General features: G+C 48.4%; 119 protein-coding genes and 10 tRNA genes (2 of these 129 cut by a window edge). 28 read left to right on the forward strand and 101 right to left on the reverse strand.

Annotated elements, in window-relative coordinates:
- From rplT to B9A14_RS13455, 15 genes are all read right to left on the reverse strand, one after another.
- Positions 1–130, reverse strand: partial view of a 50S ribosomal protein L20 gene (rplT, locus tag B9A14_RS13385; RefSeq protein ID WP_084666351.1) — the beginning only. The gene continues 236 nt to the left of window position 1, outside the view; the window shows 130 of its 366 coding nt (coding positions 1–130); its start codon is at positions 128–130; its stop codon lies beyond the left edge, outside the window.
- A 40-nt stretch (positions 131–170) separates the two neighbouring features.
- Complete coding sequence (rpmI, locus tag B9A14_RS13390) at positions 171–368, reverse strand: 50S ribosomal protein L35 (protein WP_084666356.1); 198 nt, start codon at positions 366–368, stop codon at positions 171–173.
- A gap of 20 nt (positions 369–388) precedes the next feature.
- Positions 389–898, reverse strand: a complete 510-nt coding sequence (gene infC, locus B9A14_RS13395; RefSeq protein WP_084666358.1) for a translation initiation factor IF-3 — start codon at positions 896–898, stop codon at positions 389–391.
- Positions 899–1,012: 114 nt separating this feature from the next.
- Positions 1,013–1,918 carry a phosphogluconate dehydrogenase (NAD(+)-dependent, decarboxylating) gene (gene gnd / locus B9A14_RS13400; protein WP_084666360.1) on the reverse strand — a complete coding sequence of 302 codons (906 nt, stop codon included), beginning with the start codon at positions 1,916–1,918 and terminating at the stop codon, positions 1,013–1,015.
- Between the two features lie 115 nt (positions 1,919–2,033).
- On the reverse strand, positions 2,034–3,008 hold the full coding sequence (locus tag B9A14_RS13405) for a phosphoglycerate dehydrogenase (protein WP_084666362.1): 975 nt from the start codon (positions 3,006–3,008) through the stop codon (positions 2,034–2,036).
- A 143-nt stretch (positions 3,009–3,151) separates the two neighbouring features.
- A complete protein-coding gene (locus B9A14_RS13410; protein WP_084666364.1) occupies positions 3,152–4,696 on the reverse strand; it encodes a gluconokinase in 1,545 nt (514 codons plus the stop codon).
- A gap of 25 nt (positions 4,697–4,721) precedes the next feature.
- The gene (kduD, locus tag B9A14_RS13415) at positions 4,722–5,483 is read right to left on the reverse strand and encodes a 2-dehydro-3-deoxy-D-gluconate 5-dehydrogenase KduD (RefSeq protein WP_084666366.1); all 762 of its coding nucleotides are present in this window, start codon (positions 5,481–5,483) and stop codon (positions 4,722–4,724) included.
- A 16-nt stretch (positions 5,484–5,499) separates the two neighbouring features.
- Positions 5,500–6,510 (reverse strand): zinc-dependent alcohol dehydrogenase, encoded by a 1,011-nt coding sequence (locus tag B9A14_RS13420; RefSeq protein ID WP_084666367.1) that lies wholly within the window; start codon positions 6,508–6,510, stop codon positions 5,500–5,502.
- Between the two features lie 22 nt (positions 6,511–6,532).
- Positions 6,533–7,795 (reverse strand): nickel-dependent lactate racemase family protein, encoded by a 1,263-nt coding sequence (locus B9A14_RS13425; RefSeq protein WP_084666369.1) that lies wholly within the window; start codon positions 7,793–7,795, stop codon positions 6,533–6,535.
- An 18-nt stretch (positions 7,796–7,813) separates the two neighbouring features.
- Positions 7,814–9,091, reverse strand: a complete 1,278-nt coding sequence (locus tag B9A14_RS13430; protein ID WP_084666371.1) for a TRAP transporter large permease — start codon at positions 9,089–9,091, stop codon at positions 7,814–7,816.
- A gap of 4 nt (positions 9,092–9,095) precedes the next feature.
- Complete coding sequence (locus tag B9A14_RS13435; RefSeq protein ID WP_084666373.1) at positions 9,096–9,566, reverse strand: TRAP transporter small permease; 471 nt, start codon at positions 9,564–9,566, stop codon at positions 9,096–9,098.
- Positions 9,567–9,642: 76 nt separating this feature from the next.
- The gene (locus tag B9A14_RS13440; protein WP_084666375.1) at positions 9,643–10,665 is read right to left on the reverse strand and encodes a TRAP transporter substrate-binding protein; all 1,023 of its coding nucleotides are present in this window, start codon (positions 10,663–10,665) and stop codon (positions 9,643–9,645) included.
- 140 nt (positions 10,666–10,805) lie between these two features.
- Positions 10,806–11,846 (reverse strand): TRAP transporter substrate-binding protein, encoded by a 1,041-nt coding sequence (locus B9A14_RS13445; protein ID WP_197686520.1) that lies wholly within the window; start codon positions 11,844–11,846, stop codon positions 10,806–10,808.
- 126 nt (positions 11,847–11,972) lie between these two features.
- Positions 11,973–13,247, reverse strand: coding sequence for a TRAP transporter large permease (locus tag B9A14_RS13450; RefSeq protein ID WP_084666377.1), 1,275 nt, complete (start codon positions 13,245–13,247; stop codon positions 11,973–11,975).
- 3 nt (positions 13,248–13,250) lie between these two features.
- Complete coding sequence (locus B9A14_RS13455; protein ID WP_084666379.1) at positions 13,251–13,742, reverse strand: TRAP transporter small permease; 492 nt, start codon at positions 13,740–13,742, stop codon at positions 13,251–13,253.
- A 307-nt stretch (positions 13,743–14,049) separates the two neighbouring features.
- Here B9A14_RS13455 and B9A14_RS13460 point away from each other — a divergent pair, with 307 nt between their 5' ends.
- Positions 14,050–14,925, forward strand: coding sequence for a MurR/RpiR family transcriptional regulator (locus B9A14_RS13460; RefSeq protein ID WP_084666381.1), 876 nt, complete (start codon positions 14,050–14,052; stop codon positions 14,923–14,925).
- Here B9A14_RS13460 and ilvD read toward each other — a convergent pair.
- The 34 genes from ilvD to B9A14_RS13615 form a co-directional block, all read right to left on the reverse strand.
- The gene (ilvD, locus tag B9A14_RS13465) at positions 14,922–16,583 is read right to left on the reverse strand and encodes a dihydroxy-acid dehydratase (RefSeq protein WP_084666383.1); all 1,662 of its coding nucleotides are present in this window, start codon (positions 16,581–16,583) and stop codon (positions 14,922–14,924) included. The two genes, B9A14_RS13460 and ilvD, sit on opposite strands and share 4 nt — an antisense overlap.
- A 24-nt stretch (positions 16,584–16,607) precedes the next feature.
- The gene (thrS, locus tag B9A14_RS13470) at positions 16,608–18,512 is read right to left on the reverse strand and encodes a threonine--tRNA ligase (RefSeq protein ID WP_084666385.1); all 1,905 of its coding nucleotides are present in this window, start codon (positions 18,510–18,512) and stop codon (positions 16,608–16,610) included.
- On the reverse strand, positions 18,493–18,777 hold the full coding sequence (locus B9A14_RS17500) for a hypothetical protein (protein WP_084666387.1): 285 nt from the start codon (positions 18,775–18,777) through the stop codon (positions 18,493–18,495). The genes thrS and B9A14_RS17500 overlap by 20 nt, the downstream gene beginning before the upstream one ends.
- Positions 18,778–18,886: 109 nt before the next feature.
- Positions 18,887–19,726, reverse strand: coding sequence for an energy-coupling factor ABC transporter ATP-binding protein (locus tag B9A14_RS13480; RefSeq protein WP_084666388.1), 840 nt, complete (start codon positions 19,724–19,726; stop codon positions 18,887–18,889).
- On the reverse strand, positions 19,723–20,427 hold the full coding sequence (locus B9A14_RS13485; protein WP_084666390.1) for an energy-coupling factor transporter transmembrane component T family protein: 705 nt from the start codon (positions 20,425–20,427) through the stop codon (positions 19,723–19,725). The genes B9A14_RS13480 and B9A14_RS13485 overlap by 4 nt, the downstream gene beginning before the upstream one ends.
- 6 nt (positions 20,428–20,433) lie before the next feature.
- Positions 20,434–21,174, reverse strand: coding sequence for an energy-coupling factor ABC transporter permease (locus B9A14_RS13490; protein WP_084666392.1), 741 nt, complete (start codon positions 21,172–21,174; stop codon positions 20,434–20,436).
- The gene (locus B9A14_RS13495) at positions 21,171–21,605 is read right to left on the reverse strand and encodes a Fur family transcriptional regulator (RefSeq protein WP_084666394.1); all 435 of its coding nucleotides are present in this window, start codon (positions 21,603–21,605) and stop codon (positions 21,171–21,173) included. Before B9A14_RS13495 ends, B9A14_RS13490 begins: the two co-directional genes overlap by 4 nt.
- A 104-nt stretch (positions 21,606–21,709) precedes the next feature.
- The gene (locus B9A14_RS13500) at positions 21,710–22,297 is read right to left on the reverse strand and encodes a DUF445 domain-containing protein (protein ID WP_157109967.1); all 588 of its coding nucleotides are present in this window, start codon (positions 22,295–22,297) and stop codon (positions 21,710–21,712) included.
- A 51-nt stretch (positions 22,298–22,348) separates the two neighbouring features.
- Positions 22,349–23,188 carry a putative sporulation protein YtxC gene (gene ytxC / locus B9A14_RS13505; protein ID WP_084666396.1) on the reverse strand — a complete coding sequence of 280 codons (840 nt, stop codon included), beginning with the start codon at positions 23,186–23,188 and terminating at the stop codon, positions 22,349–22,351.
- A 129-nt stretch (positions 23,189–23,317) separates the two neighbouring features.
- Entirely contained in the window at positions 23,318–23,617 is a 300-nt protein-coding gene (locus tag B9A14_RS13510; RefSeq protein ID WP_084666397.1) for a zinc-ribbon domain containing protein, read from the reverse strand.
- 162 nt (positions 23,618–23,779) lie between these two features.
- A tRNA-Val gene (locus B9A14_RS13515) sits at positions 23,780–23,854 on the reverse strand.
- Positions 23,855–23,896: 42 nt separating this feature from the next.
- The gene (lipA, locus tag B9A14_RS13520; RefSeq protein WP_084666398.1) at positions 23,897–24,784 is read right to left on the reverse strand and encodes a lipoyl synthase; all 888 of its coding nucleotides are present in this window, start codon (positions 24,782–24,784) and stop codon (positions 23,897–23,899) included.
- Between the two features lies 1 nt (position 24,785).
- A complete protein-coding gene (locus B9A14_RS13525) occupies positions 24,786–25,559 on the reverse strand; it encodes a tRNA (adenine-N1)-methyltransferase (RefSeq protein WP_084666399.1) in 774 nt (257 codons plus the stop codon).
- A gap of 84 nt (positions 25,560–25,643) precedes the next feature.
- Positions 25,644–27,023, reverse strand: coding sequence for a dihydrolipoyl dehydrogenase (lpdA, locus tag B9A14_RS13530; protein WP_084666400.1), 1,380 nt, complete (start codon positions 27,021–27,023; stop codon positions 25,644–25,646).
- Between the two features lie 47 nt (positions 27,024–27,070).
- Positions 27,071–28,405 (reverse strand): type I glutamate--ammonia ligase, encoded by a 1,335-nt coding sequence (glnA, locus tag B9A14_RS13535; protein ID WP_084666401.1) that lies wholly within the window; start codon positions 28,403–28,405, stop codon positions 27,071–27,073.
- Between the two features lie 111 nt (positions 28,406–28,516).
- Complete coding sequence (locus B9A14_RS13540; protein WP_084666402.1) at positions 28,517–29,008, reverse strand: hypothetical protein; 492 nt, start codon at positions 29,006–29,008, stop codon at positions 28,517–28,519.
- 113 nt (positions 29,009–29,121) lie between these two features.
- Positions 29,122–29,991, reverse strand: coding sequence for an IclR family transcriptional regulator (locus tag B9A14_RS13545; RefSeq protein ID WP_231967777.1), 870 nt, complete (start codon positions 29,989–29,991; stop codon positions 29,122–29,124).
- 289 nt (positions 29,992–30,280) lie between these two features.
- Positions 30,281–30,754: a type II toxin-antitoxin system VapC family toxin gene (locus tag B9A14_RS13550; RefSeq protein ID WP_084666403.1), complete on the reverse strand. Its 474-nt coding sequence runs from the start codon at positions 30,752–30,754 to the stop codon at positions 30,281–30,283.
- Complete coding sequence (locus tag B9A14_RS13555; RefSeq protein WP_172839166.1) at positions 30,735–30,980, reverse strand: AbrB/MazE/SpoVT family DNA-binding domain-containing protein; 246 nt, start codon at positions 30,978–30,980, stop codon at positions 30,735–30,737. Before B9A14_RS13555 ends, B9A14_RS13550 begins: the two co-directional genes overlap by 20 nt.
- Positions 30,981–31,173: 193 nt before the next feature.
- Positions 31,174–31,389, reverse strand: coding sequence for a M24 family metallopeptidase (locus tag B9A14_RS17810; RefSeq protein ID WP_231967778.1), 216 nt, complete (start codon positions 31,387–31,389; stop codon positions 31,174–31,176).
- Positions 31,389–31,487, reverse strand: coding sequence for a hypothetical protein (locus B9A14_RS18335; protein WP_422938479.1), 99 nt, complete (start codon positions 31,485–31,487; stop codon positions 31,389–31,391). Before B9A14_RS18335 ends, B9A14_RS17810 begins: the two co-directional genes overlap by 1 nt.
- A 68-nt stretch (positions 31,488–31,555) precedes the next feature.
- A complete protein-coding gene (locus B9A14_RS17815; protein ID WP_231967780.1) occupies positions 31,556–31,798 on the reverse strand; it encodes a M24 family metallopeptidase in 243 nt (80 codons plus the stop codon).
- A gap of 15 nt (positions 31,799–31,813) precedes the next feature.
- Positions 31,814–31,936: a hypothetical protein gene (locus B9A14_RS18045; RefSeq protein ID WP_269456742.1), complete on the reverse strand. Its 123-nt coding sequence runs from the start codon at positions 31,934–31,936 to the stop codon at positions 31,814–31,816.
- A 939-nt stretch (positions 31,937–32,875) separates the two neighbouring features.
- The gene (locus tag B9A14_RS13565) at positions 32,876–33,106 is read right to left on the reverse strand and encodes a MoaD/ThiS family protein (RefSeq protein WP_084666405.1); all 231 of its coding nucleotides are present in this window, start codon (positions 33,104–33,106) and stop codon (positions 32,876–32,878) included.
- 466 nt (positions 33,107–33,572) lie between these two features.
- A complete protein-coding gene (locus B9A14_RS13570; protein WP_084666406.1) occupies positions 33,573–35,462 on the reverse strand; it encodes an aldehyde ferredoxin oxidoreductase family protein in 1,890 nt (629 codons plus the stop codon).
- Between the two features lie 16 nt (positions 35,463–35,478).
- Positions 35,479–35,943, reverse strand: a complete 465-nt coding sequence (locus tag B9A14_RS13575; RefSeq protein ID WP_084666407.1) for a 4Fe-4S dicluster domain-containing protein — start codon at positions 35,941–35,943, stop codon at positions 35,479–35,481.
- A 96-nt stretch (positions 35,944–36,039) separates the two neighbouring features.
- Positions 36,040–37,242 carry an iron-containing alcohol dehydrogenase gene (locus B9A14_RS13580; RefSeq protein ID WP_084666408.1) on the reverse strand — a complete coding sequence of 401 codons (1,203 nt, stop codon included), beginning with the start codon at positions 37,240–37,242 and terminating at the stop codon, positions 36,040–36,042.
- Positions 37,243–38,086: 844 nt separating this feature from the next.
- Complete coding sequence (locus B9A14_RS13585) at positions 38,087–39,532, reverse strand: hypothetical protein (protein WP_084666409.1); 1,446 nt, start codon at positions 39,530–39,532, stop codon at positions 38,087–38,089.
- Entirely contained in the window at positions 39,533–40,153 is a 621-nt protein-coding gene (locus B9A14_RS13590; protein WP_084666410.1) for a 4Fe-4S binding protein, read from the reverse strand.
- 3 nt (positions 40,154–40,156) lie between these two features.
- Positions 40,157–41,185 carry a 4-hydroxy-2-oxovalerate aldolase gene (gene dmpG, locus B9A14_RS13595; protein WP_084666411.1) on the reverse strand — a complete coding sequence of 343 codons (1,029 nt, stop codon included), beginning with the start codon at positions 41,183–41,185 and terminating at the stop codon, positions 40,157–40,159.
- On the reverse strand, positions 41,182–42,057 hold the full coding sequence (locus tag B9A14_RS13600; RefSeq protein ID WP_084666412.1) for an acetaldehyde dehydrogenase (acetylating): 876 nt from the start codon (positions 42,055–42,057) through the stop codon (positions 41,182–41,184). Before B9A14_RS13600 ends, dmpG begins: the two co-directional genes overlap by 4 nt.
- Before the next feature lie 24 nt (positions 42,058–42,081).
- Positions 42,082–42,855 carry a 2-keto-4-pentenoate hydratase gene (locus B9A14_RS13605; RefSeq protein ID WP_084666413.1) on the reverse strand — a complete coding sequence of 258 codons (774 nt, stop codon included), beginning with the start codon at positions 42,853–42,855 and terminating at the stop codon, positions 42,082–42,084.
- A 91-nt stretch (positions 42,856–42,946) separates the two neighbouring features.
- Entirely contained in the window at positions 42,947–43,858 is a 912-nt protein-coding gene (locus B9A14_RS13610; protein WP_084666414.1) for a molybdopterin-binding protein, read from the reverse strand.
- Positions 43,859–44,674 (reverse strand): beta/alpha barrel domain-containing protein, encoded by an 816-nt coding sequence (locus B9A14_RS13615; protein WP_084666415.1) that lies wholly within the window; start codon positions 44,672–44,674, stop codon positions 43,859–43,861. It lies immediately after the preceding gene.
- 193 nt (positions 44,675–44,867) lie between these two features.
- Here B9A14_RS13615 and B9A14_RS13620 point away from each other — a divergent pair, with 193 nt between their 5' ends.
- On the forward strand, positions 44,868–45,701 hold the full coding sequence (locus B9A14_RS13620; protein ID WP_084666416.1) for an SDH family Clp fold serine proteinase: 834 nt from the start codon (positions 44,868–44,870) through the stop codon (positions 45,699–45,701).
- Positions 45,702–45,768: 67 nt separating this feature from the next.
- Here the strand turns inward: B9A14_RS13620 and B9A14_RS13625 are convergent, their stop codons facing one another.
- The 5 genes from B9A14_RS13625 to B9A14_RS13645 form a co-directional block, all read right to left on the reverse strand.
- Complete coding sequence (locus B9A14_RS13625; protein WP_084666417.1) at positions 45,769–46,101, reverse strand: spore coat protein; 333 nt, start codon at positions 46,099–46,101, stop codon at positions 45,769–45,771.
- A gap of 12 nt (positions 46,102–46,113) precedes the next feature.
- Positions 46,114–46,311 (reverse strand): hypothetical protein, encoded by a 198-nt coding sequence (locus B9A14_RS13630; protein ID WP_084666418.1) that lies wholly within the window; start codon positions 46,309–46,311, stop codon positions 46,114–46,116.
- 86 nt (positions 46,312–46,397) lie between these two features.
- Complete coding sequence (locus B9A14_RS13635) at positions 46,398–46,631, reverse strand: glutaredoxin family protein (protein WP_084666419.1); 234 nt, start codon at positions 46,629–46,631, stop codon at positions 46,398–46,400.
- Positions 46,632–46,737: 106 nt separating this feature from the next.
- Positions 46,738–48,141: an aspartate aminotransferase family protein gene (locus tag B9A14_RS13640; RefSeq protein WP_157110081.1), complete on the reverse strand. Its 1,404-nt coding sequence runs from the start codon at positions 48,139–48,141 to the stop codon at positions 46,738–46,740.
- Positions 48,142–48,410: 269 nt separating this feature from the next.
- Complete coding sequence (locus B9A14_RS13645) at positions 48,411–49,778, reverse strand: radical SAM/SPASM domain-containing protein (protein WP_084667158.1); 1,368 nt, start codon at positions 49,776–49,778, stop codon at positions 48,411–48,413.
- Between the two features lie 213 nt (positions 49,779–49,991).
- On the opposite strand from B9A14_RS13645, the gene B9A14_RS13650 reads away from it, so the two are divergent.
- On the forward strand, positions 49,992–50,216 hold the full coding sequence (locus B9A14_RS13650; RefSeq protein ID WP_084666420.1) for a DUF1657 domain-containing protein: 225 nt from the start codon (positions 49,992–49,994) through the stop codon (positions 50,214–50,216).
- Positions 50,217–50,270: 54 nt separating this feature from the next.
- Here the strand turns inward: B9A14_RS13650 and B9A14_RS13655 are convergent.
- The 4 genes from B9A14_RS13655 to B9A14_RS13675 form a co-directional block, all read right to left on the reverse strand.
- Positions 50,271–50,358, reverse strand: a tRNA-Leu gene (locus B9A14_RS13655).
- A 56-nt stretch (positions 50,359–50,414) separates the two neighbouring features.
- Positions 50,415–50,807, reverse strand: a complete 393-nt coding sequence (locus B9A14_RS13660; protein ID WP_172839167.1) for a PaaI family thioesterase — start codon at positions 50,805–50,807, stop codon at positions 50,415–50,417.
- Positions 50,808–51,057: 250 nt separating this feature from the next.
- Positions 51,058–51,133 (reverse strand) — tRNA-Cys (locus B9A14_RS13665).
- Positions 51,134–51,349: 216 nt separating this feature from the next.
- Positions 51,350–52,036: a hypothetical protein gene (locus B9A14_RS13675; protein ID WP_084666422.1), complete on the reverse strand. Its 687-nt coding sequence runs from the start codon at positions 52,034–52,036 to the stop codon at positions 51,350–51,352.
- A gap of 12 nt (positions 52,037–52,048) precedes the next feature.
- Here B9A14_RS13675 and B9A14_RS13680 point away from each other — a divergent pair, with 12 nt between their 5' ends.
- Together B9A14_RS13680 and B9A14_RS13685 are read left to right on the forward strand one after the other, a co-directional pair.
- Positions 52,049–52,417 carry an AAA family ATPase gene (locus B9A14_RS13680; protein WP_157109969.1) on the forward strand — a complete coding sequence of 123 codons (369 nt, stop codon included), beginning with the start codon at positions 52,049–52,051 and terminating at the stop codon, positions 52,415–52,417.
- A 265-nt stretch (positions 52,418–52,682) separates the two neighbouring features.
- A complete protein-coding gene (locus tag B9A14_RS13685) occupies positions 52,683–53,063 on the forward strand; it encodes a hypothetical protein (RefSeq protein WP_084666424.1) in 381 nt (126 codons plus the stop codon).
- Positions 53,064–53,199: 136 nt separating this feature from the next.
- Here B9A14_RS13685 and B9A14_RS18050 read toward each other — a convergent pair whose 3' ends face one another.
- The gene (locus B9A14_RS18050; protein ID WP_269456743.1) at positions 53,200–53,325 is read right to left on the reverse strand and encodes a hypothetical protein; all 126 of its coding nucleotides are present in this window, start codon (positions 53,323–53,325) and stop codon (positions 53,200–53,202) included.
- Positions 53,326–53,509: 184 nt separating this feature from the next.
- Between B9A14_RS18050 and B9A14_RS13690 the strand changes: the two genes are divergently transcribed.
- The 3 genes from B9A14_RS13690 (at position 53,510) to B9A14_RS13700 (ending at position 54,420) form a co-directional block, all read left to right on the forward strand.
- Complete coding sequence (locus tag B9A14_RS13690) at positions 53,510–53,731, forward strand: helix-turn-helix domain-containing protein (protein WP_084666425.1); 222 nt, start codon at positions 53,510–53,512, stop codon at positions 53,729–53,731.
- A 111-nt stretch (positions 53,732–53,842) separates the two neighbouring features.
- Entirely contained in the window at positions 53,843–54,145 is a 303-nt protein-coding gene (locus tag B9A14_RS13695; RefSeq protein ID WP_231967783.1) for a DUF4258 domain-containing protein, read from the forward strand.
- Positions 54,146–54,153: 8 nt separating this feature from the next.
- Positions 54,154–54,420, forward strand: a complete 267-nt coding sequence (locus B9A14_RS13700) for a type II toxin-antitoxin system MqsA family antitoxin (protein ID WP_084666426.1) — start codon at positions 54,154–54,156, stop codon at positions 54,418–54,420.
- A 110-nt stretch (positions 54,421–54,530) separates the two neighbouring features.
- Here B9A14_RS13700 and B9A14_RS13705 read toward each other — a convergent pair whose 3' ends face one another.
- The 3 genes from B9A14_RS13705 to B9A14_RS13715 all read right to left on the reverse strand — a co-directional run bounded on the left by B9A14_RS13705 (position 54,531) and on the right by B9A14_RS13715 (position 55,748).
- On the reverse strand, positions 54,531–55,481 hold the full coding sequence (locus B9A14_RS13705; RefSeq protein WP_084666427.1) for a tyrosine-type recombinase/integrase: 951 nt from the start codon (positions 55,479–55,481) through the stop codon (positions 54,531–54,533).
- A gap of 104 nt (positions 55,482–55,585) precedes the next feature.
- A tRNA-Cys gene (locus tag B9A14_RS13710) sits at positions 55,586–55,661 on the reverse strand.
- A 12-nt stretch (positions 55,662–55,673) separates the two neighbouring features.
- Positions 55,674–55,748: transfer RNA gene (locus B9A14_RS13715), tRNA-Gly, on the reverse strand.
- 194 nt (positions 55,749–55,942) lie between these two features.
- On the opposite strand from B9A14_RS13715, the gene B9A14_RS13720 reads away from it, so the two are divergent.
- Positions 55,943–57,187 carry an ISL3 family transposase gene (locus B9A14_RS13720; protein ID WP_172839126.1) on the forward strand — a complete coding sequence of 415 codons (1,245 nt, stop codon included), beginning with the start codon at positions 55,943–55,945 and terminating at the stop codon, positions 57,185–57,187.
- Positions 57,188–57,421: 234 nt separating this feature from the next.
- Here B9A14_RS13720 and B9A14_RS13725 read toward each other — a convergent pair whose 3' ends face one another.
- The gene (locus tag B9A14_RS13725) at positions 57,422–58,438 is read right to left on the reverse strand and encodes an MtaA/CmuA family methyltransferase (RefSeq protein ID WP_084666428.1); all 1,017 of its coding nucleotides are present in this window, start codon (positions 58,436–58,438) and stop codon (positions 57,422–57,424) included.
- A 187-nt stretch (positions 58,439–58,625) separates the two neighbouring features.
- On the opposite strand from B9A14_RS13725, the gene B9A14_RS13730 reads away from it, so the two are divergent.
- Complete coding sequence (locus B9A14_RS13730; RefSeq protein WP_084666429.1) at positions 58,626–58,940, forward strand: DUF6951 family protein; 315 nt, start codon at positions 58,626–58,628, stop codon at positions 58,938–58,940.
- 75 nt (positions 58,941–59,015) lie between these two features.
- Here B9A14_RS13730 and B9A14_RS13735 read toward each other — a convergent pair whose 3' ends face one another.
- The 11 genes from B9A14_RS13735 to B9A14_RS13785 all read right to left on the reverse strand — a co-directional run bounded on the left by B9A14_RS13735 (position 59,016) and on the right by B9A14_RS13785 (position 72,560).
- A complete protein-coding gene (locus B9A14_RS13735; RefSeq protein ID WP_172839168.1) occupies positions 59,016–59,693 on the reverse strand; it encodes a DUF1638 domain-containing protein in 678 nt (225 codons plus the stop codon).
- A 94-nt stretch (positions 59,694–59,787) separates the two neighbouring features.
- The gene (locus B9A14_RS13740) at positions 59,788–61,110 is read right to left on the reverse strand and encodes a uroporphyrinogen decarboxylase family protein (protein ID WP_084666431.1); all 1,323 of its coding nucleotides are present in this window, start codon (positions 61,108–61,110) and stop codon (positions 59,788–59,790) included.
- On the reverse strand, positions 61,053–62,150 hold the full coding sequence (locus B9A14_RS13745; protein WP_084666432.1) for a uroporphyrinogen decarboxylase family protein: 1,098 nt from the start codon (positions 62,148–62,150) through the stop codon (positions 61,053–61,055). The genes B9A14_RS13740 and B9A14_RS13745 overlap by 58 nt, the downstream gene beginning before the upstream one ends.
- Before the next feature lie 76 nt (positions 62,151–62,226).
- On the reverse strand, positions 62,227–63,594 hold the full coding sequence (locus B9A14_RS13750; protein ID WP_172839169.1) for an MFS transporter: 1,368 nt from the start codon (positions 63,592–63,594) through the stop codon (positions 62,227–62,229).
- A 249-nt stretch (positions 63,595–63,843) separates the two neighbouring features.
- The gene (locus tag B9A14_RS13755; protein ID WP_172839170.1) at positions 63,844–65,160 is read right to left on the reverse strand and encodes a PocR ligand-binding domain-containing protein; all 1,317 of its coding nucleotides are present in this window, start codon (positions 65,158–65,160) and stop codon (positions 63,844–63,846) included.
- Positions 65,161–65,180: 20 nt separating this feature from the next.
- Complete coding sequence (locus tag B9A14_RS13760; protein ID WP_084666434.1) at positions 65,181–66,854, reverse strand: ABC1 kinase family protein; 1,674 nt, start codon at positions 66,852–66,854, stop codon at positions 65,181–65,183.
- Positions 66,855–66,887: 33 nt separating this feature from the next.
- Positions 66,888–67,652, reverse strand: coding sequence for a slipin family protein (locus tag B9A14_RS13765; protein WP_084666435.1), 765 nt, complete (start codon positions 67,650–67,652; stop codon positions 66,888–66,890).
- A 22-nt stretch (positions 67,653–67,674) separates the two neighbouring features.
- Positions 67,675–69,060: an NfeD family protein gene (locus B9A14_RS13770; RefSeq protein ID WP_157110082.1), complete on the reverse strand. Its 1,386-nt coding sequence runs from the start codon at positions 69,058–69,060 to the stop codon at positions 67,675–67,677.
- A 100-nt stretch (positions 69,061–69,160) separates the two neighbouring features.
- Positions 69,161–70,027, reverse strand: a complete 867-nt coding sequence (locus B9A14_RS13775; protein ID WP_172839171.1) for a response regulator transcription factor — start codon at positions 70,025–70,027, stop codon at positions 69,161–69,163.
- Between the two features lie 44 nt (positions 70,028–70,071).
- Positions 70,072–70,920, reverse strand: coding sequence for a DegV family protein (locus B9A14_RS13780; protein WP_084666437.1), 849 nt, complete (start codon positions 70,918–70,920; stop codon positions 70,072–70,074).
- Positions 70,921–70,937: 17 nt separating this feature from the next.
- Positions 70,938–72,560, reverse strand: coding sequence for a DAK2 domain-containing protein (locus B9A14_RS13785; RefSeq protein WP_157109970.1), 1,623 nt, complete (start codon positions 72,558–72,560; stop codon positions 70,938–70,940).
- A 180-nt stretch (positions 72,561–72,740) separates the two neighbouring features.
- Between B9A14_RS13785 and cooS the strand changes: the two genes are divergently transcribed.
- The 7 genes from cooS (at position 72,741) to B9A14_RS13820 (ending at position 78,275) form a co-directional block, all read left to right on the forward strand.
- Positions 72,741–74,636, forward strand: coding sequence for an anaerobic carbon-monoxide dehydrogenase catalytic subunit (gene cooS / locus B9A14_RS13790; protein ID WP_084666438.1), 1,896 nt, complete (start codon positions 72,741–72,743; stop codon positions 74,634–74,636).
- 13 nt (positions 74,637–74,649) lie between these two features.
- A complete protein-coding gene (locus B9A14_RS13795; protein WP_084666439.1) occupies positions 74,650–75,141 on the forward strand; it encodes a 4Fe-4S dicluster domain-containing protein in 492 nt (163 codons plus the stop codon).
- A gap of 20 nt (positions 75,142–75,161) precedes the next feature.
- Positions 75,162–76,418 (forward strand): NAD(P)/FAD-dependent oxidoreductase, encoded by a 1,257-nt coding sequence (locus B9A14_RS13800; protein ID WP_172839172.1) that lies wholly within the window; start codon positions 75,162–75,164, stop codon positions 76,416–76,418.
- 133 nt (positions 76,419–76,551) lie between these two features.
- Positions 76,552–77,943, forward strand: coding sequence for an MFS transporter (locus B9A14_RS13805; protein WP_084666441.1), 1,392 nt, complete (start codon positions 76,552–76,554; stop codon positions 77,941–77,943).
- Between the two features lie 92 nt (positions 77,944–78,035).
- Positions 78,036–78,110 (forward strand) — tRNA-Val (locus B9A14_RS13810).
- Between the two features lie 5 nt (positions 78,111–78,115).
- Positions 78,116–78,192, forward strand: a tRNA-Asp gene (locus B9A14_RS13815).
- A 7-nt stretch (positions 78,193–78,199) separates the two neighbouring features.
- A tRNA-Phe gene (locus B9A14_RS13820) sits at positions 78,200–78,275 on the forward strand.
- A gap of 130 nt (positions 78,276–78,405) precedes the next feature.
- On the opposite strand, the gene speB is transcribed toward B9A14_RS13820, so the two are convergent.
- The 8 genes from speB to B9A14_RS13860 form a co-directional block, all read right to left on the reverse strand.
- The gene (gene speB, locus B9A14_RS13825; protein WP_084666442.1) at positions 78,406–79,308 is read right to left on the reverse strand and encodes an agmatinase; all 903 of its coding nucleotides are present in this window, start codon (positions 79,306–79,308) and stop codon (positions 78,406–78,408) included.
- A gap of 13 nt (positions 79,309–79,321) precedes the next feature.
- Complete coding sequence (speE, locus tag B9A14_RS13830; RefSeq protein ID WP_084666443.1) at positions 79,322–80,176, reverse strand: polyamine aminopropyltransferase; 855 nt, start codon at positions 80,174–80,176, stop codon at positions 79,322–79,324.
- Between the two features lie 77 nt (positions 80,177–80,253).
- On the reverse strand, positions 80,254–81,858 hold the full coding sequence (locus tag B9A14_RS13835; RefSeq protein ID WP_084666444.1) for a Na/Pi cotransporter family protein: 1,605 nt from the start codon (positions 81,856–81,858) through the stop codon (positions 80,254–80,256).
- A gap of 25 nt (positions 81,859–81,883) precedes the next feature.
- Positions 81,884–82,552 carry a phosphate signaling complex protein PhoU gene (phoU, locus tag B9A14_RS13840; protein ID WP_084666445.1) on the reverse strand — a complete coding sequence of 223 codons (669 nt, stop codon included), beginning with the start codon at positions 82,550–82,552 and terminating at the stop codon, positions 81,884–81,886.
- A 5-nt stretch (positions 82,553–82,557) separates the two neighbouring features.
- Positions 82,558–83,052, reverse strand: a complete 495-nt coding sequence (gene mobB / locus B9A14_RS13845) for a molybdopterin-guanine dinucleotide biosynthesis protein B (protein ID WP_084667163.1) — start codon at positions 83,050–83,052, stop codon at positions 82,558–82,560.
- A gap of 79 nt (positions 83,053–83,131) precedes the next feature.
- Positions 83,132–84,370 (reverse strand): molybdopterin molybdotransferase MoeA, encoded by a 1,239-nt coding sequence (locus tag B9A14_RS13850; protein ID WP_084666446.1) that lies wholly within the window; start codon positions 84,368–84,370, stop codon positions 83,132–83,134.
- A complete protein-coding gene (mobA, locus tag B9A14_RS13855) occupies positions 84,367–84,978 on the reverse strand; it encodes a molybdenum cofactor guanylyltransferase (RefSeq protein WP_084666447.1) in 612 nt (203 codons plus the stop codon). The genes B9A14_RS13850 and mobA overlap by 4 nt, the downstream gene beginning before the upstream one ends.
- A gap of 8 nt (positions 84,979–84,986) precedes the next feature.
- A complete protein-coding gene (locus tag B9A14_RS13860; protein WP_084666448.1) occupies positions 84,987–85,907 on the reverse strand; it encodes a selenium metabolism-associated LysR family transcriptional regulator in 921 nt (306 codons plus the stop codon).
- 39 nt (positions 85,908–85,946) lie between these two features.
- On the opposite strand from B9A14_RS13860, the gene B9A14_RS13865 reads away from it, so the two are divergent.
- Complete coding sequence (locus tag B9A14_RS13865) at positions 85,947–86,900, forward strand: L-lactate dehydrogenase (protein ID WP_084666449.1); 954 nt, start codon at positions 85,947–85,949, stop codon at positions 86,898–86,900.
- Here B9A14_RS13865 and B9A14_RS13870 read toward each other — a convergent pair.
- A complete protein-coding gene (locus B9A14_RS13870) occupies positions 86,897–87,655 on the reverse strand; it encodes a helix-turn-helix domain-containing protein (RefSeq protein ID WP_084666450.1) in 759 nt (252 codons plus the stop codon). The genes B9A14_RS13865 and B9A14_RS13870 overlap by 4 nt on opposite strands.
- Before the next feature lie 170 nt (positions 87,656–87,825).
- Between B9A14_RS13870 and B9A14_RS13875 the strand changes: the two genes are divergently transcribed.
- From B9A14_RS13875 to B9A14_RS13885, 3 genes are all read left to right on the forward strand, one after another.
- Positions 87,826–88,227 (forward strand): YckD family protein, encoded by a 402-nt coding sequence (locus B9A14_RS13875; RefSeq protein ID WP_084666451.1) that lies wholly within the window; start codon positions 87,826–87,828, stop codon positions 88,225–88,227.
- A 252-nt stretch (positions 88,228–88,479) separates the two neighbouring features.
- The gene (locus B9A14_RS13880) at positions 88,480–89,904 is read left to right on the forward strand and encodes a glycosyltransferase family 2 protein (RefSeq protein ID WP_084666452.1); all 1,425 of its coding nucleotides are present in this window, start codon (positions 88,480–88,482) and stop codon (positions 89,902–89,904) included.
- Between the two features lie 95 nt (positions 89,905–89,999).
- On the forward strand, positions 90,000–90,188 hold the full coding sequence (locus tag B9A14_RS13885; RefSeq protein ID WP_084666453.1) for a ferredoxin: 189 nt from the start codon (positions 90,000–90,002) through the stop codon (positions 90,186–90,188).
- A 33-nt stretch (positions 90,189–90,221) separates the two neighbouring features.
- On the opposite strand, the gene B9A14_RS13890 is transcribed toward B9A14_RS13885, so the two are convergent.
- From B9A14_RS13890 to polA, 9 genes are all read right to left on the reverse strand, one after another.
- The gene (locus tag B9A14_RS13890; protein WP_084666454.1) at positions 90,222–90,479 is read right to left on the reverse strand and encodes a DUF3243 domain-containing protein; all 258 of its coding nucleotides are present in this window, start codon (positions 90,477–90,479) and stop codon (positions 90,222–90,224) included.
- 80 nt (positions 90,480–90,559) lie between these two features.
- The gene (locus B9A14_RS13895; protein ID WP_084666455.1) at positions 90,560–91,138 is read right to left on the reverse strand and encodes a nitroreductase family protein; all 579 of its coding nucleotides are present in this window, start codon (positions 91,136–91,138) and stop codon (positions 90,560–90,562) included.
- Positions 91,139–91,361: 223 nt separating this feature from the next.
- Positions 91,362–91,447 (reverse strand) — tRNA-Leu (locus tag B9A14_RS13900).
- Positions 91,448–91,497: 50 nt separating this feature from the next.
- The gene (locus B9A14_RS13905) at positions 91,498–92,541 is read right to left on the reverse strand and encodes a nicotinate phosphoribosyltransferase (protein WP_084666456.1); all 1,044 of its coding nucleotides are present in this window, start codon (positions 92,539–92,541) and stop codon (positions 91,498–91,500) included.
- Between the two features lie 113 nt (positions 92,542–92,654).
- On the reverse strand, positions 92,655–93,215 hold the full coding sequence (locus B9A14_RS13910; protein ID WP_231967785.1) for a lytic transglycosylase domain-containing protein: 561 nt from the start codon (positions 93,213–93,215) through the stop codon (positions 92,655–92,657).
- Positions 93,212–93,820 (reverse strand): dephospho-CoA kinase, encoded by a 609-nt coding sequence (coaE, locus tag B9A14_RS13915; protein WP_084666457.1) that lies wholly within the window; start codon positions 93,818–93,820, stop codon positions 93,212–93,214. Before coaE ends, B9A14_RS13910 begins: the two co-directional genes overlap by 4 nt.
- A gap of 25 nt (positions 93,821–93,845) precedes the next feature.
- Positions 93,846–94,475 carry a sporulation membrane protein YtaF gene (gene ytaF / locus B9A14_RS13920; protein WP_084666458.1) on the reverse strand — a complete coding sequence of 210 codons (630 nt, stop codon included), beginning with the start codon at positions 94,473–94,475 and terminating at the stop codon, positions 93,846–93,848.
- A 73-nt stretch (positions 94,476–94,548) separates the two neighbouring features.
- On the reverse strand, positions 94,549–95,373 hold the full coding sequence (mutM, locus tag B9A14_RS13925) for a DNA-formamidopyrimidine glycosylase (protein WP_084666459.1): 825 nt from the start codon (positions 95,371–95,373) through the stop codon (positions 94,549–94,551).
- On the reverse strand, positions 95,366–98,041 hold the full coding sequence (polA, locus tag B9A14_RS13930) for a DNA polymerase I (protein WP_084666460.1): 2,676 nt from the start codon (positions 98,039–98,041) through the stop codon (positions 95,366–95,368). The genes mutM and polA overlap by 8 nt, the downstream gene beginning before the upstream one ends.
- A gap of 88 nt (positions 98,042–98,129) precedes the next feature.
- On the opposite strand from polA, the gene B9A14_RS13935 reads away from it, so the two are divergent.
- The 3 genes from B9A14_RS13935 to B9A14_RS13945 all read left to right on the forward strand — a co-directional run bounded on the left by B9A14_RS13935 (position 98,130) and on the right by B9A14_RS13945 (position 100,165).
- Complete coding sequence (locus B9A14_RS13935) at positions 98,130–99,566, forward strand: RtcB family protein (protein WP_277995822.1); 1,437 nt, start codon at positions 98,130–98,132, stop codon at positions 99,564–99,566.
- A 58-nt stretch (positions 99,567–99,624) separates the two neighbouring features.
- Positions 99,625–99,789 (forward strand): DUF1540 domain-containing protein, encoded by a 165-nt coding sequence (locus B9A14_RS13940; RefSeq protein WP_084666461.1) that lies wholly within the window; start codon positions 99,625–99,627, stop codon positions 99,787–99,789.
- Between the two features lie 287 nt (positions 99,790–100,076).
- Positions 100,077–100,165: transfer RNA gene (locus B9A14_RS13945), tRNA-Leu, on the forward strand.
- A 240-nt stretch (positions 100,166–100,405) separates the two neighbouring features.
- Here the strand turns inward: B9A14_RS13945 and B9A14_RS13950 are convergent.
- Both B9A14_RS13950 and B9A14_RS13955 read right to left on the reverse strand, forming a co-directional pair.
- Positions 100,406–101,398, reverse strand: a complete 993-nt coding sequence (locus tag B9A14_RS13950) for a copper amine oxidase N-terminal domain-containing protein (protein WP_084666462.1) — start codon at positions 101,396–101,398, stop codon at positions 100,406–100,408.
- A gap of 215 nt (positions 101,399–101,613) precedes the next feature.
- Positions 101,614–102,441, reverse strand: a complete 828-nt coding sequence (locus tag B9A14_RS13955; protein WP_157109971.1) for a mechanosensitive ion channel family protein — start codon at positions 102,439–102,441, stop codon at positions 101,614–101,616.
- Between the two features lie 151 nt (positions 102,442–102,592).
- Here B9A14_RS13955 and B9A14_RS13960 point away from each other — a divergent pair, with 151 nt between their 5' ends.
- Both B9A14_RS13960 and B9A14_RS13965 read left to right on the forward strand, forming a co-directional pair.
- Positions 102,593–104,302: a sensor histidine kinase gene (locus tag B9A14_RS13960; RefSeq protein WP_084666464.1), complete on the forward strand. Its 1,710-nt coding sequence runs from the start codon at positions 102,593–102,595 to the stop codon at positions 104,300–104,302.
- Complete coding sequence (locus tag B9A14_RS13965; protein WP_084666465.1) at positions 104,299–105,066, forward strand: LytR/AlgR family response regulator transcription factor; 768 nt, start codon at positions 104,299–104,301, stop codon at positions 105,064–105,066. Before B9A14_RS13960 ends, B9A14_RS13965 begins: the two co-directional genes overlap by 4 nt.
- A gap of 206 nt (positions 105,067–105,272) precedes the next feature.
- Here the strand turns inward: B9A14_RS13965 and B9A14_RS13970 are convergent, their stop codons facing one another.
- Both B9A14_RS13970 and B9A14_RS13975 read right to left on the reverse strand, forming a co-directional pair.
- Positions 105,273–107,153 carry a polysaccharide deacetylase family protein gene (locus B9A14_RS13970; protein ID WP_084666466.1) on the reverse strand — a complete coding sequence of 627 codons (1,881 nt, stop codon included), beginning with the start codon at positions 107,151–107,153 and terminating at the stop codon, positions 105,273–105,275.
- Positions 107,154–107,189: 36 nt separating this feature from the next.
- Positions 107,190–107,942 carry an HAD family hydrolase gene (locus B9A14_RS13975; protein ID WP_084666467.1) on the reverse strand — a complete coding sequence of 251 codons (753 nt, stop codon included), beginning with the start codon at positions 107,940–107,942 and terminating at the stop codon, positions 107,190–107,192.
- 49 nt (positions 107,943–107,991) lie between these two features.
- Here B9A14_RS13975 and B9A14_RS13980 point away from each other — a divergent pair, with 49 nt between their 5' ends.
- Positions 107,992–108,762, forward strand: coding sequence for a septum site-determining protein MinC (locus tag B9A14_RS13980; RefSeq protein WP_084666468.1), 771 nt, complete (start codon positions 107,992–107,994; stop codon positions 108,760–108,762).
- Here B9A14_RS13980 and pyk read toward each other — a convergent pair.
- The 5 genes from pyk to B9A14_RS14005 all read right to left on the reverse strand — a co-directional run bounded on the left by pyk (position 108,728) and on the right by B9A14_RS14005 (position 115,088).
- Positions 108,728–110,170, reverse strand: a complete 1,443-nt coding sequence (gene pyk / locus B9A14_RS13985) for a pyruvate kinase (protein ID WP_084666469.1) — start codon at positions 110,168–110,170, stop codon at positions 108,728–108,730. The genes B9A14_RS13980 and pyk overlap by 35 nt on opposite strands.
- The gene (pfkA, locus tag B9A14_RS13990; RefSeq protein ID WP_084666470.1) at positions 110,154–111,113 is read right to left on the reverse strand and encodes a 6-phosphofructokinase; all 960 of its coding nucleotides are present in this window, start codon (positions 111,111–111,113) and stop codon (positions 110,154–110,156) included. The genes pyk and pfkA overlap by 17 nt, the downstream gene beginning before the upstream one ends.
- A 16-nt stretch (positions 111,114–111,129) precedes the next feature.
- Entirely contained in the window at positions 111,130–111,333 is a 204-nt protein-coding gene (locus tag B9A14_RS13995; protein WP_084666471.1) for a glutamate decarboxylase, read from the reverse strand.
- A 9-nt stretch (positions 111,334–111,342) separates the two neighbouring features.
- A complete protein-coding gene (gene mtrB, locus B9A14_RS14000) occupies positions 111,343–111,573 on the reverse strand; it encodes a trp RNA-binding attenuation protein MtrB (protein WP_084666472.1) in 231 nt (76 codons plus the stop codon).
- Positions 111,574–111,680: 107 nt separating this feature from the next.
- On the reverse strand, positions 111,681–115,088 hold the full coding sequence (locus B9A14_RS14005; protein WP_231967787.1) for a DNA polymerase III subunit alpha: 3,408 nt from the start codon (positions 115,086–115,088) through the stop codon (positions 111,681–111,683).
- A 132-nt stretch (positions 115,089–115,220) separates the two neighbouring features.
- Here B9A14_RS14005 and B9A14_RS14010 point away from each other — a divergent pair, with 132 nt between their 5' ends.
- Positions 115,221–115,343, forward strand: the beginning of a protein-coding gene (locus tag B9A14_RS14010; protein WP_084666473.1) for a ferritin-like domain-containing protein. Its footprint extends 303 nt past the window's final position; 123 of the gene's 426 nt are visible here — the first part of the coding sequence; its start codon is at positions 115,221–115,223; the stop codon falls past the right edge of the window.

Consider the following 115,343-nt stretch of genomic DNA (forward strand, 5'->3'; position numbering starts at 1 on the left):
CCAGCGATTTCATAACCTGCTGGTTAGCTATCCGGAAAAGCTTCGACTTAGCCCCATAATAGCCTTTAGCCAATTTAAGTATTTTCTTATGACGGCGCCGCTTAGTCACTCCCCGTTTTACTCTAGCCATCTAATTTGTCTTCCCTCCTTTACCTATCGTTACCTCGGCTTCAAGCATAAGGCAAGAGCCTCGCGATGCGCCGGTGATCCGCCCCTGAAACTATAGCTGGCTTACTCAAGCGCCGCTTCCTTTTAGCCGTTTTACCGGTTAAAAGATGGCTCTTCCCTGCCCGGGAATGCTTAATTTTCCCCCTGGCCGTTACGCGGAAACGCTTAGCGGCTCCCCGGTGGGTTTTCATTTTAGGCACAGTAAAATCCACCCCTTGGACTAATTTTTAGGCGCCAAGATCATAACCATGTTACGTCCCTCCAGCTTAGGCGGCCTTTCTACAGAGGCTCTCTCTGCCACTTCCTCAGCTAGGCGCCAGCATAGCTTTTCGCCCAGCTCGGCATGGGAAATCTCCCGGCCACGGAACATAACTGTAACTTTAACCTTATCTCCATCTTCTAAAAAGCGGAGGGTATTGCGCGCCTTTACCTTAAAATCATGCTCCTCAATTCCGGGCCGTAGCTTTATCTCCTTGATATCGACCGTGCGCTGCTTCTTCCTGGCTTCCCGCTCGCGCTTGCTCTGTTCATATTTATATTTCCCAAAATCCATAATACGGCAAACCGGCGGGCGAGCCTGGGGAGCCACTTCCACCAGATCTAATCCTTGCTCCTGAGCTATACGCAGCGCCTCTCTCAAAGGCATAATACCAAGTTGTTGGCCATCAGTACCTACCAAGCGCACTTCCCGAGCCCGGATCTCTGCATTAACCCTCCAGTCCTTGCTTATAATTCGTCACCTCCTGTAGAAATTGCCGCCTAGCCAAAAAGAAAGCGGGGTTATCCACCCGCTTCGGATGGCTTTTCCTTCCGGGGGTAGTATAGCACAAGGCCCGAAGTACCGTCAATATGGTGCTTTCCTTTCTACTTCGTGCCCGCCGAATTCATGCCTTAAGGCTGCCACTACTTTCCCAGCAAAGCTCTCCTCCTGTTCCGAACGGAACCGTACCATCAAAGCTAAAGAGATCACCGGCACTGGAACCCCCAATCGCAAAGCTTCTTCCACCGTCCACAGGCCCTCACCTGAATGATGAATAACATCCCTAATATCCTTAAGGTCGCCACTCTTGGACAGGACCCTTTCGGTGAGGTCCATAAGCCAGCCCCGGATAACTGAGCCGTGCCGCCATACCCGGGCTATAGCAGGAAGGTCTAGTTTAAAAGGGCCTTTAGCCAGGATCTCCATGCCTTCTCCTATGGCCTGCATCATTCCATACTCGATGCCGTTATGCACCATCTTTACAAAGTGGCCGCTACCACAGGGACCCGTATGAAGATAACCGCCAGGGGCACTTATATCTTTTAATAAAGGCTCAAGATACTGGAAAAGCTCTTCCTCCGCGCCTACCATGGCGCATATCCCCCAGCGGGCTCCCTCTATACCACCACTGGTACCTATATCGGCAAAGCGCAAGCCCTGGGCTTTTAAAACTTCATAACGGCGCAAGGTATCGCGGTAGTAGGAATTACCCCCGTCTACAATAATGTCGCCCTTTGAGAGGAAGGGTATTAGCTGATTTATCACCATATCTACTGTTTCTCCTGCCGGTACCATGAGCCAGATTAGCCGGGGAGGGATAAGCTTCTTCACCAACTCCTCAAGGCTATAGACTCCCTTAATACCTTCTCCCTTAGCCCGATCCACCGTCTCTTTAGTCCGGGCATAACCTATGACTTCATGGCCATGGTCACGCATATTAAGTGCTAAATTGAGCCCCATTTTGCCTAAACCTATTAAGCCGACTTGCACTTCAAACTTACCTCCTATCTTAATTTGATGATTTCCCTCAAAAGCGAGCAGTAGAAGCTTCTCAGTACCCAAGATTACTATGTTGAGACATAGATCCCGCCTTAAGGAAGGGCTTTCACGTAGGATTTACTTCAGAATCCGCTTTCTCCCCTCGCAAAACCTTAAGAATGTTTTTGGCTACAGCTAAGCCCATCCGTAAGTTAGCCTCGCGGGTGTAAGCACCTATATGGGGCGTAACTACCACGTTATCTAGTTCAAGTAAAGGACTACCTACCGGCGGTTCTTCACTAAAAACATCTAAGCCAGCACCTCTAATCCAACCCTCCTTTAAAGCTCGATATAAAGCTTCTTCGTCCACTAATTCCCCCCGAGCGGTATTTATTAGGATAGCCTCCTTCTTCATAAGCCTTAGCCGTCCTTCATTTATAAGGTGATAAGTATCTTCAGTCAAGGGCGCATGGAGGCTTATAAAATCAGATTCCTGTAAAAGCTTTTCCAGATCTGTATAAACTATCCCCAGTTCACTGGTAGCCTCCAAATTAGGCCGAGGATCATAAGCTAGGATGCGCATATTAAAGCCGCGCGCCCGGCGTGCTACCGCCAGCCCTATTCTCCCAGTCCCAATAATACCCAGGGTCTTCTCCCATACCTCCCCCCCCACAAATCTATCCCACCGGCCCTGCCGTGTAGTTCTATCAGCTAAAATGATCTCTCTGGTACAAGCCAAAAGAAGCCCGAAAGCGAGATCAGCCACAGCCTGGGCGTTACTACCTGGCGCGTTGGTCACTACAATACCCTGCCTTTGGGCAGCAGGGATATCGATATTGTCTACACCTACCCCGTGCTTGGCTATAATTTTTAGCTGCGTGGCCACCTCCATTACCTCACAGGTTACAGGGTCCACGCCCACAATGAGTGCCACTGGCTGCCATCGTCTCAAGGCTTCCTTCATTTCAACCTCTGTCAAAGGCCGGCCTGTATCATTCAAGATAAGTTCAAGACCTTGCTCCTCTAGAAGCCTCCTGGGTTCTGATGAATAGCGAGAAAAAGAAAGGGCAGAGACAAACACTTTCCCGTTTAAACTAGCCACCTTAGACGATTACCTCCCCAATCTCTGATACTTTCTTGGCGAACCATTATTGTACTTTGTTAAATCTTACTTTATTGTGCTTTCCATCACAAAGGCGGAGGGAAAGCGGAAAAGGTGGGGAGATGGTGCAAAGATGTCCGCGTTTAATGTGGGTTATGGTGCCTCTGAAACGCGGCTATCCGGGAAAACTGCTCTTTAAGCCTCCAGTACAGATCTTGGTACAGACCGTAGAGCTCATGGTAAGCTTTCCGGGCTTCTTCCCGGGGCTTTATTTCCTCCCTAACCCTTACCATCCTTCCTACCGCTTCTATCCCCTCTATGAAACCCAAACCCCACATGGCCATCAAGGCAGCTCCGAAGGCGGAGGCTTCGGTTACTTCTGGTAACTTAATTGGGTACCCGAACACATCAGACATAATCTGGCACCATACTTGGGAGCGGGTAAACCCGCCTGCTGCCCGCACTTCTTGAGGTTCGCCTACCAGATCCACAATAGCCTCAAAAACACTGTACATACGATAGATTACACCTTCCATCAGGGCCCGTACCAAGTGGGGCTTACCATGGTGTAAGCCCAGCCCGAAGATTACCCCTCGGGCTTCGGGGTTCCAGTGAGGGCTTCGCTCCCCCGTGAGGAAGGGCAGGAAAATCAACCCTCCTGCACCCGGCCCCACCTTAGCCGCTAGCTCATTCAAGATTTCATAGGCTTCTATGCCTTTCTTAAGAGCTTCCTCAGCTTCTTTCTCGGCTAAGTTGTCTCGGAACCAACGGTAGACTATGCCGCCGTTGTTTATGGCCCCACCCACTACCCAGTACTTATCTGTGAAGGCATAACACCAGGTACGGCCTTGGGGATCAATAAGCGGCTTATTCTCAAACACTCTTATGGCTCCACTGGTCCCCACCATAGCCACTACCTGCCCGGGGCCATAAGCTCCCGATCCTAAGTTGGATAACATGCCGTCGCCAGCGCCTATTACTACTGGCAAGCCTTCTGGCAAGCCCAGTTCTCGGGCTACTTCACCTTTAAGCCTTCCCACCAGCTCTTGGGGTGGAACTACTTCACTTAGGCTTTCCATCTTAATACCTAAGACATCCAGGCACTCTTCATCCCAGCGCAAAGAATGGATATTGAGAAGCCCAGAAGTAGAAGCCACCGCCTGGTCAATTACCAGCCGACCCAGCCACCGGAACAGAATATACTCCTTCAGGGAAATAAACTTGGCAGCCTCCCGGAATACCTCCGGCCTTTCCTCTTTAAACCACAAGATCTTGGCTAAGGGATACATGGGATGCACGCGACAGCCGGTCCGGCTGTAAATCTGGAAACCATTATCGTCGCCTTTAAGGAATTCAGCCTGCTTTAAACTCCGGGTGTCTGCCCAGATTAAAGCGTTGCTTAAACAGTTTCCTTGCCGGTCGAGCAAAATAAGGCTGTGAAAGACGGAGCTTAAGCCCAATCCAACGATGCTGGGGGTTTTTACCCCTGAAAGCTCTACGCACTCCGTTACCGCCCGGCAGGCAGCTTCATAAACCTTTTCCGGTTCCTGTTCAGCCCATCCAGGCCTGGGCTGGATCAACGGATATTCCTTTGTGGCAAGGCTTATGAGCCTTCCCTTAAGGTCGAAAAGTCCTGCCCGACACCCACCGGTACCTATATCTAAACCGAGGAAATAGAGCTCTCTCAATTTAAACTTTACCCTCCTCTACTCTCTATCTCGCCAGCCACCCACCATCAACACACAAAATATGACCATTTACATAGTCCGAAGCATGGGAAGCCAAGAAAATGGCTGCCCCTACCAAGTCCTCCGGCTTCCCCCACCGGCCGGCGGGTATCCTCTCTAAGATTTGCCTATTGCGTTCCTGGTCCTGTATTAGCGCCTTGTTCATTTCTGTGTCAATATAACCCGGGGCAATGGCGTTCACATTTATCCCATATCGAGCTAGCTCATTGGCAAAGGCCTTAGTCAACTGGGCCACACCACCCTTGCTGGCCGCATAAGCTGGAACCGTATAGCCTCCCTGGAAGGATAGCATGGAGGCGAGGTTGATTATTTTGCCCCAACCGTTTTCTTTCATAATAGCGGCAGCTGCCTGGCTTAAGATGAAGACGGCCTTTAAGTTTATCTGGATCACTTCGTCCCAATCCTTTTCCGTGAATTCTAGAACCGGATTACGCCTTTGTATGCCGGCATTATTTACCAGGATGTCCAGCCGCCCAAAGGTCTTCATAGTTTCGCCTATTATGAGGTCTTTAGCTCTAGAAAGATCGAATAGATCGACGTTTACTTTCAAACATTTCCTCCCAGCCTCCACAATTTTCCTTTCAGTTTCCTCCAACCCACCACGACTCGTAATTACTAGGTCGGCTCCTGCCCTGGCTAACCCAACCGCAATAGCCTGTCCTATCCCCCGGCTAGCCCCAGTAACTATGGCTACCTTGCCATGTAGACTAAACAAATCTAACATCATCTAAACCCCCACATACTCAATCCAACCTAAAAAGGATCTTCATTCCTTCCCCTCTTTCCATTATCTCACAAGCCCTTTCAGCCTCCTCTAACTTAAATATGTGGGTAACTATACCGTCCACCTTTATCTTCCTCTTGTAAATCATATCCGCCGCAATCTGGTAATCTTCGAAGTTATAAACCCTAACCCCAATTATGTCTAACTCCCGAAAACTGACAGTACGGTAATCCACTGGTGGAGGTTCATTAAAGACCCCCACCACCACAACCTGCCCCCGAACTTTTACAATCCTAGTACTAAGCTCCGCCGTAGCCGGCACCCCTGCTGCATCAAAGACTACGTCAACTCCTTTTCCGCACGTGACCGCCCTTACTTCAGCCTCCACATCCTGCGCAAGCGCATTAAGGGCCAAAAACCCTCGAGCTCTAGCCCTTTCTAAGCGCTCCGGAGCCACCTCGGTAATAATCACTTCTGCCCCCGACGCCCTGCATGTCTCCGCTACTAAGGTACCTATGGGGCCCGCCCCGAGTATGGCTACTATATCGCCAATCTTAAGTCTAGACATACGGACCGCGTGAATAGCCACCGCTACTGGCTCAACTAGCGCAGCCTCCAGCATAGGCATATCTTGAGGAAGCCTGTGAACTCTGCTAATAGGTACCAGAGCGTACTCGGCAAAACCCCCGTCTCTGTCGATGCCCAGCAATCCCAGGTTAGCGCAGACGTGATAATAGCCCGAAAGACACGCTGCACACTTACCACATGAGAGCAGGGGCTCTACAACCACCTTATCCCCTACCTTCACTCCGGCAGCTTCGCCATTTAGAGCTACAATCTGACCGCAAAATTCGTGTCCCATAATGAGAGGAGGCTTAGCCCGGGGATGGACCCCATGGTAAATATGCATATCAGTACCACAAAGGCCACCGTAAAATACCTTTAAGAGCGCTTCCCCCGGCCCCGGTTGGGGAACTGGTACATCTTTAACCTCAAGTCTCCTAGGCCCTTCATAAACCACTGCTTTCATGGGTAAAGCCTCCTTAAAGTAGCTAGCAATAGGGCAGAATCTCGCCGCCATGCCTAAAGCACAGCACTTTAGCCTTTCTACCTTTAAGGCTAAAAGCCATCTCTAAGGCCTCCTGAGGTGTAGGTGCTGTTCTAAATCCGATCCTTTCGGCTGTCTCACGGGTAATACCAGGGGAGACCAAGATACACGTGGCTTTCTTACGGATAACTTCTCCTACATGTACAAGGTGGGCAGCTACCGTAAGATCTAAAATTTTACCTTCCTCCACCAGCCGCTTAACCTCTTCCAGGGGCCGGTAACCAAACTCTTCTACCTCCGGGTGCTGGGAGGCGACGCCTTCTGGGCAGGGTGTCACCAAGATAATTACCCCACCCTCCTTGACAGCCAGATCCGCAGAGTAAATACCCTTGGCCGCCTGCCACATTTCCACGTCAGCCGGGTACGAATCAGTGATGACTATGTCCGCAGGCTCAGGAATCTTTACGCCGAATACCTTCCGTGAAGTTTCACACCCTTTGCGGTGGGCTACCACCAAATCGCCGCACACAGCCTCCACTATCCGGCCCCGCCGGTCCTGCACCACATTGAAAATCACCCTTAAGCCCGCTTGCCTAGCTACAGTCTCAATTTCGCAGCGCACGGGATTCTCAGGTTGTCCCATTATGTCCTTACCTGGATAGAGGGCACTGAGCCAGTGGGTTTGTTCTGTGGTCTTAGGACCGCACACTGCTGGTTGGATGATTTTCCCACCACCGCTAAAACCCGCCACCCTATGGGGAACGATGTGGCCAATGCCGATCACAAAATCAGACCGCAGAACCTCTTTATTAAGCCATATTTCCGTACCGCTTTCGGTTTGGCCAAAGAATTCTATTGAGGAAGGATCCTTCCAGTTATGACTTTGAACAGGGTAGTTACTTACTATTTCTTCTCCAAGTTTCTTCTTGATTTCCTCTTCGGTCATAAGACGATGGGTTCCGAGGCCAATCAATATATTGATGGCCTCATCGTTTACGCCGCCCTGTTTAAGTTCCCCAATTACGTAAGGAAGAATCTTATGGACTGGTGTAAGCCTAGTGTTATCATCAACGATAATAAGAACTCTCTTCTTTCCCTTTACCATTTCGGCGATCCTAGGCGTGCCTATGGGATTGGCCAGGGCGCGGGCGATAATTTCTTCCTCGCTATCTTCAAGGGAAAGCTCTTGGGGTTCAAAAACTCCTAATAAGCTATCGGGTTCAATTTCTACACCTGGTACATCAACGTAAGAAAAGCTAACCTGCATCTGCCCTGCTTCACTCCTCTAACGTGATATCAAGCTAGGTATCCACATAACAGCTTTAGGAATAAACAGTAAGATGAAAAGAACAACTACCATGGTAAAAACAAAGGGGTAAAGATGTTTGCTTAGCTCCACTATATTGAGACGCCCCAGGCGGCACCCGACATAAAGTACCGAGCCGACGGGTGGTGTGAGAAGGCCGATAGCCAAATTGACGGTCATTATTACACCCAAGTAAACCGGATCGATGCCAAAACTCTTAGCCAGGGGTACTAGGATGGGGCCTAGAATAAGAAGCGCGGGTGTCAAGTCCATAACCATTCCCACGAGGAGAAGCAAAATATTTATAATGACTAACACACCGAACTGGGTACTAGCCAGTGTTTTCACCATCTCGCCTAACAGGTAGGGAATACGGGCCACAGTAATATAGTATCCCGCCACTGTAGCCGCACCGCAGACAAAAATCACAATGGCGGTCCCGATGGCTGCTTCAGTCAAAGCCTTAGGAAGATCTCTAAGCTTCAGCTCCCGGTACACTAGGCCGGAAACAACGAAGGCATAAACAACAGCTATAACCCCAGCCTCTGTGGGGGTAAACACCCCGCTAATGATTCCCCCCAAGATAATTAAGGGCATTATCAAGGCCCAAAAAGCGTCCTTAGTAGCCATTAAAAATTCCCTAAAAGAAGTCCTCTCTGTGGTTGGATAATTGCTCTTCCGAGCAATAAAGTACCAGTGAGCCATCAACGCTAACCCAATAACGACTCCCGGGAAAATGCCTCCTAAGAAGAGTTTAGTAACCGATACACCAGCAATAACACCATACAAGATCATGGGGAGGCTAGGCGGAATAATAGGACCGATGCACCCTGCTGCACAAATCAGGGCCGTGCTCTTCCCTTTATCGTATCCTTCTTTTTCCATAACCGGAAGCATAATGGAACCGATGGCGGAAGTATCGGCCACAGCAGTACCGGAAACACCGGCGAAGATCATGCACGCTAATACGGAAACGTAACCCAACCCGCCTTTAATATGGCCAATTAAGGCCTTAGCGAAGTTAACTATGCGCTGCGAAAGACCACCGACTGTCATAATTTCTCCGGCCAGCATGAAAAAGGGGATAGCCATCAGGGGAAAGTTATCAACCCCATACATGAAATACTGGGCAATAGTGCTCGGAGCCAGGGTGCCTTTCACTATCATCAATACAATAGCCGTTAACGCCAGAGAAAAACCTATGGGGACTCCCACGAGCAGAAAGCCAAAGAGGCTTAATAAAAATATAGCGAGCACGCCTTTATTCACTCCTACCCCTAAATTCCTGGACTAGGTGACCGGCTACGATGAATAGCATAAAAGCAGCGCTTAAGGGGATAATTGCATTAATGTATCCATATGGAATGCGGGTAGCCGGAGCAGGCCAGGTCATACCTAGCTCCACCATGGTTCTCCCACCATCGACCATGGCAATTAAGACAAGGCTAACTAAGAGGCCGGAGATTATCCTGAACAGTTTTTGTACTTTGGGTGGAATTATCTTGTATAAGATATCGATCCCTAAATGCTGTCGTCTATACATGGCTATAATAGCTCCTAAAAACACAAGATAAACGAGCATAAAGCGGGCGATCTCTTCCGACCAAGCCCAGGTTTTATTGAAGACGTACCGCAAGACAACATTGCCAAATACAACCACTACCATGCCTGCCAGCAATGTGGCAACAATATATTCCAGCAGCCGGATAAAAGCTGCCCCACCTTTGGGCAAGTCTGTATCCCTCCTAAAGCTTATAGATTGGGGTCCGGAAGGCCATGCCTTCCGGACCTATTTAAGCCAGTTTTAACTACATCTTTTGGATAGCCTCGATTACCGGTTTAACTTCAGGGTAATCTTTCATCCATTTTTCATATACTGGTTTGACGGCTTCCCGGAAGGGCCCCAGGTCTGGAGTGGTTACCTGGATACCCTTCTGTTTTAAGGTTTCGATGGCCTCTTTCTCCGCTTTAATTAAAAGATCCCATTCATATTCAGCCGTCTTCTTGGCTGCCTCGCTAATCACTTTCTGATCCTCTGAAGTTAAAGTCTGCCAAAACTTCTCGCTAATGATGAAAATGTTGGGACCTAAAATGTGGTTGGTTAAAGCTAGATATGGCTGTACTTCATACCAGCCTGAAGTAAGCAACGTAGTTGGCGGGTTCTCCTGGCCATCCACTACCTTCTGCTGTAAAGCGCTAAAAAGTTCCGACATAGGCATAGAAACAACGTTGAAACCCATAGCCTTTAGGCCGTCGATAAAGATGGGATTCTGGGGTACCCGCAGCTTGATATCTCTTGTATCCGTGATGCTATTTATGGGATGCTTTGAATTAGATACTGCTCTAAGGCCATTGAGGGTGATAGCTAGAGGCCTAATACCTTGATTAATAAGCCCTTCCAGCATTTGCTCTTTAATGGGGCTGTTGTAGACTTTTCGGGCGTGATCATAGTCTCGGAACAAATAAGGTAGCTCTGCTATCCGCAATTTCGGTAAGTTCTCAGCGAGTAACAATCCCGGCATAGCCATCTCAATTGTGCCATTTCTAACACCTTCAATGAACTCCTTTTCTCCCCCAAGCTGGTTATTAGGATAGATTTCTACCACAAACTTTCCGTTGCTGTTCTTTTCAACTTCAGGCTTAAACACCTCCATCAGAGCCTTATTCTGAGGATGGGTTTCGGGGAAGTAGTGAGCTACCTTGATAGTTATTTTTTTACCTCCTTGCCCACTTTGGGAGCCCTCACCGATCTGCTGTTTGCCCCCACAGCCCGTAATAAGCACACCAACCAGGAGGAGAAGGGCAAAAATTATACCTAACCTTTTTAGCATCAGCTTCTACCTCCTACCCAATAGGTATTTATGCAACACTCGTTCCGGGGTGCCGGCGAGAGTCTTGGTACAATGCATCATGGGTACAATCCTTGCCTAAGGTCCTCTGCGCCAGCACCCCAACATCTCTGTAAAAAAGATTACTTATTGTACTTCGCAATTTCAGCTTTGACTTCTTCAATCAAGTCTTTACCTATCTCGTTTTCAAACTGCTTGTATACGCCTTCTGTAGCCTTCCGAAACTCTTCCATCTGCTCCGGTGTAAGCTCGGTAACAACCATCCCCGCTTTACGCAAGTTGTCCGCCATCTGTTTCATCTGTTCCCGGTTGTACTGCCGCTGGAAGGCGCCGGCCTCTTTGGCCGCCTTCTTTATAAGCTCCTGATCCTCCTTGGAGAGTCCATCCCAAAACTTTTTGCTGATCATGAAAACGAAGGGACTATAGAAGTGATTGGTGAGGCTTACGTATTTCTGTACCTCATAGAATTTCTGTAGGTAGATAGTAGTTAGCGGATTTTCCTGGCCGTCGATGGTGCCTTGTTGCATGGCGGTAAACAGTTCACCAAAGGGCATAGGAGTGGGATTGGCACCTAGGGCCCTGAAGGTAGCAAGATGTACCGGATTCTCCATGGTGCGGATTTTAAGCCCTTTCAAGTCCGCCGGAGTCTTGACCTCCCGCTTGTTGTTGGTGAGTTGCCGGAAACCGTTCTCCCAGTAGGCCAGCCCAATTATACCTTTATCTGTCAGGCTATCCAGAATCTTCTGGCCTACAGGGCCATCCAGAACCTGGTCAGCCACCTTTTCATTGGGGAACAGGAAGGGCAAATCAAAAACCATAAACTTCTTGCTTAAACCTGCTATGGGAGCTGTAGAAGGGCAGGTCATCTCCTGGGTGCCCATGCGCAGGGCTTCCATCATTTTGACGTCATCGCCCAGTTGGCTGTTGGCATAAAGCTGCACTTCAAACCGGCCATTAGAGCCTTTTTCTACCATTTCCTTGAATTTTTCCAGCCCTTTATATTGCGGACTCTTCTCGTTTAATCCTATGCCCACTTTGATGATCTTCTTTTGAGGTTGGCCTGTAGAGGAAGTTTGCTGGTTGCCCGCCGTTTTGCCCGAACAACCCGCCAGCAACAGTACCAGACTGGTAGCCATTAACAAGGCTGCAATCCTCTTAAGCAAAGCCACCTTACCCCCTTTGGATTTCTTTAGCAATATTTCTTTTGAGATTTGCTCGATGCCTCAAATTAATCCGTAGCAAAAACTTCTCCATCTACCACCTCCCATCAAGAGTACCCTTAATTTTCTTTAGCGGCTCAACTGTGGGATAAACATCACTAAGGAAGGGATATAGGTTATCAGGAACAGCACAGCCACCATGATAGCAATAAACGGCATCAGTTCCCGTACAACCTCAGAAAGCTTCTGCTTGCTCAACCCACAGGCTGTAAATAACACTGTACCCACAGGTGGAGTTATAAGGCCTATACAGAGGTTAACCACCATGATTACCCCAAAGAAAAGAGGATCCACACCTACGTGGGTTACCACGGGCAAAAGTATAGGAGCAAGAATAAGGAGAGCAGGAGTAAGGTCCATCACCATTCCTACTAATAGCAATAGGATATTTACTAGAAAGAGAATGACATACCGATTGTTCGAAATGGAAAGTAGAAGGCCGGCTAACATCTTGGGTACCTGGGCCACGGTCATTAAGTAACCCGCGGCTGTAGCCGCACCGCACACGAAAAGGACCATGGCCGTCCCGCGAACAGTGGAGACCATGATAGGAAGGAGTTGGTTAAGGCGCAAAGATCGATAAATTAAACCAGATACCAGCAAGGCATAGACCACAGCAATTACGGCAGCTTCAGTGGGAGTATAAATGCCAGCTAAAATACCTCCCAGAATTATCACAGGAAGGAGTAAAGCCCAAAAAGCTTCTTTAAAGGAACACCATACTTGAATTAACGAGATGCGTTCGCTTGCTTTGTACCCTTCTTTCTTGGAAATAAAGTACCAGACAAACATTAACCCTAAGCCTATCAAAATACCCGGGATAACTCCACCTAGGAAGAGCTTAACAATAGATTCCCCAGCTACTACCCCATAAAGGATCATAGGAATACTTGGCGGGATCACCGGTCCTATAGTACCAGCCGCAGCTATCAAAGCAGTACTCTTATTCATGTCATATTTCTCTTCCTTCATGATCGGAAGAAGCACGGAACCTATAGCCGAGGTATCAGCAATGGCGGAACCCGAAATCCCAGCAAAAATCATACTGGCTACTACGGCCACATAACCTAAGCCCCCGGCCAGAAACCCGACTAAGGATTTAGCAAAGCTCACAATCCGGCCAGAAAGCCCACCCGCGTTCATTATTTCCCCTGCGAGCATAAAAAAGGGAATAGCCAAAAGAGGAAAATTATCGATACCGCGCATCATACTTTGGGCAATTATCTCAAAAGACAGTGTATTTAAAGAAAGCATCATAATAACGGAAGTTAGAATTAACGTAAACCCTACAGGTAACCCCAAAAGTAAGAGCCCGAATAGCGAAATCAAAAAGACTGCGAGCATATCCTATCTCTTAACCCCCCTCGAACATGCCAGGGCGCTAACTTTACCGATTATCCTAGCAGTTAATATCAATACCATGGCTATTGACATAATAGGAATGATACTTTCTACTATTCCGTAGGGGATTCCCGTAGCCGGCGCTGGCCAGGAAAAATTACCCTTTGTCAAACGGATACCGCCTATAAAGATAATCAATACAGCTATGCCCGCCAAAAGATCGTCAAATAACAAGAAATATTCCCGGATACGTGGTGGAAAGCGCATTATCAATATATCGATCCCCAGGTGCTCGTTTCTAATTAAAGCCAGCAAGGAACCTATAAATACTATCCAGAGGAATATAAACCGGGAGAGTTCCTCAGTGAAGGCCAGGGAGAAATTCAAAAAATACCGGGATAAAACATTGGTAAAAACTACAATCACCATCAATCCCAAGAGGATAGCCGATACATATTCCAGTATCCTATGTCCAAACTGGACGATTTTTATCAACACTCAACTACCTCCCACTGAATTCTTGTCTCAAAAGATAATTCGATGTGAGAAAAAAAATTCCTGCATTGAGTGAATAATTTTTTCTTTTGGTTCATGGTTAAAGTAAAATGATCTCAATAGTAAGTGTGTCAAATAGCCTAAAATACTCCATCCATCAAGGAGAATAGTCATATACAGCTACGTAAGGCTCTTGTTGTATGTTTTCCTGAAGAAAAGTTAATGAAAATCCTCTCCGTATGGCAGGAAACCACAATAAAAATGTCGAAACTAATTATGAAAAACTCACCCTCAAAAGTGGTGAACAGGCGTGTTACTTTCCGCAAGAAACACCTTACCAAATCTAGACGGTACCCTGGTTAAACTACGCAGCATCCATCCTTCCTTGCGTAGCGCCGAAGCCAGGGTGGCAGAGTGGATACTCAATAACCCCCACGAAATTATGCACATGTCTATCACAGAGCTAGCTGAAAAATGTGAAGTGGCCGAGGCCACCATTGTCCGGCTCTGTAAAAAGCTCGGATACAACGGCTTCCAGGAGCTAAAAATATCCCTGGCCCGGGATCTGGTGGAACCCATAAAAAGCATTCATGAAGAAGTCTTGCCCACTGATGACATCCGTACCATGGCACACAAAGTCTTCCACAGCGCTGCCGAAAGCCTCTCTGATACCCTTAAGATTCTGGACTATAATGAACTGGAGCGCGCTATCCGCGCCATAGCTTCCGCCCGCAAGACCGACTTTTACGGTGTAGCCTCTTCCGGCTTTGTAGCCTTAGATGCCCACCATAAAATGTTTAAGGCCGGCCTCTTAAGCGCTGCTTATACCGATCCCCACCTGCAGATCATGTCCGCCCGTTTCCTTACCGAAAAGGATGTAGCGGTAGGGATCTCCCATTCGGGGAGCACCAAAGACACTATAGAATCCCTCAAGGTGGCTAAGGAGGCCGGTGCCACCACCATCTGTATCACGAGTTTTATGAAGTCGCCTATTACTAAGGTGTCCGATATTAAACTTGTAGTAGCAGCTCGCGAGACTACGTTTAGAAGTGAGGCTACGGCTGCGCGGATCGCCCAGCTTTGTCTAATTGACGCTATCATTGTAGGAGTATCCTTGCTGCGGAAGGAAGAAAGCCTCGAGGCCATTGATAAAATCCGGCAGGTCATAGCTACGAAACGGTATTAAAAACCCAAAACAGCTCCATAATGGGCCGATTTGACGAGCTGGGCGTACAAGCCCAGGAAACCGCTCCTTATCTTGGGAGCAGGCTTTCGCCAAGCCTGCTTCCTTCTTTCTAGTTCCTCCTGAGAAACTTCTAGGGTAAGCGTCCTGTGGGGAATATCCACGGTGATAAGGTCCCCATCCTCTACTAGCGCCAAGGGACCCCCTTCGGCAGCTTCAGGGGAGATATGCCCTACGAAACCTCCAAAGTTAGAACCAGAGAAACGACCATCGGTCAATACATAAACGTATTCCGCAAGTTCATAGCCCGCAAGCATCTCCATGGCCGTGTACATCTCCCGCATGCCGGGTCCACCTTTAGGCCCTTCATAGCGCACAACTAGCATGTCCCCCCGCTGTATTCTACCGGCGTGAATGGCCTGGACCAGCTCCTCTTCGCTATTGAAAACTTTGGCCCGTCCCCGGACATACCAACGCTCCTTCTTTATGGCCGCCGGCTTGCATATGGCCGAAAGGGGAGCCAGGTTCCCTTTGAGCACTGCCAAACCCCCGGTGGGTAAAAAGGGATTATCCAGGGTACGGATTACTTCACTGTTTTTTATCTTCACTCCCTGTACGTTTTCAGCTACGGTCTTGCCGTTGACAGTCAAGCAGGCGCCGTGAAGCAACGGCAAGAGCTGGTTCATGACTGCGGGTACTCCGCCTGCCTGGTGGAAGTCAATCATGTCATACTCACTGGCCGTCATAAGGGAGGCTATATAAGGTGTTTCCTGGCTTAAGCGGTCAAAATCATCTATGGAGAGATCAATGCCCGCTTCATGGGCTAGGGCTAAAAGGTGTAATACAAAATTAGTAGAGCCGCCGATGGCCAGGCCCACTCGGATGGCGTTTTCCAGGGATTCTTTGGTTATGATATCTCGCGCTCTAATCCCTTTAAGGACAAGATCCACAGACCGCCGGCCTGCCTCCTGGGCTACTTGCAGCCTTTGCGAGGCTATGGCCGGGATGGTAGCTGACCCGGGTAAGCTCAATCCTAAGGCTTCCGCCAGGCAGCACATGGTATTAGCCGTACCCATCATGGTGCAAGAGCCTGGAGTAGGACAGGCGCAATTTTCTATCTCCTTAAACTCCTCACTACTTATCTTTCCTGCCCTTAAGGCACCCAGGGCAATATGGACTTCGTTACCACTTATGTGCCTTCCCCGGTACTCGCCGGGATACATAGGGCCGCCGTTAACCAAGATGGTCGGAAGGTTAAGCCGCGCAGCAGCCATCAGAAGCCCGGGTACCACCTTGTCGCAGGAGCCTAGCAAGACCATGCCGTCCAGCCGGTGGGCCTCTACCATGAGTTCAATACTTGCGGCAATTATTTCCCGGGAAGGTAGGATATAGTGCATTCCTTCATGGCCTTGGGCTATTCCGTCGCAGGGGCCAATGGTTCCGAATTCTACCGGCATGCCGCCGGCCGCGCGGATCCCTTCTTTCACTGCCTCCGCCACACTGCGGAGATTATACTGGCCGGGGCAGACGGTGTTCCAGGTGTTAACTACTGCGATCACCGGTTTCTCTAAATCGGCATCAGTGTAGCCCATGGATTTGTAAAAAGAGCGGGCCATGGCGCCTTCGGGAGCGCCAAGAAAGCTTTTGCTGCGCCAGTTCATAAACATGCCTCCTTAAGAACCATTTTACCCCCTCCGTTCCCTTATGTCTTCCGTGACCCGGGCTACAAAATCGGCCAAAGGTACACTGCCGGTATCTCCTTTCCCCCGCTCCCGTACGGATACGGTGCCCTCCGCCACTTCTTTGTCGCCCACCACCAGCATAAAAGGTATCTTTTCTACCTCCGCTGCCCGGATCTTATACCCAATTTTTTCGTTACGGTCGTTGACCTCCGCCCGGACGCCGGCCTGAAGCAAGCTATTTCGTACCTTATAGGCGTATTCGTGATGCCGGTCGGCAATGGGTAAGATTCTAACCTGCACTGGAGCCAGCCACACCGGGAAAGCGCCGCCGTAATGCTCGATGAGGATTCCAATGAATCTCTCAATACTGCCGAACACCACCCGGTGGATCATAACCGGACGGTGCTTCTGGCCGTCTTCGCCGATATAGGTGAGATCGAACTTCTCAGGCATAAGAAAGTCGAGCTGTATGGTCCCGCACTGCCAGGTACGTCCCAAAGAATCCTTTAGATGAAAATCGATCTTCGGGCCATAAAAAGCACCCTCCCCTTCATTGACCGTATACGGCATCCCTTTGGCTTCTAAGGCTTCCTGCAAAGCCCGGGTAGCTGTCTCCCAGATTTCCTCAGAGCCCATGGCGTTTTCCGGCCGGGTAGAAAGCTCTACATAATAGGGGAAGCCGAAGAGGCTGTAGAAGCGGTCTACCAACTCAATTACGCGCTGGATCTCCTCGCTAATCTGGGAAGGCCTTAAGAAAATATGGGCATCGTCTTGGGTGAAGGCGCGCACCCGCATTAGGCCATGGAGGACACCTGATTTTTCGTGACGGTGGACTAGGCCTAGCTCCGCCAAACGCAAAGGAAGGTCACGGTAACTGTGCTGCTCGCTCTTATATACTAAGATAGCACCGGGGCAGTTCATGGGCTTAATAGCGTAATCCTGTTCATCTATCTTAGTGAAATACATATTCTCCCGATAGTGTTCCCAGTGGCCTGACGTCTCCCATAAAGAGCGGTTAAGGATAATCGGGGTACGGATCTCCAGATACCCTGCCCGGCGGTGCTCCTCCCGCCAGAACTGCTCCAGCTCATTCCGTAGGATCATGCCCTTGGGAAGGAAGAAAGGAAATCCGGGTCCTTCCTCTTCAAGGCTAAAGAGCCTTAGCTCCGCTCCCAAGCGGCGGTGATCCCTTCTTTTGGCTTCCTCCAGCCTTTGCAAGTATTCCTCTAGAAGGGAAGCCTTGGGGAAGGCCGTCCCGTAGATACGCTGGAGCATGGGGTTGGTCTCTTTACCCCGCCAGTAGGCTCCGGCAAGGGAGGTAAGCTTTATGGCTTTGAGATAGCCGGTAGAAGGGAGATGAGGCCCGGTACATAAGTCCACAAATTCCCCTTGCCGGTAGACGGTAATGGTGCTGCCCTCCGGCAGCTCCCGGATGAGCTCTAGTTTATAGGGTTCATCCAGTCTGCTAAAGATCTCCACCGCTTCCTCCCGGCTTACTTCTTTACGCTCAAAGGGATAATCCGCCTGAATAATCCGTTTCATCTCTTCCTCAATCGCTCCCAGATCCTCGGGGGTAAATTTATGGGGGCTGTCGAAATCATAGTAGAATCCTTCGGCGATGGCTGGCCCAATACCGAGCTTAGTCCCGGGGAAAAGACGCTTCACGGCTTGGGCCAGTACATGGGCTGCACTATGCCGATAAGTCAGCTGTCCCTCTTCTTGTTCAAAGGTAAGAAGCTCCAGGCGGCAGTCCCCTGGAAGGGGGCGCGTTAGATCCCATATCTTTTCATCCACTTTAGCCACCAGGGCTTCCCGGGCCAAGCGTGGAGATAAATCTCGGGCTACCTCTAAAGGAGTAGTTCCAGCAGGGTATTCCTTCGGAGTACCATCAAGGAATCTTATGCGCATCTTCATCCTCCCCTTTAGCAACTGAACCCGTAAAAAGTCCTGCCATCCAAAAATTAAAAGACTCCCGCCCTAAAGGGACGGGAGTCCATCCCGTGGTTCCACCCTTCTTCGGGAGCCAGAACAACTTTGTCCAGGCACCTTCTGGCCAGCTCCCCTTTATTGCCCGATAACGGTGGCTACCGGCCAGGCTTACTCCCTTTTCAGCCCAGCAGCTCCAGGGTGGTAAGGCGCTTCCCCTTTGGTCCCAGGGGTGCTTCCAGCCCATGGCACCCCCTCTCTGGGGGTAGGCAAGAAGGCCTTATGTCCCCTTCCTTGCCTTTATCAGCCAAATTTTAATTTACGTTTTCGATTATAGCTAGACGAAAAGAAAATTGTCAAGGAGAGCTAGGGGAAAGTAACGGGAGCAACTGCCGCCGCGCCTCTTCTAAAGTTAAAGGTATCTCCACAGGTACACCTTCCCGGGCAAGCTCGGAAAAGAGCTCCACCAGAAGTGGGGGTTCCAGCCCTGCTTGGCGCAAAATATCTGGACGGCTAAAGATCTCCCGTGGGCTACCGTGGAGCCGGATCATACCGTCACTTATAACATATACCCTGTCTGCAATAAAGGGTACAAGGTTAACATCATGGTTAGCCATAATTATGGTAGTGCCGAATTCTTGATTAAATTTCCGCAAAAGATGAATAATCTCCCTTTTTGACCTGGGATCCAATCCATCAAAGGGTTCATCCATAATTAGCAGCTCAGGCCGCATAACCATAGCCCCTGCTAGGGCCACCTTCTTTTTTTCACCCCCGCTAAGGTAGTGGGGGATTTTATCTTTAAGGTGCCAAATATTTATCTCTTTTAAGATATTCTCCACCATTTCCCTTACTTCCTGGGGATTTAAGCCGTGATTCCTGGGGGCCAGGGCAATATCGTCCCATACTGTAGGCCCAATGATTTGCTCATCTACATTTTGAAAAACCACACCCACCCGTTTCCTTAGGATATTAAATTCCTTTACTGGATCAACGCCCAGTACGCGTACCTCGCCCTCTACGGGTTTTAATAGTCCAATAATATGACTAAGAAGGGTGGTCTTGCCCGAACCATTGGGACCTAAGATAAGCACTTTTTCCTTAGCCCTGACCACGAAGTCTAACCCACATAATTTAACTTCTGTTTTGTCCGGGTACACATGGCGGAGACATTTTACCTTGACCACCTCGGTCATAGCATCACCACCCACAGTAGGACCAAAGTACTAGAAAGTAGCGGACCCAGATCATATTTAGTAGGCTGGTACCATCTACCGCTGAAGAGTAACCCCTCCTGATATCCTCGTAAGGCCAGCACTTTGTACATTCGCTCACTGGTCTCCAGGGAATGAATCAACAGTACACCTAAGGCACCAGCAGTATTACGTAGGTTGAGGACCAAATTAGTAGGGGAATACCCGCCTTTCATTTTAAGCGCGGTAAAGAAATTATTTAACTTGCCTAAAAGAATAAAAAAGGAGCGGTAGGTTATAAAGAGAGCGTCAACAATTACTGGAGGGAAAATTAAGCGTAAACAGGCAAAAATAGCCGGTGCACCGGTGGTGGCTATCAACAAAAGAAGGGAACTGGCAGCAGTTACTGATTTAATAATCACAAGGACCGCCTGCCACCAGGAATCACCTATCCTGCTAAAGGCAAAGATGCTTCCAAATAAGGCTGGGAAAAACAGCAGGTGGCCGAACTTGGTCAAGGGTACCCCGGCTAGGAGCAACAGCCCGAGCAAGAAACTTAAGGTTAACACCAAAGGTAAAAGTTTTTGAGTGACAATTACTACAGCAACTACAACCACAGCAAAAAATATTTTCGATAAAGCCGAGGCTTTGTGCCAGAAACTTTCTCCTTGGAAAGCCAAGTAATCAATATCTTCAAGATACAAATCTTGTCACCTCGTTAAGCCCTCTTTCCCTTCAGTTCGCCCTTCCTTATTGTTTACTATATCAATAAGATCAGGTTTAACCTTCCATAGATAACTTACCAAAAGGCTAGTAACCGTGGTCTCTAGAATAATACCTACTAGACCAATAGGTAAAACAATATGGGCAAACCTGACAAGGGAAATCTCTCCTGGGGGTTCTACCTCATGACCTTCTTCCAAAGAAAGGTGATGGTTATTATGCTGATGGTGAAGTCCTATAGCAGGTTCGACCTGGGTTAGACCAACTACAGCTATCATTAATGACATAGAAAACAAAAGGGCAAGGGCAGTGGCCGTAGCTACTGCTATTACGGGGCACAACCGCTGGTATAAAGCTTTAAACAGGTGATAACCCAGGATGGCCTCACTACCTACCACCAGGGTATTAAGTCCTACCACAGTAATCCCTCCGTGCCCCAATAACGCTAGAATAAGGTTAACAACAAAAACCGCGATTATGCCCAACCATGGCCCTAAAAGTATTCCAGCCAGTACTGTAAGATTAAGGTGGGTGGGGAGAAACCCTAAAGGTACACTCATAGCCAGCAGCATAAAGGCACAAATTACACTTAAGCGGGGAAGTTTATTGTTAATGTCTTCCCTTCTAGTACGTACAATAGCGAGGGCTAGGAGTATCGCTGCCCCGACAAAACCTAAAACCAACCAAACAGGAGGGATAACACCGTCAGGGATATGTAAATGGCTCAAGGCTTACCCACCTTTCCATTAAGTAGCTCGCATCCCATGCAGTAACCGTAAGCCTCAAATTGGTGTGCAGTCACTCGAAAGCGATAAGTTTGGAATATGCTTTCATAAAGATGTACTGGACAGAAAAAAAGGTCCACCACCCGGCCGCATTTAAGGCAATAAAGATGATGGTGGTGTTCGCTTCTTGCCTCAAAGCGGGACCGACCATCACCGAAATCCACTTTGCCGATTATTTTCTGTTCAGCTAAAAGATTGAGGTTCCGATAGACTGTAGCTAGGTTAAGCTCGGGGCAGATACTTTGTACTCGCTGATGTACTTCCTCGGCGGTAAGATGTTCTCCAGTAGTGGCCAGAACTTCTAGGATGGCCTCCCTCTGCCGGGTGAGCCTATACCCCCTTTCCCGGAAACGTTGCTTAAGATGTTTACTCATGATTGTATCCTCACCTTCAGTTGCAAATCATTTGCATCTAGATGATATAGTAGCACATCTACCATTAAATGCAAACTATTTGTAGGTGCGTTCCGGGGAAATTATCACCAAGAACTAATGAGGGCCTGAAAAAATCCAATGGCTAAACCTAAGATTCCGCCTAATAGTTCAATATACCGGAGCTCCTTCGCTGCTACCTTTAAGACCAGTTCCTCTACTTGTTCTAGCTGCAGGGCTTTAAGCTTTTCCATCACTATATTTCCTAAAGAATAATTGTCCGGTTGGAGCAGCAATTCCTTTTCCACTTTTTCCAAAAGAAGGGGGACTTCCCGGCGAGCCGCCTCCTCTAAGGCGTGGCCCAAAGCTGCCTTCCAACCTAGCGGGACAAAATTGGGCAACCGTTCTGTTATACGCTTACGGACTATTTCCCCCACCAGTGCGGCTAACTTGTCTTCCACAACTTTGTTCTTAAACTTCTTTACCAGTTCTTCCAAAGGAAGTAAGTCGCGATCTAAAACAATAGCTATCTGGGTAGCCAGCTCGTCCCGCCTTCTGGGGATTAGCCCTTGCAGGGTCCAGAACAAAAATTTGTAAGGCTTACGCGGGCGAAAAAGCAAACGGATAGCCAATACATTAGTTATCCAACCGATAAAAGCGCCTAGAAGGGGAATTATTAACCATCTACTAATCACAAGCTCACCCCGCCTGATAATAACAGATGGCGGGGCGCAAAACAAGAGGAGTTAGAACTTGCGCAAGATACGGCGGCAGCGGCTACATCCATTACAGACTGTTACCCGGTCTCCAAACACGTTTTTGATAGTGTTAACAGTACCCCAGGCCTTACCCTTATCTGTCCCGTGGAGGACCACCTGCCTGGGGGCCAAGGTGATCAGGGCGCTAAGTAAAAGATCTTCATAGTTCAGGTCATTATCCCCAATATCCACCATAAAACCATCCAGGTATTCTTTCTCTAGGCTTTTATTTTTGCCATCGTAGAGCTGAAACCCGCCACCGGGGCTTAATACTACATGGACCTTTTCAATCCGGGGTTCCTGTATTTCTAGAAAATACCTAAGCACTCCTACGAATTCATCATATTCTTTCTCCATAATGTATTCATCGATGGCCTCTTCTATAGCCTGTTCTAATTCTAACAAGTAGTCTGGGAGGCGAAACTGAACAAAGCCATCGATGTTTAAATAGGAACTCTCCTCCAAATACTCTTTAATGCGTAAGGTGAGGGGTTGCCCCCTCCAATAGCCCTGGGATAATCCCTGGGCTCCCTGTTCTAAAATCCTTTTAGCTCGAAGGCAGAGGTTCTGCGCCTGTTCGGTATCTTCAAGGTCGTATTGGCTATATAAAATATCTTCTAGGAGTTCCTTCTCTATGATTTCGATAATAAAAGCAGCCACACTGGTAGCTACCTGCTCCCGTACTTTCTTTTGGTCAGGAAGGAAAAGCCGGCAAAAGTTAAACCGCCCGGTCTGCCATTGGTTAAAGGTAAGCTGTGTATTTATTAGGCTTCTTAGTTTTTGCAAAAGGAAATCTAGCGGCCTACTGCTAGCTAGAAGTATCACCATGGCCGGGTTGCACCCCCTTGTGGTGATATTATATGTGTCCCTTCGCGGTTGTATACAGGAGAAAATTTAAAGGCCGGGTATACCCGGCCTTCTTGTGCTACTTGTTTTTACTCTACTAAGTTTTCTGGTCTACCGATAACTTTCAACCCGCATCTGGTAACAAGCTCGGCAGTAAACGGGTCTGTCACCACGAGGTTCAAAGGGCACTTCTGTAACGGCTCCACACCGGCTACACGTAGCGCGATACATTTTCCGTGGATAAGCTCCACGGCTGTTATGACCCCGCTGCTGCTTCTTGGCTGCTCGACAGGCCGGACACCGGGAGGGTTCGTTGGTGAAACCCTTTTCTAGGAAAAATGCTTGCTGTCCAGCCGTAAACACAAACTCGGCCCCACAGTCCTTACAAGTTAGCACCTTGTCTTTGAACATTGTTTAAAACTCCTCTCTTTGGGTTTTTAAGCTCCCTAAAGTAACGGACCCGCGCACCAAACCTAGGGGGAAGTTGGGGCCGAGCCGTTAACTTTTTAGAGCCTTAAATAAAAATTTGAAAAGGCAACCCGGGCTTATAGCCCTGAGGTTGCCTTCTTGCGCTGGTGGGCTCGGCAAGGATTGAACTTGCGACCCCCTCCGCGTCAAGGAGGTGCTCTCCCACTGAGCTACGAGCCCACGCCTTGACAGTACCTATTATGCCCTAAAACTTAGGCAGAGTCAAGGCTTAAAATAAAAGAGGGAGAATTCAGCCGCGTTATAAGAGCTGCGCACAAAGGGAGCTGCGGCCACGTAAAGGAAACCCATTTCCCGGCCCCTTGTCCCGTAATAATCAAAAACTTCCGGCGGGATGTACTCTTTTACCTCCAGGTGCTGGGGAGAAGGACGCAAGTATTGGCCGATGGTCAGGATATCGCAATTTGCCTTACGAAGATCAGCCATAACTTGTTCTACTTCTTCCCTCGCTTCCCCCAAACCAACCATAAGACCTGATTTGGTATAAATATCAGGCGCCATTTCTTTGACCCGTCTTAAAACTTCTAGACTACGCTGGTAGTTGGCTCCAGGGCGTACTTCAGGATACAAGCGAGGTACAGTTTCTATATTATGGTTAAAAATATGGGGACCTGCCTCCAAAACCTTCGCCAGGGCCTCCCTTTTGCCCTGGAAATCGGGCGTAAGCACTTCTATTATCGCCCCTGGCAAATGTTCCCGTATAGCCTGGATGGTAGCTGCGAAGTGTCCTGCTCCCCCATCAGGCAGGTCATCCCGGGTAACCGAGGTTACTACTACGTGCTTAAGACCCAGTTTTGCCGCAGCTAAGGCCACCCTCTGCGGTTCATCCGGATCCGGGGGCTGGGGTTGCCCGCTCTGAACTGCACAGAAACGGCAGTTACGGGTACAGGTATTACCCAGGATCATGAAGGTAGCCGTCCGGCGGGCAAAGCATTCTCCTAGGTTAGGACATAAGGCGCTCTGACATACAGTATTGAGTTTCAATTCCTCTAGAAGCTGCCTCGTGGCTTCCACATTTCCGGAGGCAGGTATTCTTTTATGCAACCAAGGAGGTAGTCGCCGAGCCAAGTCCTTTTTCTCCTTTCTCTTCATTCTATCTTCCCAACCGGCGGGCAAAGACTAAAAAGCCTGTATGTCCCACCATGCGGTGTTCAGGCCGGACCGCCCGTCCTTCTATATACCAACCCCTAAGAATTACCTCGATGGTCTCCTCCAAGGCGAAAAGGTTACTTTCCTGCAGGGCTGTTACAAAGGTATGGACTTGGGTGATGGAGGGAAGGTAGCAGGAGATTATTCCCCCAGGTATCAGGGCTTGGTAGGAGGTCTCTAAGGCCCGCCAGGGTTCTGATACATCCAAGAGCACCCGGTCAAAACCAGGCTCTACAGCAGTTTCGTAGATGTCTCCCAGCCTTAGTTCTAGAAAAGGCGGTACGTAGCCAAAATAGGCCTTGACGTTTTCTTCGGCGCAATCGAGCATATCCTGACGCACATCGTAGCCTACTACTCTCCCCGCAGGGCCTACCTGCCTTAGCACAGTAAGAAGAAGAGCACCGCTACCTACCCCACCCACTAAAACTTGGGCACCCGGAAATATATCAGCCCATAACAAAATAATGCTGGCGTCCTTGGGGTAAATTATGCCGCTTTTGCGCTTCATGTTCATGATAAAGTCGGAAAGGGTGGGGTAAAAAACGTAAAGTTTCTTCCCTGTAGAGGTTTCTACACGCGTTCCCGGCTCGCAACCTATTACCTTATCGTGCTCGATGTAACCCCAATGGGTATGCAAGCGGGCTCCTGGTACCAACCGTTCTAAAAAGGTGACTCGGTTATCTGTGAAGATAACCCATTCCCCTTCTTTTAACGGCATTAAACTAGGTCAACCCCCAATCCGACTTGCTCAGCTTGGGGTTAAAAGGCAAGTAGCTCTTGTTGCTACAAGCCTTAAGAGGGCCTAAGAATGTATGCTTAGCCCGTGGACTGCTTCCGCCGCCTCCATTACAGCCTCGGAGAGGGTGGGATGGGCGTGGATACATGCAGCTAGCTCTTGAGCTTTGATTCCTTGAGTTACAGCAAGAGTTGCTTCAGCAATAAGCTCTGTAGCATGGGGACCCATGATGTGAACCCCTAAAACCTTGTCACTAGAACCATCAGCTACTATCTTCACTAACCCCTCTGTTTCTCCAGTGGCTTGCGCTTTCCCGCTGGCCAAGAAGAAAAACTTGCCTACTTTAACCTTAAATCCCCGCCTTTCTGCTTCCTCTTGGGTAAGGCCTACGGTGGCAATCTCCGGAGAGGTAAAAATGCAACTGGGCACAGCATCATAGTTTACTTTGGTCGGACGCCCAAGTATAGTTTGTACAGCCGCAATACCCTGGGCCGAGGCCACATGGGCCAGCTGTATCATACCCGTTACATCTCCTATGGCGTATACGCCCTCTACGTTGGTGCGCAGGTAATCATCTACCACGATTTCCCCTTTAGGCCCTAGAGCTACTCCCACATTTTCTAGCCCCAGCCCTTGAGTGTTAAACTTCCGGCCAATGGAAATTAACACTTTAGCAGAAATTAAAGTTTCGCCGCTGGACAGGGTTACTTTAACTTGTTCGCCTTCCTCCTCTACTGCCGTAACCCGGGCTTGGGTTTTAACCTCTACACCAGCCTTTTTAAGGAGCATCTGGTAGCGCCGGGATAGCTCGCTGTCGATCATAGGCAAAATGGAGGGCAGTAGCTCCACTATGGTTACTTTGACACCTAAGGTGTTAAATAGAGTGGCAAATTCGCACCCTATAACGCCACCACCGATGATAATTATACTCTCTGGCAGGCTATCCCAGGCCAGAGCTTCGGTACTAGTTACTACAGTACGGCCATTGTAGCCAAGGCCAGGAAGCAGAGCTGGTTCTGACCCGGTGGCAAGGATGATATTCTGGGCCTCTATCTCCTGGACTTCGCCACCGGGACCAGTGACCGCCACCCGCCGGGGGCCGGTGAGATAACCTTTGCCAGGGAAGAGATCCACCTTGTTCTTTTTGAATAAGTAGCTGATACCCTGGCGCAGTTGTTTTACCACTGTGTCCTTGCGGGCTACCAGACGACTGTAATCAACCTGGTACCCTTGCACTTGTATTCCAAAGGAGCTCGCCTTTTTTATAGTCTCCACTAGAGAGGCACCAGCCAGGAGGGCTTTAGTGGGAATGCATCCGCGATTAAGGCAGGTACCACCTAAAGCATCTTGTTCTATTACCGCTACCTTGGCTCCCAGCTGGGCGGCCCGGATGGCCGCCACATAACCGCCTGGACCGGCCCCAAGGATAGCAATTTGATACTCCAAGGAAATCACTCCTTTTGGTTAACTACAGTTTTTAGGCCACTTTAAGCTTAGAACTTAGTTAAATAATGTTCAATTTCCCAGGGATGGACCCGTGTAGCATAGTCTTCCCATTCAATACGTTTGGCTTCCATGAAACGTTCATAGATGTGGGGGCCCAAAGCTTCAATGATGACCGGGTCTTTCTCTAGCTCGTCCAGGGCTTCCTTGAGGCTGGTGGGCAAAGTTTCAATCCCTAACTTCTTCCGCTCTTCCTCGCTCATATGGTAAATGTTGCTGGTCACCGGCGGCGGAGGGGCTATCTTCTTTTTAATCCCATCCAGGCCAGCCTTAAGAATAACAGCTATGGCCAGGTAAGGATTGCAGGAAGGATCGGGATGGCGCACTTCCAGCCGAGTGGATAAGCCTCTCTTGGCCGGGATACGAATTAAGGGGCTCCTATTCTTGGGCGACCAGGCGATGTAGATGGGCGCTTCAAAGCCAGAAACAAGCCGTTTATAGGAATTTACTGTGGGGTTGGTAATGGCCGTCATCCCCCGGGCATGGGCCATGAGGCCGCCCAAGAAGTAATAGGCCACTTCGCTTAAGCCCAACTCATCATTAGGGTCATAAAAGGCGTTTTGGTCTCCCCGGAAGAGGGAAATATTGCAGTGCATCCCCGAGCCGGCAATACCATAGATGGGTTTGGGCATGAAGGTAGCATGAAGGCCATGGAGCTGGGCTATAGTCCTAACTACGAATCTAAAAGTAACTATATTATCTGCTGTTTTTAGAGCCTCAGCGTATTTAAAATCTATCTCATGTTGCCCCGGTGCTACTTCGTGGTGGGAAGCCTCGATCTCAAATCCCATCTTTTCCAAAGTCAATACCATATCCCGCCGGGCATCTTCTCCTAAATCTACCGGGCTTAAATCAAAATAGCCGCCCCGATCATGGGTTTCCAAAGTGGGGCGTCCATTGGCATCGGTGTGGAAAAGAAAGAATTCGGCTTCCGGTCCTACGTTCATGGTAAAGCCCATGGCTTGAGCTTCGGCGATAACCCTTTTTAAAGTGTTCCGAGGGCACCCGATAAAAGGGGTCCCATCGGCGTTATATACATCACAGATAAGGCGGGCCACTGTCCCCTCGTGGGGACGCCAGGGAAAAACCGTAAAAGTGGAGGGATCAGGTTTTAAATACATATCGGATTCTTCAATACGTACAAAACCCTCAATGGAGGATCCATCAAACATTAGTTCGCCATTTAACGCTTTGGGTAGCTGGTCTACAGGAATGGCTACATTTTTTAAGACCCCGAAAATGTCTGTGAATTGCAACCGTACAAATTTTACCCCTAGCTCTTCGGCTTGCTCTAAGATTCTTTCCCGGGCTTCTACTTCGGACATCCTTTTTTGGTTCCCCCTCCCAAACTATGAAAGCGCCCGGCTAGGCGCCCTCATTTCGTCACGATTATAACATTATCTTAAAGTAAGCTTCAACAAAATTTTTATCGCTTTTTATCGCAAGTGTTCTAGAATCTGCAGTAGCCGGAAGGCGGGTTCATCTGTAATTTTAATATTTTCCCGGGCTACTTCCCGTAGACGCCTTATACGCGCCGTATATTCCTTATTAATAATGAACTCCACAGGCAACCCTTGACGGGCGAAAGAAGAGGCTAATTGAGCGAAACTCCCAGCTAATCCCCGGGAAACCACCGGTGACCAGAGCATGAAAATACACTGCCGGTCAGGAAAGTTATGGTTTCCAAAACGGAAGGCCCGCCATATTTTATACTCTACGCGGGAGAGGGTGTCCTGGGTTCCGTTACCGTACACCAAGCCTCGCAAGTGGGTAGCCACTTCACAAAGGTATACCTTCTCTCCTTGGGGATCTAAAGCTATAACATCTATTTCACCCTGTTCTTCTTCTAGGTGGCAGTTATATACCACTATCTTGCAGCCTTCTACATATTTAAAATAAGAGCCCACCAGGCTTTCCCCAATATCCAAAGAAACACCCCCCGCCTAAACTACAGGGGCTCTTTTAAAGCCTACTCCGGCATAGGAAAGTGTACCCAGCCGGCAAATAATCCATACAACTAAGGATTGTAACTTGAATGTTGCTATGGGGAACAGGCTGGCTTAATAGCTTCCTCCCGGTAACCTAGGCCAGCTGATATATTTGCCGCTGTCTGGGTTACTAGGTCTATGGCCAGCTTAAGTCTTTCTCCCTCCAGCCTAGCTACAGGTCCAGATACGCTTATAGCAGCACAAACTTTACCTGTATAATCACGGATGGGAGCAGCCACACAACGCAAGCTATCCATGATTTCTTCATTATCTATGGCATATCCTTGAGCGCGTACTTTAGCCAGCTCAGCCTCCAGAGCCTGGGGATCAGTTATAGTATTTTTAGTAAACCGCGGAAGTCCTTTAGTAGCGATAATCCGTTTTACTTCGCTAGATGGAAGGTGGGCCAGCAATACTTTGCCTACACCTGTACAGTGGGCTGGTAGGCGCATCCCCACCTGGGATACTATACGTATAGACTGTTGGCTTTCCCTTTTATCGATATATAGTACCTCCCCTTTATCCAGTACCACCAGGTGAACTGTTTCCCCTAAGTCGTCTACCAGTTTCTGAATATAGGGGGCCGCCACTACCCGCACATCCCAGCTATGGGCTACAATGTTCCCTATCTCAAATAGGCGTACCCCTAATTTATATTTGCCCGTAAAAGGGGATTGTTCTACATATCCAAAACTCTTTAAAGTAGCGAGCAACCCGTGGACAGTGCTTTTAGCTAACCCCAACTTTTCGGCTATCTCATGCAAAGCCAGTTCCCCCCGGGCTTCCGCTAGAATATCAATGATCTTTAAGGCCTTGGCCACTGATCTTATCTGTGAAGGAGTTTTCTCCATTTTGAGCCCTCCCCCATTTTCTTCTTTGTTGCCGTTATAGTTATACGTTATAACCGTATAGTATTCGGGCATATAGATAATAAATTCGCCTCTTCCATTAAGTTTTCCTCTCTTCTCGTCTCTCCCTAAATAAAAAAGCCCTGTCTGGGCCAAAAATAACCTAAGTCAGGGCTTAAAGAGGGTTCTTTGCCATACCATTTTCCCCCTCTGGCCTTCCTGGGTATAGGCAATAGGCATGGCCCATACCCAGAGCAATACCGGCCACTACACGCCGTGGCATTTGGTAGTATTCTCTCGGGATGACTGTTTGGATAACGATAGAGCACGGGTTGTACTCTTAGCAAGTAATATGTGCTATCGTCTACTGTAACCATAAAATCCTAACTTCTTTGATGTCTTTTAATTCCGGATCACCAGTAAGAAGGGCGCTATTTGTTACTTGTGCTGTCGCCACGGCAAAAGCATCAGCATAAGCTAGCGGATATTTTATTTTTAGCTTAGCTGCTCTAATCACCAGCTCTTCTGTAACGGGGATGATCTCTAAGGGGGACAGGTAAAGCCGGTTAACTACTTCCTGGGCCGCCTTTTCACCTTGTCTACGGCCCAAAATATAAAAAATCTCACCTAAATTAATCAGGTTTAGGTAAAGGCGTGGAGGTTCGGAAGTATCCCCTAATAAGAGTTGAATTTCTTTAAGTATCTCGCCTTCACCGTTGCACCAAGCAATGAGACTTTTAACTAACTTACCGGCTTTTTCCCCCTGTAACCAAGCAAGTATTGCCCACGAATCAAGGGTAACAGCGACAATTTGTGTGTTACCGTTTTCTTTGATCATACCAGTTTAACTCCTTTTGATGTTCTCGCACTAAATCGCCCAGCAAATCGACCCCTCTGTATTTACCGTATAGTTCGTCAGCTATGTTCTCTTTTACAGGTTTCAAAATTATCCTATCGCCTTCCAGCTCAACTATAAATTTAGTACCGGACTTAAGTTTTAAGGTATCTCTAATCCATTTAGGTATCACTATTTGCCCTTTAGTTGACAGAAATGTAACTGCCACGGATATCACCTCTCAAGTGTGTTCTTACTACAGAGTAAGATACTATATCCTTTTTGTCAATAAAAAACTTTCTTTTAATCCCTATTTTTTCCTCTTTCAGTTCGCAAAGGCTTATCTCAGGAAGAAAAAAGGGAAAGAAGGAAACTATAGTCCCTTTCCCCTTTTTATTATCGCACTAAACCACTTTTAAACTTTACACTTTAATCAGTTCCCCAGGATAAGAAGTCAAAATCTCATTCCCCTCTTCACCGACATAAATTACATCCGTTATCCTGGGGCCACCGATGTCCCGGCGGTAGATGGTGGGTAGTAGCAAGTCCACTACCATGCCTGCTTCAATAATCTCCGTCCGCCCCTTTCCTATGATAGGGTAGAACTCTGATTGTCTAAGCCCGACTCCATAACCCACTACATCGAGATAAATTCCTCATACCCTGGCTTTCTTATAACTTCCCTGGCAGCAGCATCTACCTCCCAAGATCTGGCTCCTGGCCTTAAAGAGGTTATAGCCTTCTCTTAAGCCTCCACTAAAACTCTATATACTTCTTCCTGGCCCGGAGAAATGTCCCCCACGGCTACAGTACATATCTTGGCACAGTAGCCCTCATAGGTGGCCCCAGGTGTATGACCACCACTTCCCCAGGCTGAACCTTCTTGTGGCTTGCGCAAGGGTAGGTGAGAAGGGTTCGCTCTCCAGAAACTATCTGGGGCCGGAAGGGAGAGCCTCCTGAGCCGGCCTTTAGCATGGCATACTCCGCTTCTGCTAGAATATCCAACTCTGTTACACCCGGCCTTACCGCCTTGATAGCTGCTTCCATGCCGCGGCAGGCGGCCTATGTCGCCCGCCGCATCATCTCTACCTCTTCCGGCTCTTTGATGGACCTTACACGGTAAAAGAGATCTGCAGCGCCTACGAAGTTCTCATCCGGGAAGGCCTGACGCAAGGCATCGTACACGGCGTAGGGTACAAAATACCTTTCAAAATCCTATACGCGTCGCCTTGAACCCATAAGCCTTGATCCTCTCCACAAGTTTACTACCAAGACTCTCCCGGGGGAAGAAATAGCCGTAAGTGGTTAGGCCCGACTCCTGCTCTACATACTCGGCGTCTAGCCAGAAGGTGACCACGCAGGGCTCTCCTTCACAGGGTATAAGAATAGCTAAACATTCTATTCTGAGTAAGACCGATGAAATAAATCAGGTCTTCGCAGTTGACCACCATCAATAAGTCCAGGTCTGTGTTTGCTATGAGGGCTTGGATCTTTTAAAACCGCTGGGCAAAAAGCTGGGCCACTCCACCGCCCTCCTCAAGTTAGCGTTAACATTTTAAAAACGTATGTGGTTAGTATCGTAGAATTGCTGATAGCCCCCTTCTCGCCATTTTAACTGTCTTCACCCGTTCTAAGTTCCTGGAGCCTCAATAACTTTTTATGCAAGGCTGCCGTTCAGTAGTAATAGCTACCGGTAGGATTTGCTACGGTTAAATTCCTTATGGGTGTCTATCAAATATCCCCTATAACCAATGCGAAACCTGCATCGTGTTGGAGAGGAGGATTTTACTGCATCGATACCTAATGGAGTTTGGATATCTTAGCGTAATGGCTTTTCATAAGCGATATACACCCTTGGATTTAGCGTGCTGTCACAAACCAAAACTCTTTTTCCGCTTTTACATCACTCATTCGCTTCCTAGTTATTCGGGCCTTTGTTAGTTACTCATTGTGGCAGGAGGCTTCTTTTGTGCAGGACCTGTTTTAAGGTGTTACAAAAATGCTTACTATGCCAGAAAGGAGTTAGATCTCGTCAGCTTTCGAATGTTCGTGCAACAGCGTTAATTGTCGTGGGTCAGCAACTCCCTATTCGAGGCTGCTACCTTTACTTCGACTGGTCTTTTATTATCCCCCGCTCGCTGCTGGGATGAATATGACTTCGTCTCCTTCTTCCAACTCATGTCCTTCCCCAACCACTTTCCCATTGACGGACACAAAGCAAACCTCTCCCGATAACCCCAAGCGTTCTCGTAAATCTTTAATTGTCTTTCTTTCTTCCAGTTCAATGTACTGAAACTTGCTAAGCGCTGGATAACGAAACGAAAGTATGCCGAGCAATTTTACTTTTACTTTCATTTGCCAGTACGCCCCCAAGAGCGATTTGGTGGAGCTTGTTAAGAACTAAAAACGATTAACGGATAATCTTACGTTTATGAATTCCTTCCTTACTAAGCCCTTCTTTACTTCTTTTTTATCCCGTCTCCCCTTTACTTCCCAAAACATCAAATAAGTTATGTTATATCTCGCCAATTGCACTTAGTGACAATTTGTTGTCTTTCTTCCCTAGAACAGTGTTAGGCCTTACACCACAAAATAACGTTCGAGTAGAGGAATGCCTCCTACGGGCATACCTCCACTCGACCATCCTACATTGCTATATCTTTAACTATATATTTACATATGTGTATCCTAAAGACTAACACCTTCTCACCTTTTTACACAAAAGAGCCACTATTTCCTTACTAGGAGATTCGGGTACCAAACTGAGTAAGTTGCGTAGTTGCATCTATGAACTATATAATAATCACGCCGCGACACACAACTACAACTTGATTGCGAATTCTAAGTCCAACTCCCTTAACTTCTCAGGAGTAGGCAGTCCCGTACTCTTATCCCACCCCATAGCCTCATAATATCCGTCTAGCATAGCGTCCAAACCCACCACCTTCGCTCCCGCAGAAGGACCATCCGGAATAGCCTGTGAAAAGCGTTTCGGTAACCGATCGTCTTTCCGTGTGAACCCCTCGCGCGCGTTAAAACAGCGCTTTAGATTCCACGACCGTTCTGCCGCTAGCATTAATTCTGCAGCCGTCACGTCCCATCCAGTAAGAGCACTAACAATTTCAGCATAAAGCTGTGGTGTAATACAACTACCCTCGGTACCCCAAGAGTAGAAAATACATGCTCCCAAAATCTCACTAATTTCACCTTGTAACGTTATATAACGATAAACGACACCCTTCTGGAGCGATTCGTCCTGTGGCGCAGCTGGCGGCCACGGCAGCCCAAATTCCTTCATACCACAATCCAGTTGACCAAAATCCCACGTACTGGCCCAGTTTGGATGCATATGACAAGCTCCCCGCGGGGAAACAGCGTACTGGATTGCCAGCACCTTGGATTCAGAGCGAGGCTCATGGGCCGGAACTTCAAGGCCTTTAACATGGACAGCTATCTCTTCCGCCGCAGGACCGAGATGCTCAGCCATACGTTTTACGCCTTGGGCCAGAAAAGCACCAATTCCTTCCTTCTGGGCGATTCTTTCTACCAATTTTACCATTACTTCACCATCGCCCCACCGCAAAACCATCCCTTCTGTCTCCTTATCAGTTAGCAGGCCCTTCTCATAGCATTCCATAGCAAAACCTATACTCATACCAGTACTAATCGTATCTAATCCGTACACGTTACATAAATAATTGGCCTTAATTACAGCCTCCAAATCATCTACTCCACAAATAGCTCCAAGCATGTCAACTGTTTCGTATTCTGGCCCCTCCATGGGGGGAGTAGCAAACTTTCCGCTGCTCACCGAAGTATAACGCCCACATGCGAAGGTACAGCTATAGCAAGCTCGCCGTTTAATTTGGTACTTCCGATTGAGATATTCCCCGGAAATTCGGTCAGCTCCTCCAAAATGAGCAGTTTGAAAGTTTTTCGTGGGAAGCATTCCTAAGCTATTAAGTAAAGATACCAACCCAATTGTACCTAAAGTGGGAATAGAGGCGAACGGATAGTTCCGCAACCACTGCTCCGCCTTTTCAATAGCGCTAGCAAACTCCTTCGGACGGGCTACTTTAATGCCACCCCGACCATTCACTACAACCGCCTTCAGATTTTTACTTCCAAATACGGCTCCAATACCTCCACGACCGGCAGCACGTCCCCTGTCATTAATTAAAGCCGCATATAGAACGCCATTCTCCCCAGCCTGACCTATAGCAGCTACAGAGACTTCTGGGTCGTCAAGTTCACGGATCAAAGCATCTGTAGTTTCTTCAATGTTTAAACCCCAGAGGTGCTTAGCAGATTTAATTTCTACCTGGCCATTATGGATATAGATGTATACAGGCTCCGCTGCTTTACCTTCGATAACAACAAAATCAAACCCCGAATACTTAAGCTTAGGACCAAAAGATCCACCTGACCGCGCCTGATTCCACGTGCCGGTCAAAGGTGACTTATAACACACCTCGTAACTTCCACCGCTTGGGCAAAGGGTACCAGTTACAGGACCTGTTGCTAGTACCACTTTTGCTTCCGGAGCCAGGGGGTCAATACCACCGGGCATCTCTTGATAGAGTACCTTAGCTGCGTAGCCGACACAACCCATGTACTTGCGTAGCTCGTTTCTATCCAATTCCTCTACCTTAAATTCACCGTTTGTTAGGTTAACCCGCAAGAGCTTACCAGCAAATCCATACCACGTCACAATTAGCCACCCCCGTTTAACCTCGAATTCTAACCGCGCAGGCCATGGCCCAAAGCTCTCGGCGCCTCGCCGCAGCTTTATTTATATCTTCGTATTTGATAGCGCCCTGAGGGCAATGGCTGGCACACGCAGGCGAACCGCCGCACAAGTCACACTTAGCCGCTACTCCCGTATCTTCGTCAAGTCTCAATACCCCATAAGGACAAATTTTTACACACGTACCGCAACCAGAGCAGACATCTGCATCCACTACCACTGCATCAGTAGCTCCATCCCGCTTAAGAGCCCCAGTAGGACAGGCATTTATACATAAGCCACATTGTACACATATCACCGGTACATCCACAGCCGGCTCTCGACGTAAGACATAGATATTGCTGCGAGAGGGATTAATTTCGCCATATTTGGTAAGTGAACACCACATCTCGCATCGATGGCATCCTGTACATAAGCTTGGATCTACTGTTAAGACCTTTGACATAGGTCGTCACCCCCAGGAAACTGTCTATTGGTATCAGTAGATACAAGGGTAGCAGGGTAGAACATGTCTACCCTGCCCCTAAAGGATCCGCCAGATTTAATACAGTTTCTCTCCCAGACGCCCTTCGTAGCTTCTTGTAAGCAACTCTACAGCGGCCTCCCTTGTCATCTTCCGCTTGCACCATCCATAGAAAGCTGTAATCCACGGGCTCTCTACCATCATGTCAGCCAACTTAGGAATATCTTCTTTTTTGCCAAACGGAGCCCAGGTAGTAGGAAGGCCTACATCTTCCAAAAGCTGTTTGACGGCGTATACAGCAGCTTGCGCAGCTTGACGGATGTTCATACCAGATATATTTTGACCCAGTGCTGCAGCAATGCGAGCTAGTTTTTCCATGCAATGCCCCATGTTATATTCCATTACGTAAGGCAATGCAACTGCACAGCCCACACCATGTGGTACGTGGTATACAGAGCCTAAAGTATGTGCCAAAGCATGCCCTTCCACAATGCCTGGATCATTAAAGGCCATACCGGCCATCATTGATGCATAGGCCATCTTAACTCGCGCTTCTAGGTTATTTCCTTCATAAACTGCCACTGGGAGAGCCTCCCCTATAAATTCAACAGCCTTTAAAGCGAGTGCATCTGTAACAGGATTTTCCTGCTTGGCCATCATGGTCTCAACAGCATGTGCTAGCGCATCAGCACCCGTGGACGCAGTGACCTTAGGTGGCATGCTTACAGTCAGAGTAGGATCTACCAGGGCCAAATCAGGCAGGATGTAGGGCGTCGCGAAAAAGCCTTTTATGCCATCTTTAGCAAAGGTAACTACAGAATACATTGTACATTCAGTACCAGTTCCAGACGTGGTAGGGATGGCAACAATAGGCGCACCCTTTTGAGGGAAGGTGGTCTTGACCAGATAGTCTTCAGTCTTACCAGGCAACACTAGAAGTTGTGCAACCACCTTAGCAATATCGATAGCACTGCCACCGCCTAAACCAACTACAAACTTGCCACCTTCCTTGCGCGCAAATTCCACAGCTTGGTCACAGACTACATTGTCCGGTTCAGGTTTCCCTTGGTCAAAAACTGCGGTGTCAAATCCTTCCTTTTTAAGGGCCTGCACTACCCGGTCGGCAATCCCGGCTTGAGCTACTCCGGGATCAGTTACGATAATAGCCTTCCCGGTGATACCCTTGTTTTTAATGTAACTGCCTAAATTATCTACGGCGTTGACACCAAATACTACCTGCTGAGGAGTATAATACTCAACGACTTTCAGCATTGGAAACATAGGAACATCCCCCTTCGGGTTGATTTATTTTTTAGCAAATTATAGACTCGTGTATAATATAGTGGTCCTTAGACTCCTCTGTTTCTTCTCAAAAACATATCTCTCATCTTTACCCTCCGCTTCTTCCTACACCTCCTTCCACTCTAACCTCTCATTTCTCTCACCCCCCTGACAGGCCATAACCTTCATTCCCAGCGGGCGCATGGACTTAATAGCCCTATTCCACACCATTAATCTTGATAGCAACTTCTCATATGCCCTTATCTGCTAGTATTCGGAAAATATTACAAGACACTATAGAATAAAGTACCTATTAAGTTGGGCTTCAGGAGCTGATGGTAACCTTGAAAGTCTTTGCACACGACAATATAGAATTACTCCGGAATATAGAGCCAATTCTAGATCCTCTGCACTTAATACGCACAATTATCTTTTTACGCGTATTCATTAGCGGGAAAGGATATGTGTAAACGTGCAAATAAAGCCAGTCTCGCCTTGCGCCCATACTTTCTTCCGGCTCAAATTGCCTTGCTTCGTCCTTACTCTCGATCAAAACATCAATTCAGTCCGTCGTTCCATGCCGGAGCAGTTTGTTCATTATTACCGAATGTGGTTCTGTATCTTGAGTATTTATATTTCGCTCTTCCCCATGGTTTTTCCTTCAGAGCCATTAGGATTTTTGTTCGACAATATAGAAACTTTTATCCTCCTCAAGCATAGTAGCCAAGTAAGCTCAAATACCGCTTGGCATTAAGTCAGATAATTTCACTACACCATCAATCCCCATAGGGGGAAGTAATTCGAATCGAAATCAAAACAATATACCGAACGAATACAAGCTTCCTCAACTGGCAGCTTTCTTCAAAGCGAACAATTGTACTCCCCTCTGCCGTAACCACTTGGGTAACAGCTCATTCTCTACCCTTTCGCTCACCGCTGGTGCCCGCTTAAGCAGGAACTCGGCCAAGGGCTCGCTTAGGTTTATTCCGCCTATGGCACCGTCGAAGATTAAAACCTTCCGGGTGCCGGTCACCTTGTAGGCGAATTCCATGGCCGCCTCCGTAGTCTCGGCCACCACGGCATACTTCATATAGTTGAGGTTTTGCGGATCGCGGTTGAAAAGATCAGCTTGCTCCCGGCCTACTACCACCGTAGGAATATGCTCGCTGAAGAAAGCACTGGGATATCCTGTCCAGGCGTAATTGTGGACGCACATCTTGATGGCCGGATTAAGGGGTGGTATATCATCTAGAAGGAGCTTGCCCTGCTTGCCGTAGAAGGCTTCTGTGTACCAAGTATAGGCTGGCAAGGGTTTGTCGAGATCATAAAGATCTGTATTAGCACCAGCGAAGTTAGCGTAAATAACTCCGGCGGAGAAGACGTAAACCACCGGACAAGGGAAGTCTAAGGCAACTATGCATTCGTCGATTTCGCCAAAGAGGGTCATTATCTTCCCATAATACCGGCAGCCTAGCTGGGTTACCCGGTCATTTAAGGCGTAGAGATCAGTATCTGCATCCACGCCCATAATACCGTTGGGTGCTACCATTAAGAAGCAAGCAAAAGCGAATTTACTCTGGACAAAGGGCGAATCGAAGATAGCCCGAGCTGTAAAGTTGGCTGCCCGTGGACCTAAGTTTTGGTGATAAGTAGAGCGAGTTTCGATACGGGCATAGGACATGCCGAAGGGCTTTACCGCCCGGTCCACCTGCCGGTGGAAGTGGACCTCCCGCACATCAGAATTGTGAGCGTGGACAATCCAGTCGGCATCGTAGATCTTTTTGATGCCATACAGGGTCCCGATCTCGGTCTCAATAGGGATACCCTCATCTATAGGTGCTACACCTATAGCCTTGCCACCGAAATATTCATCCAGACCATAACGTTTAATATATTCCTCTGTCTCCCGGAAGCGTAAGCCCACCCCGGCCCGGAGACGAATATTCTTGCATCCCGTCCGGGCCTCAATCACATCCTTAATGGTTTTAAGCATCTCGGCATAGGGCTCACCACCCAGAAGAGTAAAACCATGGTGGGAGGCGAGAATATTTACCGAGTGCTCCGGCTTTATTTTGCTCATGTCGATCTTTTGCAGGGCTTCCTCCGTGGCCTTGCGAATGGCTGCTACTCCCTGGTCACTTGGATATATAACCTCGGGCAAATCCGGGAAGAGCTCCTTAAGGAGCACCGAAGTCATGCCCGGGAGCTCGCACACCCTTTTCCTCACCAGGGAAGGATCAATACCGTACTGGGATTTACGCGGAGGTATTGGCGGTATGGGCGGACGCATTTAAGCTTCCCTCCTTCCTTGCAGGGGTGCCGCTATCACCCGCTCGAAAAGTTTAATATCTTCATCAAAGTAGAACCCACGGCTGGCATACTTCTGTTTTACTTCCTCGGGGATGTCCCACACCGTAGGAGTCCGGCCGTACCACTGCCAGCCACCTTTAGGCGGCGCAGGCTTAATACCAGCAGCCTCCAGGAGCCTTAAGATGGGCTGGATGCACTCCACTTTACAACCGGTGCGGGCACCCGTCATGAAGGATACATCTTCCGGCGAGCGCGCTCCAAGTAAGATGGCCGCGGCCACTTCTTCAGCCCGGGTAGCGGTGCAGTAACAAATTATCTGCTCCGGATGGAGCCTCGCCCGGCGGCATAGCTCTATCACTTGGTTATAATCTACAGCATCCACGTTTACGGCCACCACCACGGGTTCTTCCCGCTTGGCCATAGTGATGGCGTAATCCGGGCAGCGTTGCTCACAAGCCGCACAACCCCGGCAGCGCTCTTTATCCACTACCGCTTTACGGTTTTCCACCTTGATGGCTAGAACTGGACACACCCGCTCGCAGGTCCGGCAAGCTTTACATTTTTCTTCGTCCACAACCGCCACAAGATTTACGACCTTCAATTTTTAATTCCCTCCTTTCTTTTGTGCCAGTTGGTAAGCGACATCAATGATCATATCTTCCTGTCCCCCGACCATCCGCCTCCTTCCTAATTCCACTAGGATATCCCGGGGATCCAAGCCGAACTTTTCGGCCGCCCGGTAAGTATGAAGAAGGAAACTAGAATATACGCCTGCATACCCCTGCATCAGAGGCGCATTGCGCACTACTTGGGGCCGGTGCATAATGGGTTCTACAATATCTTCCGCTACATCCATAATCTTGTAAAAATCCACACCTGTCTGGTAACCTGCCTTTTCCAGTACTCCTACCAAAGCTTCTGTCTGTGCATTACCAGCACCAGCCCCTAAGCCCCGGCAAGCACCATCCAGGAAGGTAGCCCCGGCCTCCAGGGCCGCCAGGCAATTGGCGGTAGCTAAGGTTAAGTTATTGTGGGCGTGGAACCCCACCGGTACCTTAACCTTCTCCACCACCGCTCCTACCCGGGCCTTCACATCCTCAGGGAGCATGGCGCCGGCGGAGTCGCCTATATATATACAGTCCGCGCCGTAACTTTCAAAGAGCAGCGCCTGTTCTACCACCTTTTCCGGTGGGACCATGTGGGCCATCATGAGGAAGCCGAAAGCTTCCAGACCCATCTTTTTAGCCAGGCCAATGTGTTGTTCACCGATATCGGCTTCGGTGACATGGGTAGCCACCCTGACTGCCTTGGCGCCGCAGTCGATGGCCAGTTTCAGATCTTCTTGCGTACCTATACCAGGAAGTAGCAGAACTGTTAGTTTAGCTTTCTTAATTACTTCGGCTGCCGCCTTAAGCATTTCTTCGTCGCTTAAAGCCGCCCAGCCGTAGTTATAGGAAGAGCCAGCTAGGCCATCCCCGTGGGACACCTCGATATACTCGATGCCTGCAGCATCCAGCCCGGCTGCTATAGCTGCGATCTGCTCCCGGGTGAACTGGTGGGCTACCGCGTGGCTACCGTCCCGTAGGGTAGTATCAAGTATATGGATAAATTTAGCTTTATTACCTCCGTTCATGCTACCGCTTCCTTTCCCAGCATCCTAGCAGCCAATTTTTCTCCCACAGCTACGGCTGCCGCGGTTATGATATCCAAATTCCCTGAATACTTCGGTAGGAAATCTCCAGCACCTTCTACCTCGATGATGGTAGTAACTTTATGCCCGTCCAGGATGGGAGGGACACGCAACCGGTAGCCCGGTACATAACTTTGGACTTCTTTAACCATCTTAAATACTGCCTCTTTTATGGCTTTTTCGTCAGGATTTTCCACTTCTACATAAATGGTATTGGTCATGATAATAGGTGGCTCTGCTGGGTTCAGGATAATAATGGCTTTTCCTTTCTGGGCACCTCCTATGACGCAGAGGGCCTTAGCCGTAGTCTGGGTGAATTCATCGATGTTCTGCCGCGTACCTGGACCAGCGCTTTTACTGGCGATAGCCGCGACGATCTCAGCATAGCGCGCCCCGGCCACTTTATTTATGGCATATACTATAGGCACTGTAGCCTGGCCTCCGCAGGTCACCATGTTTAAATTGGGCGCCTCATATAAATCTTTAAGGTTAACCGGCGGAACTACATAAGGCCCCACTGCTGCTGGGGTAAGGTCTATGGCGATCTTTCCGGCCGCCTTAAGTAAGGGCGCATGCTGAAGGTGGTGCCGCGCACCTGTGGCATCAAAAACTATTTTTATACTCTCATCCTCTAGCACAGGCTTTATACCTTCCGTGGTGGTCCGTATACCTAAAGCCCGCGCCCTTTTTATCCCTTCTGATTCTACAATCCCCGCCATGAGCTCCATCTTGAGGTACCGGCTGCGCAAGATCTTGTACATAAGATCCGAACCGATATTGCCCGGGCCGATAACGGCTACCTTAATACGATCCACCCCACAAGCCTCCTTCGTCTTTAGCTAGATAAAACGTAAACTTAAGGTCCCCAAGCCGTAGAAGGATACGGTAAACACATCTCCGGCTGCTGCTTCTACCGCAGCAGTTATGGCCCCGGACAAAATTATCTCCCCTGCTTCCAAGGCAATGTCGAATTCAGCTAGTTTATTAGCCAGCCAGGCTACAGCCGCGGCCGGGTGGCCCCACACCGCTGCACCTGCGCCGGTATTGACTACCTGGCCGTTCTTCTCTAGCACCATACCAATAAGGCGGAGATCAAGATCTTTAACCGGTACCATACGGCTACCTAGTACGAACCGCCCGCTGGAAGCGTTATCAGCTATTGTATCAGGTAGCTTAATCTTCCAGTCGCGTATGCGGCTATCCACTATCTCAATGGCCGGCATTACGCCTTCTGTGGCCCGGAAAACATCGGCAATGGTTACCCCCGGGCCCTTTAAAGTATCTTTAAGGATAAAGGCAATTTCTCCTTCTACCCGGGGCCACAATAGCTCATCCCGCGGACAAGGCTCTCCCTCAAGAAGAAGCATATGGTCCAAAAGGTGCCCGTAATCAGGCTCTTTAACCCCCAAGAGATCCTGCATGGCCTTGCTGGTAAGGCCGATCTTTTTCCCTATCACCCTTCGGCCCTGTTTTAATTTCATCTCCACCCCCGCAAGTTGAATACGGTAGGCCTCTTCTACCGTCAACCCAGGGTAAGTAGAAGTGAGGGGCTCGATGGGTCTTCTTTGAATTTCAGCTTCGAGTAATTCCTTGGCGATGGCTTGAAGATCCACATGTATAGCCTCCTAATCTTAATATTTTGGTTACAGCTCCCCATTCTCCTTAAGGCGCTGCTTCCAGGGTATGATGGCCCCTTCCCAAGGTTTATCTTTCCACATAAGCACTATGGGCGAAGTTACCCACCTTCTCCTGCCAACGGCGGCGCAAGGCAGAAGCGATCTTTTCGGCTAGGGAAGCGTCATCTATACCTTGAGCGAGTCCTTCTAAAAGGGCCTGGCATCCCAATTTTGCTTCCTCATGGGGACCCGGCAGGGCCACTAGCCGGGTAATCCCAACACGGCCCACAGCTATGCGCACGCCTTCCTTATGATGGCGTCGCCTATCCGGTGTAAACTTTAGTATCCATGGCGTATGGGCTTGAGGGTCTAGCTGTAGAATGGCCTCTATATTACAATCTTTATCTTCGGCACCCACACCACCGGTGGTAATAATAAGACCATATCCCTGTTCTATGGCTCCTTCCAGCTTATTAACTGCCGCGGTTAAGTCGTCCTCCAGAATTCCTCCGAAGCTCACTTTATAACCTGCGGATCGGAGAGCTTCCATAATGTAAGGAGAATTGGTATCTTGGATTTTCCCGGCTAGAAGCTCACTCCCGGAGGCGAAGACCAAAGCCCGCCGCGCCACGGCCTCCCCAACTTCCCGGGACATCTTCTCCGAAGCCCTTAAGATTTCCTGGGCTAAAGCGGGTTCCAGGGCGATAAGTCCTAGTACTCCTTCTGAATGGAGGGAGGCTCCAGGTCCCAATGTAACTCCCGGGAGATTCCTTAATCTCTCCAAGATATCCTTACCCTTACCGGCCACCATCTCCGCCTGGATGCGCCGGCGGAGCACATCGAAAGCTACCACTCCTGGCCGGACGTCTACTACCATAACTTCATTTTCAGCCAACCCCAAAGCCCGGGCAGCAACAGCCGCCACCTGGGCTAAGTCTACACCTTCAAGCTCTATATCTTCTATCCAAAAGGTGGTTTTCTCCAGTAAGTCCCATTCCATTTATAACTTCTCCCCGTTAGTCTTACCTACTACATCCAGCCGGAAATCCAATAAGGGGGCATCGATGATAGCGCGCCCCACATCCACGATATCAGCCCCCGCGCTGATAACTTCTTCGAGATTCCTCTTATTAACTCCTCCAGCAAAAGCTAGTTTAATTCGGTCGCGGAAACCTTCTTTAAAGGCTACTTCCTGTACTACCTTTAAGTGTTCTAACCTCCCCGTATCCACCATGAGGATGTGGGCTCCTCCAGTTACAGCTTTCCTTGCCTCTTCCTCTAAAGGCTCACCCTCTCCTCGTAGCTGTACTACAATCACTCTCCCTTGGAGTTCCCGGGCACGGCGCACCGCCGGGATTATACCTCCGAACATACGGATGTAGTTTTTATCCAGATAAACAAAGGGTTCATCTACTATCCGGATTCCTGCGCCACCTGTAGCGATGGCCTGGCGCAGTTCTGCCCGGACCTCCAAGGGTACTTTCTTCCATGCCCCACATACTACCTTTACCCGGCCCTTGGCTAAGGTGACTAATTCATACGCCGCAGTAGCTACACCCGAAGCCTTACCAATGCACCCTAGCAACTCTTCCTCTGCTCGGGTTACCTGCCAGGCCGTGCCCATGGCTCGACAAATGCAGGTATTAGGGGTGATCCGTTGGCCTTCTGGCATTAGCCATTGTATATCTAAACCTAGCCCTTGGGCCGCTTCCTTCAGCCTCCCCGTCCCCGCCAAGATCCCTGGCTGTAGAGCGGTGATCTCCAGTATAAACTTATGCTCTCCCAGCGGGGTTAACAAGAACTCCCTAACATCCAAGGGGGACCATCCTATTCGACTATATCGTATGCTATTCGATTACTAATTTATTTCTACATGACTTTTGGTTTTCCTGCAAAACCAGAAGAAATTTTGTTCTACATTATCGAAAATTATTTTCTGTCACCGCACTAAGGCGAAGGATTTTTAGAAGACCATGCCATACTATATAGTAAGAAAAGGAGGCATAGATATGGATCTCCTTAGCCTTATATGGCTTATTCTTCTTATCTCTGCCTTTTTACCTATGTTGCACCAGCGGCGTATTGAAGCAGCCCGGCTACGGCTTATACGAAGCTTCGAAAAGAAGCGAGGTTCACGCCTTATAACCCTTATCCACCGCCAGGAGTCTTTAAGCCTTCTGGGTATCCCTCTAACGCGGTATATCAATATAGAAGACTCAGAGCAACTACTCCGGGCTATAAGGCTTACGCCCGAGGATATGCCCATTGACCTGGTTCTCCACACCCCAGGAGGTCTGGTACTAGCTGCAGAGCAGATCGCCCATGCCATTTTAAAACACCGGGGTAAGGTTACCGTATACATCCCCCATTATGCCATGTCCGGCGGCACCCTCATAGCCCTGGCAGCTGACGAAATCGTTATGGATGAAAATGCTGTGTTGGGGCCTGTGGACCCTCAACTGGGCCAATATCCAGCAGCCTCTATCCTGCAAGTCCTGGCCCAAAAGCCCATCAATGAAATCGATGACCGGACCCTTATCCTAGGTGATATGGCCCGTAAGGCTATGAATCAGGTACGGGAAAGCCTCATCCAGATCTTAAGCGAAAAGATGGAGCACTCCAAGGCAGAGGAATTGGCCAGTATCTTAAGTGAAGGGCGCTGGACTCACGATTATCCCATCACCGTAGAAGAGCTACAAAAGATGGGCTTGCCGGTTAAAGTAGGGCTTCCCCGGGAAATCTATCAGCTTATGGAACTTTATCCCCAACCAGCCGGTCGCCGCCCATCAGTGCAGTATATACCTTTGCCTTACGGGCGAGAAAATGAGAGGCCAAGAGCGTAAAAGGCCCCTGCCTTAATAAGCAAGGGCCCTTTATTTTTTAATAATATGACTAGTTTACAATATACTTTTAAGCCCGGGGCTGGAAGCCCATCTGTCCCATCTGGACAGGGCCTACTCCAACCTGGGCCTGAAGCCGCATAGCCTCTTGTCGCATCTGTTGCTGGAGCTGATTTATATCCTGCATGTTGGCCATCTGCAGGTTGTACCAACCCCGGGCGTTTAGGGAATCAAAGACCATTTTAAGGCAGTTCTGCTCGTCCTGGTAAATATTAAAAAAATCCCGCCTTAGGTCTTGGTTTGCGCATTCAGTGATAGCCATGTTGTAACAAGACGCTAAAAACTTCTGGCTAGCCAAGCAATCGCTGGCCATGAGCTTATCATCCATTCCCGGAATGGGCATACCTTTCCCCCCTTACATCAACTGCTGGCCACCCAGGTGGCGCATTAGAGTATTGTAATGGCGCTGATGGGCTTGCTGTAAGGAGCTAAAAAGTTGTTTCAATTGGGGATCGGTACATTGGGCTGCATAGACACCGCATTTTTGGATCATAAGAAGCTCAGAACTTAAGTTCTCCCTTAACTGCATCAGTTCTGCTTGGGTCAACGGCATAGGAACCCTCCTTAACGCTTTGGTCCTAAGTTTACTACCCTAAGTTTTCCCCTTTAACTTCGTCCTATACGTTACTTCCCCTTTCTTTAAGACAACATCTTACTTAAGCGCTGGGGATCGAAACCTACCATAACTTTTTCTCCTACTATAATAGTGGGGACCGCCATATGGCCTGAACGCCGGTACATTTCTTCCCGCGCTTTATCGTCCCGGCTAACATCTTTCTCTTCAAAGGAAAAGCCTTTACGGGAAAGAAACTCTTTCACCGAGGCGCAAGTCGGTCAAGTGGGTGTGGTATAGACAATGATTTCTGGGAGCATTTCGTCACCTCCATAAAAGTAAATACCGAACCCGCTGGGGTTCCTCGTACTTGAGCTTTTTCTTAGTTTCCCCAGGAAAAACACGCATCTATACTTTGATTTCCAACTAACTATTTTTCCCCCGCGAAAGAAAAGAACTTAAAGCTGTACGGGCGCTGTTTAAAGCTACACCCCAAAAGCCCTTTCCTATTAAAATCTCTTCTAAGGCTACCAGTACTTTTTCTAGCTCCGCGTAACCCACTATTAGAGGAGGTTCCAAGCGGATTACATTGGGATTATTTAAAGTATACGCTGTTATAATTTGGTACTTATTCATAAGCTCTCCAGCCACAAGGGAACCAAAATATTGCTGGGAAAGCTCATTTAACTTACCTAGGCTAAGCTTATCAAGAAGCCCGGCAGCGGGCTGGTTAAACTCCAAGCCTATAAGAAGCCCTCGTCCCCGTACCTCTTTGATGAGGTTAGATTTTTCTTTTAATCGCTTTAAACCTTCCAGTAAAAATTGGCCTTTCTCACGGGCCTGGGCTGCTAAATCTTGCTCTAAGATGCTAGAAAGGGCGGCCAGGCCAGCGGCCATGGCCAAGGTGTTGCCTCCAAAGGTGGAAGTGTGAAGTAAACACCGTTCTGTTCCACCATAGGCCCGATCCCAGATATGAGGCCGGGCGATATAAGCACCTAGAGGCATTATGCCCCCGCCTAAGGATTTAGCTAGACATAGAATATCCGGAACCACCCCGTCATGTTCGCAGGCAAAAAGATACCCTGTTCGCCCCAAGCCGGTTTGAATTTCGTCCACAATGAGCAGGCTACCATATTTATCACACAGCTCCCGGGCCCGGGCGAGATATCCATCCTGTGGGACTATAACCCCTCCTTCTCCCTGGATAGGCTCTACAATAAAAGCGGCTACGTCCCCTATGGCTAGCTTCTCTTCTAAAGCTTCCACGTCACCAAAGGGGACTGGCTCACATCCTGGAAGCAGGGGTTCAAAGGGTTTTTGGTATTTCCGCCGGCCAGTTACCGAAAGGGACCCCAAGCTTTTACCATGGAAAGAGTTCTCACAATATATGATCTTAAACCGACCTGTGGCGGCTCGAGCTAATTTAAGGGCGCCCTCTACAGCCTCCGTTCCACTATTGCAAAAAAACACCCGGCTTAAATCCCCGGGAGTGACCGCCGCTAGGTTGTGGGCCAAGGCTGCAGCCAGGGGATTGAGGGAAGCCTGGAGAAGGTTGGGACGCTCCCGAACCATTTCCACGGCCTCAATTACTTTAGGAGGATTGTGCCCCAGGTTAAGGGCTCCGTAGGCACCTAAAAAGTCAAGATAGCGTCTGCCCTCGCGATCCCAAACGTACATCCCTTCGGCACGCACAAATTGTTTATCAAAATCAAGAAGGCTTAAAAGGTTAGCTAAACCGGGGTTTATATAGCGTTTATAGTATTCCCTTATTTCCTGGCGGGAAAGGCGTAAGGCATCTTCTAAGTTTAAAAGATTGTACTCAGCTACCATAATTACATGGGAACTCCTTCCTGAGAATGGTAGTATATACATGCTCATTTTAGCATGTATAGTATAAAAAAACCAGGCCTCTCTACAAGCCTCCTTTGAAGCCTTAAGGGCCTGGCCGTACGATGACGTACTCCTAGTGCACGTCCACTATACCTGTCCTCCGCACGTGCACACTACACTTGTGCTTCTAAAACCAGCACTCTATACCAGTCCGGGTTTCAGATGTTCCTTAAGTGCTGCTCACTTGGCTTTCGTAATGATTTTACACCCTACTGTACCTGAGCTTCCCGCAAGGTTGACTGTTTCTCTTCCCAGATATTATCAGCCAACCTCCCCCATTCCTGGGCATAAGGTGTAAGCTTAGCCGCAAATTCATCTATAGTCTCCTCATCGTGAAGTTGGGTGCAGTAGGCTCCAGATTCGTGTACTATCTCCCGTAACATTTCAGGATTATCAATTAATGGACAAGGTCGCCGTAGGTTGGGGTGGAAGGGCTGGCGTTTCTGGTAGGCACGGAAAAGGGGATTCTGCAAGGCCTCTATTAGACTTATATTCTTGATATTGCAAGTGCTATAATGGACAAAGGCACAGGGTTCAACCTCTCCCGCAGCGTTTATATGGAAATAACGCCGGCCACCGGCAATGCAGCCATTACTAGCCTCACCATCATTCCAGAAATCAACCAGGAAAATGGGTTTGGTCTGACGGAAGTAGGTGATACGTTCAAACATCCAAGCCCGCTGCTCCGGTGTAGCCATCATTTCTAAATCTACATCTTTACCAATGGGGATATAGGTGAAAAACCATACAAAGGCTACACCTTTATCCACCAGCATATCAATAAAAGCTTCGCTACCTAATTCTTCCGTATTTTTACGCGTATAGGTAACTGAGGCACCGAAAACCGCACCATTCTCTCGTAACAGATCCATGGCTCGCATAACCTTCTTAAAAACACCTTTACCGCGCCTGGCATCGGTAGTCTCCTCAAAACCCTCAAGGCTAATAGCTACCGTGATGTTTCCTAGGCGCACCATCTCCTGAACAAAGCTTTCGTCAATCAGAGTTCCATTGGTAAAAACGTGAAAAACCTGGTCTGGGTGTCTTTCAGCGAGGGTGAGGATATCTTGCCGCCGTAGCAGGGGCTCGCCTCCGGATAAAACGATAAAATAAATCCCCAGTTTTTCTCCTTCAGTAGCGATGCGGTCCATAGTAGCCAGATCCAGCTCCTGCGTTCGCTGGTAATCTCCGGCCCAACAACCTAAGCAGTTCAAGTTACATTTTTCAGTAGGGTCCATTAAGATGGCATAAGGGACAGACACACCCAGCTTGGTAGCCCATTCCTTTTGCCGGGGAACACCAATAAAGGTTGAATTTACAAAAAAGTTAATGGCTAAGCGCTGGCGAATATTGGGATGGGTTTGGGTAAGAAGGCGCTGGGCAAACTTATACCAGTTACTTTCTTTATCCTGAAGCACACGCTTAACTGCAGCCACCATCTCACGATGATGGGGTTCCCGGGCTAGCTTTTCAGCGATCCCTAATATGCCCCGGAGGTTACGCTCTGGATTGCGGAGGATAAATTTTACTCCCTGCTCCAGTAGCTTTTCCCCCACAAAAGTTTCGGCCAGATTCATGCCTTGCTCCTCCCCTCCGGCCGCAGTTTCTTTGGTAAATATATACACCCACCCTAGACCCAAAAGACCAATTTTCTCTTTAAATTATACCTACTTTTGCTAATAACGGTCAACTCTTTCAAATAGGAGCAGGAATATCCTTTTATTATTTAAGGCTTTTAGGGTCAAAATAATTAACGCAGGGACTTAAACTTATATTAAGGAGGCTTGGCCATGACCATTGGAACCCGCATGCATCAGTGCCTTACTTCACTAGAAGGGGCCATCGCAGACCTTAAGAGCTTTGCTCTGGAGACACAGGATAAGAACGCTCAGAAGCAGTTTACCGATTACGCCAATCAGCTGGAAAACATCGCCCAGGGCTTGAAAGGCCGCATCAACTATATTGAAGGTCAAGAGCCCCAGTATCGGGTCTACCAACAAGCCCAGCGAAGCTAGTCCCTGCATATTAAAAAGGCTTCCCTTCTTAGCTTAAAGGGAAGCCTTTTATTCTGGTGCGAGAGGCGGGACTCGAACCCGCACGGACCATAGGTCCACGAGATTTTAAGTCTCGAGCGTCTGCCCGTTCCGCCACTCTCGCATGTGAGATGTATTAATTATCTTGTGACGTTATTATATCATAGCGTGGAGAACCTTTCAACGGTCTTCTATAATTCCCTGCCGGTTAAGCACATAAAAAATACCACTGGCAGCAGCTACTTTTTTACCTTCTACCATCAATACTGCCTGGGTGTGTATAATATTTTTACCTTCATGAATTACTTTCCCTTCGCAAATTATCTCTGCACCTTCCTGGACGGCATGGAGATAATTTACGGATAAATTCACCGTAACTGCAACTCTCCCCAGACTTCGGGCAGCCACACCCATAGCAGTATCAGCTAAGGTTGCAAATACCCCACCATGCAAATTTCCCCAAGGATTAAGATGTCTTTTTTCTACTTTAAGCCTTACCTCTGCATGGCCTGGGCTTATACTTAAGAATTCGATACCTAAAGAATCTACAAAAGGGTTGGGTCTTACCTTCATTATATGGGGAACCTCCATATTTTACAATTTTCTACGTGACGAAAGGTTGGCCAATGTAGCCGCTCTTACAATAGAATACAAAAGTCGGAGTTGGGCCAGCCTTCTCCTGTAGGAAAGCGCTTAAGGCATCTTCCCAAGAGGCAAATTTCTCCTTCGCATTGATACACGAGACACGGGCCATAAAATTAACCCCCTCCCACAAGCATCGCTCATTTCAGGCGTTGCCTGTGAAGGGGGTTTTAAAAATTAATGGAGGCGCGGGCCGGATTTGAACCGGCGAATGGCGGTTTTGCAGACCGCAGCGTTAGCCACTTCGCCACCGCGCCTTATAGATAAAATGGAGCGGAAGACGGGATTTGAACCCGCGACCCCCGCCTTGGCAAGGCGATGCTCTACCGCTGAGCCTTCTAAGCCTTGTACCTCAATGCCCTGGCAGTCTCCGGCGTTCTCCACGAGCAACGCCCACAGGGGTTTCATGTAGTAATTTCGCCACCCGGAGGGGTATTCCTGCCTATGGCTAAAACTTTCGTCATGGCCGAACATTATGCCTTTTTGAGGAAGGGCCTGTAATTTGTTACCCAATCAGTGGGCAGGCCGTTCTCCCCGCACAGCTCACGGTAGCGCTCGATGAGCGGCCTCAGGGCCCGGCCTTTTCTGGCCAATGCCTGTATTTCCGCAATCTCGCCAAGCACGTATTCCCTGACTTCCTCCTCGAGGGGGAATATACCCTGCATAATCCGATACTTGTGCTGCCTCAGCAGGCTGAAGAAGCGCTTCCTGGCCTCTCCTTCGGGCCTGCAGTAAGGGCAATCGCTATGGTAAAAGGCTAAGTGCTTCTCACAGGCCCTGAAGGGCCGCTTTACACCGTGCATAAAGGCCAGGACTAGCTCAGCAGTAGCGGCTTCCAGGGCGGTTTCTGCTCTCGTCCACCACCCAAAGGCGTTACCTCTGGGCAAACCAGCGTAAAATGGCAGAATTTTGAGCCTACACCAGACAGCCCACAGCTCGGGTCGGGTACCGTTCAGGTACACTTCCAGCTCTGCATCCCCCTTTCGTGGTACTATTTCCATATCCCGCCACTTCCTGCCTGCTGCAAGGTACAAAGCCATAATGCATAGGAGCCATACGCGGGCTATGATGTCCTGTCCGTTAGTTAATCCCGTCATTTTCACGAGGGAGGATGGCGGAGGGCCTTTGCTATCGTCATAGCGCAAGAATTCATCGAGCACCGCTACGGCGTAATGGCCTGGGAGGTCGTTATCCTCCCAGATAACGATGTGGCCGGCCGCCGGCACGCTGAAAAGGTCCTGGAGTCGTTACAGGAACATGGTGTACCGAGCAAAATTATTCACCTTCCAGGTCTCGTGGAGGGAGAAGATATTGCAGATTTGATAGCACGAGGAGAAATGACCCAGGAAAAGCTTTTAGCCTTAGTTAATGGACAAGAGCAAGCCTCCGTAGCGAACCCACCCCGGCTACAGGTGAAAATCTGGTCCGCGCAAGAACTGTCCACAACAGAACTCCCCGAACCATCCTGGCTGGTCCCGGGCATATTGCCTGATCACGGCCTTGCTGTCCTTGCAGGTAAGCCCAAAATTGGCAAATCCTAGCTAGCACTCGATCTCGTCACAGGCTTAGCTTCCGGCAGCTCAGTTCTAGGGCAACCAGTCACAGCTACCGGACCAGCCCTTTACCTTGCATTGGAAGATACACCCGGGCGGTTAAAGCAGCGGCTTACCCTAGGTGGCTTTCCAACACCCAAAACGGCCAAGTAACACGTGTTTACGGAATAGGGTTACAGCGATTACACGAGGGAGAGATGGCTTCTCTCCCTCGTGTGGGAAAGTAAATGGCGTGCAAAAAGGGGGTGCGTATATGCAAGCCCAATATCTAGAGCTTATTCTATGGCAGGGTGATAACCCGCCGCTCCCCGTTGTACCGTTCCCTCCGGCAATTCGTCGGCTTCTGGCGCGGCGCCTGGGTATTCCTGAGGATCACTGGCAGCGGGTGCACGTCCTGGCGCAGACTTGCGCTTATTGCGGTAGGGGGTTAGAGGATGGTCGTATCGGTTCCGGTATGGGCATTTACGACAAACCTTCAGGAGGTAAGCGGCTCGTGCTTTACGCTCTCTGCTACCGCTGCTCGCTTAAAGCGGCTAATTCCGCCTCTTTCAGGGAGCGCGTAGTGCAACACATAGAAATCAAGGCAATAACAGCAGGTTTTCTACCTTGGCTGGACAAACCCAAAAGCACGTGACCCTTTCCACAATCTGCCGTTTAGTGTGGGAGTACCAAATGCAGAATGTTCGTATTTGGTGCAATATGGCAATAGTGGAATTAAAACCCACAAAATGGGAACGTGCCAAGGCTTGGTAGTAATTGCTGTACGGTAGTTAGGCCCGCATATGAAAAACATCACCTTCTGCCATCTCCTTGTAGAGTTGCCTCCACAGGTGTTTAGCTAACTCCGCTACTCGCTCCTCTAGCTTCTCCCTGACTTGTTCAATTGTGGCTGACATAAGGCTTACCTCCTTTTGATATGGTGTTTTTAACTAGGCGTATCGCCTAGCTTCTAAGGCAATTATAGCAGGTAAATTGGCCTACGTCAATAGGCAATTAGAAAAATTTCATGTGCATTTTTCCTGCCTAGTTGTGCTTTTCGGTAAAACATGATAAACTTATAGCTGGAAGGAGGAAAGCGCTATGCCTATCGAATGCAGGCTTTCGACTATCCTTGGTGCTAGGCGGCTTAAGCAGGCCGATTTGATTAGAGCTACGGGCTTAGCCAAGGCGACGGTAACAGACTTATACTATGACCGGGCTAAGCGAATAGACTTTGCTACACTAGAGAAGCTATGTAAGGCCCTAAACTGCCAGCCCGGCGATCTGCTCGTCTTTGTGCCCGATGAAGAGCAAGGCCGCTAGGGAACGCGGCTCATGGGCTCGTGGGCCTGTGGCTCATGGGTCCGGCTAGTGAGCTTGTGGGCCCGTATGGGAAGTAGAGTTTTCCACAGGGGTAAAGGGGAGCAAACACAAGTGCTGGATAAAATACGTGAATGTATAAAAGAGGGCAAATGGGCCATGACTGCCCACGCGAGGGCTAGGGCAGGACAGCGCAAAATTAAGGATGAGGAAGTTGTTTATGCCCTGGTCAACGGGGAAATATTGGAGAATTACCCTGACGACCCCCGTGGGCCGAGCGCTCTTATTCTGGGTTATACCGAAGACAAAAGGCCATTGCACGTCGTTTGTGCCTTCGACCCTTCGGGAACACTGCTCATTATAACTGTCTACGAGCCTCAGCCTCCGAAATGGGTAGACGAGAAAACGAGGGGGTGAAAAACGACATGGTGACCCGTTGCTATCTTTGCGGAGGTAAAACAGTTCAGCGCCTGGTCACCGCCGAAAACTGGTGGGGCGACCAACTGACCTTAGTGGAGGGTGTGCCGGCCTGGGTATGTGAGAACTGTGGTGAAAAATACTTTGAGGCCGAAGTTTGCCGCATCTTAGACGCTATGCGTGAGGCCCCGCCAGCGGAAGAGAGGATAATGCGTGTGCCTGTTTACAAGTTCCCGCCCGCTCGCCTAGCAAAAACGCCTTCTACAAGGCCCTAGAAAGGCCGTGAAAAGGCCGGGAGGTATTTTGGGTACCTGCCCGGCCTTTTTCACGGGCTTGTAGGCCAAAATAGAAGGCGTGCTTAGGGCTTAAAGCCTGGGCTTTAAACTTAGAGCTTCCTCACGCGCTCCCGGACCTGGAGGAGGCGGTTAACGGGCGAACACTGGGCATTTTCCCGGTGAAGGTCGGCCTCCACGAGGACAGTATAGCGGCGGGTGGTGTTGAGCGAAGTATGGCCCAGTTGCCTCTGAACGTAGAAAGCCGTGGCACCGCTTCGTAAAGCGAGGATGGCCGCGCTGTGGCGTAGGGTGTAAGGCGTCACGTTTATCCCCAATTCCCTGGAGTAGCGTTTTAGCCGGTGGGCCCAGGAGGAGACCAGCATCCTCTGGCCGTTCTCGCTGCAAAACACGGGCACTGCCGGACCCCATGCCGCAGGCCGGGCATTGATGAGCCGGGCCAGGTACTTAGCCGTTTGGGCGTTAAAGACCACGGTGCGGGGCAGGCGGGTCTTGCTTATATGGGCCGGTATGTACGCCTCATAACTGCGGAGGTTGAAATGCTCAGGCAGGAGGGCCAGGGCCTCAGAGGGCCTTGTGCCCGTATCGAGTGAGAAAAGGAGCAAAGCGAGGTCACGCAAGCCCGTGAAGGTATCTTGCCTTCGCTTGAGGAAGCTCACCAGAGCGGCTAGCTCTTCCTCCGCGGCTGCCCGGGGCGTTTCGCCTTCACGGCGCTGCCTTACCTTTACCACAGGGTTGGAGGGAATAATCCCTATGTGCATGGCCCAGCGGAAAAAGGTATTCAGCTTGCGCCGGGCGGTATTGAAGAAGCTGGGTTTGCTGGGCGCAAGCCTGGCGAAATACTCGAGAACGGCTTCCTCCAGCGCCTCCGGCTGGGACCAGGCATCCGGCCTGTGGGCGAAAAACCGGCGTATGTGCCATTCGTAATCGTTAAGGCTTCGCTCCGCCAAACCCCCGGCCTGCTTCTCCCGCAGGAAAGCGCTTAGAGCATCCTCCCAGGTGGCAAATTTCTCTCTGGGGTTTATACGCAGCACGCGGGCCATAAAAAACTAATCCCTCCCGTGGCATCGCTCACTTTGGAGCGTTGCCCGTGGAGGGTCTTTTTCAGGAGCATCGCTCTCGGCAGTTTTATAGCACGGGTATATACTGGAGGCGCGGGCCGGATTTGAACCGGCGAATGGCGGTTTTGCAGACCGCAGCGTTAGCCACTTCGCCACCGCGCCTTATAGATAAAATGGAGCGGAAGACGGGATTTGAACCCGCGACCCCCGCCTTGGCAAGGCGATGCTCTACCGCTGAGCTACTTCCGCCCGTGCATCTTCTATTTTAGTTGGTCGTTAATCTTTTGTCAAGAAGTAAAGGGCTCTATAATAAAAAGTGTGGGATAGGGGTAGATGGGATTAAGCGAGTGGGAAGGTAGATTTTGGTTGTAGGAGGAAAAGGACGGGGGCACATCCAAATGAATATTAGCAATCCAAAACCCTTTCAAGAGAGGAGTGCCCCCATGCACAAGATTAGCACGTTCACCCTCGAAGAGCAAGAGAATTTTGAGAAAATACTACAGCCCATTTTAGAAGAACCCCAAGACCCAGGAGATATTGTGTTAAAGGTAACCGTAGACCCTCCAGAGGTATGTCCTGTATGCAACGAAGGCAAATTACACAGGCATGGCTTCTTAAAGGAGAACCAGAAGCCGAAAGAAAGAAGAATTCGCCATGCCTTCTTATACAGTAGATGGGTCATTCTATTGTGGGTTCCCGTACGGTATAAGTGTTACCGTTGTGGCAAGACTTATACCCTTCGTCCTCCGGGTACCAGCCCCTGGGCCAGATTTACAAAATTAGGGGTGCAGACAGTAGTTTATTATGCCCAGAGGATGAGCTTTACTTATGCGGCTCAAATGTTAAACCTTACCCCCACTAGGGTTATAAGATTAGTGGACAAGTATGTCCAGCCTAATCTTCCTTTTGATGATACTCAAGAACCTATAGTGTTAACCTTAGATGAGCTATCCTTTACTGGGAACGATTTTGTATGCATGGTAGGGAGGTTGGAACCGGACAAGAGGCCTTTGACTATTTTAGAGGATGTGAGAACGGCAACTATAAAGGCTTACCTAGAAGAGCTCAAGAAAGCTGGGGTCAAAGTAGAGGCGGTAGTAATTGACATGAAAGACTCTTGGCGTAAGTTAATCAAAGCAATATTTCCTTCAGCCAAGATAATAGTAGACCCTTTTCATGTGATCCAGGATGCTAACCGTCGTTTAGATGAGGCAAGAAGGATAGAGCAAGAAGCGAGCAAAGAGAAGATACCCCGGTTTCCTCTGATTAAAGCTAAAGAGAGACTTACTCCCAGACAGCAAGAGGCATTAGAAAAAATTAAAGATAAATACCCGTCCCTCTATGAATTATACCAGCTAAAGGAAGACTTAAGGCAAATTCTAAGGATGGACCGGGTAGAAGAGGCAGAAGCTGCTTTGAGCCGTTGGTTTATAAATGCAGAATGCGCTGAAAATGCAGAGGGACGGATATGGGCCCGTACTATCAAGTCTTGGAGGTCAGAAATATTAAACCTGGTAAGATATACCCAGCAAGGTCGCCGGTACACTAATGGCTATATAGAAGGTAAAAATACCTTAAGCAAAATGCTTAAACGCTTAAGTTTCGGCTTCAGAAATCGCATTCATTTCATCAAAAAAATCTTCCTAGGATGTTGCCCCCAAAATCTGATCCCACAACTATTGACATAGAGCCGAAGTAAAGGGCTCTAGAATGTAGATAGGCCAGAGTTTCGTTTACAGTACTTTGAGAGGGTTAAACAGGTATTGAAAAGGGTGGGTATCCCAGGGGTATTATCAAAGTGGCTACCAAAAACCCGAAAGGAGGGACACCCACCCAATGACATTCCTATTCCCTCCGGACCATCTCCACTTCATCTCTACATCAAATCCGCTTATTGAACATATGTACTATAAAGATTTTGTTTATGCAACACGACAATATTCCACTACCGCTTCAACAATAGCCTTTAAATTAGTATTAGGGGTTCTTAAGGGTACAGCACATTCGGGAGCGATAATTTCTATTCCTGCTTCACAAATGGCGAATACTTCCCTACGTACATCTTCTGGAGTACCCTCGAGGAGGGTGACTGGATTATTCACGTTTCCGATTAAAGAAATTCTTCCTGCTACTATTTCGTGGGCGCGGCGGGGATTAACTTTGGAATCAAAATGAAAACCACTGAACCCCGCTAGGACAACATACTCTAAGCGGTCAATAGTATTGCCGCAGATATGCAAGATAGTAGGACCTTCGATTTGTCTTGTTATTTCCTGGTGGACGGGTAAAAGAAAATCACGGTAGCACGTGCCACTTACCAGATCGCCAGTGGCATGATCGGCTACGGTAATCACATCCGCTCCAGCTTTAAGCTGGGCGTTAGCGAACATAACCGAGACCTCTTTTAATCTAGCTAGAAAACGGTGTACTTTGTCGGGTTCCAAGATAGTTTTAATCAGGAAATTTTGTACACCATGCAAGTGGTAGGATAAAGTCCACGGCCCCATAACTTTTCCTATAAGACAGACGTAATCACCGTACTCTCTTTTTAATATTTTTAAGGCTTTCAGTACAGTTCGTACTGGTGGCCGGTCTAAGAAATCTGTGGGTACCTTTATTTCCTCTGGATCCCCAAAGGGGTTTTCCAACACATCGGGCATAGTGTCAAGTGTACCCCAATTTATTTTTAGCCCAAAGGCCGCTACCTCCTGTACCACACTAAAATAGGGTGCGATAGTATCGAAGCCCAAAAGTTCGTAGCCCGTAGCGGCTAGCCGGGCCATCTTTTCAGGGTCTAGGTGTACCTCAGGAAAATAAGCACCGCAAGCTTCCATAGACTCCACAGTAGCTACCGAAGTGGGATTCCCCACGGGAATACGATCCACCCGCTGACGATATAAAGCTCTTAAGAAACGCTCTTTAGGTGTCATAGCATCCATGAACTTCACTCCTTTTAAAAGGGTGTTACAAAAATAGGACTACAACACTCATGAATCCCACTGCCATCGGACTGTGATATTGTTATAGATTCTTTCAGTTTGGGAGGACTAAAAAAATTTTTCGCGAATAATATTATTAACTCTTGGTTTATATTCTGGTTTATATTCCCGGGAGGTAAAAATAAACATGGCTTATGCTAAGATAGATGCGGGTATATGTGGCTTTATTACTGAAGTAGAAGTAATCGCGCATGACATAATGCAAGCTAAAGTCAAAATTAACACCACCTGCCCTAATATCCAAAAAATAGCTGCTGAGCTTACCGAGGTCAATCCCCTAGAAGAAATCGGAAATAAAAATGAAGGCAGCCGTATTCGCGAGTTCTTCCAGCGGTATAGCCCCCATGCTGCCTGTCCTGTTCCTTCTGGGCTAGTAAAGGCCATAGAAGTAGCCGCAGGCCTGGCTCTACCCCGGGATGCTCATATATATGTATCGCGCTGATGGTACCAGATCCTAAGGACCGTGCTAAACAATCTATAAGTTTTATAGAAGCCCCTGTCAGAGGGCTCACCATGATTACCAGTAGTTACCTGTTCTAAATTCTTTCGGGTCTACCGCTTGACCGGGGAACACCTCTAGGAAGTCCTCCCCATCTAATTGCAAATTTATGAGACGCTCTAGCCATTTTAAATCACCCTGCAATTCATCATAATGCAGATTACAGAAAGCAGCAAACGCCCGGGTATACTGCCGATCCTCCACACCCTGGCTTTGCCCCGTATCGATGAAGGCTACGCGGGTATACCCTTTAAGCACCTCTTTTAAAATCCACCTGGCTGTCTCTTCACCGTAAAGGGAAACACATCGCTGGTATTCTTTGTAAGGATCGGAACCGAATTCTATCCAGCCTCGGCTTAAATAATAAGCATTGCCCTTCTCTTTATCTCTTTCATGGGCTGTACGAGATCCTAAGAGCAACCCGATGCAGTCGTCAGCCTTAGGAATCACTAGACGACAGCGGCGGGTTTGCAAACCGGCTATACCATTGCCACATAAGCCATAACCAAGAATAATAACACCATTAAATCCTTCTTTTTCCAGCCGTTCAATATTTTCCTGCACCGTGGTCCGGAGTAAATCCGGTGTCCGGTGTAAACCTTGCTTTAAAAAGGTAACTTCCTTAAGGTTTACCCCTAAGCTTTCTAGCTCGTAGCGCAAAACCTCGCAGGCAATAATATATCTTGCTACCTGCAAAAATAGAGCACCTCCAAAGCAAAACAAGGAGCCTTTCTAGGCTCCCAGGAAATTTATAGTGTAAACGGAACCCAGCGATATAACAATTTAGGGGTTATAGTTTCATAGGTAAGGTTCCCCACTCGTTCACCATTTCACCAATTCTCTTAATACGAGAAAACTTGGCGTTAGCCGGCACAGTATCAGCCACACCAAGGATAAACCGATAACCTGGTGCTATCTCTTTAAAGAGCCTACGCATAAAGGCCTCAAATTCTTCATCTGTCATACTCTCTTCTTCCAACACCACCGACGGTACCCCACCGAAGATAGTCACTTTATCCTTAAAAGCTTTCTTAATCTCCGAAATTGTACATTTGGTCATGGGTTGAGGGCATATGGCCTCTGCTATGTCCATCCCGCTCTCGGCTAAAAGGTGTAATAATCCCTGATTTTCCCCGTCACAATGGCATAAAAGAAGCTTGCCTTTTTCATGAAGTAAGCTGGATAGCTTTTGAAGGTAAGGCATGATATATTTCTCAAAGAAAGGTGGATAAGTAAGCATTTCATCGAAATTAGCCCCCGAAAATACTACTTCTGCTGGAGAATCAGCTAAAATACGGAATACGCTGTCAAAGTATGGTTCCATATCTTCACAGAGTTGCTCCAACTCTTTAGGATGGTCGTACAGCTCTAAGTAGAATTGGGTAGGACTCATGAACTCCTTCATGATGTGGTGCATGGGGCTGGCTGAAAGGTTAGCGAAGGCGGCAGCAAAACCACGGTCGCCGACTTTTTCCTGATATTGCCTATAATTATCATAATCAGGAGTAACTTTGAGGTTACGGAAAATATATCCTACCACTTTGTAGTCTTCAGGCTTCTTTATTATATGCTCCTCAATCCAAGTAATAGAAGCCCCCGCTTTTCGCATTTCCTCTGTATATAAAATTTTACAAGAAACATTACCTATAGGCGTTCTGTATTCTACTACTGTAGCCTCGCTTTCTTTCTTAACTACCCTTTCTACATTTTGTAGTTCAACCCGGTAAGCCATTCCCCAAAGGCGATAAAGTCCAAGCCCGCGATCGATGTTATCATCTTCTGAACGGACATTCAAAAATTCTGGCACTATCCGGTGATGGGCTACACCTAAAGCATCATATATCTGTTCAAGGGTATAACCTTGATATTCAGGGGGTAACGTCCCGTATAAGGAGTTGCTGTTATACCACAGATCTAGCCGTGGTGCCCAGGGCAATTTGTCCGGCCATTCCCCTCGTGCAGCTCTAAGCATACGTTCTTTATGTGTCATCATAAGGTCATCAGCCCGCTTCTTTAGGTTTGTGACCAGGGGCGAAGGCCCCTGGTCAAGGGAGATTAGTCTAGCTCTAATGGATACTTCCCATATTTTTTCACAGCTCGGGCCAAGGCCCAAACATTCTCCACCTTAGCATAGGCCGGCAAGCTGTTGGCGCTGCTCAAAATATAGCCTCCACCAGGGCCCGCTACCCTTATACGTTCCTTTACCTCGGCCTCTACTTCCTCCGGTGTGCCTTGCGTAAGGGTATAATCTAAATCTATATTCCCTACTAAGCAGACCCGATGCCCATACTCCCGCTTCATCTTACCGATATCCATAGCTGCCGGCTGGATGGGATGGATGGCGCTCATCCCTAAGCTCAAGAGATCCTCCATAATGGGAAACAAGTTCCCATCGCTATGAAAGATCCAAGGTTTCTTGATAGCCTGGGCTACCACCTTCATATGGGGCAAGAGGAACTCCCGGAAGGCATCGGGGGAGAGCCAAGGACCTTTATTGTCGGCGATATCATCGTTAGCCCAGAAGAAATCAAAGTCCATTTCATTTAAATGTTCAACCACCCTAGCTGACCACTCAGAAAAGCGGGAGTGGATCTCATGGATAAGCTTGGGGTTATCGAACATAGCATAGGCGAAATTATCTAGCCCCATACTATTGATGGTAGAAGCAGCCCCCAACCGGATACGGGCAAAAACCGCATATTTGCCCTTATATTTAGCGATCCACTCGGCTACCTTTTCATAACGCGCCGGGTGATCCGGGTCAGGCAGGTACTGGTCGAATAATTTAAGGGAATCTTCGTTGACCAGTAGGCCCTTCTCGATAAAATTACGACCTTCAGCGTCTACACCCATCTTGGCGATCCACGGTGGGAAAAAGTCAAAGGTAATCTTCGGCGGGTTATAATAATTCTCATGAAAGGCATCTGCACCTTGCATAGATTGACCTGTACCCGCCTGCCCGCCAGATGGATAGTGATACCCGAAGGCATCTAGACCTAAGACATCGCACAGCTCATCGGGTGTAAAGTTATCCCGCCCCATGATCTGGATCTGCAAAGGTTCCTCAACGTCATTTTCAACGAAGGGAACCCGGTCGGGTACTCCGCGGGCCAGCGCTGTGAGTACACGTTGGCGCGGCGTCATCTCTGACATTTTGTATTCACCTCCTGATTAAAATTTAACATATTTTAACTTTGAAAGAAATACCACTTTTTGTTTAGTGGATATCTTAAGCAGATATTTCTTCTAAGACTCTCCCTTTAGTCTCCTCACCCAATACAATAACTGCTAGAGCTGCAATTACAAAAGCCAAAGCACCTAAAGCAAAAACTGCATGTTGACCTGCGCGCGGTAATATTACCCCCACCACATAAGGTCCAATAAGGGCCCCTACACGGCCGATGGAAGAAGCAAACCCTGCCCCTGTTGCTCGTGCCCGGGTGGGATACAACTCGGGTGTATAGGCGTATATAACAGACCACATACCAAACATGAAGAATTGCATACATAGGCCAAAGGTGATAAGGGTGTTTATAGTACTCGCAGTTCCATAGAGATAAGCCGCTATAGCGGATCCTAAAAAGGCGATAGCTGCAGAAGGCTTGCGCCCCAAAACCTCCACAGCGTAAGCTGCTGTAAAGAAGCCTGGTACACCGGCCAAGGAAATAAGGAGGGTATAGAAAACCGACTTAGTTACAGCAAAACCTTTTAGCTGGAGCATAGCCCCTAGCCACGTGGTTAAACCATAGTAGCCCAGCAGACCGAAAAACCACACACACCATATCATTACAGTACGTTTAGCGTAACCAGGAGCCCATAAGTCGAAAAAAGAAAATTTACGTTCAGTTTTCGCCGTGGTATACGGTACAGGCTTGGGTGGCGGCAATTCTTGCCCCCCAAGTGCCTTCTTAACTTCCTCTTCAAAGGCGCTCATAACACGATCAGCTTCTTCTAGTCGACCTCTATCTTCTAGCCAACGCGGGGATTCTGGTACAATCCGCCGGATGATAAGAACGAAAATAGCTGGAATCCCCTCCGCTATAAAGACCCAACGCCACCCACCTATGGGCAAGATAATATAGGCTAGGAGGCCAGCAGTAATGAAACCCAGAGGCCAGAACCCCTCCAACAAGGCAATATACTTACCGCGATGTTGAGCTGGTATAAATTCGGAAACGAGGGACTGCCCAATGGGGAATTCCATACCCATACCGAAGCCTAGTAAAATACGGAGCAAAGCCAACTGTTGAGGCGTCTGTGCTAGGCCGCACAGGATGCTAGCCGCACCCCAAATCACCATACTCCATTGGAAGACTAACTTCCGGCCGAACCTATCGGCCAGCATACCTGCCGTACCCGCTCCTAGAAACATACCTAAAAAACTCATGCTGGAGAGTAATCCTGTTTGGGCAGTGGATAAATTGAAGTAAGTTTTGAGGGAACCCAAAACAAAGGTGAGCATAGCTAAATCAACAGAATCGAATAACCAGGCCGTAGCTATAATTAGAAAAATCTTCTTTTGATAGGAAGTCAATGGTAGTCTTTCTAATCTTTGAGGAATACCAATACGTTCGCTCCTACTCACAGATTGGGCCATATAATTCCCCCCTCTCCTTTTTTCCTAGTTTTGTAATCTTGGGTTTATAAAGTATTTTGGCTTTTTTATTAACAAACCTCCTTCCTGATTAATATTTTTTAGATGCCCTTTTGCATTTTACATATTCGCTATACCCCTGTTCTCTCCTTTGAACAATTCCTTCATTTTTTTGTACAATTATGATTTGTTCTATATACCACAAGGCCTGACCACCTGATGATATACTTGTACTCAAAGGAATACAAAATCCTACATTACAGTCGTACTTCGGAAAATGCCGGGTGTTACACCTACCTCTCGCTTAAATACCCGAGAAAAATAGGCTACATCATTATAACCCACCCTCCGGGATATCTCTTCCAAAGTTAAATCCCCTTTACGTAGAAGCAATTTAGCCTGTTCCAGGCGCACTAGGGTTAAATACTCGATAACTGTACGGCCTAGTTCTTGTTTGAAAAGCCGACTTAAATGAGCTGGACTTATTCCTACTGCCCGGGCTACATCTTCTACCCCGATGTTGCGGGAAAAATTTTTGTTAATATAAGCTATAGCTTGCTTGATATAGGGAGAGGAAATCCGTGTTTTACCTGACCTAGCGCAGGTACTATTAATAAAATCTTCCAAAGCTTGGAAAATCCAAAGAATACTTTCTTCTAAAGAAAGTTTACTCAAACCTTCCATATATTTCATGCTCAGTTCTAAAATCTCTTCCGCTGTAGCACCCCCAGCTAGGGCAGCCCGAGAAAGCAAAGCCAGGAGTTCGAGAAGCCGGAACTTGATAGTCTCTGCTCGGTTTATCCCTACAAATAGGATATTGCCTAACAACTCTTCCAGGACGGTTTCAGCTCCTTCACGATCTCCCAGACGGACTTTGGTTATTAAAGCTTGTTCTTTTTCTAGCTGGTAAGAATCCCCCTGGCGCCAAGGCTGGGCTTCTACCAGCCAAGACCATAAAGAACCTCCAGTGATTTGTTCAGATTTGACTGCTGGAAATCTACATCCTCTACTTGGGTCAGCCGGTGGTATATTATTGTTTGAGGCCAGCGAGGGGATGGGGAGGGCAGAGGTAGCAATATGTCTGGCCACTAGTTTAAGCAGTTCTACTGCACCCTGTACTTTACGGGGTGAAACTACTTGAATGCGGAGTATAGCCTCTTTTAATTCCTCCTCTGGAAGCTCCAGATCCTTTACTTTTCTAAGTATTTCTTCTATTGCCAAGTCATCCAGCTCCCACATCAATACCTGGCCACAAATTATAACTGCCTTCACCTGGTCCCCCACCAGGATAGGTACTGCCCAGTGGACAAGTCCAGCGTGGCAGAAAAAAATATAGGGATCACATAGACCGTAAGCCTGGCGGCAGGCCTTGATATGGGTTTCCCTACAACGCTCATTACCCTCAGATACAGAATTTACCATCTGGCAAAAGGGTGAATGATAATGATAATCTTCTACCTCGAGCCACGGCTCTCCCTCGGCATTGAAGACCGCGGCCCGTACTCCTGTAGCTTCGGTAAAGGACCTTAAAAGCCTCTGTACAAGTTGCCCTTGCATATCCTGCCTCATGTCCTTTTTCATAACCTGCTTTAGAACCGGCCTCCCTTTAAAATGGCTACTAAAAGCCAGATAAAAACTACTGAGGCTATCCCGATACCTATCTCTAGCACCGGTAGCCGGAAAAACAATCTACCACCCGTTAAAGGTATAGCCCCTAACCCTGCGCTAATAATCAGGCCAGCCATTAAAATGCTAAAGGCTAAAAATATAAGGCTTAAGCTTAGTTTATTGACTGCTCCTTCTAGATGCCGGAAAAATATCCTAAGTTCTCGATGTTCGAGTTTCAAAGTAAGATCTCCACGGTTAAGCCTTAATAAAGCACCCTTTACCTGTTGGGGAAGTTCATGGGCCAGGTCTAGGTAATTCCAGAAATTTTCTTCTAGTTGTCGCCAGAGTTCCCGCGGCCGGTACCTACTATGGATAAGCTCTTTTACGTAAGGACCAGCCATCTCCACCAAGCTAATTTCAGGATCCAACTGGGTCACCAAACTCTCTAAAGAAAGGAGAGTTTTGCCTAAAAGAGAAAATTCTACCGGCATCTGGATGCGGAAACGGAAAGCTACTTCTAGAAGATCATTTATAGCCTGACCCAACTTTATATTTTTTAAAGGTATATTCAAATACCGCTCCCGCAGCCTATCTATTTCCCGGCGCAAAGCGTTGAAATCGAGGTCCTGAGGGATAACACCTAGATTGAGCATAGCCTGGATTACCTCCTGGCTACGACGCCTGACCAAACCTAATACCAGCCGGATAGCCTCCTTTCTATGTTCTTCAGACAAGCTTCCCATAAGCCCGAAATCCATAAAAACTATTTTCTCCCCCGGTAACACAGCTAAATTTCCAGGGTGGGGGTCTCCGTGGAAAAAACCTTCCACTAAAATTTGGCGATAAAAGGCTTGTACCAGATACCTAGCAATACGTTTAAGATTGTATCCCCTCCGCTTAAGTTCTTCCAAGTTGTTAAGCTTTATACCTTCCACGAATTCCATGGTGAGAACACGGCTGGTAGTATATTCCCAATATACTCGGGGGATATACACCTGGGCCTCACCCGCTAGTACCTGGCGTAACCGGTCAGCATTGCGCCCCTCCAAGGTATAATCTAACTCTTGTTTTAGGGCCCGACTAAACTCCTGCGCTATGGATACAAAATCGTAAATTTGGCCGTAGACAGTGTGACGCTGGGCCACGCGCGCAAGATAATGGAGGATCTCCAGATCAACCTGGATTACCTGTTCCACCCGCGGACGCCGGACCTTAACTATCACCCGTTGGCCTCCAGGTAAAGAGGCCAGGTGAACCTGGCCAATGGAAGCAGCTGCCAAGGGCTGGGGATCAAAACTAACAAAAATCTTTTCCCAAGCTTGCCCTAGCTCCTCCTGAAGAACAGCATATATATTCTCTGTGCTAACGGGAGAAACCTCATCTTGCAAGCGGGAAAGTTCGTTTATTATTTCCCGGGGCAATATATCTGGCCGGGTGCTTAAAAATTGCCCGAGCTTAACAAAGGTAGGCCCCAACTCTTCCAAAGCCAACCGCAGCCTCTGACCCGGTGAAAGCCTAAGTTTGTCTCTCTTGGCCACCTTGCTAAGCAAAGTGCTAAAGCCTAATTGATCTATAAAATAACCAAAACCATACCTGGCTAGGGTATTGGCTATTTTGCGCAGGCGCTGGACATGGGTATAACGCTTTCCTAGCAAGGAGACCTCTCCTCCGGGAGATCGCTCTTCCCGTTAATTTTCCCCTCTTTTTTCCTTTTCGGTGTAATGTTTAAAAAGCTCTATAGGCACGGGAAAGACTAATATACTGCTCTTATCGGAAGCTATCTCAGTAAGAGTCTGCAAGTAGCGTAGCTGTAAAGAGGCGGGCTGCGAAGAGATAATACGCGCAGCTTCAGCCAGCTTCTCTGCCGCCTGGAACTCACCATCAGCATGGATTATTTTAGCCCGTCGTTCCCTCTCGGCTTCAGCCTGGGCAGCCATAGCCCGCTGCATACTCTGGGGAAGCTCCACATCCCTTATCTCCACAAGGCTAACCTTCACACCCCACGGTTCGGTACCCTCATCGATGATCTGTTGCAACCGCTGGTTTATCTGTTCCCTATGCGCCAGGAGTTCATCTAGATCCGACTGCCCCAGAACGCTACGTAAGGTGGTCTGGGCCAACTGGGAAGTGGCCCGGATGTGGTCCATAACCTTAATAACCGCGCTGGCGGGTTCTACTACTCGAAAGTAAACTACTGCATTAACTTTGACTGTCACATTATCCCTGGTAATAGCTTCCTGGGTAGGAACCTCCATAGTTACCACACGAAGATCTACCTTCTGCATACGCTCTATGAAAGGTATAAGAAAGAAAAGACCAGGTCCACGTACGCCCACGTAACGACCCAGACGGAAAATAACCCCTCTTTCATATTCCTGGACCACCCGGACAGAAGCCGAAACCAGACTTATAAGGATAACCAATAAGACTACAAAGGAGATAAAAGCTTCCATAACGATACCTGCCTTTCTTTATTTAGTATGTTTCCCCATCTGTTTTACTTTGCCTTTTGACCTTCAACTTCAACCCTTCTATTCCTGTAACAACCACCCTTTCACCAGGGCTAACAGGCTCTGTACTTTCCGCCTTCCAGCGTTCTCCTTCCACCAGTATCGTCCCTTCCGGTTTTAACTCCGTAAGTGCTACTCCTTGAGTTCCTATTAGGCTCTCCCTTCCGGTAGTGACCTTGCGCCGCTGGGCCTTTATAGCCGCTCCTAAAAGGAAAGTAAGAAAACTGGCTAAAATCAACGAAGTTACAGTAACCAAGACCAGGTTCAATCGCCAATAAAAAGGATTTTCGTTAAAGAGGAGAATAGAACCAAGTATAAAAGAAATAAGTCCTCCACCTAGTAGAAGGCCATGGCTTACTACAAAAACTTCCGCGGCCATAAGGATAAGCCCAAGGAGGAGCAGGAGAAGGCCGCTAAACCTAGCTTCTAGACTTCCTAGAGCGTAAAGGCCCAAGAGAAGACTTATCCCCCCTACTACACCTGGAAAAATAGCTCCTGGATGATACAACTCCACAAGTAGCCCCAAGGTACCCAAAGTCATAAAAAGATACGCTATGTTGGGATCACTCACAGCCAAGAGTAAACGCTGGGCTGAAGTCATGGCTAAAAGATGGATCGGTTTATCTATTACCTGCAACGTTACTTCCTCACCATTTATTAATTTGACTTTCTTACCCTCCAGTTGTTGTAAAAGTTCCTCTCGCGTAGTCGCCCGCAAGTCAATAAGTCCAGCCTTTAGAGCTTCAGAATCACTAAAGGATTTGCTCTCTAGTACAGCCAATTCCGCCTCCCTCGGGTCTCGCCCACGGCACTCAGCAATACTCCGAACCCAAGCCGCTGCATCCTGGGCTATCTTCTGTTTATGCGTTTCTGGGAGTTCTCCTTCACTGCCTACCGCTACAGGATGGGCAGCTCCTATCCTACTTCCCGGAGCCATGGCAGCTACGTGGGCAGCTATGGTAATAAAAGTCCCCGCTGATCCCGCCCAAGCCCCAGCTGGGCAAACATGCACTACTACCGGTAAGGGGGCATTTAAAATGCTTTCTACTATTTTTTGGGTGCTGCTATATAATCCACCAGGCGTACTAAGTTCAAGAATTAAGAGGCAGGCTCCATCCTCATAAGCTTCTCTAATCCCTTTTTGTATATAATCAGCCGTCACTGGGACTATGGGGCCCTCTACCCGCAATACATATATGCAAGGAGATGAGCGTTCGACTTCGCTAGAATGAGCTATAGTCATCCGGGAGAATAAAACCAAAGTTAAAATAGTTACCATAACTAGCCTGGTAGTTACATAAAACAGGGTGCCTTTAGCACGGTGTTTATTACCTTTTTCCCGGAAGACCATAACCCTCAATCCTTTAAGCCTTTAAGGAACAATATAATATTTGTTATCACTTTTTGTATTTTGTACTTTAATTTTATCATATAACCCCCCACTCTATAAGTTATCCTCTATGTTGTTCTGGGGAAAAAAGAAAGGATTGGGCTTCCCGCCAAAGCATCTCTAAAGTAGGAGGGGGTTCCGGAGGCTCCCTACCGGCCAAGCAGGCCATGCGACTTAAAGCCTGCCATCGTTTAAACATCTTAGCGTGTATGCGGGCTATATAGGGTTCTAATTCAGTAGCCAGCCACTTTAGCAGAAATCCTTGAACATATTCCTTGGTTCCCCCAGCAATCCTATAATAGGCTCCTCGTGTACCCCGGGCTCGATTGGGAGTTAAATACGGTAGCCAGGAAGGACGGTAAAAGCTCGTCCCGTCGCTCTGTAACAGTTTAAGGTATCTGTTCTCTACTAGGGTCTCCAAAGCAGGTTTCAACCAAAAGCGGGCCCCGGCACTCAAGGCAAGGGCTTCTCCTTTGTCTCCTAGCTGGATTAACTTCCACTGCAAGGAACGCGCCTCAGCAATAAACTTACGACCCTTAAGGGAAGGATGCCCTAACAAGTAGAGTATAGCTGCCTGGGACCCTGCTAAGTTCCCCTCAATAGCTTTACGCACCAAAGTATACTCTGATGGACGGGAACTAGCCACTTCCTTCGAGGCTTTCTTATCTTTCTTGTAATGAAGAGACTGTAGTTCGTTTATAGCTTCTTCCAACTCACGAGATACTTCAGGCCATAACCAAAAGGTGTCCTTTTTCCACCCAGGCCGAAGTTTAGCCGTGATACGTTTCAGTTGGGATTTTACCGTACCCTCTTTAAGGTTCAAGGCCCGGGCTATTTCCCAGCGTTTAAGCCCGGCCCTGGCTAAGAGGGCAACCCGTAACTCGAGGGGAGAAAGCAACAAACGCACATCACGTTTCTGGTCTCCCATTAAAATAAACACCCCAAATGTATCCATTATGTGGATATATCTATTTAAAACATAGGACAAGCTATAATCCCCAATAAGCCTGGTCCAGCATGTGTACCTACAACCGGCCCTATCTCTCCTGTGATCAGTTGGCTAATGGTAACCTTCTTTTCTAACCTCTCCTTTAATTGTTCAAGCCCTTCGAGGTCATCCCCGTGTACAAGGACACACCATAAGGGTGAACCTGGCGGGAACTTTTCCGTTATAACCTCTACTAGCCGCTCCATAGCCTTAAGCTTACCCCGGATTTTCTCGTAAGGGTATATAATACCTTCCCTCAGGGTACAAAGGGGTTTTATATTGAGCAGACTTCCTAAAAAAGCCTGGGCTTTCCCAATACGTCCTCCGCGCTGTAAGTATTCTAAAGTATCTACTAAAAAATATGCTTGTATATTATCCATAACTTGTCTAGCTGCTCCCAACACTTCTTCTTTTGAGCAACCCTCAAAAGCCTTTTGAGCCGCTACCAAGACGCCCAATCCCAAAGCCAAACTTACCAACCGGGAATCAATTATCTCTAAATCCTCATAACCTAACATAGCTTTAGCCAGTTTGGCTGACTGCAAAGTGCCGCTTAAGTACGAAGAAATATGGATAGAGACGATACTGGCCCTTTCTTCTACCAAGGGTCGATAGGCTTCCAAAAATTCTTGAGGGGAGGGTTGGGAGGTAGTGGGCAAGGTAGAAGAGCTGCGAAGTTTTTGAAAGAATTGACGGGAGGTAAGATCTACTCCATCCCGATAAATTTCTTGTCCGAACATTACTTTTAAAGGTACTACAATGATATTGTACTTCTCTATTAGCTCACGGGGCAGGTCGGCCGTGCTATCAGTAACTATTCTTATTTTGCCCATATTTTACCGCACCCCCCTTATTCCACTGAAATAATAAATTGATATAATGGCTGTCCTCCATAATAGAGTTCAAAATCTACTTCTGGAAAGCGCCTCCGCATAGCTTCGGTAAAGCTTTCTGCTTCTAAAGTAGAAAGATCGCCTCCAAAATACAAGGTTACTAGGCTCGAGTTCTCCTCAATCATCTCCTTCAAGGTTTGCTGCAAAACTTCTGCCAGATCAGAACCGCAGGTTACCACTTGTCCTTCCACCAAACCCAGATAATCTCCTTCTCGAATCTTCCAGCCGTTTATATGAGAATCTTTGGCTGCCCGGGTTATTTCGCCGGTTTTGACTTTCTTCATAACCTCTGTCATCTTGGATAGGTTTTCCATAAGGCTAGAACAAGGGTTAAAGGCCATAAGGGCTGCGATACCCTGGGGTACAGTTACCGAAGGTATTACCCGTGCAGATCGGCCTGCTATTTGGACGGCTTGTTCGGCTGCAAGAAGTATATTGCTATTATTGGGCAGAACTATAACTATGTCGGCCTTTACACTTTTTATGGCCGTGGCTAAGTCCTGGGCGCTGGGATTCATGGTCGGCCCGCCATCCACTACTACGTTGGCCCCTAGGCTCTCCAATATAGCATTAAGGCCCTCCCCTGGACCCACGGCCACTATTCCTAGAGGTTGTTTTTCTTCTTTGGGAGATCGTTTCCACTCCAGGTATTGTTCTTCCATATTGTTTATCTCTACCGAACGTAAACTGCCGTACTTGAGGCCACATTCTAGTACCAACCCTGGATGATTAGAATGGATATGGATTTTGGCTGTTTTTTCGTTCCCCACTACTAAAAGACAATCTCCATAAGGGGCTAGTTCCTTCTTTAGGGTCTCTAAAGGAATATTTTGGCCTACCAACACAAATTCGGTACAATAAGTATAATCTATTTCTGCTGATAATATAGCCTTTCTTGAGGGAGCAAATTGCCTCTGTTGGAAGGCAGCTAGATCGAAGAGCTGTATATCCTTTTTAACCGCCAAGTCTTCTAGGGCCTGGATAATCCCCTCAAGTATTACAACTAGTCCCTTACCTCCTGCGTCCACCACTCCTGCTTCTTTTAAAACCGGCAAAAGTTCAGGGGTGTAGTCTAAGGCCTGCTGAGCTTGCCGGTAAGTATATATTATTACCCGGAGTAAATCCCTAGTCTTAACCGACGCTTCCAATGTAGCCTGGCTTATAGCCCGACAAACTGTAAGGATAGTACCCTCTACCGGATTATCTACAGCGCAATAGGCATACTCGGTACCTAGGCTAAAAGCCCGCGCAAGCTCGTGAACCCCTGCCCGCTCTTTACCGGACAAAGCGTCGGCAAAACCCCGTACTATTTGAGATAAGATCACACCAGAGTTTCCCCGGGCTCCTAAAAGACACCCTCGAGCAAAGGCTTCAGCCACCGCCCCCAAGGAGGAGGTAGCGAGGCTTTGCATCTCTTTAACGCCACTTAAGAGAGTTAAGTATATATTAGTCCCTGTATCCCCGTCCGGCACGGGAAATACGTTTAAATTATCAATTTCCGTCCGCACTTGCCCTAAGAGATTGGCCGCTCCCACGAGCATTACTTTAAAATCCTGGCCATCAAAAAAATAATAAGGCAAAAATCTAGCCTCCCATTCTTTGAGAATATAAAAGCTTTATGCTTCATTCGACATCCAGGAATTTTTTCCTCCTCTAGTGTGATGCAGATCACTTAAGAAAGAGGAAAACCATCACAGCAATGCCGGTATAGAGCTGCTATATATTAAATCAAATCCAAGTAATCCGAGGAGGTTAGATTTATGAGCGCTTGTCATACCTGTACTTCTTCTATTTGTTACTCCGCCCATAAAAGTACTAATGAAATGTATGAGCGTACCAAAAAGATGGGTATTACCACCATTTTTGACCGCTGGGAAGCGCAGCAACCCCAGTGCGGTTTCGGGATGCAGGGGGTATGCTGTCAGCTATGTAGCCACGGACCTTGCCGCATTACGGCAAGAGCCGAACGGGCTATCTGTGGGGCAACAGCCGACACCATCGTAGCCCGCAACCTGGTACGCCTAGCCGTTCATGGGGCTGCAGCTTACAGCCATCACCTAGAAGAACTAGCTAAAACTCTAAAAGCTACTGCCCAAGGGAAGACACCTTTTCAAATCGGCGATGAACAAAAGCTAAAGGAGATTGCCAGTGTCTTAGGGTTAGATACTAAAAGGCCCACCAAGGAATTGACCATAGCCCTGGCTGATTATGTACTGGCCGAGTTGCGTAAAGATAGCCAAGATCCTTTGGCTCTGCTTGAGGTTTTCGCCCTTACTTCCCGTAAAGAAGTATGGAAGAAACTAGGGGTAATACCCGGTGGCGTCTTATCGGAAATCCGCGATGCCCTGACTAAATCTATGACCAGTATAGATACTGATCCTGTAGATCTTTTACTAACCGTAGTACGTCTCGCCCTGGCCACTGGCTATATGGGGCTGGTGGGTACCATTACAGTACAGGATATCCTCCTAGGTACGCCGTCCCTGGTAGAAAGCCAAGCTGATCTAGGTATTATTGACCCCGAAACAGTGAATATTGTGGCCCATGGTCACGTTCCGTTAATGGCCACAGCAGTTATCCAGGCCGCAGAAGACCCGAAGCTTAAAGAACTGGCCTGCCAGGCAGGAGCCAAGGGCATTAAAGTTTACGGTTCCATGTGCACGGGCCAAGAGCTTATGCAGCGTTCAGCTACCAGCGCCAAGGGCTTCGCCGGGCAGCTCAGCAACTGGCTTCCCCAGGAATACTATGTAGCTACTGGCGCCGTGGACCTAGTAATGATGGACATGAACTGCTCCATCCCCGGTCTTAAAACAGTGGCCGACCACTTCCACACCAAGTTGGTCTGCGTAGACAGGATTGTCCGTATGGCCGGAGTAGAAGACCATGTAGATTACGTTCCGGAAAAGGTGGCAGAACAAGCCCGGCAATTAATTAAGATGGCTATAGAAGCATACAAGGAACGTAGCCATAACGTATATATACCGCCTTACAAATCCAAGGTAGTAGCTGGCTTTGGGGTAGAGACTATATTAAAGGCCCTGGGTGGTAGCCTTGATCCCCTACTAGATGCGATTAAAAAAGGTGCTATCCGTGGAATAGCGGCGGTAGTTGGGTGCACTAATAACCGAAACGGCCATGATATTAAAGGCCTTACCATTATGCGAGAATTCCTCAAGAACAATGTCCTAGTCATTTCTGCTGGCTGTATGAGCAGCGCAGCGGAAATTGAAGGGTTAATGGACCCCACAGCTATTGAGCTCTGCGGAGATCATCTAAAAACCGTCTGCCGGATGGTGGGTATACCTCCAGTATTAAACTTTGGTTCCTGCGTGGATATCGGCCGTATTGGAGTAGCAGTAACCGCCATCGCCAGCGCTTTAGGAGTAGATCCGAGCCAGCTACCAGTGGTAGCTTCGGCACCGGAGTATTTGGAGCAAAAGGCAGTGGCCGATGGTATCTTTGCCGTTTCCTTCGGGCTTTTAACCCACATAGGCCCGATACCGCCGGTAACCGGAAGCGAACTAGTAACCAAAATTTTAACCCAGGATATCGAACAGTTGCAGGGCGGTAAGGTACTAGTAGAGGAGGATCCTGTTAAGGCAGTAGAGGCCATGGTAGCCCATATAGATGCCAAACGGAAAGCCTTAGGCTTATAGGAGGCGACTCCCTATGAAAGAAATCATGATCGATGCTGAACGTTGTAACGGTTGCCTAACCTGTACCCTGGCCTGTGCTGCTGCCCACTCTTTAAGCCAAACTATCTTAGGGGCCCTGACTGAAAAAGTACCTTCCCGCATACAGGTACTGCCAGTAAAAGGGAAAGCTATCCCTCTCATGTGCCGTCACTGCGAGGAACCAGCTTGTGTGGATGCCTGTATGACGGGAGCTATGCAAAAGGACCCAGTCACAGGGATTGTGACTAATGAGGGAAACGAGCAGACTTGTGTAGGATGTTGGATGTGCATTATGGCCTGTCCTTACGGAGCCATTACCCAACATCCCGCCAAAAAGATTGCATTAAAATGTGATCGCTGTAAAGGCCGGAAAGTGCCAGCCTGTGTGGAAGCCTGTCCTAATAATGCCCTCCAATTTGTGGAGGTAGATACCTTTGCCAGGGAGCGTGCTATGAGGGCTGCTGTCGCTTTGGCTGCGCTTGGCTAAAGGAGAGGGGGCGAGGAGCTTTGCGCCACGTTATCATAGGTAACAGTGCTGCTGGGGTGCGGGCGGCCGAGACTTTGCGCTCTCTCGATCCAAATGCAGAGATAGTTATGATTGCTGAGGAAAACCTGCCAGCTTACTCCCGCTGCCTTTTACCCAATTTCCTGGCCGGCACCAGGGTAGAAGATAATTTGCGTATCCGCCCCAGGGACTTCTATAGCCGGAACCGGATTAAGACTCTTTTCGGCCAGAGGGCAGTGGGAGTGGATGCTAAATCCAAGGAAGTTAAGCTGGAAGACGGTACGGTAGTCCCTTACGATAAATTGCTTATTGCTACTGGCGCTTCCAGCTCCTTCCCCCCGGTACCGGGGGTTAAAGGAGAAAACGTCTTTGGCTTACGACATTTATCCGATGCTAAAGGTATCCTGCGTGCCTGTAATGGCGCCCGCAAAGTAGTTATCATAGGTGGGGGCTTCGTGGGCTTAGAAACAGCTTACGCCCTTTATGGACGGGGGCTGGAGGTTACTGTAGTAGAAAAGATGCCCCATATTTTACCGCAGCAATTTGATGCCCTGGCCGCCAGTATACTAATGCGGGATATGCAAGCTGAAGGAATCCGCTTTATCCTGGGCAAAGGTATAAAAGAGATCGCTCCCCCTGGATTATGGAGCCGTCTTTTTGGACGGCCTGGTAAAGGGATAATCCTAGAGGATGGTGAAAGATTAAAGGCCGACGTAGTAGTGATTGCCACCGGAACCCGCCCTAATGTAGAGGTGGTGCGGGACAGTGGAATGGTAATAAATCGCGGTATCCCGGTCAACGAGTATATGGAAACAAGTATTCCGGACATCTACGCCGCCGGAGATGTAGCAGAAACAAAGGATGTAGTAACTGGTCAAATGGTCCTGACGCCTATCTGGCCCAATGCCTGCGCTCAAGGGCGCATTGCTGCTTATAATATGGCAGGCATCAGACGGCCCTATAGTGGCATGGTAGGTATGCAAAATGCAGTAGAATTTCGGGAGGTCCCGGCCATCGCCATGGGGTTAACGCAACCGCCAGAGGGTGAATATGAAATATTGGTGGATTACCAGCCGGACCGCAATCGATACAAAAAATTGGTGCTCCGGGATAATATCCTCATAGGTATGATCCTAGTAGGGGATATCCACCAAGCAGGAGTCTATGGTGCTCTCATTAAGAAAAAAGCCGAGGTTAGGCCCTTCCGCCACCTTCTCTTAAGGGATGATTTTAATTACGGTCACATTTTCCGTCACTAGCAAACAAAAGCATGAAAATAGCGCCGAGGCGTAAGTTGCGCCAGGGCGCTTAATTTTTTTCTTCTAAGTACTTTATCTGTGTTATAATAAAGACTAAACCGATTATTTAGGCTTACATTAAAGGAGGCTAGCGATGTCAACCCTCTCTCAGGACGTAGTTCAGCCTCGTTTCGCCCTGATAGCAGCTACCCTCGCCTCTTTCCTTACTCCTTTCACAAGCAGTTCTCTTAATCTGGCCATCCCCAGTATAGGAGCTGAATTTAAGGCCGACGCTATGAGCCTTAATTGGGTAGTTTCGGCCTTTTTACTAACTTCGGCAGCTTTCCTTTTGCCCTTTGGACGTCTGGCTGACTTATATGGCCGGAAAAAAATTTTCTTGGCCGGTATAAGCGGTTATACTCTCTTTTCCCTTCTTTCAGCCCTGGCCCCCAATCTTTTACTTTTAATAACCTTCCGTGCTCTGCAAGGGATAAGTAGTGCCATGATTTTTGGAACAGCAGTAGCTATCTTAACCTCCGTTTTCCCGCCCCAGGAAAGAGGCCGGGTTCTGGGAATCAATGCTGCGGCAGTCTATACTGGTTTAACTTTAGGACCTTTCCTGGGAGGCCTGTTAACCCATCAGTTCGGTTGGCGTTCCATTTTCTTAGCCACCTTCCTGGTTGGGGCTATCACTCTAACCCTGGCAGGAACTAAACTCAAAAGTGAATGGGTGGGTAACCGCGAGGAAAAGTTCGATATTACGGGTTCCTTCCTTTCTGTTTTTAGTTTGGGAGCCTTAATATATGGTTCTTCTACCCTTTCCTCAGGGGTCGCGCATGTGGTCCTCCTATTTATAGGGATAGCTGGGATAAGTATCTTTGTTTGGTACGAAAGGACCACCCCCTACCCCTTATTAAATCTTAGGCTTTTCACCTCCAACAGGCCTTTCGCTTTTTCCAATCTGGCAGCCCTCATCAACTATAGCGCTACCTTTGGTAGCGGTTTTCTCCTTTCTTTATATCTTCAGCTAGTTAAAGGGTTAGACCCGCAAGTGGCAGGTTCTGTACTTTTAATACAATCTTTAATCCAGGTCATTCTATCTCCGATAGCGGGTTATCTCTCCGATAAAATGGAACCCAGGCTAGTGGCTTCCACTGGTATGGCCCTAACTTCCTTGGGGCTATTTATCCTGGCTTTTCTGGGACCCTACTCTTCCTTAATAGCGATAATAACTAACTTGATACTTCTAGGTACAGGCTTCGGCCTTTTCTCTTCACCCAATACCAATGCTGTAATGAGTTCCGTCCCTAAGGCTTATTATGGTATAGCTTCTTCTACCCTAGGGACCATGCGCCTTGTAGGCCAAGCCTTCAGCATGGCTGTCGTGGCCCTGATCTTTTCTTTTTACTTTAAAGGCATCCCTATTACTCCGGAAACTTCTTCCTTACTTCTTACAAGTAATCATATCTCCTTTTTAGCTTTTGCCGTTCTATCTGCGGCTGGTATCTTACCCTCGCTGGCCCGGGGCGAGATACATGGAAACTAGATTTACCGGAAGGGCAAAAATTGCCAGATATGGACTACCGTTGACTTAGAATTTATGCCGTGATATAATAAAGCTCGCAGTGAGTACTAGATGGGCGATTAGCTCAGGGGGAGAGCACTTGCCTTACAAGCAAGGGGTCGGTAGTTCGAATCTACCATCGCCCACCAGTGGTGGAGCCGTGGTGTAGCGGTTCAACATGTCGGCCTGTCACGCCGAAGATCGCGGGTTCGAATCCCGTCGGCTCCGCCAAACCCGAGCCCCGGTAGCTCAGTTGGTAGAGCAGAGGACTGAAAATCCTCGTGTCGGCGGTTCGATTCCGCCCTGGGGCACCATAAAGAATTTAAGGATTCGCTAGCTTTATTGAGACTATGGTAAAAAGCGAATCCTCTGTTCATAAAAATGCCTCCTGCCAGCTACGGGAAGGAGGCTTTTAGTTTGGTTTATTAGGCCCCTCTGGGGAACCTAATAGGGATGCATTTTGTTCTGATAAGAGGGGCCAAAAGCCAGGATAGCTTCACGGACAAGTTTGGCAGCCAAGATAGAAGTTATATTTCCCATATCGTAAGCTGGAGAGACTTCTACTATATCCAACCCTATAATGTGAGCATCTTTAAGCAAGTATAGAGCGGAAAAAATATCCTGGGGCCTACACCCGCCTGGCTCTGGGGTACCAGTACCCGGGGCATAGGCCGGGTCAACTACATCTATGTCCAAAGTAAGGTACAAGGGGCGCCCCTTAAGTTCAGGTAGCAACCTGGATAAAGGTAGTTCAATGTGATCTAAAAAAAGGTTGGTGTTCTCACTCCCATAAACCCATTCTTCCCAAGTACAGGAACGAATACCTAATTGATAGAGATGGCTAGGTCCTATCTCCTCCGCCACCAGGCGCATGACTGTAGCATGGGAATACTTTTCACCCTGGTATTCCTCTCGCAAGTCTGCGTGGGCGTCAAAATGTAATACAGCTAGCTCGGGGTAATGGCTCCGGGCCGCGCGGATTAACGGGTAACTTACTAGGTGTTCACCTCCTAGGCTTAGGAGGAGTTTGCCGTCTTTCCACACTTCAGAGGCCACCTCTTCAATGCGAGTAAGATTTTCCCTTATTCGTCCGGGAACGAGTTCCAAATCCCCTAGGTCGCAGAAGGCCACCTCCTTCAAGTCCCGCTTTAGGAAAGGGCTAAATTCCTCCAGCACCTCAGATACAGATCGGATAGATTGGGGTGCAAAACGGCTACCCGGTCGGAACGTGCTAGTCACATCCAAGGGAAGACCCAAAATACATATCCACGAGTCTACATAATTGTCGGTACTCCCTAAGAACACTCCTCCTTGTAAAAATGTAAATTTATCCTTTAAGTTCCCCATTTAAACCCTCCACCTAAATCTTTTCCTTTTCTTCTTCAGAATGGAGTATCTCCTGTACAAAGGGTGGTAGGATAAAGGCTGCCCGGTGCACCTCCGGAGAATAGTAACGGGTAGGGAGCCGCGGTATGCGAGCGGGGTCCACAGCTAAGGGGTCGTACTCCTTGCTCCCTAGGCTGAAAGTCCATAAACCGCCGGGATAAGTCGGTATCGTAGCTAGATATATGCGGGTTATCGGAAAAACACTGGCAATATCATGATATACACGCCTGATAAACTCGGCGTTAAAGAAAGGAGATTCCGTTTGAGCAACAAACAATCCATCGGGTTTTAAAGCCTTAAAGACATTTTGATAGAACTCGCGGGTAAAAAGCCCCGCTGCTGGTCCCACAGGATCTGTGGAATCCACTATTATTACATCATACTGGGCCTCAAAACGGCGCACATGGTCAATACCATCCTCAAACCTTATCTCTACCCGGGTATCATCCAGACCGCAAGCTATCTCTGGCAAGTATTCTCGGGCGGTGGCCACCACCCGGGCATCGATTTCTACTAAAACAGCCCGGGTAACACTAGCATGCTTTATAATTTCTCTAATGGCCCCTCCGTCCCCACCACCTATTACTAGGACTTCCCGGGGATGAGGATGGGTATTTAAGGGAACATGGGCGATCATCTCATGATACACAAATTCATCCTTAACCGTGGTCTGGATCACATCATCTAAGAGCAACATCCGGCCAAAGGCTTCCGTATCCACTATGGATAGCTCCTGGTAAGGTGTCTTTTCCCAATGCAGGGTTTTCTTAACGCGACATGATAGAGCTAAATGTGGAGTTTGAAGTTCGGTTACCCATATGCCCTGCATAAAGAAACTTACCTCCCTGCTACCATTCATTTTCCTGCCGACTTAAGGATACACTATGACCACCCAGGGTGCAACTTTTAAATGATCCCTAGGACCGCCTGGGCAATGCTTACATTATGGCTATTGAGCCGTAGAAGGTGATTTATAAGATCCATGTGTACAGCTGTAGTTTCTAAACTCAAGCGATTTTCCTGTTGTAAGCGCTGAAAGTGGCTGAAGCGCAAGGTCTTTTCCATCTTAAGGAGTGCAGGATGCTGCTTTATAACTTGAACCGCGAGCCTATAATCTGCAGAAGCAAAGGCCTCTACGGCTTTCTCAAAGTTTTCCTGGACCAGCCTATACATCTCTTCTATTTCAGCCTGGCCTTGGGCTGAAAATCCAAGGCCAGTTTCTTCCACCTTCCGCCACTGCCGAGCCATCTGGACCATAACGTCCCCTATGTGTTCTAGATCGTTGGCTATATATAACAGCCGGGCCTTCTCTACTTCTTCCCTCTCATCTCCTGGAGAAATACGGGCCAGGTACCGGGCAATGGCCTGGTAAAGACAGTCTAGTACATTATCCACTTCCTTAAGTTTCCGGAGTAATCCCTCCTCTCGCAAAGGTAAAGGTTGCATAATCCGGGGAAACATCTTTTCCCGAATTATGCCTGCCATGCGTAAAATTTCCTGTCGAACCCGGCTTAGTGCCAGCTCAGGTACTTCCAGGAGAGCTTCATCCAAATATTTGGCTATTTTTTCTTCTCGGGGGTGTTCAGGTAAAAGTCTTTCCAACAGCTTGCTTATATACGGAGTAAAAGGGAGGAAAATAAGCATATTAACCACATTAAAAAGTGTGTGCCCATTGGCTACCTGTCGGGCCAGGTGAGGAGAGGTCCAGGCTACTAGTCGACCAAAGCTAGGTAAAAACGGTAAAAAGAGGAGGGCTCCTATAATTTTGAAAAAGAAATGGGCCCAAGCCACTCTCCTGGCTTCCCAAGAAGCCGCCAGGCTAGATAACAACCCTGTAGCTGTAGTACCCACATTGGCCCCCAATACTATGGCCAAAGCAGGTTCCAAAAAGAGCACCCCCTGCCCAGCGAGGGAGATAGCTAAAGCAACCGGGGCAGCGCTGCTTTGTACAATAGCAGTAAATAAAGTGGCAGCCACAAACAAAAGCCAGGGATGAGAAGCCAAATATTGAAATTGTAGAACCCAAGCCGGGAATTCCTTTAAAGGCTGTACTGCTGAAGACATAGTCATTACTCCATAAAATAAAAGGCCAAATCCCACCGCAGACTGCCCTAAATAACGCCACCTACGCCGTTTAGCTAGAAGATAAGGAAGAAGCCCTAAAATCAGGGCCCAGGGTGCGTAATCGGTAATTCGAAACACAATAAGCTGTACCGTCATAGTGGACCCTATAGCGGCACCCAAAATGACACCTAAAGCCTGCTCCATGGTCATAAGTCCTGCACTAACGAAACCCACTAAAAGGACGCTAGTTACGGCACTGGTTTGAAGAAAAATAGTTACTACAAAGCCGACCAGCATCCCGGCTACCCGGTTACGAGTAAAAGTACCAAGTAGTTTCTGTACTTCTACGGCCGCTGCTTTTTGTAACCCGTCGCTTATTAGGTTGGTACCAAAAATAAAAAGGGCCAACCCACCTAAAAGGCTGGTTAAAAGGATGAAAAAACTCACTCAACCATAAGCCTCCTATAATAAACTACCCCGCTCGGCTAGGGCGGCGGACACCTGTTTCCCGGAAAATAACCATCTCAGCTATATTTACTGCGTGATCGGCCACACGTTCTAAATACCGCGCAACTAACGCAAGATAGCTAGCCTGGTCTACATATTGGGCACCTTTTTTCATATAATCCACAAGCTCTTCATAAAGGTTTTCAAAAAGCCGGTCTACCTCGTCATCAGAAGCTATAACTTCTTTCGCTGTTTCTATTTTTCGAGTCACGAAGGCCTCTAAGCTTTTGCGTAGCATACCCTGGGCTAACTGGCTCATACGGGGTATGTCAACTAGGGGCTTAAAGTAGGGACCTTGACCGGCTAGCCGTAGGGCTATCTCTGCAATATTTACAGCGTAATCACCAATACGCTCCAGTTCTCTGCCCACCCGCATAACTGTGGCTAAGATCCGTAAGTCTTTGTCTAAAGGTTGTTGTAGGGAAATAAGTTCTAAAGCCCTTTCTTCGATATCGTAGTTCCAGTCGTCGGTTAAAGTATCATCCTCGATAACCTGCCTAGCTAAAACTACGTCCTGCTGTTTTAAAGCTTCCAAGGCTTTGGCTACACTTGCTTCTACATGGTCACCCATGCGGAGGATGTCCCTCTCTAGTTCTAGTAAAGCACGGTCGTAAGCGCTTAAAGGCCTGGACATAATCCTTACACCCTCCGCTTAAGGATTTGGGTTTCTATAAAGTCAGCTAAGCCAGCTACATCATCCAACCCGAAAAGAGGAACCTTGACTAGCAGGGGTTCATCGGTGACCACAGCTAGAAGTTCTTCTTCCGTACAAAGAAGGCCACCTCCCATTGCTTTCCGGTGAACTTCAATCTTGGGCTTATTCCCTCGCTTATAACCCTCGGTAATTATTAGATCTACACCCTTGATGCGGGAAGCCACCTCGTCTAAAGTAAGTTCCCGCTCTACTTTTTCGATAAAGGCTACTTTGCTAGGAGAAGATATAGCCACAATATCGGCGCCAGCCTCGGCATGTTTCCAGGTATCTTTCCCTGGTCTATCGATATCGAAACCATGGGTATCGTGTTTTATGGTAGCGATCCGGTAGCCCCTGGACTTAAGTTCGGGTATAAGTTTCACCAGCAAAGTAGTCTTACCTACATCTGATTTGCCTACTACAGAGATAATAGGTATCAAAGCTCCTTCCCTGGTCAAAAAATCTGCCCAAACTTACCTTTCCGGCAGACCGGCCCCCGACCAGGTATTCGCCTCCTTTCTAGATATTCGATTTGTCCTCCAAGGGACAAGGTAACAGAGGGCCGTAATTTAGAGGTATAAAATTTACCTCGGTCTCCCTAGGTATAGGTGAGGTACCAGGTGGGAGATCTACAAGGGCATTGGCACCTATTCCAGCCTTTAAAGCACCTTGACCTAAGTTTACCGGGGTTAACTCCCAGATACCCTGCACGTTGCGCGCACGAGCATAAAGGAAAACCCGCTGCCGCCTTTCCTTCCCCACCTGTTCTACTAGTATCCCTTTCCAGAAGCAGGGCCTTAGTTCCTTTCCAGCTAAGGCCTTTATTAGTGGGCGTACCAGAAGATGAAAGGCTACCAAGGCTGCTGAAGGCATACCAGGTAGTCCTACAAGGAACCGTGACCCCACTCTGGCCACTATTATCCGCCCCCCAGGGCGAAAATTAACCCTAGTAAATAAGAACTCAGCTCCAACTTCTATAAAGGCGCGGGCTGTAAAGTCATATTTCCCTTCCCCTGTCCCGCCACAAGTTATTACTAAATCAACTAAGTCTAGTTTAGATCTTATTAGAGAGACCAGGTTTTTCAAATCATCAGGTACGGGGGGAAAAGAATAAACTTGAACTCCGTCCAACCGTAAGCTAGCCTCTAAGGCAAACAAGTTACTGCTTGGTATAGTACTTTCCTCCCATTCACCTATATCCCGCAGTTCACTGCCCACAGCTACTAAAGCCACCTGTGGCTGGGGACGGACAGTTACTTCCCTAAACCCCAGGGCAGCGAGCAATCCTATTTCTGGCGGTGTCAAAGGCATTCCTGGAACAAGTATTTTTTCCCCCTGCTCTATCTCCTCCCCTACCTTCTGGATCAGAGAGGCTAGAACGATGGGGTCTACCTTAAAAGGTAGGTGCAGCCTTTTTCCTTCTTCCTGGGCCCATTCCTGAGGGAGGATTCCTATGGTACCCCTAGGTACAGGTGCACCAGTAAAAATACGCACCGCTTCCCCAGGGCCTAAAGGTTTGGGGTAACCGCCTCCAGCAGGTACTTCTCCTACCAAACGGTACTCCTGGGATAAAGATGGTCCTAAGGCATATCCATCCACCCGCGAACGGGGAAAGGGTGGAAAGGAAACTGGAGAAGTAATTTCCTCAGCCAGAACAAGGCCTGCTGCTTCGGCCAAAGGGACCTTTTTAGGTGGTAAGGGATGGGCGATTTTATTCAGTAAACTTAAGGCTTCTTCCCATTCTAGGATTCTGCTCATACTTTGGCTCCGCCTTCCCTTTGGTTCTTTATCTTCCGCCTGGCTATATCCAGATCGGCAGGAGTATTTATGTTAAAAAAAATTGTATCCAAATCTCCAAAACGCCTTAAAACTTCAGCCTCTAGTAGGCGGAGCCGAACAGCAGGGTAAAAAGCAATAACCTGGGTAAGTTTTCTTTTAAGACAACTCTCAATAGGTAGGAGACAGCTTCGTGAATATACTGCATGTAAGGGCTGGTAAGATCCACGTAATCGAGGCACTGCTCCATCGAAACCCTGGGCTTCTTTTACCATAAAAGTTATCAATTCTAGATTAAGAAAGGGCATATCGCAAGCGACTACAAAGTTATACCAATAAGGTGATACTAGAAGGCCGGCATGGATTCCACTTAAAGGGCCCTGGGCCGGAAATATATCTTGCACCAGTTTAACTTGTAAGTCTTGATATAATTCGGGTTCGTTAGTCACAAGAATAATTTCGGGGAAAAGAAGCTTAAGTAATCCTACTACTCTCCCTATCATGGTTTCCTGCCCTAAGGAGAGCAAGGCCTTGTTAGTACCCATACGGGTACTTCTGCCACCAGCCAACACAATACCAGCTGCTTCCATGGTTAAAACTACCCTACCTGTGTATTGGAATAGTACCAGCCCGGCCGCCAGCCTTCCACAAATTCTACAAAAGCAGCTGCCGGAGGAGATAGCTGCCGGGCACGCCGCACCAGGTAAAGATATCTTTTTAACTGGACACCCTCTATAGGAACAGTAACTAAACGCCCTAGACGCAACGATTTTTCTGCTGCCCATCGGCTGACTAAAGAAATGCCTAAGCCTGCCTCCACAGCATTTACTACTGCTTCCGTACTCCCTAATTCTGCCACTATTTTTTCTGGCCGCAGAGTGAAACCAAGGGCTTTAAGTAATTCCTCTGCTGATCGCCGGGTCCCTGAACCTTCCTTTCGCCAGACCCACAGGGCCTCAGCTAAATCTTGGATGGTAAGACAGGACCTACTAGACCAAGGATGTCCAGGGGGAAGTATCAATATAAGCTCATCTTCTACTAGTCTCTGATAAAGCAACCCTCGCTTGCGCTCCTCGACCCCTACCACTCCTAGATCAATGTCTCCACCCGTTAATCGATGGATAATTTCTTCAGAATCCCCTATTTCTAATTCGACTTCTACTTGGGGATACTTATTCTTAAAAGGCCCAATTAAACGCGGCAAGATATAATGTCCGGGTATAGTACTAGCTCCCAAAATTAGTTTCCCCCGGACTAAGCTAGCCATTTCCGCCAGTTCCCGACGTGTCTGTTCCAGGAGACGTAAGATCTCCCGGGCCCGGCGGTAAAAGAGGTGACCACCGGGGGTAAGTTTCACTTCCCGGCTAGAGCGTTCTAAAAGGCGCAATCCTAATAGTTCTTCTAAAGCTTTAAGTTGTTTACTCACTGCTGGCTGGGTGAGGTGCAACTCTTCCGCTGCGGCGGAAAGGGTACCTTTTTCCACGGTGACAATGAAAGTTTCCAATAAGTTAAGATTCATAGCTTAAATAACCTACCTCTCCAAGGAGGGTCCACAACCATGCCTAAACAGGGTACAGCTAAAGTGGCCATAATAGGAGCCGGATATGTAGGATCTACTACAGCTTTTTCCCTTCTTTTCAGCGGCGTAGTAGGAGAGATTGTTCTCGTAGACATAAACCGGGCTAAAGCGCAAGGTGAAGCCATGGATCTTTCCCATGCCGCCACCCTAATCCGTCCGCTAAAAATCCTATCTGGTGAACCCCGCGACTGCGCCGGGGCGGACATCCTTATCTTCACTGCTGGAGCCAATCAGCGCCCTGGTGAAAGCCGCCTGGATCTCGTTCACCGTAATGCTCGCCTGGTTCAAGAGGCCCTTCCCGAGTTTATCCATTATTGCCCAGATGCTCTAATACTTATGGTAACTAATCCAGTGGATATTCTTACGTATGTGGCCTGGAAAGTTTCCCATCTTCCTCCCTCCCGCGTCTTAGGGTCCGGTACCGTATTAGATAGCGCCCGTTTTCGCCACCTCTTAAGCCTTCAGGTAGGAGTAGATCCCAGAAATATCCACGCTTATGTCATCGGTGAACATGGAGATACCGAAGTCCCCGTCTTCAGCTTAGCCAACATCGCCGGTATATGGCTAGATGAGTTCCCCTTGACTAAAGGAACAGTAGACCGGGATCTTTTTAAAGCGGATATAAGCCATCAGGTGCGGGAAGCAGCTTATGAAATTATCCAACGCAAAGGATTTACCTCCTACGGTGTAGCCCTGGCCTTGACCAGGATCACTGAAGCTATACTCCGGGATGAAAGACGCGTCTTAACTATCTCCAGCGTGATCCATGACCTCTATGATATTAACTATGAAGTTGCTTTAAGCCTGCCTTGCGTTATAGGGCGGGAGGGGCGGATAAGCGTACTACCGTTACCCTTAGCTCCGGGAGAAAAGCTGGCCCTTCACCGCTCAGCTGAAACCTTACGGGAAGTCATCGAGACCCTTAAAATTTAGTGACTACGTTTATAAAGCTGGATAAAATTTAAGATAAAACGGAGCTCCTTTTCCGTACAATTGCACACCAGCCGTAAAACCGCCTGAACTTTGGGATCCAGAAGCAGGCAACGAACATCCGAGCTCATCTGGTGCAGGATCTCCTCTACCCCGGCATCTTCAGCAATAAAATAACATGGGGAGATCCCTAGCACGGCACCCAGCTTTTCCAAGGTTTTCAGGGAGGGTTGAACTTTACCTTGTTCAATCTGACCCACCAGTCCAGCAGAGACGCCTGCGGCCTTAGCTAGTTCGGCCTGGGTCAAGCCCTGCTCTTCCCGGGCCATACGCAGCTTTTGCCCTAAGGTTTCGCCCTGTCCCCATAAAGAACTCAAAGGTACCTGCAAGCCCTCAGCTAGTTTCTTTATAGTATCCACCGCAGGATACACGTTTCCCCGCTCTATTTCACTCAAGTAAGAAGGAGAAATGCCGACTTGCGCTGCAAACTCTGTCAAAGACAGGCCTGCCCTCTCCCGGAACAGACGAACCCGCTGTCCAAGTTCTAAGCCCCGGCCCGTACCAGCTTCTACTAGTTGGTCTCGTGGAATGTTCAAGGCTGAAGCTATGCGGTCCAAGGTTTTGAGGGAAGGCTTTTTGGTACCTCGCTCTATTTCACTGAGGTAAGAAACTGATACTTGAGCCTTTTGGGCGAGGTCTTGAAGGGAATAACCTCTCCCTTCCCTGAGTTCCCGTATCTTTTGACCACAGATCCTCATTTCGCTCATACCACCTATTTTTGAAAAACACTATAGTATTACTAGAGAAAGTATAGGGGTTTGAGAAGAGACTTGTCAACCTGGAAAATCTTCATTCTTTCTTCATAAAGGCCTCAAATTTCCATCATACCCCTGCCTTATACTTATATGCAGAAAGGAGGGGTAAGGCCATGTACAAAAAAATAATCCTGATTGTGGCCCTGATTTTCTTGCTGGCCCTAGCCCTGCCAGCAGCCTTCGCTGCCATCAGTCCAGATAAAAAAGCGGAGATCGACTCCCTTCACCGGCAGATTGTAGAATTGCGTAAGCAGATCATTGATAAGTATGTAGAAAGCGGCGAGCTCACTCCTCAGCAAGGTAATTTCTTAAAAGAGCGGTTGGAACTCATGGAACAGTTCCGCCAGAACAATAACCTCGGACCTTGGTATTGTTGGGGTCCCGGAGGCATGATGGGAGGCTGGGGTCCCGGAGGTATGATGGGAGGTTGGGGAGCTGGTTTCCTAAGGGGGCCGGAGAATAAAGGTGCGAGCTTTGGCCCAGCCTATGGCTTAAGTTTAATGCGAGGGCTGTAGGGCAGAGGATCACGGCCGTACAAGGGGAGACTAATACAGCTCTAGCAGGGGGGTAACCCCCTGTTTTTCTTTGTACCCGCATCTTAAGCGTTTACCGGCGAGATATAAGCCAATATAGCTTGAGGAACAAGGATAGAAGAAGTGCAAAAAGGGAAAACTGGCGCAGGAAAAGGTTCTACCCATTGGTAATAACTCCAGGCAGTGCTATAATTATATCCGGTTGAATTACCCAAAATATGGAGGAGACGGGATATGGACTGGGAAACGGGACTAGAAATGGCACAGGTGTTGTATCTCGCTGCCATGGGATTTTATGTGTTATTCTTCCTCTTGTTTTTAAGATATTTTATCTGGATGTGGTATGCGGAAAAACATTTTTGGAGAAAGCGGCCAGCTTTAACCATCGAAAAGGTGGAAGCCCTGGCCCGGGCAAAAGGTCTGGATCTCCCGTTTTTCTCTGTCCTAGTCCCGGCTCGTAATGAAGCCGAGGTGATAGCCAACACTATAGAACATCTGGCTTCGCTAGAGTACCCTAAAGATCGTTACGAAATCGTAGTCATCACTGATGAGAAAGAACTTTTAGCCCGGCAAGAGGAGGGAGGTAATGGACCTACTACTCAAGATGTAGTGGAAGCCAAGATCAGGGAATTTGCTACCCGCAAGGAAGTTCCCCAGCTAAAACATTGTACAGTACCCTATGATTTTGACGGGCGTTTCCAGGGCTTCTGCCTAGGTCGAGTAGTTCCTTCCACCAAAGGCCGCGCCTTAAACTACGGTCTCTCATACGTGGACCCGCGTGCTATCATTTGCGGTTTTTACGATGCTGAAAGTCACCCAGAGAAAAAAGTACTTCTATACATAGCTTGGTCCTACTTGCAGGATCCCCGGGATAGGATCTGGCAGGGGCCAGTATTCCAGGTCCGTAATTTTTTCCAGCTAGGCTTTATCACCAAAGTGGCAGCCCTTTACCAAGCTATCGCCCATAAGTGGTATATGCCCGTGCTTATGAAGCGTTTACCTTTTGTAGGTGGTACTAACCTCTTTATTAGCCGCAAGCTCCTAGAGAGGATCGGTGGCTATGATCACCGGGCCTTGACAGAAGATCTAGAGTTGGGAGTAAGGGCATATCTAGAGACAGGGGTGTGGGCAGAATATTTCCCCTTCTTTAGCACCGAACAGACACCGGCCACTTTCCAGGCGTTTTTCCGCCAGCGCCTGCGGTGGGGAAGTGGCCATCTCCAGGTATGCGATAAATTCCGTTGGGCCCATCAGTATGATTGGTCTAAACGTGCTCCCCTGTTATATAATCTCTTTTGGAAAGGCCAAGGTGAATGGACACTTTATCAAGGAGCTGTTCTAGTCCCGTTAAGCTTCTTACTCTTAGGGATTAACGGGTACCTAGATCCTTCAATACTACCATTAGGTGTTCGCCAAGCGCTACATTATCTTTTCGTGATTTACTTCGTCTTCACCTTTTATATTTTCTTCCATTTTAGGCGGCTTATGGATCCAGTACCCTGGTATGAACAAATTCTTGGAGCCTTACAGCTTTTAGCCTTACCTATAGCCAGCTTCTTCCTCCCCTTACCTTATACTTCTGCCTCGATCATGAAATTGCTTAACCGCCAGCCCCAGGTCTGGGTGAAAACTCCTCGCACGAAGGAGGCCACCCACTGACCAGGGTTTAAGGTATGAAAATCTTTCCGGCCGTACAAAATACGTAATGTTCTCTGGAAAAGAAAAGTTAAACTTTTGTAAGGAGGTATCCTAAGGTGAAGGTTTACGTAGATCAAGATCTCTGTATTGCTTGTGGCGCTTGTATAGATCTGTGTCCGGCGGTATTTGATTGGAACGATGAAGGCCTTTCCCATGTCATTGTGGATGAGGTACCTGAAGACTCCGAGGATTGTGCCCGGGAAGCCATTGAGTCCTGTCCAAGTGAGGCGATAAAAGAGGTATAAAGAAGAAGAGAGAAGGGGGCATAAACGCCCCCTTCATTTCTGGCCATCGCTTACCATCTGCGTTATAACTTGGGCTAGGACCCGCCTCTGGTCTTCATTAGCCGCATCCCATAATTCCTTTAATACCCTTTGTTCCCGATTGGCTGGATCTACCCGCGCAGCTAAAAAATTCCCGATGCGGTAAGCCAGCCCTTCGATAGTATTTTCATTCATCCCTACGAAATTACCTATATTCACCGCAGTAGCCAGAGTATTCTTCCACTCCTGCCAACCTTTTTCGCCTTCAGCCACACCCTTTCCTCCTCTCACAGGATTCTCTATTGAGTATTCCCGGTGGAGGAGGGCTTTATGAAAAATGTAGCTCAACGAATTTAAAATCCGATCCACTGGACTTTTTCTTTTAATTCCGGATCCTTCCTCGGAGGAGGAACAGGTTCTTCGTCCGGATACCCTAGCGGCGTTATAGCTACAATTTCCTTATCGTCAGGTATCTCTAAAATACGCCGCACTTCCTTTTCATTCCGGAGGGGGCCTGTCATCCAGCAAGTCCCCAGACCCTCGGCAGTAGCAGCTAGCAGAAGATATGTAAAGGCTGCCGCCACGCTCTCCAAATTCATCTTCCTGGTAAGTGGATCACCGTGAACAGGACTTAAGGCTACTACAGCCACTGGCGCTCCTCCTAAAGTCTTGGCCCACTCGAGAAACTTCTCTTGCGCTTCTGTACGTTTCCCAGCTGGGGGAAAACCGAACTCCGTGATCCGCCCGTAACTCATCGCTAATTCTTCTTTTTTAACACCTGTAACTACTATAAACTCCCAAGGTTGTAAGTTATTCCCCGAAGGTGCCCATATAGCCTTTTGCAGGATGCGGGTTAGGGTTTCCCGGGGAACGGGATCAGGTTTGAACTTTCTTATACTGCGCCGTTTCTCCATCGCTTCATAAAGTTCCATGGATGGGCATACCTCCTCTAATCTTTTCCTCCAACTAACCAATATCATATTCTATCAGAAGCATAGGACACAAGGCGGACACCGCCTATTAATATTGGAAGAAAGACTTTGCCGGTCAACTGGACCCCTACCGGCTAAGGCGGATAGTAGAAACCTACGTAAAACAAGTTGACCTCTACCCCGACCGGGCAGAGGTCACCCTACAACTTTGTGTGCCTAAGGATGGTGTCGGAGGCGGGACTCGAACCCGCACGGGCTGAACCCATACGCCCCTCAAACGCACGCGTCTGCCAGTTCCGCCACTCCGACACAGCAAGTTTATTGTTTCATTTTGATTATAAACAGGAGAAGCTTCCCTGTCAAGGATAGAGTCGTTCTAACCGTGGGTTGGGAAGGGGGCCGGGCAGGCGACCCCGCTTGGCCACTGGCCGCCCTGCTACTTCTTTAAGATCCATAGTCATATCAATGGGAGGTGCGCCAGAAATATAACTACCTACTCCAAAAGCATCCGCTCCAGCCTCCGCCAGTTGGCGAACTTTTTCTGGTGTTAATCCTCCCGAGACAAAGATACGTACATGATGAAAACCAGCTCCATCTAGTCTCGCCCGTACTTCACGCACCAGATCAGGGGTGACACCTCCCCGTTCACTGGGGGTATCCAGGCGGATAGCCTCGAGGGCCGGGCCCAGAGCTTCAGCTACCCGAAGAGCTTCTTCAGCCTCGTCTTTAAAAGTATCTACCAAAATAGTGCGTTTGGCTCCAGGAGGCATCAGGCGGTGGTAGGCCTTGGCCCCTTCCACTGTATCACCAATAATTAAAAATAAAGCATGGGGTACGGTACCTTGGGGCTCCATCCCGGCCATCTTGGCAGCCAGGATGCAGCTTGCTCCAGAAGCACCACCAATGAGGGCAGCGCGCTCCATAACCGGTGCTACGGCTGGATGAACATGCCGGGCTCCAAAACATATAAAAGGTTTGTCCCCTGCTGCCTCTTTAATCTCTTTCGCCGCTGTGGCCCAGCCGCTCGAGCTGGCCAACATCCCTAAAATAGCGGTTTCAAATAAGCCAAATTCCCCATAGGGTCCCTTAATGCGCATTACTACTTCCTTAGCAGCAAAGGAACTCCCCTCAGGGAGACTCCAAATTTCTACCTTTTTCCCCTGTAAAAGATTAAGGACTTCGGCTACCCCAGCCAGTATCCCTTCTCGCCGTGGGAAAATTTCTGCTGTAACCTCTGTATACAAAAGCCCTAGGTCCTTTAATATTTCATAAGTCCTTATAAAATAAATATCAGTAGTAGCACCAGTGGCAATCTCTTCATGCTGGGCGGAAAAAAAAGCACGGTCCGGAGATATCTTTAGGAGCTTAACCTGTTCCAAGGAGGTTAATTCTTCCTTGGCCAATCCTTTCACTCTCCCCTTCTAAAGGCTAAATTAAATTGTCTTTAATTTATTCGCTCCCCAGCAAAAAATACCTCTTTTATAGGGTCGATCTTTCCTCCTTATAACTAATAGCTTTAGTGATAACCGCGGTAAAGCCAGCGGTATATAGAGTAGTCGCGCAGTACTTGCCGTACAAATCCCCGGGTTTCTGGAAAGGGGATCTTTTCCAAATCTGCCATAGTACCGCTCCAGGTACCGGTAACCAGCCATTCCTTTACTTTTTCCTTGCCCCCATTGTATGCAGCAAGAGCTGCGGTCAAGTTGCCATTAAATTCCCTAAGGATATAGGATAAATACCAGGTCCCCAGACGTAGGTTATACTCCGGGTCAAAAAGACGTTCTACTTGGAACTCAATACCCAATTTCTTAGCTACCCATCCCGCTGTCTCGGGCATAAGCTGCATTAGCCCCCGAGCTCCTGTAGAGGATACAGCCAAAGGGTAAAACTTGCTTTCTGTACGTATCAAGGCCAATACCAGCAAAGGATCTAAACCGTTCTGGTGGGCATAAAAAAACACCATCTCCTGGTAAGGCATGGGATAAAACAGGCGACCTAAGGGCTTAAACAGCACAGCTCCTGCCACCAAAAGAAGAAGTAGTAGTACTACTAAAGTGCGCCGGTAATTAAGTATCAAGGTTCCATCCGTCCCCGCAATTCTTCCCAGGCCGCGCGGACGGCCGCCCGGGTAGCCTCTAAATTTCCTCTAGTGTTAATAATACGGGTAGCGTATTTAACTCTTATTTCTTCGGGAAGTTGAGCCCTTATACGCTTTAGAGCTTCTTCCTGGGAGAGGTTGTCCCGTTCCATTAATCTTTGTAACCGCACTTCTTCCGGTGCGGTTACTACCCAGATCTCATCTACCATATCTTCCATCCTAGCCTCGAGTAAAAGGGGGGCCTCAATTACCACTACTCCTTTAGGCTCCTCCCCACGATATCTTTCAATCTCCTTGAGTATTTCAGCTTTAATTTGGGGGTGGGTAATAGCATTAAGTTTTGCCCGCGCCTGGGCATCATTAAAAATAAGATTACCTAGCGCTCGACGGTTAATAGTACCATCTGGATTTAAATATTGAGGTCCAAAGATATCCCTGATCTCCTCCCAGGCTGGCTTCCCCGGTTCCACCACTTTGCGGGCCACTACATCAGCATCGATTACCTTAGCACCCAGCTCCTTTAAAAAGCGGGCTACAGTGCTTTTGCCTGCCCCTATACCACCAGTCAATCCTATGACTATCAAGTTGTTCACCTTCCATATTATACCATTACCACCGCCAAAGACCCAAACTAATTAAAATAACTCCTGGTAAAGCTGCCCCTTTCTTCCCCCAACTTACCGTATGCCAACGGCGTCCTATCCATAAACCTGCGCTCACTAGTATCAACTGGGTACAACCTATAAAGAGGGGTGTAAGAGTTAAAGAAAAACCTGTAGCTCCTGCCCCCAGACCTACCCCGAAAGCATCCAGGGCCAAAGCCAGACCTAAAGCTAAAGCTTCGCCTGGACTAATACTTCCGGAAGAATCTAGATCGGCTTTGGCCGGTTCCTGCAAAATAGCTATGATTAAACCTAATCGAGGCACCCGCACCTGTAATAAGGTACGCGGATTTTGTAAGTCTTCCCCCTTCCCTTTTAGGTAGGATTCTAGTAGGATTTCGCATCCTAACCCTAATAGCAAAGCAGCCCCTATCTTCTGAGCTAAATGAGGAGGAAAAATCAAGGTAGAAGCTTTGCCGAAAAGCATAGAAAAAAAGCTAGCTACTATAGAAATAAAGGTAATCAAAATTAGACTAACCCAAGGGAGTCTAAGCCCACGCAAGCCATAAGAAATACCTACTCCCAAACCATCCAGGCTCACAGCTAAAGCAAGAAGTAAAGTAGAGATAATAGACACTTTTCCTTACCTCCCTCCCTGCACCAATAGCAATATACGCCCAGGGAAGGAGAGGAAGTGCCTGTTTCTCCTTTTATAATTGACATCTAGAACAAAAATAGCTAGTACGTCCACCTACCTTTAGGGTTTCAATAGCTTTCCCACAGCGAGGGCAAGGCTGGCCCTTCTTACCGTATACCGCCAGGTAATCCTGGTGATTCCCTTTACGGCCTGTACCATCCACATAATCGCGGATGCTCGTCCCGCCATGGGAGAGCCCTGCCTTAAGCACTTGGCAGATGGCCTGGTGTAGACGCTCGATTTCTTTCTTGTCTAAAGAAGAGGCAACCCTTAAAGGATGTAATCCAGCCCAAAACAAAGCCTCGTCGCTATAAATATTACCTAAACCCGCAATATAATGCTGGTCTAGCAAAAGATTTTTTAAATGCCGCCGCGTGGAATGGGTAATTTGCGCCAGCTTCTCTATAGTAAAGTCAGGACTTAAAGGTTCCACCCCTAAATCATGTAAACCGGCTTGCCGGAATACTTCTTGGGTATAACCTAAGTAGCAACGCCCGAAGCGTCTTACATCTACAAAGCGGAGCTGGCCATGATATTTAAAAGTGATAATCACATGGGTATGGGGCTCCAAGATATGCTCTGGTTCTAACCACAAAAGTCGTCCAGTCATACCTAGGTGCCAGATCAAAGTGTATCCTTCGCTTAAAGAAAAGAGCAAATACTTACCCCGCCGGTCTAAAGCTATTACTTTTTTCCCCGGTAGCAAGGAAGAAAATTCTTGTATTTCTGGAGTTACTACTACAGAAGGATGCAACACCAGGGCTTCAGTTATAACCTGGCCCCGCACCCGCGGTTCTAGGGTGCGCCTAATGGTTTCTACTTCTGGTAGCTCAGGCAAGGCTCTTCTCCTCCAAATCATACCAATTGGGTCCCCATTTAACATCCACTTGCAAGGGTACCTCCAAGGGTAAGGCTTGCTCCATGCACTCTTTGGCTAGAACTGCCACCCTTTGGATCTCTAGCTCTGGGACATCGAAGATCAACTCGTCGTGCACTTGGAGAATCATCTCCGCCTTTAACCCTTCTTCTTCCATCCGGCGGAAAATGCGTACCATGGCTACTTTAATGATGTCCGCTGCACTACCCTGGATAGGCGTATTCCTAGCTGTACGCTCGCCAAAAGCCCGTATGTTATGGTTAGGGCTAAAGAGATCGGGAAGATACCTCCGCCGCCCCAGAAGTGTGGTAACATAGCCTTTCTCCCGAGCTTGCTGTACTACTTCCTCCAGGTAGGCCTTGACCTTGGGGTAGCGCTGGAAATAACGCTCTATATATTCATGAGCTTCACGACGGCCGATACCTAAATCCCGCGCAAGGCCGTAATCGCTGATGCCATAAACTATCCCAAAGTTAACTGCCTTAGCCCGGCGCCTCATTTCCGGGGTAACTTCCTCTAGGGGAACACCAAAAACTTCGGCTGCGGTCCGGGTATGAATGTCTTCTCCCCTTAAAAAGGCCTCCCTTAGCCTCTCATCTCCCGAGATATGGGCCAATATCCGCAGTTCGATCTGAGAATAATCAGCCGCCAGCAAGACCCTACCAGGTTCTCGAGGAACAAAAGCCTTACGTAAGCGCCGCCCTAGGTCCATACGTACCGGTATATTCTGTAGATTAGGTTCGCTACTCGACAGCCGGCCGGTGGCAGTAACTGTCTGGTTAAAACTAGTATGCAGTCGGCCCGTACGGGGATTGATCAAGGGCTTAAGCCCATCCACATACGTGGACTTAAGTTTCATGACCTGCCGATATTCTACTAATCTAGCAGCTATCTCGTGCTTGTCAGCCAGCTCCTCTAAAACTTCTGCATCAGTGGAATATCCAGTCTTAGTACGCTTTACCGGTGGAAGCCCCAATTTTTCAAACAGAATGTAAGCTAGCTGCCGGGGGGAATTGATATTAAAGGGTTCTCCGGCCAATTTATATATCTCAGCAGTCAGTCTTTCCAGAGCAGCTTCTAGCTCAGCACCCATGTTGTCGAGGGTAGCCAGGTCCACAGCTACCCCGCTCCTTTCCATAGCTGCCAGAACCCTCGTTAATGGTACTTCCACTTCCTTGTAAAGACTTTCCATGTCAGCCAAACGTATTTTTTCCGCTAGAACCTGGTGAAGTCTAAAGACGCTATAAGCCCGCCGTGCCGTGTTTAACAAGGTATTTGGCTCCTCTATCAAGGCTACATCTAAGTGCTCCAGGCACAGCTCAGGAAGGTCGTGGCGGGAAGCCGTCGGATTTAAGAGATAACCAGCTACCATGGTATCACCTACCGGATCCCCCGCCCGCGCCCCGGCACCCATAAGCCAAGCCAAAGCCGCTTTAGCATCATGAAAAAGAAGGGAAGTTTTATCCCTATCTAGGAGAGGTGCCAAGGCCATAACTACAGCCTGGGAAGAAACCTGTCGGGCTTCGAAAATAGCGACTCCCTCACCCCAGGCTAAAGCCAAAGCTTCCAGTCCTGCCTCTAAATAAGCCGGAGAGGTAAGCTTTAATTCCAGAGCTACTTCTTCCTGTCTGGCCAGGTCCCGGGCCAGGTGAGCCAACTCCTCTACATTTTTTAAAAGTCGAGGTTGGGGTAAGGATAAGGATCTAACCTTGGGCTGGGGGGACGGCAGGATAATAGGAGCAGCTCCTTCTTTACTTTCCTGCATCTCTTGTAGGACACCTTTAATAAGACTGTGGAATTCCAGCTCTTTATATAGAGAAAGTAAAGCCTCATAATCGGGCTTTTGCCTGCGGCAGTATTCTAAATCTAACTTAATAGGAGCATCGCAACAAATAGTAGCAAGTCTCTGGGCCAGCCGCGCCTGTTCAGCGTGGGCTATTAAATTCTCTGCTACCTTACCCTTTTTAAGCTCATGGACGTGGGCAAGTACCCCTTCCAAGTCGCCATACTCCCGTATTAGCTGTAAAGCAGTTTTCTCCCCTATTCCAGGAACCCCCGGAATATTATCAGAAGGATCACCCATGAGGGCCTTCACATCTACCAGCTGAGCCGGCTCCACGCCATACTCCTGTCTAATAGTCTGGACATCGTAAATGGCCACCTGGGAGATACCCTTACGCATGAGCATCACTTGGACTTTTTCGTCTACAAGTTGCAGAGCATCCCGGTCGCCTGTTAAAATAAGACAGGTTAACCCTACTTCCTTAGCCTGGCAGGCCAAGGTACCTATTATATCGTCGGCTTCAAAACCTTCCTGTTCATAGATAGCTATACGCCAGGCACGGAGGAGCCTCTTGATCAACTCAAACTGGGGGCGTAATTCCACTGCGGTTTCCGGCCTCTGCCCTTTATAGCTAGATAGCAGTTCGGTACGGAAGGTGACTTTACCATGATCGAAGGCTACTGCCACGTATTCCGGTTTGGCTTCTGCGAAAGCTTTTTGAAGCATAATAGTAAAGCCGTATACGGCGTTAGTAAAGATTCCTGTACTGGTGGAAAGCAAAGGCAGGGCGTGGAAAGCCCGGTGGGCTACACTATTACCATCTATAAGTAACAACTTGGCCGCCATAGAACTAACCTCACTTGCTTAACTTAGCTTTATCCATTGTACTCCATTATACCCTTTTTAAGCAACTTTCTGGACGGAGGGATAAAAAGTGAACTTTAACCTAGAACCCTGTGGAAAAAACCGCTACCGCCTGTCACCTTATGGTGATATGCAGGTGGAGGCTTTAGTTTTCTTAAGCCCTAAATTAAAAGCCCAATTCGGCGAAAGTGAAGCTTTAAAACAACTGGCCGATGCCGCTAGCCTCCCTGGAGTAGTATCCCCGGTCATAGGTATGCCTGATATCCATACAGGGTTCGGTTTACCCATCGGAGGAGTAATGGCCACAGACAGCAAGACCGGGGTAGTATCTGCTGGTGCGGTAGGAATGGATATCAACTGTGGGGTGCGTCTCTTACGCACCAACCTAGAAGCTAAATCCCTTACTACCGGAAAACTAGAAAAACTGCTCGCAGCCATAGAAAAGCGCGTTCCTTCAGGAGTAGGTAAATCTAGCCTCTATCGCGAATTCCGGGAGGCTGACCTAGAAGCTGTAACTCATCAAGGTGCAGCTTACTTTATCCGTCGGGGTTATGGTTTTCCTGAGGATGAAGCTTCCATCGAGGCGGGAGGAGCTTTGCCCGGCGCTGATCTTAAGGCTGTAAGCCAACAGGCCCGGGAGCGGGCCGATCAACTAGCCACCATAGGCGGGGGGAACCATTTCATAGAAATAGGGGAAGTAGAAAAGGTCTTCCTCCCGGAAGTAGCCTCTGTGATGGGACTACAAGAAGGACAAGTAACTATTCTTATCCATACCGGCAGCCGTGGCTTCGGTCACCAGATCTGCACTGATTATTCAGCACGTATGGCCCAAGCTGCCTCCAAATATGGTATACGGCTCCCCAGCAAAGGGTTAGCTGCGGCACCCATCGATTCGCCTGAAGGTCGCCAGTATCTTGCAGCCATGGCCTGTGCTGCTAACTTCGCCTTCGCCAACCGGCAGCTTATAACCTTCCTAGTACGGGAAGCCTTTGAGGAAGTTTTAAAGCTTTCTCTTGAGGAAATAGGGTTGGAACTAGTGTATGATGTGGCTCATAATATAGCTAAGTTTGAAGAACATAAAGGAAGAACCTTACTTGTTCATCGGAAGGGAGCTACCCGGGCCCTGCCGGCTGGACATAAAGAAAACCCAGCGCGTTACCTAGCCACTGGTCACCCAGCCATAATCCCGGGGAGTATGGGTACAGCTTCCTATGTAGTTATAGGTACAGAGCGTATTGGGGAAACCTTTAATTCCGTAAATCATGGAGCGGGCCGGATCATGTCACGGAAAAAGGCTAAGAGTTCATTATCCCCCGAGGAACTGCAGGAGTCCCTTAAAGGAGTGCTTCTGCGGGCCAAAAATTTACGTTCCCTCCTTGATGAGGCTCCCGTAGCCTACAAGGATATAGATGAAGTAGTGGGTACCCTAGTGGACGCAGGCTTAACTAAGCCAGTGGCCAGGCTTAAACCCCTGGCCGTAATCAAGGGGGAAGGGGATGAGGGTTAAATTGCATAAATTACCCTTCCAAGGGTAATCCTAACTCCCGTAAAGGGAGGTGATAAAAATGCCCAGGATCAAATGCTCAGTAGACCAGTGCCTGTATCAAGAAGGAAATGAGTGTAAGGCCTCCAGTATCCAAGTACGTCCCACCCTTATGGATCACATGACCACAGTTCCCGACGATACAGCATGTGACACCTTCATACCGCGGCATGCAGCCAAAAAATAACTGTTTAAACAAACTTAGCTCTATACCATAGCCTGAAGAAATACTGTGTACCCATAGAAAAGCTCCGCTTTTATAGCGGAGCTTTTCGTTTCTTTTTACCTTCACAATTTAAAGATGCTGCTAGGCTAGTATCCAGGGCTTGCCATTTATTGAGACATAGTCATCACGATCGTTTGGTAAAAAGAACTAAAAGGTACCTACTAAAAAATCTTAACAGAGCCACCCAAGCCTTTGTAGGCCTTGCAGGAGTCCCATTCTTATGCTAGAATATCATCTAGCAGGGACGTGCCGAAGTGGTGGAACTGGCAGACGCGCCGGACTCAAAATCCGGTGGGGCTCACACCCCGTGCGGGTTCGACTCCCGCCTTCGGCACCAGTAGGAAAATCAAGGGTTTCAGCGGATTAGCCCCCTAAAAGAAATCCGGTGTCACTGAAAGGGGGCTATTTTCACGGGCAGAATCTGACAGAATCACAGATGAGTTTTACCTGACATTTTCATTGATGCTTCACAGGCCACGAGCTTTTTGGGTAAGGAAGATTCGAGGTATATACAAAAGAGGCTCCACTGCCTATAAGCGGAGCCTCTTTCTATTTTAAGTTTAGTCAACTATTCACCCTAATCGGTAACTGACACCAGATTGCTTTCGCCATAATATTTTACTTTAGCGTTTAAGTTCTCACTTACAAACCGCAAGGGTACTAGGGTGCGGCCATCCACTACTTGGGCCGGTACATCCAGGGTTATCACCCGGCCATCCACCTGGGCCTCAGGGCTACCTATTTTAAGTATTATAGTTACTCCCCGGTTCTTAATGATCACTATGCCATTATCATAAGAAACATTGGCTCCTAAGCTTTCGGCCAAGGCCCGGATGGGGACCAGTACGCGGTCGTGCTGTATCCTCGGGGCTACATCAAAGCGTAGAGGTTTACCCCGGAAAAATACTTTTACTGCCAAGTCTCCTATAGCGGCATAAGTTTTATCTAACTCTTGATAAGCCTCATCATCATCAGCTATTTTATCTAAAATATCTTCTAAAAGTTCACGGGCCTTCTCGGCTTTGCCAGCCTTACGGAGTATCTTACCCACTTCCTTGGCCAGCTTAGCCTTGGTAAGTTCATCCAGGGAAGTATCGATTTGCAAAGCAGCCTCTAATTTCTCTGCTACCTCACCCGCTTCAGCTTTCTTTTCATCCTTCCATTCTTCTAACAGTGCTTTAGCCTCATAGACCGCCTCGGCTACGCTCTTCCCTTCCAGGATAGCCTGTAGGGCAGCCCGGGCTACAGGGTTTTTAACGTGCTCTAACGCCTTCTTTATACCTTTATAAACTTCTTCCACTACACTCTCGTCAACATGCTTCCTTTTTCTCTCCCTTTCTCTTTCCCTCTCTCGCTCACGCTCCCTTTCCTGCTCCTTTTCTTGTTCTTGCTCCTGTTCTTGATACTGGTACTGCTCTTGAGTTAAGGACGGGTCGGTGCTTGTACTAACTCCCCCTTGAGTAGAGCCCTCCAAGGTACCAGAAGTAGTTGAAGCCCAGGCGGGCACAAGTAAAGAGAACACCAACACCCATGCTATTAGCCATGCCCAAATTTTTTTCCCCTTCCGCATAAACTTCCCCCCATCTGTTTTTGTTTTGTTTTCTATTAATTTATTCGGTTATTCCCCTCTCTTTTTGGGGGGTAGCAACCAAATTTCCTTCGTGACAATATCAAGTTTAAAATGTACTTAATGTACTTAACCCTCACCTTTCCGCATTCTCTCCATTTTTCCTCCGCTTTCGCTCCTCTTTTATTCATCAGCTCATAACCTTCCCAAACTAGCCTTCAAGAAATTCTAATCCCTTTTTCCTGGCAGGCCTGCCAGATTCTTTCTCGTAAAACTCTTTCTATTTTCCAAAGGGAAGCCGGTCGGGTTTTAGCAGTCACCGTAAACTGGATACCCCGGCCTGATTTGTCGATATCGGTAACCCCATATACCTGAGGGGGTTCGGCAAGCCCTTCTGGACCTGGGAGAAAATCATCATGGTACTCTCTTTCTACCTGCCTGCAGACCTCTTCTAAGGTTTCTCGCACGCGGTAAGGGTCCTCGTCAAAGGGAAAAATGATGTTTACTATGGCCCTCAATTCCTCCCGGTTATAATTACGGACCGTTTTGATCTCGCTGTTGGCTATATAAAACTTGGTACCTGACCATTCTCGTAAAGTAGTCATACGCAAGCCCAGTTCTTCCACAGTACCCGTGACCTTCTCATTTATCTGAACTACATCTCCCACTCGTAACTGGTCTTCAAAAATTATAAAGAACCCTGTGATTATATCCTTGATTAAACTCTGGGCACCAAGACCTACTGCCAAACCGACCAAGCTTGCACTGGCCACTATAGCTGTTACGTTCACCCCTAAAAGGGGCAAAATGATAAGGGCAGCTACAGCATAAAGGGTGTACCTGGCAGCCGAGAGAAAAAGGGATTCTAATGTCTTCTTTTTATGCGCTTCTATCTTGGCTAGGTTAAAAAACCTGTGGATAAGCCGAAATATAAGCCTCCGGGCGACTAATACTGCTATTATGATAGCCGTTATCAGTACCAAACGAGGTATAAGAAAAAAAACCTTTACCTGGATGGTTTCCCAGTGGAAAATTGGCCAGTTCATATAAAAATTCCCCTCCATTTTGTAGTCTCCACAAACAGGCCCTCGGGTAAAACCGCCTGAGGTTAGCCAGGGTTTGTAAGTCTCTTGTACCCGCCCAGGCATTAGGCTAAAATTAAAACAGGTTAAAGTTTTAGCGCAGGTGAAGCCAGACATGCTTGAACTTTTCCCAGCCCTGATAGAACGCATGAGTGTAGTAATTACCTTGGCCTTTGTCCTTACCCGCTCTCAAAGCTTTCGTCGGCTCTTACAGGATAAGGCAAACCTTAAACAAAAGATTCTTCTCATACTTATCTTTGGCCTTTTAGGAATTCTAGGTAGCTATACTGGTATCCCTATCCAGGGAGCGCTGGCCAACTCGCGGGTTATCGCCCCCTTGGTGGGAGGGCTTTTCGGTGGACCAGCCGTGGGCTTAGCAGCGGGTTTCATCGCTGGAGCTCACCGTTATTTTCTAGGAGGATTTACAGCCTTCTCCTGTGGCCTTTCTACCACGGTAGAAGGCTTCCTGGGTGGGCTGGTCTCCTTGCGATACCGTCAAAAGAAATTACCCTGGCAAGTAGCCTTCCTCACCGGGTTTAGCGCCGAAGTTTTGCAGATGTTAATCATCCTTGCCCTCTCCAGGCCTTTAGATGCTGCCTGGAGCCTGGTGAAAATCATTGGGCTTCCCATGATTCTGGTGAACGCTACAGGTATCGCCTTAGCCGTAGTAATTATCCAAAATGTCCTACATGAGCAAGAGATAGCCGGGGCTATCCAGGCCCAAAAGGCTTTGAAGATCGCTGACAGAACCTTACCATTTTTACGCCAGGGCCTAAATGAAGTATCGGCCCAGGAGACAGCCGCCATAATTTTAGAAGCTACAGAAGTAGAGGCAGTAGCCATAACCGCAGGGGAAGAGATCCTAGCCCATTTGGGAGCTGGTTACGACCACCACCGGCCAGGCCAAAAAGCCCTCACAGCAGCGACACGAGAAGCCCTAGCCACCGGACAAATTAGAATAGCCCAAACGCCTCAAGAAATCGGGTGCCATTACCCGGGTTGTCCCCTCAAAGCAGCAGTAGTGGTACCGCTACAGAGCCGGGGGAGGGTTATAGGCACGCTTAAATTATACCATACCCGTTGCAATGCTATAGGCCCTTTGGACCTAGAGCTTGCTGCTGGTTTAGGTCATCTCTTTTCTACCCAGCTGGAGCTAGCTGAACTGGACCGTCAGGAAAAGTTATTGACACGGGCCGAAATTCGAGCTTTGCAGGCCCAGATCAATCCTCACTTCTTGTTTAATGCTCTCAACACTATTATGGCTGTTTGCCGAACTGAACCGGATAACGCCCGGCGTCTATTGGGCTATTTAGGAGATTTCTTCCGGCGGAACCTCCAGCACCCGGAACAGACTGTAACCCTGGCCACTGAGATAGAACATGTGCGTTCTTACTTGGCTATTGAGAAAGCCCGGTTCGGCCCTCGGCTGGAGGTGGAAATTGATGTAGAACCCGCAGCCGGAAGATACCTACTTCCGGCCTTGACCCTCCAACCCTTGGTAGAGAATGCCGTTAAACATGGTATTCTCCCTAAGAAAGAAGGAGGTAAGGTTACCATCACTGCAAAAGAAGTAGGAGATAAAGCAGTAGTAAGGGTGGAAGACGACGGCGTGGGGATAAATCTAGCCAAGGCTACCCGGCTCTTGGAGGAAAATAATCCTACCAATAATAACCTTGGTCTGCGCAATGTCCATGATCGCCTGCGGTTGCTATACGGCCCGGTCTCTGGTTTGAAAATATATTTAAAACCAAACGGTGGGACTATAGTGGAGTTTTCTCTACCTAAATTATCACAAGAGAGTCTAAAGGAGGTGATAGCCAGTTGATTAGGGCCTTGCTCGTAGATGATGAGCCACCGGCCAGGGAAGAATTACGTTTTTTAATAACTCAACATAAAGATTTCGTTATTTGTGGTGAGGCCGGAGGCGGCGTAGAAGTTCTAGAAATGTATGAAATGGTGAAACCCGACGTGATTTTCCTAGATATTCAGCTATGGGACTTGGATGGTGTAGAAGTAGCTCGCTTGCTCCTTAAAAAACCTAACCCACCCTGGATTATTTTTGCCACAGCCTACGACTCTTATGCTGTACAGGCCTTTGAACTAAATGCTATAGACTACCTCCTTAAGCCCTTCACTGAAGAAAGGGTAGCAGCTACACTGGATCGGATCGTGGAGCGCTGGAATCTTAAAGAAAAAGAAGAAAAATATTCATCTTTAGAAAAGCTGGTCCAGCAGTTAGTCCTACAACAACGGCCCAATAGGCTGGTGGCTTGGAAGGGCGAACGACTACTGGTTATTTCCCCTGAGGAAATAATTTATGCGGAAGCACAAGGGCATCAGGTTTGGTTACAAAGGGTTTCCGGCGATAGGTTAAAATTCCCCGGGACTCTGCAGGAATTACAAAACAGGCTAGATCCTCAGCGTTTCCGCCGGGTCCACCGCAGTTTTCTAGTAAACATCGATTTTGTATCTGAAGTGGCACCATACTTTCACGGTTCTTACCGGCTACTCATGCGGGATAACTACCGTACAGAGGTCCCTGTTGGCCGTACGTACCTGAAAGAATTAAGGGAAACTCTAGGGTTTTAAACCCAACAAAAAGAGGCCGATTTCGATGCGGCCTCTTTTTGTAGTAGATACCTTAACTAAACTTATTTATTCGTCACCGAAGAAGAGCAGCACTAGGACTAGGAACAAAATGAAAGCTGCCCGGCGGCTAAAACCCAAGCCAGCCATCTTAGTCCCCCCTTATTGGCTTTTCCTGGTAGCATTTTATGCATCTTAATTTGACCCGGTCACTGTAAGGGGGGCCATCTTTTCTTACGTAGGAGTATTCTGGTCTTAGTACTATCCTCCGTTACTGTAATATACATCCAGTTATCTTCTACACGGGTATCGACACCAGAACCTATGACCCGGTAAGAAGAGGGCTCCTCCACATATACTGCCACCGTTAAATCTTTAAGCCCTTGGGCATTCTCGAGATCTATAGCCCAGCCACCCGGGCCACGATGGAAGGAAAATTTAGTCCCTTCGTACCGGTTAAGAAACTCGGCAAAACGGCTCATAGGCCACACCAAAAGCTTCCCGCCTTCTTGGTCCAGGCTCGCTCGCTGGGCAAAATAGGCAAGGGCCTCCAGGGCATATTCATTCCTGTTAGCATGGGTATAAATAAGCCGGATCACATGTTCTTTTTCTATAAACTCTAGCAAATCCTTTAGCCACTTTTTAGTCTCTTCTAGGGGAACCTTGGCAGCTATAAGTTCTTCCAACGCAGCATATTCCCTAAAGGGGGTTACAGGAAACGCCCAAAGCTTTCCGCTTACTGGCTCTCCCCGGAAAAAGCTCCGGGTAGGGCTGGAACCTGTATCCCCTGGGCTATAATAGGCCAGAGCACCTTTACGCTCTAACCATTTATTTACAAAAGGTGGGTGGTTCCCAGCTGGTGCGCTGTACTCTACTACCTTTTCTCCTGTTATCTCTTCTAAAGTAGAAAAATTTAGCTCAAGGTAGCGGAAGGCCTCCTCCCGGGGCATCTTCTCCAGGTTAGCGGCGAAGTAATTGTGGATCCAGCCTCCGTGGGCCCCAATGGCTCCATAGGAGGTAAGCATCTTAACCCACGGCCGGCCTTTCATTGGGGAAGCCGCATCGAAGCCCAGACCATCACCAGGCCGATAAGTATCAGGACCCGCCGTAATATGGATAGAGTAAGCAAGGTCTGGTCGAAAGATTTTTCTATGTAACATGGCCCTTAAGGGGCGTAAATGGGCGTTGCTGTCCAGATGGAAATTTAATACAATTCCACCCTTCCCGGAAGGGGTATTAACAAGGCGGGGAAGATGAGCAAACCTAATAAGAAAGGTCCTCAAAACAGAGCGGAGGGTAAGGTCATCGGACATAAGCTTATGAAAACCCAACTTGAGATTAGCAAAAACCACTACACCCCCAGAAGAATAAAATTTCTGGGTAAGAACAGCCACCCGGCCCTCGGGAGGAAAGTCGAAAGCTATTTCGTCTGCATCCAGAAGGCGGGTACGGGCATGGGTAAACTTTAACCGGCCGTACCCATACCCCGTGATGACATTCTCTTTATCCAGCTTTCCCGGAGTTATCCCCCATTCCCAGGCTACCTCTGGTGAAGGAAAACGCCAGTAACCTTCATAATAAGGCGGGGAGTAGACTACTCCCGCCATGTCCGCAAGAAGCGGAACAGACAGGGTATTTCCTTCCGGAGAACGACTCCCAGGATCGAAAACCAAAAGCACTTTACCCCCCGCCTCCACAAACTCACGCAAAAGATCTTTAGTACCCGGGGGAAGCACCGCGTTAATTTTTTCTGGTAAAATTAGAGCCTGATATTGGCGGCTCCTCTGAAGAGGTGCCAGCGAGGCTAATTCTATCCAAGTTACCCGTCTGAAAGGGAACCCTTCCTCCCGGAGAACTTGCTCATAAGCTTTAAGAATTTTCTCTCCTTCCTGCCCTATAAGGGAGGCCTCCCCCATAACCAGGCCCACCTGTTCCACCCAGGTCTGGGTAGAGGGTTCTACTCCCGGCCTTAAGCTCAGGCCCACCCCTATTAGAAGCAAGGTTAAAAGTACGGTTATCTGGAGTAGCCTTTTACCTATTATGACCATTATTGTTTGCCCCACCATTTTTAAATTTGCCAGCTCCTCCATTATTTAACGCCTAGTACCTAATTTTTCCCTGGCCTCCTATAGAGGAACTATAGCTGCTACACTGGGCAGGATAATATCAGCTTGGCCTTCCATCTCAGTAGCTAGGCAGGCCCCAGTGGTAACCCCTACCGCTACCTTCACTCCTGCCCTTTTACCCATCTCAATATCTAGAAGGGAATCTCCTACCACAGCGCATTCCGAGGGAAGTAACCCCAAACGTTTGCTGGCTAAAAAAACCATTTCCGGAGCTGGTTTGCTTTCACTAACCTCATCCCGGCAGGCATAAGCAGAAATATAAGGCTTAAGACCACTCAAGGCCATCAAAGCTTTAGTCCGCTCCAAGTCATCGTTAGTAGCCACGGCTAGCTTACAACCAGCAGTATATAGTTTCTCCAAGGTTTCCTTAACTCCAGGGACCGGGACAGCCTGCCACTCTAATCCAGATTTTTCATCGCAGGCTGAAAAAGCTTCTAAGGTTTTGGCTAAACCTTCGTCCCAAGGTACTCCAAGGTGTAAAAAGAGGATAGTAGCCACCGCTGCAGCCGTTTGCCGCCGGGTCCCTACTACTATGGGGCTCCTACGGGACACAGTATTATTTTCTTGGAGCCCCATGGCTTTTAAGATAATCTTTTTAGTCTCCGCTCTCAAGGGGAAATACTCTTCTAGATATTTCACACGTTCTCGGATCAGGCGGGGCCAGATAACAAAAGAATCTAAGAGGGTCCCATCTTTATCAAAAATTATGCCTCTACAATACACAATTTGGGAGCCAAATTTTAGTGGAATCATTATGATTACCTCTTTCTACATCAGTCGACGGTAGCTATGTTCTTTTTAAATGAAGAAGGAAATTAGGGAGATCAGGGCGAAAACTATATTATCATGGCAAATTTTGACGATAAGGAGTATGGCTATGCCTCAAGAAGTTGTGACTATTAAAGGCACCCGTCAAGGCTTGGTCATCCAATTCAAAGGGCAAACTGATTTGGGGGAGGTCAAGGAAGCCTTAAAGGCTAAGTTGGAAGGAGCACGGGGTTTCTTCCAAGGTGCCCGGTTCATCCTCTCTCCTTCCTGCCCCTTGACATCCAGGCAGACTGCTGAACTGGAAGAGCTCTGTCGGTATTATGGGCTAGTACCTGCTCAGGAGGCTAGCTTTGCCTTTCGACCGAATCTTCCGCCAGAACCTCCCACGGTCCTCAAAGAACTAACCCTTCGGTCCGGCCAGGAACTTACAGTGGAGGGCAATCTGGTCCTGCTCGGCCATGTCCACCAAGGCGCCACTGTACGGGCGTCAGGCAGTATTTTTGTATTAGGACAGCTAAACGGAATAGCCCATGCAGGATACCAAGGAGATGTAAGGGCAGTGATCTTGGCCCTAGTGATGCAGCCCTCTCAGCTCCGTATAGCTCATACAGTAGCTATTCCCCCGCGGTCGGAGGATGTGAGGCCATATCCTGAAATAGCCCGCCTATCTTCGGGCCGCATCCTGGTGGAACCCTACCAACGGGGCGCATCTATGGAGGCTAAAGGGTGGTCTTCCTTCGAGCCAGTCCAAAGAAGCAAGCGTCCCCGTCTTACTCCCACGCCTCACCCACAATATGTACCTTAAGTAAGTTGGTAGTCCCTGGTACGTTAGCAGGTACCCCAGCAGTAATAACCACTAGGTCCCCTTCCCGTACCTGGCCGGAACGTATAGCCGCGTTGACCGCCGCGCTTACCATTTCATCTGTTCCTTCGGTCCTCTCTACTAGTAGGGGTTCCACTCCCCAAACCAAACACAGTTGGTTTAAAACCTTTTCATTGGGACTAGTAGCTAAAATGGGGGCCGGGGGTCGATACTTAGCCACACGGCGGGCAGTGGCTCCAGAAGCAGTGGGGGTTATGATGGCCTTAGCTCCTAGCTCCAGGGCAATGGTACAACTGGCATGACTTATGGCATCGGTGGCTGTCCGCTCGTCCGCCAGCCCTTTTCGCTTTAAAATTTCTTCATAAGGTAAACTCTCCTCAGCACGGCGGGCTATACGCGCCATGGTAGCCACCGCTTCCACTGGATAGCGGCCTATGGCTGTTTCCGCGGAAAGCATAATAGCGTCTGTGCCGTCTAGGATAGCGTTGGCTACATCTGTAACTTCAGCCCTGGTCGGGCGGGGGTTACGTACCATAGATTCTAACATCTGCGTAGCGGTGATGACCGGTTTTCCGGCCTGGTTGCACTTCTTTATAATCATCTTCTGGACCAGGGGGACCTCTTCCACCGGGATTTCTACCCCCAAGTCACCCCTGGCCACCATAATCCCGTCAGCTACCTCCAGGATTTCATCTATATTTTCCACGCCAATGCTGCTTTCAATCTTGGCTATAACGCCAACCTGAGCTTTATGCTCCTTAAGGAGGCGCTTTACTTCTAGGACGTCTTTGGCAGTACGAACGAAGGAAAGGGCAATGAAATCTACCCCCTGGCTAAGGCCAAATTCTATATCGGCTATGTCCTTCTCCGTCAAGGCAGGAAGATTTAATACTGCTCCTGGTATATTAACCCCTTTATGGCTGGAAATCTCTCCTCCGTGCTTGACTATACACTTAATCTCCTTGGTGCCTGTAGCCAAAACTTCTAGCTCTACGAGCCCATCGTCGAGGAGGATCAACTGGCCCGGTTGTACATCCCTGGGTAAATCAGGGAAGGTTACGGGGAGGCGCTTCTCATCCCCTTCTATATTTTCAGTAGTAAGGATAACTTCTTGACCATCCTTTAAGACTACACCGGGTCTGACCTTACTTAAGCGGATCTCAGGGCCTTTAGTATCTAGGAGCAGGGCCACCCTGGCTCCTACCTGAGCGGCAGCCTGTTTTACAGCTCTCATCCGGGCTCCGTGCTCAGCCCAAGTCCCGTGGGAAAAGTTAAAACGAGCTACATTCATCCCGGCCCTGATCATTTGAGTTAAAACCTCTACCTTCTCGCTGGCCGGTCCCAAAGTGCATACTATTTTGGTACGGCGGTATCTACAAGGCGAGGTCATTGGCTAATTCATAAACCTCCTGGTCAATATCTTTTTTGCCCGCAAGCACCTCTTCCAGATCTACATCCACAATGCGGTTTTCCCGGATGCCTACCATTTTCCCGCTTATGCCTGACACCAAAAGTTCCACAGCCCTCGCTCCTAAACGGCTAGCTAAAATACGATCAAAGGCGGTAGGATTCCCGCCCCGCTGTATATGCCCTAAGATGGTAACCCGGCTTTCCAGGGCAGTCCTCCGCGCTATCTCTTTACTTACTTCTAAAGCGCTACCCACACCTTCGGCTACCACAATGATGCTATGCAGTTTTCCGCGTTTTCGCCCCTTTTCCAACCGGTTTACAATTTCATCATAATCGATAGGCCGCTCGGGTATAAGTATAGATTCTGCTCCGCCTGCCAACCCAGCAGCTAGGGCCAGCTGGCCAGATCCACGGCCCATAACTTCTATAATAAAAATCCGCTCATGAGAGGTAGCGGTATCTCGGATTTTATTGATAGCTTCCACAGCTGTATTGAGGGCCGTATCAAAGCCTATAGCGTAGTCAGTGCCAGGAATGTCGTTATCAATAGTAGCGGGTACCCCGATAACTGGGAACCCCTTCTTGTGCAGGTGGAGAGCCCCCCGGAAAGATCCATCCCCACCTATAACTATAAGACCTTCCATCCCTTCCCGCCGGGCATTCTCCAAAGCCCGGGCACGGCCCGCCTCGGTGAGGAACTCCTCCGAGCGGGCCGTAAGAAGTATAGTGCCTCCGCGGTGGATGGTATCTGCTACTGTAGATGAAGTTAACCTCCGAAAGTCACCCTGGATCAATCCAGCATAGCCTCGGGCAACACCTATCACCTCTGCACCTAGCTTTTGAGCCTTGCGTACCACGGCCCGTATAGCCGCATTCATTCCAGGGGCATCTCCCCCGCTAGTTAGTACTCCAATAGTTTTCACTCATCTCCACTCCTTTTTACTTCCGCGACAAAGCTGAACTTAAAATTTCATGGGCTTCTTCTGCTTCGGATTCAGGAACTAAAATCTCATAACCCCCTAAATTTTCTCCTTGGGAAGTACCCACTGGCCTAAGCTTGACCAAAAGGCCTTCCCGAGTTAAAATCTCTTTTAAGCGTGTAGCTGTCTTCTCGCTAGAAGCAATATAAATAACTGTCCACATATCCCCCGCTCACTCCCCCGCTTCCAGGCTACCGAACTTAGTGAGCACAACTGCTCTACCGCGGATCTTCATAGCCGCGGTATGTTCGGTAAACTGGGCTACCATTATCTCACCTTTATCTAGCTTTTCTGAATGGTGAAATTTGGTATCCTTCCCGCGGGTAAGACCGCTAATGGTTACTCCATTTTCCAGGGCTTTTACTACAATATAGTCCCCGCTTACTACCGAAGAATTTTCCATGCGCCCTCTCCCCCCTAACTTTAAACCTTTTTTCTCGTTCTATTATCCATTAAAACCTTTATTCCACCCACTTCTCCATATTCCTGCTTCCACCCTTCTTTTTCTTGCTATTTTTCCGGTATTACTTTTACCCTATCCTGCCCTAAAATATCAACTAGCTTTTTTAGCAGAGGAGGGGCCAAAGTAACCCAATATTTGCGGTTAGCTAAAAGACAGCGCCTAGTCCGGGGGAAATAAAAGTATACAGGGTGAGGTCCAGGATAAGCTGCCAGAACCCTTTGTACCTCTAGGACCCCGTTTTCTTCCTCCACCTTCAAGTATAAACGCGGTAGTTCATCTTTAGCTACCTTCTCTACATGGTCAGCCAATACCTTTACTTCTTCCTCCTCCCGGTCGATGCGCCCCTCCACTAAGAAAATCTGATCCTTAAACAGCCAGTCCCGGCAGCGCTCATACACCCGGGGAAACACAAGGACTTCTACCTGCCCTCCAAAGTCTTCAAGCAATAAATAAGCCATAGGCTCTCCTCGGCGGGTGATCACTTTACGCAAACCAACCAAGACGCCTCCCACTACTACAGGAGTCCCGTCAGCCAGCTCCTCAAGTTCAGCCAAAGTATGGGTAGTACGCTTGCGCAAGCTGGTGATATAGGGTTCCAAGGGATGGCCGCTTAAATAAAACCCCAGGAGCTCTTTCTCCATGGCCAAGATTTCTTCCTGGGAAAATTCTGGTACCTGGGGTAAGGGAGGATCTTCTAGAGATGCTCCTACCATATCTAGCAAAGATACCTGTCCCCTCTTCCGGTCACTCTGGGTACGGCTAGCCGCCTCTAGGCAAGCATCCAAAGCCTGAAGGAGTGGTCTTCGCCCTCTGCCTAAAGAATCAAAGGCCCCGCACCGTATAAGGCTTTCCAAAACCCGCCGGTTTACTACCTGTAAATCTACCCGCCGGCAAAAATCGGCCAGGGAGGTAAAAGGGCCACCAGCTTCCCGGGCAGCAAGGATGGCCTCTACTGCAGCTCGCCCTACATTTTTTACAGCGGCTAATCCAAACCGGATATGACCATCTCCTACACTAAAGTCAACGCCGGACTCGTTTATGTCCGGCGGAAGCACCTTAATGCCTAGCCGCCGACATTCTTCTAAATAAGGTGCTACTTTCTCCAAATGCTGGCTTACGCTGCTTAAAAGCGCAGCCATAAATTCTACCGGGTGATGAGCCTTAAGATAGGCTGTCTGGTAGGCTACTAGAGCATAGGCGGCGCTATGGGATTTATTAAAACCATACCCAGCAAAATACTCCATAAGATCAAAAATCTGGGCGGCAAGATTAGGGTCATATCCCCTTTGTACAGCCCCTTCTATAAACCGGTCACGATGGCGCGCCATCTCCTCGGGCTTTTTCTTTCCCATAGCCCTCCGCAGTTCATCAGCCTGGCCTAAAGTATAGCCAGCCATAAGGTGGGCTATTTGCATCACTTGTTCTTGGTAAAGGATGACACCATAAGTTTCCTTTAAGATCGGCTCCAGATCGGGATGGGGATAAGTAACAGGTACGAAGCCATGTTTCCTCTGGATAAAATCCTCTACCATACCGCTACCCAAAGGGCCAGGTCGGTAAAGGGCGACCAGCGCAATAATATCTTCCATACGTTCAGGCTTTAGGCTCCGTAACAAAGAGCGCATCCCGGAGCTTTCTAACTGAAATATACCCGTACTTTCCCCGCTAGATAATAAATCGTAAGTAGCCTGGTCATCTAAGGGCAGGTTCTCTATCTCCACATCTTTCCCATGCTGGCGGAGAGTTTCAACAGTATGGCCAATAACTGTCAAAGTACGCAAGCCCAAAAGGTCCATCTTTAAAAGCCCTAATTCCTCCACCGTTTGCATCGGGAACTGGGTAGTTATAGCATCACCAGTTTTTTGCAAAGGAATATAATGGATGAGCGGCTCAGGGGTTATAACAAGGCCGGCCGCATGAATAGAAGCATGGCGCGGTAATCCTTCCACGGCTCGGGCGGTGTCCAGAAGCTCCCGCACCCGGCTACTGCTCTGGTAAAGCCCTCGTAGCTCAGGGGATGTTTCTAAGGCCCGCTCCAAGGTAATGCCCAATTCGGTGGGAACTAACTTAGCTATCCTATCCACTTCGGCCACAGGCCAGCCTAAGACCCGCCCCACATCGCGGACGGCTGCCCGCGCAGCCATAGTACCAAAGGTTATAATTTGGGCTACATGGTCCTCGCCGTACTTTTGCCGGACGTACTCGATAACCTCATCACGGCGTTCAAAACAAAAATCTATATCAATATCTGGCATGTTTACTCGCTCAGGATTAAGGAAACGTTCAAAAAGGAGATTATAACGTAACGGATCGATATTGGTTATACCCAGGCAATAAGCCACTAAACTTCCGGCCGCTGACCCCCGTCCGGGACCTACGGGGATCCCCTGCTGCCGCGCAAAGTTCACCAGATCCCACACTATCAAAAAGTATCCTTGATAACCCATTCTTTCAATAATATTAAGTTCATGTTCTAAGCGGTCTCGAGCTTCCTTAGAGGGAGGCGAATACCGTCTTTCCAACCCCGCATAACAAAGACGGCGGAGGTAGGAAGAAGGAGTTTCACCTAATGGTACGCGATATTCTGGTAAGTGTAGACGGCCAAATTCAAAATCAAAGGAACATCGTTCAGCGATCTCCAAAGTATTATCTAGGGCTTCCGGAATTTCGCCAAAGATCTCTTCCATTTCCTCCCGGCTCTTAAGATAAAACTCAGGAGTAAGAAAACGTAACCGTTGCTCTTCCTGTAAAGTTTTACCAGTCTGTATGCACAGTAAAACATCTTGAATGCGTGCCTGGTCTCGGCGAACATAATGGGCATCGTTGGTAGCCACAAGGCTTATCCCTAACCCGCGGGCTAGATCTACCAATTTAGCATTTACCCTAGATTGTCCCGGGAGCCCTTGATCCTGGAGCTCTAGAAAGAAGCCACTCCGGCCAAAGACCTCCCGGTACCAGGCAGCCGTCTTATACGCCTTCTCTTCCTGCCCGTTAAGAAGGAGAGTAGGTATCTCTCCAGCCAGGCAACTGCTTAAAGCTATAAGCCCTTCCCGGTGCCGGGCCAAAAGTTCCTTATCTACCCGTGGCTTATAATAAAAACCTTCAAGATAAGCAGCAGAGACTAAAGCCACCAAATTCCGGTATCCCGTTTCGTTCTCCGCCAGTAAAACTAAATGATACTGGAAATCGTCCCGGTGGGGTTCCTTGTCAAAGCGGCTACGGGGGGCCACATAAACCTCACACCCCAAGATGGGCTTAAGACCCCGGGATTTGGCCGCCTTATAGAAATCTACTACCCCATACATTACTCCGTGATCTGTTAAAGCCAAAGCGGGCATACCTAAGCTAACCGCAGCCTCTACTAACTCTTCCAGGCGCCCAGCCCCATCCAGGAGGCTATATTCGCTATGGACATGTAGATGAACAAAAGGCCTGTACCCCATAGCTGGGTTCATATTTCTACGTAAAATATAAAACTCCTCCCCACAAAATTTTTCTTTAGCTCTTGACGGGTAATCGTAACCAGCTTATAATAAAAACTGCAAACCAAAATAGTAATGATTACTATTAAAAAAGGAGGCATCCTGATGTCCGACCTAATCAACCAAGTACAACTCGGTGTAACTAAAGGTACTATACTGGAGGAAGCAGTAGAGGCTAACTTCCGGGGTGAAACTACAGAAGTGGGTCTTTACCTAGCTATGGCCCGC

Origin of the sequence: Thermanaeromonas toyohensis ToBE (genome assembly GCF_900176005.1) — a bacterium.
Classification (GTDB): Bacteria; Bacillota; DSM-521; order Neomoorellales; family Neomoorellaceae; genus Thermanaeromonas; species Thermanaeromonas toyohensis.

What these genes read in the sequence shown, in the direction of transcription:
- kduD (WP_084666366.1), bottom strand. Translation starts at nt 5,483, where the DNA reads ATGATGTTAGATTTGTTTAGTCTACATGGCAAGGTAGCCATAGTTACT.
- B9A14_RS13420 (WP_084666367.1), bottom strand. Translation starts at nt 6,510, where the DNA reads ATGAAAGCAGTGGTTTATGAAGGGCCTAGGAGACTTGAGGTTAAAGAT.
- B9A14_RS13425 (WP_084666369.1), bottom strand. Translation starts at nt 7,795, where the DNA reads ATGCAGGTTAGCTTTTCTTACGTTGATGTACCAGGTGTAGAAATTGAA.
- B9A14_RS13440 (WP_084666375.1), bottom strand. Translation starts at nt 10,665, where the DNA reads ATGCTAAAAAGGTTAGGTATAATTTTTGCCCTTCTCCTCCTGGTTGGT.
- B9A14_RS13450 (WP_084666377.1), bottom strand. Translation starts at nt 13,247, where the DNA reads ATGCTCGCAGTCTTTTTGATTTCGCTATTCGGGCTCTTACTTTTGGGG.
- ilvD (WP_084666383.1), bottom strand. Translation starts at nt 16,583, where the DNA reads ATGAACTGGCGCAGCAAAAGCTTTCTTGGCGCTCCCGAAGGCGCCATG.
- thrS (WP_084666385.1), bottom strand. Translation starts at nt 18,512, where the DNA reads ATGCGCATAAGATTCCTTGATGGTACTCCGAAGGAATACCCTGCTGGA.
- B9A14_RS17500 (WP_084666387.1), bottom strand. Translation starts at nt 18,777, where the DNA reads ATGGGCTGGAAGCACCCCTGGGACCAAAGGGGAAGCGCCTTACCACCC.
- B9A14_RS13480 (WP_084666388.1), bottom strand. Translation starts at nt 19,726, where the DNA reads ATGACCGAGGTGGTCAAGGTAAAATGTCTCCGCCATGTGTACCCGGAC.
- B9A14_RS13495 (WP_084666394.1), bottom strand. Translation starts at nt 21,605, where the DNA reads ATGAGTAAACATCTTAAGCAACGTTTCCGGGAAAGGGGGTATAGGCTC.
- ytxC (WP_084666396.1), bottom strand. Translation starts at nt 23,188, where the DNA reads ATGGTGATACTTCTAGCTAGCAGTAGGCCGCTAGATTTCCTTTTGCAA.
- B9A14_RS13510 (WP_084666397.1), bottom strand. Translation starts at nt 23,617, where the DNA reads ATGTTCAAAGACAAGGTGCTAACTTGTAAGGACTGTGGGGCCGAGTTT.
- lipA (WP_084666398.1), bottom strand. Translation starts at nt 24,784, where the DNA reads ATGAAGAGAAAGGAGAAAAAGGACTTGGCTCGGCGACTACCTCCTTGG.
- B9A14_RS13525 (WP_084666399.1), bottom strand. Translation starts at nt 25,559, where the DNA reads ATGCCGTTAAAAGAAGGGGAATGGGTTATCTTCACAGATAACCGAGTC.
- glnA (WP_084666401.1), bottom strand. Translation starts at nt 28,405, where the DNA reads ATGTCCGAAGTAGAAGCCCGGGAAAGAATCTTAGAGCAAGCCGAAGAG.
- B9A14_RS13545 (WP_231967777.1), bottom strand. Translation starts at nt 29,991, where the DNA reads ATGCCCGAATACTATACGGTTATAACGTATAACTATAACGGCAACAAA.
- B9A14_RS13550 (WP_084666403.1), bottom strand. Translation starts at nt 30,754, where the DNA reads ATGATCAAAGAAAACGGTAACACACAAATTGTCGCTGTTACCCTTGAT.
- B9A14_RS17815 (WP_231967780.1), bottom strand. Translation starts at nt 31,798, where the DNA reads ATGGAAGCAGCTATCAAGGCGGTAAGGCCGGGTGTAACAGAGTTGGAT.
- B9A14_RS13565 (WP_084666405.1), bottom strand. Translation starts at nt 33,106, where the DNA reads ATGAAAGTAAAAGTAAAATTGCTCGGCATACTTTCGTTTCGTTATCCA.
- B9A14_RS13575 (WP_084666407.1), bottom strand. Translation starts at nt 35,943, where the DNA reads ATGTCAAAGGTCTTAACAGTAGATCCAAGCTTATGTACAGGATGCCAT.
- B9A14_RS13580 (WP_084666408.1), bottom strand. Translation starts at nt 37,242, where the DNA reads ATGTTTCCAATGCTGAAAGTCGTTGAGTATTATACTCCTCAGCAGGTA.
- B9A14_RS13585 (WP_084666409.1), bottom strand. Translation starts at nt 39,532, where the DNA reads ATGCGTCCGCCCATACCGCCAATACCTCCGCGTAAATCCCAGTACGGT.
- dmpG (WP_084666411.1), bottom strand. Translation starts at nt 41,185, where the DNA reads ATGAACGGAGGTAATAAAGCTAAATTTATCCATATACTTGATACTACC.
- B9A14_RS13610 (WP_084666414.1), bottom strand. Translation starts at nt 43,858, where the DNA reads ATGGAATGGGACTTACTGGAGAAAACCACCTTTTGGATAGAAGATATA.
- B9A14_RS13620 (WP_084666416.1), top strand. Translation starts at nt 44,868, where the DNA reads ATGGATCTCCTTAGCCTTATATGGCTTATTCTTCTTATCTCTGCCTTT.
- B9A14_RS13625 (WP_084666417.1), bottom strand. Translation starts at nt 46,101, where the DNA reads ATGCCCATTCCGGGAATGGATGATAAGCTCATGGCCAGCGATTGCTTG.
- B9A14_RS13630 (WP_084666418.1), bottom strand. Translation starts at nt 46,311, where the DNA reads ATGCCGTTGACCCAAGCAGAACTGATGCAGTTAAGGGAGAACTTAAGT.
- B9A14_RS13640 (WP_157110081.1), bottom strand. Translation starts at nt 48,141, where the DNA reads ATGGTAGCTGAGTACAATCTTTTAAACTTAGAAGATGCCTTACGCCTT.
- B9A14_RS13645 (WP_084667158.1), bottom strand. Translation starts at nt 49,778, where the DNA reads ATGAATCTGGCCGAAACTTTTGTGGGGGAAAAGCTACTGGAGCAGGGA.
- B9A14_RS13650 (WP_084666420.1), top strand. Translation starts at nt 49,992, where the DNA reads ATGACCATTGGAACCCGCATGCATCAGTGCCTTACTTCACTAGAAGGG.
- B9A14_RS13660 (WP_172839167.1), bottom strand. Translation starts at nt 50,807, where the DNA reads ATGAAGGTAAGACCCAACCCTTTTGTAGATTCTTTAGGTATCGAATTC.
- B9A14_RS13680 (WP_157109969.1), top strand. Translation starts at nt 52,049, where the DNA reads ATGGCCTGGGAGGTCGTTATCCTCCCAGATAACGATGTGGCCGGCCGC.
- B9A14_RS13685 (WP_084666424.1), top strand. Translation starts at nt 52,683, where the DNA reads ATGCAAGCCCAATATCTAGAGCTTATTCTATGGCAGGGTGATAACCCG.
- B9A14_RS18050 (WP_269456743.1), bottom strand. Translation starts at nt 53,325, where the DNA reads ATGTCAGCCACAATTGAACAAGTCAGGGAGAAGCTAGAGGAGCGAGTA.
- B9A14_RS13690 (WP_084666425.1), top strand. Translation starts at nt 53,510, where the DNA reads ATGCCTATCGAATGCAGGCTTTCGACTATCCTTGGTGCTAGGCGGCTT.
- B9A14_RS13700 (WP_084666426.1), top strand. Translation starts at nt 54,154, where the DNA reads ATGGTGACCCGTTGCTATCTTTGCGGAGGTAAAACAGTTCAGCGCCTG.
- B9A14_RS13705 (WP_084666427.1), bottom strand. Translation starts at nt 55,481, where the DNA reads ATGGCCCGCGTGCTGCGTATAAACCCCAGAGAGAAATTTGCCACCTGG.
- B9A14_RS13720 (WP_172839126.1), top strand. Translation starts at nt 55,943, where the DNA reads ATGCACAAGATTAGCACGTTCACCCTCGAAGAGCAAGAGAATTTTGAG.
- B9A14_RS13725 (WP_084666428.1), bottom strand. Translation starts at nt 58,438, where the DNA reads ATGGATGCTATGACACCTAAAGAGCGTTTCTTAAGAGCTTTATATCGT.
- B9A14_RS13730 (WP_084666429.1), top strand. Translation starts at nt 58,626, where the DNA reads ATGGCTTATGCTAAGATAGATGCGGGTATATGTGGCTTTATTACTGAA.
- B9A14_RS13745 (WP_084666432.1), bottom strand. Translation starts at nt 62,150, where the DNA reads ATGTCAGAGATGACGCCGCGCCAACGTGTACTCACAGCGCTGGCCCGC.
- B9A14_RS13750 (WP_172839169.1), bottom strand. Translation starts at nt 63,594, where the DNA reads ATGGCCCAATCTGTGAGTAGGAGCGAACGTATTGGTATTCCTCAAAGA.
- B9A14_RS13755 (WP_172839170.1), bottom strand. Translation starts at nt 65,160, where the DNA reads ATGAGGCAGGATATGCAAGGGCAACTTGTACAGAGGCTTTTAAGGTCC.
- B9A14_RS13765 (WP_084666435.1), bottom strand. Translation starts at nt 67,652, where the DNA reads ATGGAAGCTTTTATCTCCTTTGTAGTCTTATTGGTTATCCTTATAAGT.
- B9A14_RS13770 (WP_157110082.1), bottom strand. Translation starts at nt 69,060, where the DNA reads ATGGTCTTCCGGGAAAAAGGTAATAAACACCGTGCTAAAGGCACCCTG.
- B9A14_RS13775 (WP_172839171.1), bottom strand. Translation starts at nt 70,027, where the DNA reads ATGGGAGACCAGAAACGTGATGTGCGTTTGTTGCTTTCTCCCCTCGAG.
- B9A14_RS13780 (WP_084666437.1), bottom strand. Translation starts at nt 70,920, where the DNA reads ATGGGCAAAATAAGAATAGTTACTGATAGCACGGCCGACCTGCCCCGT.
- cooS (WP_084666438.1), top strand. Translation starts at nt 72,741, where the DNA reads ATGAGCGCTTGTCATACCTGTACTTCTTCTATTTGTTACTCCGCCCAT.
- B9A14_RS13795 (WP_084666439.1), top strand. Translation starts at nt 74,650, where the DNA reads ATGAAAGAAATCATGATCGATGCTGAACGTTGTAACGGTTGCCTAACC.
- B9A14_RS13805 (WP_084666441.1), top strand. Translation starts at nt 76,552, where the DNA reads ATGTCAACCCTCTCTCAGGACGTAGTTCAGCCTCGTTTCGCCCTGATA.
- speB (WP_084666442.1), bottom strand. Translation starts at nt 79,308, where the DNA reads ATGGGGAACTTAAAGGATAAATTTACATTTTTACAAGGAGGAGTGTTC.
- speE (WP_084666443.1), bottom strand. Translation starts at nt 80,176, where the DNA reads ATGCAGGGCATATGGGTAACCGAACTTCAAACTCCACATTTAGCTCTA.
- phoU (WP_084666445.1), bottom strand. Translation starts at nt 82,552, where the DNA reads ATGTCCAGGCCTTTAAGCGCTTACGACCGTGCTTTACTAGAACTAGAG.
- B9A14_RS13850 (WP_084666446.1), bottom strand. Translation starts at nt 84,370, where the DNA reads ATGAGCAGAATCCTAGAATGGGAAGAAGCCTTAAGTTTACTGAATAAA.
- mobA (WP_084666447.1), bottom strand. Translation starts at nt 84,978, where the DNA reads ATGGAAGCAGCTGGTATTGTGTTGGCTGGTGGCAGAAGTACCCGTATG.
- B9A14_RS13860 (WP_084666448.1), bottom strand. Translation starts at nt 85,907, where the DNA reads ATGAATCTTAACTTATTGGAAACTTTCATTGTCACCGTGGAAAAAGGT.
- B9A14_RS13865 (WP_084666449.1), top strand. Translation starts at nt 85,947, where the DNA reads ATGCCTAAACAGGGTACAGCTAAAGTGGCCATAATAGGAGCCGGATAT.
- B9A14_RS13870 (WP_084666450.1), bottom strand. Translation starts at nt 87,655, where the DNA reads ATGAGGATCTGTGGTCAAAAGATACGGGAACTCAGGGAAGGGAGAGGT.
- B9A14_RS13875 (WP_084666451.1), top strand. Translation starts at nt 87,826, where the DNA reads ATGTACAAAAAAATAATCCTGATTGTGGCCCTGATTTTCTTGCTGGCC.
- B9A14_RS13880 (WP_084666452.1), top strand. Translation starts at nt 88,480, where the DNA reads ATGGACTGGGAAACGGGACTAGAAATGGCACAGGTGTTGTATCTCGCT.
- B9A14_RS13895 (WP_084666455.1), bottom strand. Translation starts at nt 91,138, where the DNA reads ATGGAACTTTATGAAGCGATGGAGAAACGGCGCAGTATAAGAAAGTTC.
- polA (WP_084666460.1), bottom strand. Translation starts at nt 98,041, where the DNA reads ATGGCGGCCAAGTTGTTACTTATAGATGGTAATAGTGTAGCCCACCGG.
- B9A14_RS13940 (WP_084666461.1), top strand. Translation starts at nt 99,625, where the DNA reads ATGCCCAGGATCAAATGCTCAGTAGACCAGTGCCTGTATCAAGAAGGA.
- B9A14_RS13950 (WP_084666462.1), bottom strand. Translation starts at nt 101,398, where the DNA reads ATGCGGAAGGGGAAAAAAATTTGGGCATGGCTAATAGCATGGGTGTTG.
- B9A14_RS13955 (WP_157109971.1), bottom strand. Translation starts at nt 102,441, where the DNA reads ATGAACTGGCCAATTTTCCACTGGGAAACCATCCAGGTAAAGGTTTTT.
- B9A14_RS13960 (WP_084666464.1), top strand. Translation starts at nt 102,593, where the DNA reads ATGCTTGAACTTTTCCCAGCCCTGATAGAACGCATGAGTGTAGTAATT.
- B9A14_RS13970 (WP_084666466.1), bottom strand. Translation starts at nt 107,153, where the DNA reads ATGGAGGAGCTGGCAAATTTAAAAATGGTGGGGCAAACAATAATGGTC.
- B9A14_RS13975 (WP_084666467.1), bottom strand. Translation starts at nt 107,942, where the DNA reads ATGATTCCACTAAAATTTGGCTCCCAAATTGTGTATTGTAGAGGCATA.
- B9A14_RS13980 (WP_084666468.1), top strand. Translation starts at nt 107,992, where the DNA reads ATGAAGAAGGAAATTAGGGAGATCAGGGCGAAAACTATATTATCATGG.
- pyk (WP_084666469.1), bottom strand. Translation starts at nt 110,170, where the DNA reads ATGACCTCGCCTTGTAGATACCGCCGTACCAAAATAGTATGCACTTTG.
- B9A14_RS13995 (WP_084666471.1), bottom strand. Translation starts at nt 111,333, where the DNA reads ATGTGGACAGTTATTTATATTGCTTCTAGCGAGAAGACAGCTACACGC.
- mtrB (WP_084666472.1), bottom strand. Translation starts at nt 111,573, where the DNA reads ATGGAAAATTCTTCGGTAGTAAGCGGGGACTATATTGTAGTAAAAGCC.
- B9A14_RS14005 (WP_231967787.1), bottom strand. Translation starts at nt 115,088, where the DNA reads ATGAACCCAGCTATGGGGTACAGGCCTTTTGTTCATCTACATGTCCAT.